Source organism: Sphingopyxis sp. J-6 (genome assembly GCF_046603995.1).
In the GTDB taxonomy this organism is placed as follows: domain Bacteria; phylum Pseudomonadota; class Alphaproteobacteria; order Sphingomonadales; family Sphingomonadaceae; genus Sphingopyxis.
Genome location: NZ_CP145810.1, coordinates 615175 through 728829 on the forward strand (window position 1 = coordinate 615175; position 113655 = coordinate 728829).

Annotated in this window: 102 protein-coding genes, 1 tRNA gene and 9 pseudogenes (2 of these 112 cut by a window edge); 49 read left to right on the forward strand and 63 right to left on the reverse strand. The window is 62.2% G+C overall.

What is annotated here, in order from left to right:
- Together V6U71_RS03095 and V6U71_RS03100 are read left to right on the forward strand one after the other, a co-directional pair.
- On the forward strand, window positions 1-154 hold the final stretch of the coding sequence (locus V6U71_RS03095; RefSeq protein WP_411340958.1) for an AraC family transcriptional regulator. It extends 605 nt beyond the left edge of the window; only the last 154 of its 759 coding nucleotides appear in the window; the start codon falls outside the window, past its left edge; the stop codon is at window positions 152-154.
- 3 nt (window positions 155-157) lie between these two features.
- The gene (locus tag V6U71_RS03100; protein WP_411340959.1) at window positions 158-415 is read left to right on the forward strand and encodes a hypothetical protein; all 258 of its coding nucleotides are present in this window, start codon (window positions 158-160) and stop codon (window positions 413-415) included.
- Here V6U71_RS03100 and V6U71_RS03105 read toward each other — a convergent pair.
- On the reverse strand, window positions 399-839 hold the full coding sequence (locus V6U71_RS03105) for a hypothetical protein (protein ID WP_411340960.1): 441 nt from the start codon (window positions 837-839) through the stop codon (window positions 399-401). The genes V6U71_RS03100 and V6U71_RS03105 overlap by 17 nt on opposite strands.
- Here V6U71_RS03105 and V6U71_RS03110 point away from each other — a divergent pair.
- Window positions 838-1995 carry a serine hydrolase domain-containing protein gene (locus tag V6U71_RS03110; protein WP_411340961.1) on the forward strand — a complete coding sequence of 386 codons (1158 nt, stop codon included), beginning with the start codon at window positions 838-840 and terminating at the stop codon, window positions 1993-1995. The two genes, V6U71_RS03105 and V6U71_RS03110, sit on opposite strands and share 2 nt — an antisense overlap.
- 24 nt (window positions 1996-2019) lie before the next feature.
- Here the strand turns inward: V6U71_RS03110 and V6U71_RS03115 are convergent, their stop codons facing one another.
- The 3 genes from V6U71_RS03115 to pdxH all read right to left on the reverse strand — a co-directional run bounded on the left by V6U71_RS03115 (window position 2020) and on the right by pdxH (window position 4706).
- Window positions 2020-3225 (reverse strand): cation:proton antiporter, encoded by a 1206-nt coding sequence (locus V6U71_RS03115; RefSeq protein ID WP_411340962.1) that lies wholly within the window; start codon window positions 3223-3225, stop codon window positions 2020-2022.
- Window positions 3226-3309: 84 nt separating this feature from the next.
- Window positions 3310-4131 (reverse strand): PhzF family phenazine biosynthesis protein, encoded by an 822-nt coding sequence (locus V6U71_RS03120; RefSeq protein WP_411340963.1) that lies wholly within the window; start codon window positions 4129-4131, stop codon window positions 3310-3312.
- On the reverse strand, window positions 4128-4706 hold the full coding sequence (gene pdxH / locus V6U71_RS03125) for a pyridoxamine 5'-phosphate oxidase (RefSeq protein WP_411340964.1): 579 nt from the start codon (window positions 4704-4706) through the stop codon (window positions 4128-4130). Before pdxH ends, V6U71_RS03120 begins: the two co-directional genes overlap by 4 nt.
- Window positions 4707-4844: 138 nt before the next feature.
- Between pdxH and V6U71_RS03130 the strand changes: the two genes are divergently transcribed.
- From V6U71_RS03130 to V6U71_RS03160, 7 genes are all read left to right on the forward strand, one after another.
- Window positions 4845-5783: a DnaJ C-terminal domain-containing protein gene (locus V6U71_RS03130; RefSeq protein WP_411340965.1), complete on the forward strand. Its 939-nt coding sequence runs from the start codon at window positions 4845-4847 to the stop codon at window positions 5781-5783.
- Between the two features lie 3 nt (window positions 5784-5786).
- Window positions 5787-6872 (forward strand): YihY/virulence factor BrkB family protein, encoded by a 1086-nt coding sequence (locus V6U71_RS03135; RefSeq protein WP_411340966.1) that lies wholly within the window; start codon window positions 5787-5789, stop codon window positions 6870-6872.
- Window positions 6869-7696, forward strand: a complete 828-nt coding sequence (locus V6U71_RS03140; protein WP_411340967.1) for an SDR family oxidoreductase — start codon at window positions 6869-6871, stop codon at window positions 7694-7696. The genes V6U71_RS03135 and V6U71_RS03140 overlap by 4 nt, the downstream gene beginning before the upstream one ends.
- Complete coding sequence (locus tag V6U71_RS03145; protein WP_411340968.1) at window positions 7689-8219, forward strand: GNAT family N-acetyltransferase; 531 nt, start codon at window positions 7689-7691, stop codon at window positions 8217-8219. Before V6U71_RS03140 ends, V6U71_RS03145 begins: the two co-directional genes overlap by 8 nt.
- A gap of 4 nt (window positions 8220-8223) precedes the next feature.
- On the forward strand, window positions 8224-9300 hold the full coding sequence (aroC, locus tag V6U71_RS03150; protein WP_411340969.1) for a chorismate synthase: 1077 nt from the start codon (window positions 8224-8226) through the stop codon (window positions 9298-9300).
- 4 nt (window positions 9301-9304) lie between these two features.
- Window positions 9305-11086, forward strand: a complete 1782-nt coding sequence (locus V6U71_RS03155) for an SLC13 family permease (protein ID WP_411342301.1) — start codon at window positions 9305-9307, stop codon at window positions 11084-11086.
- Window positions 11087-11181: 95 nt separating this feature from the next.
- Window positions 11182-12522, forward strand: a complete 1341-nt coding sequence (locus tag V6U71_RS03160; protein WP_411340970.1) for a dicarboxylate/amino acid:cation symporter — start codon at window positions 11182-11184, stop codon at window positions 12520-12522.
- Window positions 12523-12559: 37 nt separating this feature from the next.
- Here V6U71_RS03160 and V6U71_RS03165 read toward each other — a convergent pair whose 3' ends face one another.
- Window positions 12560-13441 carry a peptidase gene (locus V6U71_RS03165; RefSeq protein ID WP_411340971.1) on the reverse strand — a complete coding sequence of 294 codons (882 nt, stop codon included), beginning with the start codon at window positions 13439-13441 and terminating at the stop codon, window positions 12560-12562.
- 172 nt (window positions 13442-13613) lie between these two features.
- Between V6U71_RS03165 and V6U71_RS03170 the strand changes: the two genes are divergently transcribed.
- Window positions 13614-15005 (forward strand): cytochrome P450, encoded by a 1392-nt coding sequence (locus V6U71_RS03170; protein ID WP_411340972.1) that lies wholly within the window; start codon window positions 13614-13616, stop codon window positions 15003-15005.
- A gap of 37 nt (window positions 15006-15042) precedes the next feature.
- Window positions 15043-15759 (forward strand): extensin family protein, encoded by a 717-nt coding sequence (locus V6U71_RS03175; RefSeq protein WP_411340973.1) that lies wholly within the window; start codon window positions 15043-15045, stop codon window positions 15757-15759.
- On the opposite strand, the gene mddA is transcribed toward V6U71_RS03175, so the two are convergent.
- The 11 genes from mddA to V6U71_RS03230 form a co-directional block, all read right to left on the reverse strand.
- The gene (gene mddA, locus V6U71_RS03180) at window positions 15756-16496 is read right to left on the reverse strand and encodes a methanethiol S-methyltransferase (protein WP_411340974.1); all 741 of its coding nucleotides are present in this window, start codon (window positions 16494-16496) and stop codon (window positions 15756-15758) included. The genes V6U71_RS03175 and mddA overlap by 4 nt on opposite strands.
- Window positions 16497-16549: 53 nt before the next feature.
- Window positions 16550-16906: a HesB/IscA family protein gene (locus tag V6U71_RS03185; RefSeq protein WP_411340975.1), complete on the reverse strand. Its 357-nt coding sequence runs from the start codon at window positions 16904-16906 to the stop codon at window positions 16550-16552.
- Window positions 16906-17376, reverse strand: a complete 471-nt coding sequence (locus V6U71_RS03190; protein ID WP_411340976.1) for an SUF system Fe-S cluster assembly protein — start codon at window positions 17374-17376, stop codon at window positions 16906-16908. Before V6U71_RS03190 ends, V6U71_RS03185 begins: the two co-directional genes overlap by 1 nt.
- Window positions 17373-18554 carry an aminotransferase class V-fold PLP-dependent enzyme gene (locus V6U71_RS03195; protein WP_411340977.1) on the reverse strand — a complete coding sequence of 394 codons (1182 nt, stop codon included), beginning with the start codon at window positions 18552-18554 and terminating at the stop codon, window positions 17373-17375. Before V6U71_RS03195 ends, V6U71_RS03190 begins: the two co-directional genes overlap by 4 nt.
- The gene (locus tag V6U71_RS03200) at window positions 18551-19276 is read right to left on the reverse strand and encodes a SufD family Fe-S cluster assembly protein (RefSeq protein ID WP_411340978.1); all 726 of its coding nucleotides are present in this window, start codon (window positions 19274-19276) and stop codon (window positions 18551-18553) included. The genes V6U71_RS03195 and V6U71_RS03200 overlap by 4 nt, the downstream gene beginning before the upstream one ends.
- A 2-nt stretch (window positions 19277-19278) precedes the next feature.
- A complete protein-coding gene (sufC, locus tag V6U71_RS03205; RefSeq protein ID WP_411340979.1) occupies window positions 19279-20037 on the reverse strand; it encodes a Fe-S cluster assembly ATPase SufC in 759 nt (252 codons plus the stop codon).
- Window positions 20037-20471 (reverse strand): hypothetical protein, encoded by a 435-nt coding sequence (locus V6U71_RS03210; RefSeq protein ID WP_411340980.1) that lies wholly within the window; start codon window positions 20469-20471, stop codon window positions 20037-20039. The genes sufC and V6U71_RS03210 overlap by 1 nt, the downstream gene beginning before the upstream one ends.
- The gene (gene sufB, locus V6U71_RS03215; RefSeq protein ID WP_411340981.1) at window positions 20471-21958 is read right to left on the reverse strand and encodes a Fe-S cluster assembly protein SufB; all 1488 of its coding nucleotides are present in this window, start codon (window positions 21956-21958) and stop codon (window positions 20471-20473) included. Before sufB ends, V6U71_RS03210 begins: the two co-directional genes overlap by 1 nt.
- Entirely contained in the window at window positions 21955-22416 is a 462-nt protein-coding gene (locus V6U71_RS03220) for an SUF system Fe-S cluster assembly regulator (protein WP_411340982.1), read from the reverse strand. Before V6U71_RS03220 ends, sufB begins: the two co-directional genes overlap by 4 nt.
- A gap of 283 nt (window positions 22417-22699) precedes the next feature.
- The gene (locus tag V6U71_RS03225) at window positions 22700-23587 is read right to left on the reverse strand and encodes an AraC family transcriptional regulator (protein WP_411340983.1); all 888 of its coding nucleotides are present in this window, start codon (window positions 23585-23587) and stop codon (window positions 22700-22702) included.
- Window positions 23588-23688: 101 nt separating this feature from the next.
- Entirely contained in the window at window positions 23689-25506 is a 1818-nt protein-coding gene (locus V6U71_RS03230) for a DUF885 domain-containing protein (protein WP_411340984.1), read from the reverse strand.
- 83 nt (window positions 25507-25589) lie between these two features.
- Here V6U71_RS03230 and V6U71_RS03235 point away from each other — a divergent pair, with 83 nt between their 5' ends.
- The 3 genes from V6U71_RS03235 to V6U71_RS03245 are packed head-to-tail and all read left to right on the forward strand — an operon-like array spanning window position 25590 to window position 30250.
- On the forward strand, window positions 25590-26660 hold the full coding sequence (locus V6U71_RS03235) for a quinone-dependent dihydroorotate dehydrogenase (protein ID WP_411340985.1): 1071 nt from the start codon (window positions 25590-25592) through the stop codon (window positions 26658-26660).
- Window positions 26661-26709: 49 nt separating this feature from the next.
- On the forward strand, window positions 26710-28401 hold the full coding sequence (gene ggt, locus V6U71_RS03240) for a gamma-glutamyltransferase (RefSeq protein WP_411340986.1): 1692 nt from the start codon (window positions 26710-26712) through the stop codon (window positions 28399-28401).
- A gap of 43 nt (window positions 28402-28444) precedes the next feature.
- On the forward strand, window positions 28445-30250 hold the full coding sequence (locus V6U71_RS03245; protein WP_411340987.1) for an AMP-dependent synthetase/ligase: 1806 nt from the start codon (window positions 28445-28447) through the stop codon (window positions 30248-30250).
- Window positions 30251-30332: 82 nt separating this feature from the next.
- Here the strand turns inward: V6U71_RS03245 and V6U71_RS03250 are convergent, their stop codons facing one another.
- The 8 genes from V6U71_RS03250 to V6U71_RS03285 form a co-directional block, all read right to left on the reverse strand.
- Complete coding sequence (locus V6U71_RS03250; protein ID WP_411340988.1) at window positions 30333-30782, reverse strand: hypothetical protein; 450 nt, start codon at window positions 30780-30782, stop codon at window positions 30333-30335.
- A gap of 66 nt (window positions 30783-30848) precedes the next feature.
- Entirely contained in the window at window positions 30849-31577 is a 729-nt protein-coding gene (gene gloB, locus V6U71_RS03255; RefSeq protein WP_411340989.1) for a hydroxyacylglutathione hydrolase, read from the reverse strand.
- Window positions 31578-31660: 83 nt separating this feature from the next.
- Window positions 31661-32068, reverse strand: coding sequence for a VOC family protein (locus V6U71_RS03260; RefSeq protein ID WP_411340990.1), 408 nt, complete (start codon window positions 32066-32068; stop codon window positions 31661-31663).
- Window positions 32069-32074: 6 nt separating this feature from the next.
- Window positions 32075-32512 (reverse strand): VOC family protein, encoded by a 438-nt coding sequence (locus V6U71_RS03265; RefSeq protein WP_054724940.1) that lies wholly within the window; start codon window positions 32510-32512, stop codon window positions 32075-32077.
- A gap of 9 nt (window positions 32513-32521) precedes the next feature.
- A complete protein-coding gene (locus V6U71_RS03270; protein WP_411340991.1) occupies window positions 32522-32959 on the reverse strand; it encodes an acyl-CoA thioesterase in 438 nt (145 codons plus the stop codon).
- Between the two features lie 67 nt (window positions 32960-33026).
- Window positions 33027-33782, reverse strand: a complete 756-nt coding sequence (locus V6U71_RS03275; RefSeq protein WP_411340992.1) for an alpha/beta hydrolase — start codon at window positions 33780-33782, stop codon at window positions 33027-33029.
- Between the two features lie 4 nt (window positions 33783-33786).
- The gene (locus tag V6U71_RS03280) at window positions 33787-34041 is read right to left on the reverse strand and encodes a DUF6356 family protein (RefSeq protein ID WP_054588752.1); all 255 of its coding nucleotides are present in this window, start codon (window positions 34039-34041) and stop codon (window positions 33787-33789) included.
- Between the two features lie 39 nt (window positions 34042-34080).
- Window positions 34081-35016: a complex I NDUFA9 subunit family protein gene (locus V6U71_RS03285; protein ID WP_411340993.1), complete on the reverse strand. Its 936-nt coding sequence runs from the start codon at window positions 35014-35016 to the stop codon at window positions 34081-34083.
- 200 nt (window positions 35017-35216) lie between these two features.
- On the opposite strand from V6U71_RS03285, the gene V6U71_RS03290 reads away from it, so the two are divergent.
- Window positions 35217-35303, forward strand: a tRNA-Leu gene (locus tag V6U71_RS03290).
- Window positions 35304-35477: 174 nt separating this feature from the next.
- Complete coding sequence (locus V6U71_RS03295) at window positions 35478-36713, forward strand: tyrosine-type recombinase/integrase (protein WP_058537158.1); 1236 nt, start codon at window positions 35478-35480, stop codon at window positions 36711-36713.
- On the opposite strand, the gene V6U71_RS03300 is transcribed toward V6U71_RS03295, so the two are convergent.
- On the reverse strand, window positions 36710-36910 hold the full coding sequence (locus V6U71_RS03300; protein ID WP_058537157.1) for a helix-turn-helix domain-containing protein: 201 nt from the start codon (window positions 36908-36910) through the stop codon (window positions 36710-36712). The two genes, V6U71_RS03295 and V6U71_RS03300, sit on opposite strands and share 4 nt — an antisense overlap.
- Before the next feature lie 250 nt (window positions 36911-37160).
- On the opposite strand from V6U71_RS03300, the gene V6U71_RS03305 reads away from it, so the two are divergent.
- From V6U71_RS03305 to V6U71_RS03325, 5 genes and pseudogenes are all read left to right on the forward strand, one after another.
- Window positions 37161-37622, forward strand: a complete 462-nt coding sequence (locus V6U71_RS03305) for an RNA polymerase sigma factor (RefSeq protein WP_058537156.1) — start codon at window positions 37161-37163, stop codon at window positions 37620-37622.
- Between the two features lie 566 nt (window positions 37623-38188).
- Window positions 38189-38458, forward strand: a pseudogene (locus tag V6U71_RS03310) (HEPN domain-containing protein); the annotation flags it as partial.
- A gap of 117 nt (window positions 38459-38575) precedes the next feature.
- A pseudogene (locus tag V6U71_RS03315) lies at window positions 38576-38899 on the forward strand (ATP-binding protein); the annotation flags it as partial.
- Between the two features lie 252 nt (window positions 38900-39151).
- Window positions 39152-40177 (forward strand): IS110 family transposase, encoded by a 1026-nt coding sequence (locus tag V6U71_RS03320; protein ID WP_058537102.1) that lies wholly within the window; start codon window positions 39152-39154, stop codon window positions 40175-40177.
- 614 nt (window positions 40178-40791) lie between these two features.
- The gene (locus V6U71_RS03325) at window positions 40792-41391 is read left to right on the forward strand and encodes a lytic transglycosylase domain-containing protein (RefSeq protein ID WP_411340994.1); all 600 of its coding nucleotides are present in this window, start codon (window positions 40792-40794) and stop codon (window positions 41389-41391) included.
- A gap of 41 nt (window positions 41392-41432) precedes the next feature.
- On the opposite strand, the gene V6U71_RS03330 is transcribed toward V6U71_RS03325, so the two are convergent.
- The gene (locus V6U71_RS03330) at window positions 41433-42263 is read right to left on the reverse strand and encodes a transcriptional regulator domain-containing protein (protein WP_082639814.1); all 831 of its coding nucleotides are present in this window, start codon (window positions 42261-42263) and stop codon (window positions 41433-41435) included.
- Window positions 42264-42792: 529 nt separating this feature from the next.
- Here V6U71_RS03330 and V6U71_RS03335 point away from each other — a divergent pair.
- Window positions 42793-43194 (forward strand): MarR family transcriptional regulator, encoded by a 402-nt coding sequence (locus V6U71_RS03335; protein ID WP_058540028.1) that lies wholly within the window; start codon window positions 42793-42795, stop codon window positions 43192-43194.
- A gap of 11 nt (window positions 43195-43205) precedes the next feature.
- On the opposite strand, the gene V6U71_RS03340 is transcribed toward V6U71_RS03335, so the two are convergent.
- Entirely contained in the window at window positions 43206-44258 is a 1053-nt protein-coding gene (locus V6U71_RS03340; RefSeq protein WP_411340995.1) for a nucleotidyl transferase AbiEii/AbiGii toxin family protein, read from the reverse strand.
- On the reverse strand, window positions 44251-44859 hold the full coding sequence (locus V6U71_RS03345; protein ID WP_058537147.1) for a DUF6088 family protein: 609 nt from the start codon (window positions 44857-44859) through the stop codon (window positions 44251-44253). The genes V6U71_RS03340 and V6U71_RS03345 overlap by 8 nt, the downstream gene beginning before the upstream one ends.
- A gap of 280 nt (window positions 44860-45139) precedes the next feature.
- On the opposite strand from V6U71_RS03345, the gene V6U71_RS03350 reads away from it, so the two are divergent.
- Window positions 45140-45592 (forward strand): hypothetical protein, encoded by a 453-nt coding sequence (locus V6U71_RS03350; protein WP_082639812.1) that lies wholly within the window; start codon window positions 45140-45142, stop codon window positions 45590-45592.
- Window positions 45593-45867: 275 nt separating this feature from the next.
- Here V6U71_RS03350 and V6U71_RS03355 read toward each other — a convergent pair whose 3' ends face one another.
- The 6 genes from V6U71_RS03355 to V6U71_RS03380 form a co-directional block, all read right to left on the reverse strand.
- Window positions 45868-46893 (reverse strand): IS110 family transposase, encoded by a 1026-nt coding sequence (locus V6U71_RS03355; RefSeq protein ID WP_058537102.1) that lies wholly within the window; start codon window positions 46891-46893, stop codon window positions 45868-45870.
- 252 nt (window positions 46894-47145) lie between these two features.
- A complete protein-coding gene (gene istB, locus V6U71_RS03360) occupies window positions 47146-47874 on the reverse strand; it encodes an IS21-like element helper ATPase IstB (protein ID WP_031304487.1) in 729 nt (242 codons plus the stop codon).
- Window positions 47861-49375 (reverse strand): IS21 family transposase, encoded by a 1515-nt coding sequence (gene istA, locus V6U71_RS03365; protein ID WP_068878314.1) that lies wholly within the window; start codon window positions 49373-49375, stop codon window positions 47861-47863. The genes istB (V6U71_RS03360) and istA (V6U71_RS03365) overlap by 14 nt, the downstream gene beginning before the upstream one ends.
- A 95-nt stretch (window positions 49376-49470) precedes the next feature.
- On the reverse strand, window positions 49471-53193 hold the full coding sequence (locus V6U71_RS03370) for a conjugal transfer protein TraG N-terminal domain-containing protein (RefSeq protein ID WP_411340996.1): 3723 nt from the start codon (window positions 53191-53193) through the stop codon (window positions 49471-49473).
- A 5-nt stretch (window positions 53194-53198) separates the two neighbouring features.
- Complete coding sequence (locus V6U71_RS03375; RefSeq protein ID WP_411340997.1) at window positions 53199-54620, reverse strand: conjugal transfer protein TraH; 1422 nt, start codon at window positions 54618-54620, stop codon at window positions 53199-53201.
- Between the two features lie 52 nt (window positions 54621-54672).
- A complete protein-coding gene (locus V6U71_RS03380; protein WP_058537143.1) occupies window positions 54673-55209 on the reverse strand; it encodes a hypothetical protein in 537 nt (178 codons plus the stop codon).
- Between the two features lie 100 nt (window positions 55210-55309).
- Between V6U71_RS03380 and V6U71_RS03385 the strand changes: the two genes are divergently transcribed.
- On the forward strand, window positions 55310-55561 hold the full coding sequence (locus V6U71_RS03385; RefSeq protein WP_058537142.1) for an AbrB/MazE/SpoVT family DNA-binding domain-containing protein: 252 nt from the start codon (window positions 55310-55312) through the stop codon (window positions 55559-55561).
- Window positions 55558-55956 (forward strand): type II toxin-antitoxin system VapC family toxin, encoded by a 399-nt coding sequence (locus V6U71_RS03390; RefSeq protein ID WP_058537415.1) that lies wholly within the window; start codon window positions 55558-55560, stop codon window positions 55954-55956. The genes V6U71_RS03385 and V6U71_RS03390 overlap by 4 nt, the downstream gene beginning before the upstream one ends.
- Before the next feature lie 47 nt (window positions 55957-56003).
- On the opposite strand, the gene V6U71_RS03395 is transcribed toward V6U71_RS03390, so the two are convergent.
- The 4 genes and pseudogenes from V6U71_RS03395 to V6U71_RS03410 all read right to left on the reverse strand — a co-directional run.
- A complete protein-coding gene (locus V6U71_RS03395) occupies window positions 56004-56888 on the reverse strand; it encodes a conjugal transfer protein TraF (protein ID WP_058537141.1) in 885 nt (294 codons plus the stop codon).
- Window positions 56888-57487, reverse strand: a complete 600-nt coding sequence (locus V6U71_RS03400) for a S26 family signal peptidase (protein WP_058537140.1) — start codon at window positions 57485-57487, stop codon at window positions 56888-56890. Before V6U71_RS03400 ends, V6U71_RS03395 begins: the two co-directional genes overlap by 1 nt.
- Window positions 57459-58361, reverse strand: a complete 903-nt coding sequence (locus V6U71_RS03405) for a type-F conjugative transfer system pilin assembly protein TrbC (protein WP_082639811.1) — start codon at window positions 58359-58361, stop codon at window positions 57459-57461. Before V6U71_RS03405 ends, V6U71_RS03400 begins: the two co-directional genes overlap by 29 nt.
- Window positions 58333-58485 (reverse strand): annotated as a pseudogene (locus tag V6U71_RS03410) (conjugal transfer protein TraN); the annotation flags it as partial. The pseudogene V6U71_RS03410 and the gene V6U71_RS03405, both read right to left, overlap by 29 nt.
- Between V6U71_RS03410 and V6U71_RS03415 the strand changes: the two are divergent.
- Window positions 58472-58792 (forward strand): annotated as a pseudogene (locus V6U71_RS03415) (ATP-binding protein); the annotation flags it as partial. The pseudogenes V6U71_RS03410 and V6U71_RS03415 overlap by 14 nt on opposite strands.
- 253 nt (window positions 58793-59045) lie before the next feature.
- On the opposite strand, the gene V6U71_RS03420 reads toward V6U71_RS03415, so the two are convergent.
- The 9 genes from V6U71_RS03420 to V6U71_RS03460 all read right to left on the reverse strand — a co-directional run bounded on the left by V6U71_RS03420 (window position 59046) and on the right by V6U71_RS03460 (window position 68601).
- The gene (locus V6U71_RS03420; protein WP_411340998.1) at window positions 59046-59990 is read right to left on the reverse strand and encodes an electron transfer flavoprotein subunit alpha/FixB family protein; all 945 of its coding nucleotides are present in this window, start codon (window positions 59988-59990) and stop codon (window positions 59046-59048) included.
- Window positions 59990-60736 (reverse strand): electron transfer flavoprotein subunit beta/FixA family protein, encoded by a 747-nt coding sequence (locus tag V6U71_RS03425; RefSeq protein WP_058537135.1) that lies wholly within the window; start codon window positions 60734-60736, stop codon window positions 59990-59992. Before V6U71_RS03425 ends, V6U71_RS03420 begins: the two co-directional genes overlap by 1 nt.
- A gap of 66 nt (window positions 60737-60802) precedes the next feature.
- Window positions 60803-62830, reverse strand: coding sequence for a 6-hydroxypseudooxynicotine oxidase (gene ndpC, locus V6U71_RS03430; protein ID WP_082639800.1), 2028 nt, complete (start codon window positions 62828-62830; stop codon window positions 60803-60805).
- A 134-nt stretch (window positions 62831-62964) separates the two neighbouring features.
- Window positions 62965-63348, reverse strand: a complete 384-nt coding sequence (locus V6U71_RS03435; protein WP_058799892.1) for a nuclear transport factor 2 family protein — start codon at window positions 63346-63348, stop codon at window positions 62965-62967.
- Between the two features lie 137 nt (window positions 63349-63485).
- Entirely contained in the window at window positions 63486-63983 is a 498-nt protein-coding gene (locus V6U71_RS03440; protein ID WP_058537132.1) for a c-type cytochrome, read from the reverse strand.
- On the reverse strand, window positions 63976-65421 hold the full coding sequence (locus V6U71_RS03445; protein ID WP_058537131.1) for a flavin monoamine oxidase family protein: 1446 nt from the start codon (window positions 65419-65421) through the stop codon (window positions 63976-63978). Before V6U71_RS03445 ends, V6U71_RS03440 begins: the two co-directional genes overlap by 8 nt.
- A 61-nt stretch (window positions 65422-65482) precedes the next feature.
- Entirely contained in the window at window positions 65483-66883 is a 1401-nt protein-coding gene (locus tag V6U71_RS03450; RefSeq protein ID WP_411340999.1) for an aldehyde dehydrogenase family protein, read from the reverse strand.
- Between the two features lie 108 nt (window positions 66884-66991).
- Entirely contained in the window at window positions 66992-67396 is a 405-nt protein-coding gene (locus tag V6U71_RS03455) for a RidA family protein (RefSeq protein ID WP_411341000.1), read from the reverse strand.
- Complete coding sequence (locus V6U71_RS03460) at window positions 67393-68601, reverse strand: MFS transporter (RefSeq protein WP_411341001.1); 1209 nt, start codon at window positions 68599-68601, stop codon at window positions 67393-67395. The genes V6U71_RS03455 and V6U71_RS03460 overlap by 4 nt, the downstream gene beginning before the upstream one ends.
- A gap of 1626 nt (window positions 68602-70227) precedes the next feature.
- Here V6U71_RS03460 and V6U71_RS03465 point away from each other — a divergent pair.
- From V6U71_RS03465 to V6U71_RS03480, 4 genes are all read left to right on the forward strand, one after another.
- The gene (locus tag V6U71_RS03465) at window positions 70228-71367 is read left to right on the forward strand and encodes a tyramine oxidase subunit B (RefSeq protein WP_058537127.1); all 1140 of its coding nucleotides are present in this window, start codon (window positions 70228-70230) and stop codon (window positions 71365-71367) included.
- 60 nt (window positions 71368-71427) lie between these two features.
- Window positions 71428-71844 (forward strand): RidA family protein, encoded by a 417-nt coding sequence (locus V6U71_RS03470; protein ID WP_058537126.1) that lies wholly within the window; start codon window positions 71428-71430, stop codon window positions 71842-71844.
- Between the two features lie 66 nt (window positions 71845-71910).
- Complete coding sequence (locus V6U71_RS03475; protein ID WP_411341002.1) at window positions 71911-73209, forward strand: NAD(P)/FAD-dependent oxidoreductase; 1299 nt, start codon at window positions 71911-71913, stop codon at window positions 73207-73209.
- 46 nt (window positions 73210-73255) lie between these two features.
- A complete protein-coding gene (locus V6U71_RS03480; RefSeq protein WP_411341003.1) occupies window positions 73256-75343 on the forward strand; it encodes an FAD-dependent oxidoreductase in 2088 nt (695 codons plus the stop codon).
- Window positions 75344-75356: 13 nt separating this feature from the next.
- On the opposite strand, the pseudogene V6U71_RS03485 reads toward V6U71_RS03480, so the two are convergent.
- The 3 genes and pseudogenes from V6U71_RS03485 to V6U71_RS03495 form a co-directional block, all read right to left on the reverse strand.
- Window positions 75357-75644, reverse strand: a pseudogene (locus V6U71_RS03485) (integrase core domain-containing protein); the annotation flags it as partial.
- A gap of 12 nt (window positions 75645-75656) precedes the next feature.
- Window positions 75657-76256 (reverse strand): plasmid pRiA4b ORF-3 family protein, encoded by a 600-nt coding sequence (locus tag V6U71_RS03490; protein ID WP_411341004.1) that lies wholly within the window; start codon window positions 76254-76256, stop codon window positions 75657-75659.
- A pseudogene (locus tag V6U71_RS03495) lies at window positions 76253-76459 on the reverse strand (transposase domain-containing protein); the annotation flags it as partial. The pseudogene V6U71_RS03495 and the gene V6U71_RS03490, both read right to left, overlap by 4 nt.
- Window positions 76460-76487: 28 nt before the next feature.
- Between V6U71_RS03495 and V6U71_RS03500 the strand changes: the two are divergent.
- Complete coding sequence (locus V6U71_RS03500) at window positions 76488-76673, forward strand: transposase domain-containing protein (RefSeq protein ID WP_058537122.1); 186 nt, start codon at window positions 76488-76490, stop codon at window positions 76671-76673.
- A 292-nt stretch (window positions 76674-76965) separates the two neighbouring features.
- Here the strand turns inward: V6U71_RS03500 and V6U71_RS03505 are convergent, their stop codons facing one another.
- The 3 genes from V6U71_RS03505 to V6U71_RS03515 form a co-directional block, all read right to left on the reverse strand.
- Complete coding sequence (locus V6U71_RS03505; RefSeq protein ID WP_058537121.1) at window positions 76966-78075, reverse strand: IS110 family transposase; 1110 nt, start codon at window positions 78073-78075, stop codon at window positions 76966-76968.
- A gap of 223 nt (window positions 78076-78298) precedes the next feature.
- Window positions 78299-79729 (reverse strand): NAD(P)/FAD-dependent oxidoreductase, encoded by a 1431-nt coding sequence (locus tag V6U71_RS03510; protein ID WP_058537120.1) that lies wholly within the window; start codon window positions 79727-79729, stop codon window positions 78299-78301.
- 166 nt (window positions 79730-79895) lie between these two features.
- Window positions 79896-81086, reverse strand: coding sequence for an MFS transporter (locus V6U71_RS03515; RefSeq protein ID WP_058537119.1), 1191 nt, complete (start codon window positions 81084-81086; stop codon window positions 79896-79898).
- A 544-nt stretch (window positions 81087-81630) separates the two neighbouring features.
- On the opposite strand from V6U71_RS03515, the gene V6U71_RS03520 reads away from it, so the two are divergent.
- Window positions 81631-82116, forward strand: coding sequence for a nuclear transport factor 2 family protein (locus V6U71_RS03520; protein ID WP_058537118.1), 486 nt, complete (start codon window positions 81631-81633; stop codon window positions 82114-82116).
- 660 nt (window positions 82117-82776) lie between these two features.
- Here the strand turns inward: V6U71_RS03520 and V6U71_RS03525 are convergent.
- The 3 genes and pseudogenes from V6U71_RS03525 to V6U71_RS03535 all read right to left on the reverse strand — a co-directional run bounded on the left by V6U71_RS03525 (window position 82777) and on the right by V6U71_RS03535 (window position 86761).
- Window positions 82777-83940, reverse strand: a pseudogene (locus tag V6U71_RS03525) (CaiB/BaiF CoA transferase family protein).
- Entirely contained in the window at window positions 83940-85115 is a 1176-nt protein-coding gene (locus V6U71_RS03530; RefSeq protein ID WP_058537117.1) for an acyl-CoA dehydrogenase, read from the reverse strand. Before V6U71_RS03530 ends, V6U71_RS03525 begins: the two are co-directional and overlap by 1 nt.
- Before the next feature lie 179 nt (window positions 85116-85294).
- The gene (locus tag V6U71_RS03535) at window positions 85295-86761 is read right to left on the reverse strand and encodes an APC family permease (protein ID WP_197411403.1); all 1467 of its coding nucleotides are present in this window, start codon (window positions 86759-86761) and stop codon (window positions 85295-85297) included.
- A 723-nt stretch (window positions 86762-87484) separates the two neighbouring features.
- On the opposite strand from V6U71_RS03535, the gene V6U71_RS03540 reads away from it, so the two are divergent.
- The gene (locus tag V6U71_RS03540) at window positions 87485-88186 is read left to right on the forward strand and encodes a TonB-dependent receptor (RefSeq protein ID WP_411341005.1); all 702 of its coding nucleotides are present in this window, start codon (window positions 87485-87487) and stop codon (window positions 88184-88186) included.
- Window positions 88187-88282: 96 nt separating this feature from the next.
- On the opposite strand, the gene istB (V6U71_RS03545) is transcribed toward V6U71_RS03540, so the two are convergent.
- The gene (gene istB, locus V6U71_RS03545; RefSeq protein ID WP_031304487.1) at window positions 88283-89011 is read right to left on the reverse strand and encodes an IS21-like element helper ATPase IstB; all 729 of its coding nucleotides are present in this window, start codon (window positions 89009-89011) and stop codon (window positions 88283-88285) included.
- Window positions 88998-90512 carry an IS21 family transposase gene (istA, locus tag V6U71_RS03550; protein WP_068878314.1) on the reverse strand — a complete coding sequence of 505 codons (1515 nt, stop codon included), beginning with the start codon at window positions 90510-90512 and terminating at the stop codon, window positions 88998-89000. Before istA (V6U71_RS03550) ends, istB (V6U71_RS03545) begins: the two co-directional genes overlap by 14 nt.
- Window positions 90513-90642: 130 nt before the next feature.
- Between istA (V6U71_RS03550) and V6U71_RS03555 the strand changes: the two genes are divergently transcribed.
- The 8 genes from V6U71_RS03555 (at window position 90643) to V6U71_RS03590 (ending at window position 99262) form a co-directional block, all read left to right on the forward strand.
- Window positions 90643-92301, forward strand: a complete 1659-nt coding sequence (locus V6U71_RS03555) for a TonB-dependent receptor (protein WP_411341006.1) — start codon at window positions 90643-90645, stop codon at window positions 92299-92301.
- An 842-nt stretch (window positions 92302-93143) separates the two neighbouring features.
- Window positions 93144-93848, forward strand: coding sequence for a maleate isomerase (ndpH, locus tag V6U71_RS03560; protein WP_156419695.1), 705 nt, complete (start codon window positions 93144-93146; stop codon window positions 93846-93848).
- 10 nt (window positions 93849-93858) lie between these two features.
- Complete coding sequence (gene ndpF / locus V6U71_RS03565; RefSeq protein ID WP_411341007.1) at window positions 93859-94638, forward strand: N-formylmaleamate deformylase; 780 nt, start codon at window positions 93859-93861, stop codon at window positions 94636-94638.
- A 19-nt stretch (window positions 94639-94657) separates the two neighbouring features.
- On the forward strand, window positions 94658-95734 hold the full coding sequence (ndpE, locus tag V6U71_RS03570) for a 2,5-dihydroxypyridine 5,6-dioxygenase (protein ID WP_058537113.1): 1077 nt from the start codon (window positions 94658-94660) through the stop codon (window positions 95732-95734).
- Complete coding sequence (ndpG, locus tag V6U71_RS03575) at window positions 95721-96353, forward strand: maleamate amidohydrolase (RefSeq protein ID WP_058537112.1); 633 nt, start codon at window positions 95721-95723, stop codon at window positions 96351-96353. The genes ndpE and ndpG overlap by 14 nt, the downstream gene beginning before the upstream one ends.
- Window positions 96354-96385: 32 nt before the next feature.
- Window positions 96386-97549 (forward strand): FAD-dependent oxidoreductase, encoded by a 1164-nt coding sequence (locus tag V6U71_RS03580; protein WP_058537111.1) that lies wholly within the window; start codon window positions 96386-96388, stop codon window positions 97547-97549.
- Between the two features lie 4 nt (window positions 97550-97553).
- The gene (locus V6U71_RS03585) at window positions 97554-98513 is read left to right on the forward strand and encodes an alpha/beta fold hydrolase (RefSeq protein WP_411341008.1); all 960 of its coding nucleotides are present in this window, start codon (window positions 97554-97556) and stop codon (window positions 98511-98513) included.
- Between the two features lie 35 nt (window positions 98514-98548).
- Window positions 98549-99262, forward strand: a complete 714-nt coding sequence (locus tag V6U71_RS03590) for a TetR/AcrR family transcriptional regulator (protein WP_058537109.1) — start codon at window positions 98549-98551, stop codon at window positions 99260-99262.
- 167 nt (window positions 99263-99429) lie between these two features.
- On the opposite strand, the pseudogene V6U71_RS03595 reads toward V6U71_RS03590, so the two are convergent.
- Window positions 99430-99694: pseudogene (locus V6U71_RS03595) on the reverse strand (IS3 family transposase); the annotation flags it as partial.
- A 441-nt stretch (window positions 99695-100135) separates the two neighbouring features.
- Between V6U71_RS03595 and V6U71_RS03600 the strand changes: the two are divergent.
- The 7 genes and pseudogenes from V6U71_RS03600 to V6U71_RS03630 all read left to right on the forward strand — a co-directional run bounded on the left by V6U71_RS03600 (window position 100136) and on the right by V6U71_RS03630 (window position 107470).
- Window positions 100136-101002 carry an NAD(P)H-binding protein gene (locus V6U71_RS03600; protein WP_411341009.1) on the forward strand — a complete coding sequence of 289 codons (867 nt, stop codon included), beginning with the start codon at window positions 100136-100138 and terminating at the stop codon, window positions 101000-101002.
- A 2-nt stretch (window positions 101003-101004) separates the two neighbouring features.
- Entirely contained in the window at window positions 101005-101466 is a 462-nt protein-coding gene (locus V6U71_RS03605; RefSeq protein ID WP_058799888.1) for a nuclear transport factor 2 family protein, read from the forward strand.
- 269 nt (window positions 101467-101735) lie between these two features.
- The gene (locus tag V6U71_RS03610) at window positions 101736-102197 is read left to right on the forward strand and encodes a (2Fe-2S)-binding protein (RefSeq protein WP_082639794.1); all 462 of its coding nucleotides are present in this window, start codon (window positions 101736-101738) and stop codon (window positions 102195-102197) included.
- A complete protein-coding gene (locus V6U71_RS03615) occupies window positions 102194-104458 on the forward strand; it encodes a xanthine dehydrogenase family protein molybdopterin-binding subunit (protein ID WP_411341010.1) in 2265 nt (754 codons plus the stop codon). Before V6U71_RS03610 ends, V6U71_RS03615 begins: the two co-directional genes overlap by 4 nt.
- A gap of 102 nt (window positions 104459-104560) precedes the next feature.
- The gene (locus tag V6U71_RS03620) at window positions 104561-105409 is read left to right on the forward strand and encodes an XdhC family protein (protein ID WP_058537105.1); all 849 of its coding nucleotides are present in this window, start codon (window positions 104561-104563) and stop codon (window positions 105407-105409) included.
- On the forward strand, window positions 105406-106002 hold the full coding sequence (locus V6U71_RS03625; protein ID WP_058537104.1) for a nucleotidyltransferase family protein: 597 nt from the start codon (window positions 105406-105408) through the stop codon (window positions 106000-106002). Before V6U71_RS03620 ends, V6U71_RS03625 begins: the two co-directional genes overlap by 4 nt.
- A 282-nt stretch (window positions 106003-106284) precedes the next feature.
- Window positions 106285-107470, forward strand: a pseudogene (locus V6U71_RS03630) (NAD(P)/FAD-dependent oxidoreductase).
- Between the two features lie 324 nt (window positions 107471-107794).
- Here V6U71_RS03630 and V6U71_RS03635 read toward each other — a convergent pair.
- The 4 genes in view from V6U71_RS03635 to hcaB are tightly spaced (at most 1 nt apart) and all read right to left on the reverse strand, a layout consistent with a single transcriptional unit that may run on beyond the window.
- On the reverse strand, window positions 107795-111313 hold the full coding sequence (locus tag V6U71_RS03635) for a molybdopterin cofactor-binding domain-containing protein (protein WP_411341011.1): 3519 nt from the start codon (window positions 111311-111313) through the stop codon (window positions 107795-107797).
- Window positions 111313-111792 (reverse strand): (2Fe-2S)-binding protein, encoded by a 480-nt coding sequence (locus V6U71_RS03640; RefSeq protein WP_411341012.1) that lies wholly within the window; start codon window positions 111790-111792, stop codon window positions 111313-111315. The genes V6U71_RS03635 and V6U71_RS03640 overlap by 1 nt, the downstream gene beginning before the upstream one ends.
- Window positions 111785-113188 (reverse strand): amidase, encoded by a 1404-nt coding sequence (locus V6U71_RS03645; protein WP_411341013.1) that lies wholly within the window; start codon window positions 113186-113188, stop codon window positions 111785-111787. Before V6U71_RS03645 ends, V6U71_RS03640 begins: the two co-directional genes overlap by 8 nt.
- A gap of 1 nt (window position 113189) precedes the next feature.
- Window positions 113190-113655, reverse strand: partial view of a 3-(cis-5,6-dihydroxycyclohexa-1,3-dien-1-yl)propanoate dehydrogenase gene (hcaB, locus tag V6U71_RS03650; RefSeq protein ID WP_411341014.1) — the 3' portion only. 317 nt of this gene lie beyond the right edge of the window; 466 of the gene's 783 nt are visible here — the last part of the coding sequence; the start codon falls outside the window, past its right edge; its stop codon occupies window positions 113190-113192.

A 113655-nucleotide genomic window follows, 5' to 3' on the forward strand; every position in this document is an offset into this window, starting at 1 on the left:
GCACCGGCCGCTGACGGTCGCCGAAATTGCTTTCGCTACCGGCTTCTCCAGTCATGCGCATCTGTGCGCGGCGTTTCGTCGCAAGCTCGGCATGTCGCCGGGGCAATGGCGCCGCAACTCCGCTTCGGCTATCATGACCGAGGGGGAGGCCTGACGAATGTCACACACGGCTGTCATGCTGCTCGCGGGGCTTGCCCTGCTGATCGTCTTGCGCCTCGCCGTCCGCGACGCACGGCGTGCGACCCGTCTGTTCCTCTCGTTATGGCTGATCGTGTCGATCGGCAACCTGCTCGTCGGCGTGCTCTACGCGGGCTACGGCTGGGCCGAGGAAGCGGTGATCGGCTTGCTTGTCTTCGGCGCTCCGGCCGCGATCGCGTTGGTGGCGGCGCGTCTCGGCGCTAATCGGCAGGATTGAGCAGGCAGCCGTTCGCGCCGGCAAAGCGCGCGCTGCGCGAAGCGAGCAGCGGCACGCTGCCGGTGATCGTCTTTGTCGCCGGGTCTTCGGCCAGCGAGACCATCTCCATCCCCGGTTCGAAATCGCTCTGGCAGCTTTCGAGGCTGCGGCCCTGGACATAGCGGCACGAGCAGCCGACTCGCGCGGCATAGGCGGAGCCGAGTTCGGCCTGCGCCTTGAACGACGGGAACTTCCAGATCGCGAAGACCGTCATCAGCGCGAGCAGGATCAGCACCCACGGCAGGCATCCACCCCAGCGGCTCTGCCGCGGCTTGCCGCGCAGCTTCTTCGGCACCTCTGGCGGCGGGGCCGAAGGTGTCGGTGCAGGCGGTACTGGGTCGGGCGTTGCCGTGCCCGGTGGGTTGGTGTTAGTCACCGCAGCCATGATCACGAAAAAAGCCATGCTGGCAAGTGCCGCGCTCGTGATGCTGGGGGGCTGGTCGCTGACGCACGCGGCGGGGCAGGGCGCCATTGCTCCCGCATCGCCCGCGCCGAGACTCGGCGCGTCGCTCGACGATGTCGCGCCGGTCGAAGCCTCGCAGGCGCTTCCTGCCCTCGATCCCGCGATCAAGGCCCGCGCCGATGCGCTGTTCGTCGATGCGGAAGATGTGGGGGAAACCCGCGCGCTGTACGTGCTCCGCGACGGCGAACCGATCTACGAACGCTATGGTGCGGGCTTCGGACCGGACAGCAAGCTGATCAGCTGGTCGATGGCAAAGAGCATTACCGCCGTGCTCACCGGCTTCCTCGTCTCCGACGGGCAGTTGTCGCTCGACGGCCCCGCCCCGGTCGCGGCGTGGCAGCGCAGCGGCGATCCGCGCGGTGCGATCACGCTCAAGCATCTTCTCCATATGTCGTCGGGGCTCGAGCATATCGAAAATGGCGATCCGGTCTGGGATGGCGATACGGTCGCGATGCTGTTCGGCGGCGGCGCGGGGGACATGGCCGCCTTTGCCGAAGCCAAGCCTGCGGCGGCGCAGCCGGGCGAGGTCTTCAACTATAGTTCGGCGACCAGCGTCATCCTCGCCGACATATTGGCCGACACGCTGACCCCTTCGCAAAATCCTGCGGCCCGGCGCGATGCGGTGCGCGAGTTTATTCAGGGACGCCTTGCCGAACCACTTGGCATGACCAGCCTGACCCCCGAATTCGACGCGAAGGGCACCATGATCGGCGGGTCGATCATGCACGCGACGGCGCGCGACTATGCCAGGTTCGGCGAGTTTCTGCGCAATCACGGCGTCGTGAACGGCCAGCGGCTGCTACCCGAAACCTGGATGAATTTCATGCTGTCGCCGTCGGCGAACGACGCGGGCTATGGCGGGCATATCTGGCTCAATCGCCGCCGCCCGGCTGGCGCGGACGCGGCGCTGTGGCCCGATCGCGGGCCGAACGACCTGTTCGCCTGCATCGGGCATCAGGGTCAGTATATCATCGTTTCGCCGTCGCAGCGGGTGACGATCGTGCGCCTCGGCGTTACCCGCGACGACCAGTTTCCCGCGCTGCGCCGGCATCTGGCGGATTTGACGGCCGCGCTCTGATTCGATCGTCGCCCCGTCGGCGGATCAGCCGGCGGGTTTCCGCTGCATCGCGCGAGCCCGGGAGACAGAGCGAAACAACGGCACGGTCAGGGTCGTCGACACCAGCGCCAGCATCACCAGCACGGCAAAGACCGTCGGCGTGATCAGCCCCGCCTGCACCAGGATCGTCGCGGCGACGATTTCCATCAGGCCCTTGCACTGAAGCAACAGGCCCAGCCGGGTACGCTCGGTCATCTGCATGTCCGCCGCGGGCGGCGCGATATGCACCGCCGCCACCTTGGACAGGCCCGCGAGCAATAGCAGGGCCAGCGCCACGCCGAGCGCTTCCGCAGTTACGACTGCGCCGTCGATGCTCAATCCGCGATGCGCGAAAAACAGCGGCGACAGGCCGAACAGCGCCAGCTTGCCGAGCGCTTCCGGGTGCAATCGTTCCGCGAGCTGTCGCGGCGCCAGCATGCCGGCGAAATAGGCGCCGAGCAATTCGTGCAGGCCCAGCATGCTCGTCGCCCAGGCACCGGCTGCAAGATAGGCGATGCCAAGCGCGCCGCTGATCAGGATATGGTCGGGCAGCCGGTCGACAAACCGCCTGCGAACCGCGATCATCGCCGCGAAGACGGCGATCGCCCCGGCTTGCGGCGGACCGCCGGCAAACAGCGAATCGGCTTCGCCCTTGTGCAGGAACAGCAATGCAGCGAGCCCGATCCACAGGATTGCGTCGTCGAGCGCCGCAATGCGGAGCGCCAAATTGCCGAGCGGGCGGTCTTCCGTCGGCAATTCGCGAACGATTCCGACGAGCACCGGCAACGCGCTGACCGCAAGGCACAGCCCGATCGCGCTCGCCGACAGCAGGCTTGAAACCCCCGCCGGCTGGGCGAGCACCATGTTCATCGCGCCCGACAGGATGACGACGAAACCGACCGCGAACGGCAAAGCAACGCCGACCAGCGCGGTGGTCACCACCCGGCCACCGGGCCTTGGTCCGGGATTTGCGGTGATCCGCGTTTCGAGGCCTGCGCTGAATGCGAGTATCAGCACCCCGAACCATCCGATCGTTTCGCCCCATTTCGACGGCCCGAGAACCGACTTGTCGAAGCCGAAACGATCCGCCGCGATCGCCACGGCCAGTCCGGTCAGGATCGGCAACACCGCCATGGGGACAGCGCCGCGGACGAGGCGCCAGCAGAGAACGGGCACGAGCAGGAAGCAGGCCAGATCGATCAGAAACCCCATGGGCAAAGGCTAACCCCTGCCGGACACCCGGGCAAGCATTATTGTGAACGTTCTCTTATTGGCAAACGCCGCAGCGTGCGCGGCTTACAGGAGAAAGTCGCCGACCAGAGTCGTGACGCAATTCCCCGTCAGCTCGACCTGCTCGCCATCCATCCGGCAGCCGACATGCCCGCCGCGAGCGCTCGCCTGATAGGCTGCGAAGCTGTCGCGGTGAAGCCGTGCCGACCAATAGGGGGTCAACACGCTGTGCGCCGACCCGGTGACCGGGTCCTCGTCGATTCCCGCGCCCGGTGCGAAGGCCCGGCTGACGACGTCGGCACCCGACGCGTCGCCCGTGCCCGGTGCCGTCGCGATATAGAGGATATCGCCGCCCGCCTTCAGCGCGCGCAGGTCGGGTTCGAGCGCGCGGACGCTGGCGGCATCGGGATAGACGATCAGGGCATAGCCGCCGTCGTGCCATAGCGTCTCAAGGACGTCGCCGCCCATTGCCCGCACGATGTCGGGCATTGCCTTCGGCGCCGGCGGATAGGCGGGCAGGGCCATTTTATAGCCTTCGTCTTCGCCGTTGCGCGCGACGCGCAGCAGGCCGGCCTTGCGCGTGCGAAATACCATCTCGTTCCGCCAGGGCGCGGCCGACAGCAGCACATGCCCGCTCGCGAGCGTTGCATGACCGCAGAGCGCAACCTCCACGCCCGGCGTGAACCAGCGCAGTTCATAATCGGCGTCCCCGCTTTCGTCGGGAATCAGGAAGGCGGTCTCGGCGAGATTATTCTCGGCGGCGATCGCCTGCAGAACCGCATCGTCCAGCCATTCGTCGAGCGGCATCACTGCGGCGGGATTGCCGGTAAACGGACGCTCGGCGAAGGCGTCGACCCGGGTGATGGGCAGGGGCCGTGATGCGCTCATGGGTAGAGATATCCTTTCGACCAGCCGCTGTCCTCGCGCACGAACAGCGTGCGTTCGTGGAGGCGATGCGCGCGGTCCTGCCAAAATTCGATGCGCTCGGGGGTGACGCGCCAGCCCGACCAGCGCGGCGGGCGCGGGACGTCCTGTCCGTCGAACCGCGCCGCCATTTCGGCGAAGCGCGCTTCGAACGTCTCGCGGCTGTCGAGCGGGCGCGACTGGTCGCTCGCCCACGCGCCAAGCTGCGAATCGCGGCCACGCGTCGCGAAATAGGCGTCGGCCGTGGCATCGTCGACCGGCGCGACCGGCCCCTCGATGCGGATCTGGCGGCGCAGCGACTTCCAGTGAAAGAGCAGCGCGACATGCGGGTTCGCCGCAAGCTCGCCGCCCTTCCGGCTGTCGAGGTTGGTGTAAAAGACGAACCCGTCGGGGCCATGGCCCTTCAGCAGCACCATGCGCAGCGACGGGCGTCCGTCGGCGGTCGTCGTCGCGAGCGCCATCGCGTTTGCGTCGTTGGGCTCGTTCGCGCGGGCTTCGGCGTACCAGTTGTCGAACAGGGCGAAGGGATCGGTCGTCATGCGGGCGCTTCTATCGTGCGCCTTGATCTAGTGAAAGCGCGATCATCGGCGGGAACTTGACCCTCTGCTGCGATGTTCCCACATGGCGCGCGCAATCGGGCCTTCCCGGCCAAACACTTATCGGGCTACAGAAGACATATGGCAGACCCCTATTCCACCCTCGGCGTCGCGAAGAGCGCCAGCGAAGCGGAGATCAAATCCGCCTATCGCAAGCTCGCCAAGGAATTGCACCCCGACAAGAACAAGGACAATCCGAAGGCGTCGGAAAAGTTTTCCGATGTCACCCGGGCCTACGACCTGCTCTCCGACAAGACCAAACGCGCGCAGTTCGATCGCGGCGAAATCGATGCCGACGGCAATCCGGCGATGCCGTTCGGCTATGGCGGAGGCGGCGGTTTTCGTGGCGATCCGCGCGGCCAGCAGGGTGGTTTCGGCGGGTTCGGCAATGACGGCGCCGACTTTGGCGATATCTTCGAGGGCTTGTTCGGCGGTCGCGGCGGTGGAGGTGGTGGCGGCGGCCCGTTCGGCGGTTTCGGCGGTCGTGGCGCGGCGCCGCCCAAGGGGGCCAATGTCGCCTATCGCCTGTCGGTATCCTTCATCGATGCCGCGACGCAGGCGCCGCAGCGCATCACGCTCGCCGACGGCGGTACCATCGACCTCAAATTGCCTGCCGGCGTCGAAACCGGCACCCAGATGCGCCTTGCCGGCAAGGGACAGCCGGGCCCCGGCGGCAACGGCGACGGCATCGTGACGATCACGGTCAAGGATCACCCCTTCTTCATTCGCGAAGGCGCCAATATCCGCCTCGACCTGCCGGTGACATTGGGCGAGGCGGTCAATGGCGCGAAGGTCAAGGTGCCGACGGTCGACGGCCCCGTGATGCTGTCGATTCCCGCCGGATCGACCTCAGGCAAGGTGATGCGCCTCAAGGGCAAGGGCTTCAGCCAGAAGAGCGGCGGCCGCGGCGACCAGTTGGTGCGATTGATGGTTGACCTGCCCGCCGACGACGATGCGCTGGTCAAGCTGGTCAGCGAATGGACCGACCCCCGGCCGGTGCGCGCGGAACTCGGTGTGTGATGCGTGGCTGAGCCGGCGGAAAAGAAGATCGTCGCCGCGCTCGAGCGCGAGGTTGCCGAAGAAGTCGGCAAGGAATTTCTCGCCGAAGGCCATTCGCCGCACTCGCCCGAAGCCCGCGCCGAACGCGCCAAACGGGTCAAATTGCGCGCACGCGCCGAAGGACTGATCCATCGCGGCCGCGAAACGCTCGGGCCCGGGACGCGCATCTTCCAGGTCGCGCGCCGTGTCATCGTCGGGACCTATACCGACGGCTTCATCCATGCCGGCAATCTTGCCTATCTGGCGCTCATCGCGCTCTTTCCCTTCTTCATCCTGCTGGCCGCGGCGCTCAGCATTTTCGGCGGCAGCAGCGGCGGCGAGGCGGCGATCGAGGCGGTGTTCTCGACGATGCCACCGACCGTCGCCAAGGCGCTGTCGGGGCCGATCCGCGAGGTGATGACCGCGCGTACCGGCATTTTCCTGTGGCTCGGCGCGCTCGTCGCGCTGTGGACGGTGGGCAGCCTGATCGAAACGGTGCGGGACATCCTCCGCCGTGCCTATGGCACGCATTTCAGCAAGGGCTTTTTTCACTACCGGCTGCTGTCGATCGGCATCATTACCGGCGCGGTCGTGCTGATGCTGCTGTCGTTCAGCATGCAGGTGCTGATCGTCGGCGTCGAACAGTTCGTGACGCGCGTGCTCCCCGAACGTTTCCAGTCGGTCGGGATCGTGCTCATTTCCCGCGGCGTGTCGGGTTTCGGCCTGTTCCTCGCCATCTACATGCTGTTCTACAGCCTGACGCCATCCAAATACCGTCGCCTCAAGAATTGCCCGAAATGGCCCGGGGCGCTGTTCACGACGCTCTGGTGGATCGCCGTGACGCTGGCGCTGCCGCCGCTGCTCGCCAGCCTGCTCAGCTATGACGCAACCTACGGTAGCCTCGCGGGTGTGATGATCGCGCTGTTCTTTTTCTACCTCGTCGGATTGGGTATGGTGATGGGCGCCGAACTCAACGCCGCTTTGGTAGAGGTTGAGGATTTGGGCCACGACGCTATTGGGCGCGTCGACGACATCATTATTGAAGCCAAAAAGGCCGGAGAAGAAAAATGACGGGTCTGATGAAGGGCAAGCGCGGGCTGATCATGGGCCTCGCGAACGACAAATCGCTTGCCTGGGGCATTGCCAAGGCGCTGCACGGCGCGGGCGCCGAGCTCGCGATCAGCTATCAGGGCGAAGTGATGGAAAAGCGGGTGAAGCCGCTTGCCGACCAGCTTGGCTGCGATTTCCTGATCGATTGCGACGTGGCCGACATGGACAATCTCGACGCGGCCTTCGCCACGCTGGCCGCGCGCTGGCCGACGATCGACTTCGTTGTCCACGCGATCGGCTATACGAACAAGGAGGCGCTGCGCGGCCATTATGCCGATGTCACGCTCGAAGACTTCCTGATGACGATGAACATCAGCGTCTACAGCTTCACCGCGGTCGCCAAGCGCGCCGCGGCGATGATGACGCCGCTCGATCCCGAAACCGGCGAAGGCGGCGGCGCGCTGCTGACGCTCAGCTATTACGGCGCCGAAAAGGTAATCCCGCATTACAATGTCATGGGCGTCGCCAAATCGGCGCTCGAAACCAGCGTCAAATATCTCGCCAACGACTATGGCCCGCAGGGGGTGCGCGTGAACGCGATCTCGGCCGGACCGATCAAGACGCTGGCGGCATCCGGAATCGGCGATTTCCGCCTGATCCTGAAGTGGAACGAGCATAATGCCCCGCTGCGCCGCAACGTCACGATCGACGATGTCGGCGGTTCGGCGCTCTATCTGCTCAGCGACCTTTCGGCGGGCGTCACCGGCGAAACGCACCATGTCGATGCAGGTTACCACACCGTCGGGATGAAGCAGGAAGACGCGCCGGACATCGCGCTTGCCTGACGGCCTCATTATCCGACCTGCACGTGCGGAGGATGCCGAGGCGATCGATGTGGTGATCCGGGCGGCCTTCGCGGAGACCGAATTCGGTCATCAGGGGGAGGCGGACCTTGTGCGGATGGTGGGCGAAGACGGCGATACGCTCGTTTCGCTGGTCGCCGAAAGCGGCGGTGCGATTATCGGGCATGTGTTGTTCAGCCGCATGGATGCCGACGCCGACGGTGCCGCCCTGTCTGCGGCAGGGCTCGCGCCGATCTCGGTTGCGCCGGCTTCCCAGCGGCGGGGCGTCGGCGACGCGCTGATCCGGGCTGGGCTCGAAGCGCTCCGCGCGCAAGGCGTGACGATCAGCTTCGTCCTCGGTCACGAGGCCTATTATCCGCGCTTCGGCTATTCGCCGGGCCTCGCCGCGCGCTTCGCTTCGCCCTTCGCGGGGTCGCATTTCATGGCGATGATGCTGGACTCGGACGCGGCTTGGCCGCTAGGCGGGCGCGCGGATTATGCGCCCGCATTTGGCCGGATGGGGTAAGGCGATGAGTTTCAACAGCTTCGGACGCGTTCTTCGCTTCACGACCTGGGGCGAAAGCCACGGCCCCGCGCTCGGCGCCGTCGTCGACGGCTGTCCGCCGCGCCTGTCGCTCTCCGAAGCCGACATCCAACCCTTCCTCGACAAGCGCCGCCCGGGTCAGTCGCGCCACACGACGCAGCGGCAGGAACCCGATCAGGTGCGTATCCTGTCGGGGGTGTTCGAGGGCAAGACGACGGGCACGCCGATCAGCCTGATGATCGAAAATGTCGACCAGCGGTCGAAGGATTATGGCGAGATTGCGCAGGCCTATCGCCCCGGCCACGCCGATTACGCCTATGATGCCAAATACGGCATCCGCGACTATCGCGGCGGCGGGCGGTCGAGCGCGCGCGAAACCGCGGCGCGCGTCGCCGCGGGCGGCGTCGCGCGGCTGGTGCTCCCCGAGGTCCAGATCCATGCATGGGTCGCCGAAATCGGCGGCGATGCGATCGACCCCGCGAACTTCGATCTCGAAGAGATTGATCGTAATCCCTTTTTCTGCCCCGATCCCGCCGCGGCGCAGCGCTGGGAAGGGCTGATGGACGGTGCGCGCAAGTCGGGCAGTTCGCTCGGCGCGGTGATCGAATGCGCCGCGAGCGGCGTCCCCGCCGGCTGGGGCGCGCCCATCTATGCCAAGCTCGACAGCGACCTTGCCGCCGCCATGATGGGAATCAACGCTGTCAAAGGCGTCGAGATCGGCGCGGGTTTCACGGCTGCCCGGCTGCGCGGCGAGGAAAATGCCGACCCGATGCGCCCCGCGACCGACGGCAGCAACCGCCCCGATTTCCTGTCGAACAATGCTGGCGGCATTGCGGGGGGCATCTCGACCGGCCAGCCCGTCGTCGTCCGCGTCGCGTTCAAGCCGACCAGTTCGATCCTGACCCCCGTGCCGACGATCAACAAGGCGGGCGAGGCGACCGACATCGTTACCAAGGGGCGCCACGATCCGTGCGTCGGCATCCGCGGCGCGCCGGTCGTCGAAGCCATGATGGCGCTGGTCCTCGCCGATCACAAATTGCTGCACCGGGCGCAGAACGGCTGACATGATCGAGGCGATCCGGACGTTTGTCGAGGCCAATCAGGCGGTCCTGTCGCTGATCATCCTTGCCGTAATGTTCGTCGGCTTCCTGCTCGAGCGGCTGCCGGCGACGGTGATCGCCATCCTCGGCGCCTGCACCTATCTCGCGCTCGGCATCCTTGATGCCGATGCGATGTATTCGGTCTTCTCCAACTCGGCGCCGATCGTTATCGGCGCGATGTTCGTGCTGTCGGGGGCGCTGATCCGCACCGGGGTGATCCAGCGCGTCGCAGACGCGATCATGGCGCGCGCCGAGAAACACCCCCGTTTGGCCATCGTCGAGGTGCTCGTCGGCGCGCTGTTTGCCTCGGCGTTCCTCAACAACACACCGGTCGTCGTTGTGTTGGTCCCGATCATGATGAAGCTCGCCGAAGTCACCGGCGTCAGTGCGAAGAAGCTGCTGATGCCACTGTCGATCGCTGCCGTGCTTGGCGGTACATTGACCCTGATCGGCACTTCGACCAATCTCGTCGTCGACGGGATCGTCCGCGACGCCGGGATGGAGCGTTTCGGCATTTTCGAGATCACGCCGATCGGCCTCGTCACCGCGGCATCGGGGATGATCGGGCTGGCGCTGATGTGGTGGTTGCTCCCGTCCGACAGGCCGGTGAAGGGCCCGGCGGGATCGAGCGACTCGCATCAATATCTTACCGAGCTGGTACTCAGCGACAACGACCATCTGGTCGGGATGACGGTCGAAGCATTTCGTGATCTGCCGCGGTCGGGCCGCATTGTCGGCGTCCGGCGTGGCTCGACGGCGGTCCACGGCGCCGAACTCGAGCATTGGAAGCTCGCCGCGGGCGACCGTCTGATCCTGCGCGTCGATGGCGCGACCCTGATGACCTGGCGCGAACAACGACGCTTCGATCTCGGCATCGGCGGCGGCGAACCGGGCGAGGGCGATATGGTCGTCGAAACGATGGTCGCGTCGAACCATCCCTCGATCGGACAGCGGCTGATCGACATTCCCTTCCTGCAGAAAATCCGTGCGCGGATCATCGGGCTCGACCGCCCGGCGCATGAACCGGGTCCCGACCTTGCCAGCGTGCGTATCCGCCCCGCGGACCGCCTGCTGGTCGCGGGCGGTCCGAACGAGGTCGAGGCGTTGCGCGACAATCCGCACCTGATAGGTGCCGATCTTGCCAAAGTCCGCGCCTTTCGCCGTAGCAAGGCGTGGATCGCGATCCTGTGCATGATGTCGGTGGTGGCGCTGGCAGCGCTGGACATACTGCCGATTGGCGTCGCGGCGATCATCGCGATTGGCGTGATCCTTGTGACACGTTGCATCGACAGCGAGGAGGCATGGGGGACGATCGACGGCGACGTGCTGATCCTGATCTTTGCGATGCTTGCGGTCGGGCTTGCCCTCGAAAACAGTGGCGCGGTGGCGATGATGGTCGGTTGGGTCAAACCGATGCTCGCCGGACAGCCGGGATGGGTGCTGGTGTTCGGGATCTATTTCTTTGCGTTGATCCTGTCCGAATTGCTCAGCAACAATGCCGTCGCGGCGTTGATGACGCCGGTAACGCTGGCGATCGCGGCCGAACTCGGCGTCGATCCGCGCCCGCTCGTCATCGCGCTGATGATCGGTGCATCGGCCTGTTTCGCGACCCCCATCGGCTATCAGACCAACACCATCGTCTATGCGGCCGGCGACTATCGCTTCGTCGATTTTGTCAAGATCGGGGTACCGCTCAACATCATCACCGGCGTTTCGACCTGCCTCGCGATCAGCTTCTTCCTGACGTGACGCCTCGCAGCCGGTACGCTGCATTGCCCCGCGGCCATCGCCCTGTTACCCCGACCGCATAGATCCGGCCCGGCCGGAACAGGGAGCATTTTTTCATGGCAAAACGCCTGACCTTATTCATCCTCGTCGGCATGGTGCTCGGCATTATCGCTGGCGCCATCGGGCATGCCCAGATCGGCGCCGACAAGGAAGCGGCGACGCAGATCGCCGGCTATTTCAAGATATTGCCCGACGTCTTTCTCCATCTGATCAAGATGATCATCGCGCCGCTGGTGCTGGCGACGATTGTCGCCGGCATCGCGAATATGGGCGACAGCGCGGCGCTCGGCCGGATCGGGCTCAAGTCGCTGCTGTGGTTCATCGGCGCCAGCTTCATGTCGATCACCTTGGGGCTGCTGCTCGTCAACCTGCTCCAGCCGGGCGTCGGGCTCGAACTGACGCCGACCGCGGAGATCGGCGAGGTGAAGACGTCGGCGCTCAACCTGCGCGATTTCATCCTCCACATCTTCCCCGAATCGATCTTCGGGGCGATGGCTTCGAACAATATCCTGCAGATCCTCGTCTTTTCGATCTTCGCCGGGGTGGGCCTGTCGGCGCTCGGCGAGCGCGGCGCGCCATTGGTCCGCGCGGTCGACGTGCTCGCCGAACTGATGCTGCAGGTCACCAACTATGTGATGCTGTTTGCGCCCTTCGCGGTGTTCGGCGCGCTTGCCGGCGTGATCACCGTCAACGGGCTCGGCATCCTGCTCGACTTCCTGCGGCTCATCCTCGAATTCTACCTCGGCCTGACCTTGCTCTGGATGATCCTGTTCGGCGTCGGGGCGCTTTTCCTTGGCAGGCGCATCCTGACGTTGGCGCGCTATATCGTCGAACCGCTGCTGCTCGCCTTCTCGACCGCGTCGTCGGAAGCGGCGCTGCCCAAGCTGTTCGAGCAGCTCGACCGCTTCGGCATTCCGCGCCGCGTCTCGGGTTTCGTGCTGCCGCTGGGTTACAGCTTCAACCTCGACGGTTCGATGATGTATATGAGCTTTGCGACGCTGTTCATCGCGCAGGCCTATGGCATCGACCTGTCGATCGGGACGCAGATCCTGATCCTGCTGACGCTCATGATCACGTCGAAGGGGATTGCGGGGGTGCCGCGCGCCAGCCTCGTCGTCATCACCGCGACGCTGACCCAGTTCGGCCTGCCGGTCGAGGGCGTGGCGCTGATCCTCGGCATCGACCAGTTCCTCGACATGGGCCGCTCGGCGACCAATGTCGTCGGCAACGCGGTGGCAACGTCGGTCATCGCCAAGTGGGAAGGGATGCTCGAAGTCCCGGAGCCGGCCGACAAGGAATATCCGCACGCGCCAGCCCATACGTCGCATCACGGCGCGCGCGGACTGACGCTCCAGGAGGACATGGTGAGCGATAGCAGCAAGCCTCCGGCCGGCTGACTGCCCCGCTGACCTTAGGGTAGAACCCTAGCTGCCGTTATTGCGGACGGGTGCGGTTGACCCGGTCGCCCGGCCCGCGCGCGGGCGGGTCGGCGCGCGGTTGCGGCGCGGGGCGTGCCGCCGGAGCCGGACGCTGCGCCGGTGCGGGTCTTGCCTGCGCGGGCGGACGCGGTGCCGTCGCCGCACCCCCGGGCTGGCCGCCCGGACGTCCCGGCCGGACGCCATCGCCATTGCCGCGGCCCGGCCACGACGGGCGCACGCCATCGGGTCGGCCGGGCCTGCCCGGACGTCCGGGCGTCGCATCGACCGAACCCGGCGGGCGGGGCCTTACACCGTCAGGACGGCCCGGCCGTCCGGGGCGTACCGGATTGGTCGTGGTCGGCGGACCGCCGGGGTTGCCCGCGCCGGGGCGTCCCGGACGCGTGCCGTGATGACCGTCGTTGTCGCGGTCACCGGGCGTCCAGCCACCAGGGCGACCCGGCCGGCCGGGACGGCCATCGCCATCGCCATGACCGGGGCGGCCCGGGCCATTCCAGTGTCCGTTGCCGGGACGGCCGCCATGATGGCGCCACCAGGCGCGGCGGCCGCCCCAATAGTTGAGGTACTGGCCGCGCAGCGGATAGCGGTGACGGTAGCTGTCGTACATCCACGTGCCGTACCCGGGGTAATAATAATCGTCATACCAGCCGCCGCCGAAGCCGATGTTGACGAAGCCGCTGCCATAGTCCGAGCTGTCGTAGCAGTCGTAGCCATAGCCGTCGTCATAGGCATAGGGGTCGTAGTCGTAATAGCTGTCCGCACAGAGGTTTCCGGCGGAAGCATAGCTCGTCCCGACGTCGCCATAATAGCAGCCGCCAAGCGTGGTGGTCGCGAGCGCGCCGAGCACGATGGAGAGGGGACGCCTCAGGCTCTTGATCATCATCTTGTCCTTCAAGGGCCCAACGAACGGGCCCGCGATATTGGACACCCAATTGCACGAGTCGAGTTGAATTTGCGGTGAATGGAGTCGTATCGCCGATCAAGCGTTACTTGCATGGATGTAAGTAGTTCGATAGGCTCGCCCGGATAGACGGATACGAGGATATGACGCGATGAACGCCCCGACGAAAATCAACTGGCCCGAAGCGCGTTTCGGCCCCGAAACGCAGCACTGGCTGCCACGCAATCCCGATGCCGCACTCGATCATATTCCGGGCGAGGACGGGATGCCCGTCATCGGCAACACGCTCGACCAGCTTCGCGACTATCCTGCTTTCACCCGCCGCATGGTCGCCACCTATGGCCGGGTCTATCGCAACAACAGCTTCGGCGGGCGTAGCGTCGCGCTGCACGGCCCCGAGGCGAACGAACTTGTCATGTTCGACCGCGACAAGATTTTCTCGTCCGAACAGGGCTGGGGGCCGGTACTCAACCTGCTTTTCCCGCGCGGCCTCATGCTGATGGACTTCGAAAAGCACCGCGCCGACCGCAAGCTGCTGTCGGTCGCCTTCAAGCCCGAACCGATGCGCCATTATGCCGAATCGCTGAACGAAGGCATCGCCCGGCGCGTCGCGAGTTGGAGCGGCAAGAGCTTCAAATTCTATCCGGCGATCAAGGAACTGACGCTCGACCTTGCCGCGACCAGCTTCCTCGGCATCCCCTGGGGCCCCGAGGCGGACAAGGTCAACAAGGCGTTCGTCGACATGGTGCAGGCATCGATAGGCATCGTCCGCGTGCCCTTGCCCTTCACCGCCATGGGGCGCGGCGCAAAGGGGCGGGCCTATCTCGTCGATTATTTCGGCCGCATGGTGCCCGAACGGCGCGAAGGCAGCGGCGAGGACATGTTCAGCCAGATCTGCCGGACGAAGGACGACAATGGCGACTATATGAGCGTCGAGGCGATCGTCGATCATATGAACTTCCTGATGATGGCGGCGCACGACACGATCACCAGTTCGGTCACCTCGCTCGTCTACATGCTCGGCAAGCATCCCGAATGGCAGGACCGGCTGCGCGAGGAGATGCTCGCGGTGGCGCCGGCCGGCGAGGGCGTCGGACATAACAGCGTCGGCGAGCTCGAAATGACCGAATGGGCGTTCAAGGAAGCGCTGCGGCTCGTGCCCCCGGTGCCGAGCTTCCCACGCCGCGCGCTCAAGGATTTCGAATATGGCGGCTATCGCATCCCCGCCGGAACCTCGGTCGGGGTCAGCCCGGCCTTCACTCACATGATGGAAGAGCATTGGCCCGAGCCCGAAAAGTTCGATCCGATGCGCTTTTCGCCCGAGGTCGCGCGCGAGCGCCACAAATATGCATGGGTGCCGTTCGGCGGCGGCGCGCACATGTGCCTCGGGCTGCACTTTGCCTATATGCAGGCGAAAATCTTCTTCCACCATGTCGTCACGACGCATCGCATCGTACTTCCGGACGGCTATTCCCCCGACTGGCAGGTGCTGCCGATCCCGCGGCCCAAAGATGGTCTGACGGTCACCTTCGCACCGCTCTGAGCTTGCCCGGCCGGCCGTCACGCGCCATCTGGGGCGCGTGACGAGTCTCCGCCCCTATCTCATCTGGTTCGCCGTCGCGGTGCTGCTGGCGCTCGGCGCGATCCGCGCGATGCAGTGGATGCGCGACCATCCCGAACATATTCCGACCGCGCGCTTCGAACTGGCGCATCCGCAGGGCTGGGCAACGCACGCCAAGCTCATCGGCCTGGCGCGCGACGACAGTGCCTGCTTTGCCGCTTTCGACCGCGCGAAGGCCGGGTACCTGCGGCGTCCGGTGGTCGGGAGCGGCGTGTGCCGGGCGAGCCAGCGGATGATCCTGACCGGGAACAAATTCGCGCCGACGATGCGCCCGGCGGGCGCCGCGCCCGGCTGCGCCGTGACCGCCGCAATGATCCTGTGGGACCGCGACGTTGTCCAGCCGCTGGCCCGGAAATATTTCGGGCAAAAGGTCGCCGATCTCGAAAATCTCGGCAGCTACAATTGCCGGAAGATCGCCGGGCGGCAGGCGCAGAGCGAGCATTCGACCGCCAATGCGATCGACATTTCGGCCTTCATTCTCGCCGACGGCACGCGCATTTCGCTGATCAACGATTGGGACGAAGGCGACAAGCGCGGCGAGTTCCTGCACGCGGTGCGCGACGAATCGTGCGGGCTGTTCAGCACCGTTCTGTCGCCCGATCACAATGCCGCGCACGCCAATCACTTCCACTTCGACCTGGCGAAGCGGACCGCAGGCTGGACGATCTGCCGCTAGACCTTGCGTCCGCCGGTACCCGGAATCAGCATCGGGGTGGTTCGGCGATAGGCGAGATAGTCGGCGCCGAAGGTATCGACGAGGTTGCGTTCCTCGAGTTGGATCGCAATCAGCATATAGGCCGACAGCCCGGCGGCGAGCAGCAGATGTCCAGCCGTCATCGCAGGCGTCGCCCAGAAAGCAAGGAAGAAGCCCGCGTAAAGAGGGTGGCGAACCAGCCGGTAGAAGAGCGGCTGGTGAAGCACCGGTTTTGCTTCACGCCGTTCGCGCCACGCGAACCACACCTGTTGCAGCCCGAACAGTTCGAAATGGTTGATCAGGAACGTACTGAGCAGGACAATCGCCCAGCCGAGGCCGAACAGGCTCCACAGGATCGCGGTGCCTGCGGGGTTCGCCACCGTCCACACCGGCGCGGGGATCGGATGCCAGCCGAGGAACAGGATGACGAGCACGAGGTTGGTCATCATCACATAAGTGCTGCGTTCGATCGGCTTCGGGACGATGCGCAGCCAGCCCGCCTTGAACGCCGGACGCGCCATCACGCTATGCTGGAGGCCGAACAGCGCGATCAGGGCGAGATCGATCGGCAGCGCGAGGGCGAGATGCGACTCCGGCCCGCGATCGACAGTCAGCGGGGCGCCAGGAAAATTCCCAACGAAGGCGATAAGATACAGAAATACGGCCAGGAAAATCGCATAGGCGACGATGGCGTAAAGCAGGTAGAAAATGCGCGTCATGGCAAAGCTCCCCTGAAGGGGCCGCCATAGCATATTTCGTGCGGAAAATCGCGCTAGACGGTGAAGCTCTCGCCGCAGCCGCACGCACCCTTGGCATTCGGATTCTCGAACACGAAACCGGCGGCGAAATCGTCCTCGACCCAGTCCATGACGCTGCCGATCAGGTAGAGCACCGACGCGCCGTCGATGTAGAAGACCCCGCCGGGAGTCTCGATCTTCTCGTCGAACTTCTGCTCCTCGGTGACATAGTCGACCGAATAGGCGAGCCCCGAACAGCCGCGGCGCGGCGTCGACAGGCGGACGCCGATCGCGCCTTCGGGCGCCGACGCCATCAGCTTGGCGACACGTTCCTCGGCATTGGCGGTCAGCGTGACCGCGACGGGACGGGCGCGGGTCTTCGTTTCGGTCATCACAGCATTCCCAGTTCGAGGCGCGCTTCGTCGCTCATATTCTCGGGACTCCACGGCGGATCCCAGACGAGATTGACTTCGGCATCGCCGACGCCGGGGACCGCGCCGACACGCAGTTCGACTTCGGCGGGCATCGATTCCGCGACTGGGCAATGCGGCGTGGTCAGCGTCATGGTGACGAGGACATGCCCTTCGTCGATCTCGACATTGTAGATGAGGCCGAGGTCATAGATGTTCACCGGGATTTCCGGGTCGTAAATATCCTTCAGCGCATTGACGACGGCCTCGTACAGGTCGCCGCCGACGGCGCCGGGGGCCACCTCGGCCGGCTTGGCGGCGAGAAAGCCTTCCAGATAGTCGCGCTTGCGTTCGAGCTTTTCGGGCGCACTCTCGACGTCCTCGACGCGCGCCTTGGGCGGCGCCTCGACGCTCGCGACTTCTTCCACCTTGATCATGCGATCCTCGCTCATCCGAAAATCCTCTCGACGCGGGCGAGGCCGTCGATCAGCGCCGCCACATCGTCGTCATTGTTGTACACACCGAAGCTCGCGCGCGCGGTCGCCGGAACGCCGAGATGCTCCATCAGCGGCTGCGCGCAATGGTGCCCGGCGCGGATCGCGACTCCGCTTTCGTCCAAGATAGTGCCGATGTCGTGCGGATGAACCCCCGCCATCGCAAAACTGACGATCCCGGCGCTGTTTTCGGGGCCGAAAAGCGTGATGCTGTTCTTGCGCGCAAGCTGTTCGCGCAGGCTCGTCACCAGCCCGACCTCGTGCGCGTGGATCGCGTCGATGCCGATCGCTTCGACATAATCGACCGCCGCCGCCAGCCCGATCGCTTCGATGATTGCGGGCGTACCGGCCTCGAAACGGGTCGGGGCGGGGGCGTAGGTCGTCCGCTCGAAGGTCACGCGGTCGATCATCGATCCGCCGCCCTGCCAGGCCGGCAGCGCGCTGAGCTTGTCGCTCCACAACACGCCGATGCCGGTCGGGCCATAGAGCTTGTGGCCCGAGAAGGCGTAATAGTCGCAGCCGAGCGTCGCGACATCGACCGGCAGGCGCGGCACCGCCTGACAGCCGTCGATCAGCAACTCGGCGCCGACGCGGTGCGCGAGCTCGGCGGCGCGTGCGACGTCGAGCGGGCTGCCGAGCACGTTCGACACATGCGCGAAGGCGACCATCGTGTGTTCGGGGGTGAGCAGCTTTTCGGCGGCGGCCAAGTCGATGCAGCCGTCGGCAGTCAGTGGGCATACATCGACCTGCCAGCCCGCAAGCTGCCACGGCACGATATTGCTGTGATGCTCGAGCATCGACAGCAGCACGCGGCCTTTGCGCGGGTGCGAGTAAGCGACCAGATTGATCGCCTCGGTCGCGCCCCGAACGAAGGCGATCTGCTCTTCCTTCGCGCCGATAAAGCCCGCGATCCGCCGCCGCGCCGCCTCATAGGCGAGGGTCATGTCGGCCGAGCGCGCGTAGACGCCGCGGTGGACGGTCGCATAGTCGCAGCCCATCGCGTTGACCGTCGCGTCGATCACCGCCTGCGGCTTCTGCGCGGTCGCGGCGGTGTCGAGATAGTGCCACCCGGGGGTGAGGCCGGGGAAGTCGGCGCGGACGTCGGGAAAGGTGCGAAGGGCGGTCGCGGTGCTCACACCAATTCCCCCAATTTCGCGAGCGCCAGCGCCTGCAACTGCTCTTCATCCTCGGCGCCGTCGAAGACGCCCGCGACGAAGGCCTGCAGCAGGATCTTCTTCGCCTCGGCGGGCGGCAGGCCGCGCGACTGGAGATAATAGAGGCTCATCGCGTCGAGTTCGCCGATCGCGCAGCCGTGCGCGCATTTGACGTCGTCGGCGAAGATTTCGAGTTCGGGCTTGGCGTTGGCGGTCGCGCTGCGGTCGAGCAGCATCGCCTTCACGTCCTGCTCGCTGTCGGTCTGCTGCGCATCGCGTGCGACCGCGACCTTGCCGAGATAGGTGCCCGTGGCGGTGCCGCCGAGCACCGAACGCACCATCTGCCGCGACGTCGCGCCGGGTTCGGCGTGGGTGACGGTGGTGACGATCTCGAGATTCTGCTCGCCGCCGCCGATCTGCGCGGCGCCGAGATTGAAGTTCGCGTCTTCGTGGAGCGTCACGGCGAGTTCGATGCGGCCATAGGCGCCGCCGATGTTGAGGACGTGCAGCGACGCGGTCGTGCCCTTGCCGAGTACGAGCTCGATTTGGCGAATATCGCCTGCGTCCTGCACGATCGCGCGGCGGAAGTCGCCGCCCGCGGGCACGACGATGCTCTCGGGCGCGGGCAGCGGCCACGCCGCGGTCACCGCGTCGATGTCGCTATAGCGCCACGCTTCGTCACGCCGCGAGGGAAGGGCGCTCATGCTCAAGCCGCGATCTCCGCATAGCCTTCGCGTTCGAGTTCGAGCGCGAGTTCGGGGCCGCCCGACTTGACGATGCGGCCGGCGGCGAGGACGTGGACGAAATCGGGCTGCACATAGTCGAGCAGGCGCTGATAGTGCGTAATCAGCAGCACTGCCTTGTCGGGACGACGCATGATTGCGTTGATGCCGTCGCCGACGACGCGCAGCGCGTCGATGTCTAGCCCTGAGTCCGTTTCGTCGAGGATCGCGACCTTCGGATCGAGGATGCCCATCTGCACCATCTCGTTGCGCTTCTTCTCGCCGCCCGAAAAGCCGACGTTCACCGGGCGTTTGAGCATGTCCATGTCGAGCTTGAGCAGCCCCGCCTTCTCGCGCGCGAGCTTCAGGAAATCGCCACCCGACAGCGGCTCTTCGCCGCGCGCCTTGCGCTGGGCGTTGAGGCTTTCGCGGAGGAACTGGACGTTCGACACGCCGGGGATTTCGACCGGATATTGGAAGCCGAGGAACAGGCCCGCCGCGGCGCGCTCGTGCGGGTCCATGTCGAGCAGGTCCTGAGCCTCTCCGTCTTCTTTGGCGAAAGTCGCCGAACCCTCGGTGACCTCATATCCGGGGCGCCCGCCGAGGACGTAAGACAGCGTCGACTTGCCCGCGCCGTTGGGCCCCATGATCGCATGGATTTCGCCCGCATTGATGCTGAGCGACAGGCCCTTCAGGATCGGCTTGTCGGCGACGGTGGCGTGGAGGTTTTCAATTTTGAGCATTAATTGCGTCCTGCTTTTGCAGCTAATCCAGAAACGAACTTCTCAATCAGGCCTTCGCCGTAGATCAGCATCTTTGGTAAAGACCGCTCATCTGCTTCGGTCGCAGGGCCGATGTGTTCGTCACCAATCCAAATCTCGCCACCTGAAGTTCGATGCGTAAGTCTATGCTCATCGGCATCAACGCCCTGATCGTGAAATATCGACCAAGATTCTGATTTAAGAGCCTGTAATCGCGCGTAACGTAACTCATAGGGGCCGCCGAAATCTGCCTCTGTTATCGAGGTGTCTCGCGGCAGGATTTTCTTAAATATCTTGAACAATGCCGAATTTTTCTCGCGGGCCGGACAAAACAGGACTTTAGCTAGTCCAATTCCATCCTCGGTGGGAATTGTAACTAGGCGTCCCTCAAATCTGCTCTTGTCAGATTTGGCCATCACCCCACGCTCCCCTCAAGGCTGATCCCCAGCAACTTCTGCGCCTCGACCGCAAACTCCATCGGCAGTTGCTGCAGCACTTCCTTGGCGAAGCCGTTGACGATCAGCGCCACCGCCTCTTCCTGTCCCAGCCCGCGCTGCATCGCGTAGAAAAGTTGATCGTCGCTGATCTTGCTCGTCGTCGCTTCATGCTCGACCTGCGCCGAGGGATTGCGGATTTCGATGTACGGCACCGTGTGCGCGCCGCTGAGTGACCCCAGAAGCAGGCTGTCGCACTGGGTGAAATTGCGCACGCCCTCGGCATTGGGCGCGACGCGCACCAATCCGCGATAGGTGTTGTTCGACCTGCCCGCGCTGATCCCCTTGCTGACGATCGTCGAGCGCGTGCGCTTGCCATTGTGGATCATCTTGGTGCCGGTGTCGGCCTGCTGGTAATTGTTCGTCACCGCGACCGAATAGAATTCGCCGACGCTGTCGTCGCCGTTGAGGACGCAGCTCGGATATTTCCACGTGATCGCAGAGCCGGTTTCGACCTGTGTCCACGACACCTTGCTGCGCTTGCCCTGGCAGAGCGCGCGCTTGGTCACGAAATTATAGATGCCGCCGAGGCCCTCGGCATTGCCGGGGTACCAGTTCTGCACCGTCGAATATTTGATCTCGGCATCGTCGAGCGTCACCAGTTCGACTACCGCGGCGTGGAGCTGGTTTTCGTCGCGCATCGGCGCGGTGCAGCCTTCGAGGTAGCTGACATAGGCGCCCTTGTCGGCGATAATCAGCGTGCGCTCGAACTGCCCCGTATTCTCGGCGTTGATGCGGAAATAGGTGGAAAGCTCCATAGGGCAGCGCACGCCCTCGGGCACATAGACGAACGTCCCGTCCGAAAAGACCGCGCAATTGAGCGTCGCGAAATAATTGTCGTGCATCGGCACGACCTTGCCGAGCCACTTCTTCACCAGTTCGGGATATTCGCGGATCGCTTCGGAGATCGAGAGGAAGATCACGCCCGCGCGCTTCAATTCCTCGCGGAAGGTCGTCGCGACGCTGACGCTGTCGAACACCGCGTCGACCGCGACCTTGCGCGCGCCCTCGACGCCCGCGAGCACCTTCTGCTCCTCGATGGGAATGCCGAGCTTTTTATAGACTTCGAGGATTTCGGGATCGACCTCGTCGAGCGACGATAGCTTCGGCTTCGCCTTCGGCGCCGCGTAATAATAGGCGTCCTGGTAGTCGATCGGCGGCACGTTGAGCTTCGCCCAGTCGGGCGTCTCCATCGTCTGCCAGTGGCGGAACGCCTTCAGTCGCCAGTCGAGCATCCATTCGGGCTCGTTCTTCTTCGCCGAGATGAAGCGGACCGTATCCTCGGTCAGCCCCTTGGGCGCGAAGTCGGTTTCGATGGCCGAGGACCAGCCATGCTCATAATCGGCGACTTTGGCGGCGGCGTCGTGCGCTGCCTGATCTTTGACGGGGGCTTGGCTATTGTCGGTCATAATCTGATCTCTTCGCCGGCCATCATGGGGGCAGGCCGGGTGAATGTCGGTTTTGGTGCGGCGGCAAGGCTCGCGAGGCTGATCTGCGCCAGTGCGCCGCGCACGGCGCCGTTCACGACGCCCCAGTGCGGCTGCACCTTGCAACTGCCCTCGAGCGAGCAGTCGTGGCGTCCTTCGGAAACGCAGGACGTGAGCGCGATCGGTCCCTCGACCGCTTCGATGATGTCGGCGACGCTGATCGCCGCCGCGGGCCGCGCGAGCCGCACCCCGCCGCCGCTGCCGCGCGAGGCGACGAGCAGCCCGGCGCGGGCGAGCCCGCTCACCAGCTTCTGCGCCGTGGGCCCGGGAATCCCCGTCTGCTCGGCGAGCATGCCGGCGTGAATCGGCACCGACCCGCACTGGCGGGCGGCGGCGCTCATCAGCACCACGGCATAATCGGCAAGGTTGGACAGACGCATCTTTGCGAACGATTCTTAACTGGAGTAAATTACTCCACTTATATAGGCTAGCCTTTTGTGCGGCGCAACCAAGGGGCGCTATATGCTACCCAAGAAAAAAGGCACCCACCCGGCCGGGAGCCGAATGAGTGCCAAGATGAAGGTCTCGTCCTCGCGAGGAGGATGAGCTCTTCTGGGTCGCAAGGCTGGATTATGCTCGCGGGCCGATTCGCGATTGTACGAAAACGCCAAAACGACGGCGGGCGCGATTTTCGTGGTTAACGGCGCGGTGCCGGGCGCCGCGTCAGGTTTCGGAGACCAGCGGGCTGACCTTGCCGGCCAGTTCCTTGCGGCCGCGCGTCGTCGCTTCGGTATAGCGCGACGGCTTGCCGAGCTGGCCCGGCGTGGCGCCGGCAAAGCGCTTGATCTCGCGGATCAGGTGCGACTGGTCGTAGAAGGCGTCGCCGAGCGCCGCGGCGTCGAGCCCTTCGCCGCGCGCCAGCGCCGACGCCGCACGGACGGCGCGATATTTGCGCGCCAACATACGCGGCGACAGGCCGTAATAATGTTTGGTCATCCGCTCGACCGAGCGGATCGACATGCCGGTCGCATCGACCAGCTCGGGCACCTGCGGCGACGCGCTCTCGGTCAGCCAGCGGTCGACGGTGCGGATGAACCACATCGGCGCGGGTTCGTTGCGTTTCAGGATTTCGCGGACGAAATTATTGCCGATCACCAGTTGTTCGGCGGCGTCGGCGGCATTTTCCAGCGCCGCGGCGACCTCGCCGATCCAGTCGCCGAACAGGTCGGCGGCGTCGATCGCGCGGTCGGTCAGCTTTTCGGCGTCGTCGCCCATCAGCGCGGCCCAGCCGGCGGGGAGCATGCCGAAGCCGAACATGCGCGTCGGGCAATTGCTGATCGCGCGCACCCGGCCGCTCGTCGGGCCCACGATATTGGCGTTGCAGACCTGCGACCGGTGCCCGTCGGCGAAGACATATTCGCCGTCGGCGGCGGTGACGAAACGGAATTGCGGGCGGTCGGCGCGTTCATATTCGTCGAAGCGCGGCATGTTGACGCGCGCGGCGTAAAAGCTCGACACCATGTCCGCCAGATCGGGATCGGGCGGAAAATAATGCAGTTCGAACGGCGCTTCGCCGCTTACGTCCCCTGACGAGGAAAATTGATCCGACATGACGAGACCGACCCCATCGGCAGCTTTTTTGCCGCCTGTTTATGCCGGATATAATTTTCCTTTCGTCGGGGCGCGTCAAGCCGCAATTTATTTATCGTGGGCTAGCCCTTCTGTGTGGCAATCCACGCGTCGACGCGGCGCTCCAATATGTCGAGCGGCACCGGTCCCGATTCGAGCACGACGTCATGAAACGCGCGGATGTCGAACCGGTCGCCGAGCGCCGTCTGCGCCCGGCCGCGAAGTTCCATGATCTTGAGCTTGCCGATCAGATAGGCGGTCGCCTGCCCCGGGTAGACGATATAGCGTTCGATCGCCTTTTCGATGTCGCCTTGCGGGTTCGGCGTATTGTCCTTGAGATACTGGATCGCCTGCTCGCGGCTCCAGCGCTTGTCGTGGATGCCGGTGTCGACGACGAGCCGGCACGCGCGCCACAGCTCCATCCCCAGCCGGCCGAAATCGCTGTAGGGATCGGTATAGAAGCCCATGTCCTTGGCGAGTTCTTCCGAATAGAGGCCCCAGCCCTCGGTATAGGCGGTGAAGCCGCCGAAGCGGCGGAAGGGCGGCAGGCCGGTGAGTTCGGTCTGCACCGCGCGCTGGAGGTGATGGCCGGGAACGCCCTCATGATAGGCGAGCGCCTCGAGCTCGGTCTTCGACATGTCGCGGAGGTCATAAAGGTTCACATAATAGGTGCCGGGGCGCGATCCGTCGGGTGAGGGCGACTGGTAGAAGGCCTTGCCGGCCGATTTTTCGCGGAACGCCTCGACCGCCTTCACCTGCAACGGCGCCTTGGGCAGCATGTTGAAAAAGGCCGGAAGCCGCGCTTCCATCGCCTTCACCTTCGCATCGACCTCGGCGAGATAAGCTTCGCGGGTTGTGTAATAATATTGCGGGCTGTCGCGCAGATGCGCGAAGAACTGCTGAAGCGTGCCCTTGAAGCCCACTTGCGCCATGATTTTCTTCATTTCGCCGTGGATGCGCGCGACTTCGGACAGGCCGAGGTCGTGGATTTGCGCGGCGGTCATGTCGGTCGTGGTGTAATTCGCCAGCAGCGCGGCATAATAGGCGCCGCCGTCGGGCATCCGCCATACGCCGTCCTCGGTCGGCGCGCTTGCCTGCTGGCGCTGCATTTCGGCGCGCAGCCGTTCATAGGCGGGGCCAGCGCTTTCGCGCCACGCCGCCCCGGCTGCGGCGACGAGGCGCGTCTTTTCCGCCGGCGCAATGTCCAGCTTGCCGACCTTGGCGGCGAGGTCCTCGACCACGGCATTGTCGGGTTTGAGCAGATTGCCGATGTCCGAAATGACGTAGGCATAGACCCATTTGGGTGGCTGCAGACCCTTTGTCGCGCGTTCTGCGGACTGCGCGGTTAGCGAATCGAGCACCGGACCGAGGCCGCGGATCCGTTCGCCATAGGCCTCGGCCTCGGTGACGTTCGACACGCGGTGGATGTTGATCAGAAAGGCGGGCAGGCGGCTCTGCGCGCCGTTCATCTGGTCGAAGAGATAGCCATGGTCGCGAAAGGCGAACAGGCGGTCGGCGCGCTCGGCCTGCGCATTGAACAGCTCGAATGACAGCGCGTCCTCGGTCGACAGCCGCGCGGGATCGAAACTGCCGCGCATCGCCTCCGCCGTTGCCTGCTGCAGCTTGTGGGTCGCGACCTCGCTTTCGTCGCTCGGGTCGTCCCATTTGCCATAGTCGGCGTCGCGAATGCCGCGATATGCCTTGCCCTGCGGCGAGAGCGAAAGCTGTGCCGCGTCATATTTGTCGAAGAATTCGGCGAGCCCGGCTCCGGCGGGCGGATCGGCGGGGGCAGGGGCGGCGGGCGCCGTTGCCACGAGATCGGCAGTAGCCGATGCGCATCCCGCGAGCGCAAGGATGAGCAGGCCGCTGGACAGCCTGGCGGCAAGGCGAAGGTGCGACACCATTTTTCTCCCCGGTTTCCGGTACTTCATTCTGACCCGCCGAAGGGCTTGCCATAGGCTCCGGTCCGGCGCAATGGCGGGCCATGTCGCTCTTTGCCTCTGCCGCCGATGCCGCCTATGCGCTCGTTCGTCCGCTCGTTCATGCGACCGACGGCGAGGCCGCGCACAATCTGACCCTGAACGCGCTTCAGCCGTTGCCCCGCGCGCGCCATGCGCTGACCAGCCCCGTATTGGCGACCGAGGTGGCGGGGCTGGCCTTCCCCAATCCGGTCGGTCTTGCCCCGGGGTTCGACAAGGATGCACGCGTCGCCCATGCGATGCCGCATTTCGGTTTCGGCTTCGTCGAGGTCGGCACGCTGACGCCGCTGCCGCAGGAGGGCAATCCGCGCCCGCGGCTGTTCCGCCTCGTCGAAGACGGCGCGGTGATCAATCGGATGGGCTTCAACAACGGCGGTCAGGAAAAGGCGGCGGAGCGGATCGTCTGCCTGCGCCGGTTCGGGCTGCCCGTACCGCTCGGCATCAACATCGGTGCCAACAAGGATAGCGCCGACCGCATCGCCGACTATGCGAAGGGCACGGCGGCGATGGCGCCGCTGGCCGACTATCTGACGGTCAATATCAGCTCGCCGAACACGCCGGGGCTGCGCGCCTTGCAGGATCGCGGCGCGCTCGAAGCGCTGCTCGACGGCGTCGCCGCGGCGCAGCCGGCGGATGGCGCGAAGCCCGTGTTCCTCAAGGTCGCGCCCGATCTTGAACCCGCCGACATCGACGACATCGTTGCCGTCGCCTTCGACAAAGGGCTGGCCGCGGTGATCGTATCGAACACGACAATCGATCGGCCGGCGCTCGCCTCGCGCCACGCCAGCGAAGCGGGCGGGCTGTCGGGCGCCCCGCTGGCAGGCCTCGCGCTCCAGCGGGTCAAGGACTTCCGTAAAGCGGGCGGCGGCAAGCTGCCGCTCGTCGCGGCGGGCGGCATTGCTTCGGCCGAACAGGCGTGGGAACGGATTCGTGCGGGCGCCAGCCTCGTCCAGATCTATTCGGCGATGGTCTATGAAGGACCGGGGCTCGCGGCCCGCATCGCGCGCGGGCTCGAAGCGCTCGCCGTTCGCGATGGTTTCGCGCGGGTCGCCGATGCGGTGGGGACGTCCGCCTGATCCGCCATCGGGGTTGCGCTGTCTGCACCCCCGCGCCAATGTCGCGCCCATGATCAAACGACTCCTTGCCGTCATCAGCCTTTTTATCGTTTCGCTTCCCTCGCTCGCCGCGGCGCAGGGCGTCACCTCGTCCGCCGATCCGCGCGCGACCGAGGCCGGACGGGCGATCCTGCAGCAGGGCGGCACGGCGGCCGATGCGGCGGTCGCGATGGTCGCGGTGCTGACGCTCGTCGAACCGCAGTCGAGCGGCATCGGCGGCGGTGGCTTCCTCGTCTATCATGACGCGAAATCGGACGGCATCGCCACCATCGACGGGCGCGAGACCGCGCCGACGTCGGCGAAGCCCGGGCGTTTTCTCGGCCCCGACGGCAAGCCGCGCGGTTACTCCGACGTCATCCCCGGCGGCCTTTCGGTCGGGGTTCCCGGCAATATCCGCCTGATGGAAATGGCGCATAAAAAATGGGGAAAGCTCGAATGGAAGGCGCTGTTTCAGCCCGCGATCAAGCTGGCCGAGGACGGCTATGAGGTTACCCCGGCGCTCTACAACTGGCTCGACCGCTATCAGGCGTTGTGGAAGGATTTTCCGGCCGCGCGCGCGATCTATTATGTCGATGGCAAGCCGGTGCCGGTCGGGACGCGGCTGAAGAACCCGGCCTATGCGGCGCTGTTGCGCGATATCGCGGCGCGGGGTCCCGACGCCTTCTATGCCGGCGCCAACGCGCGCGCGATCAGCGAAACGGTCGCCAAATCGGTGCGCAATCCGGCGGTGCTGACCGCGCAGGATCTGGCCGCCTATCGGGCGAAGGAGCGTCCCCCCGTCTGCACCACCTATCGCGTCTACAAGGTCTGCGGCATGGGCCCGCCCTCGTCGGGCGCGACCACCGTCTTCGGCATCCTCGGTATGATCGAGGGCTGGGATATGAAGACGATGGGCAAGGACAATCCGATGAGCTGGCACCTCATCGCCGAAGCGATGCAGCTCGCCTATGCCGACCGCGCCAAATATCTCGGCGACGGCGATTTCGTCGATGTCCCGGTCAAGGGGTTGCTCGACAAGGCCTATCTAGCCCAGCGCCGTCAGCTCATCTCGCCCTATGGCGCGGCGGGCCATTATGAGGCGGGGACGCCGCCGGGCGCGCCGCCACGCACGCCGTCGGGTCCGGTCGCCGAGAACGGCACAACGCATTTCGTCGCGGTCGACCGCGCGGGCAATGTCGCGTCGATGACCTCGACCGTCGAAAGCATCTTCGGCAGCCATCTCAACGTGAACGGCTATTTCCTCAACAACGAGCTCACCGATTTCGATCACAGCCCGGTGCAGGACGGCGCCCCGGCGGCCAACCGCGTCGAGGCGGGCAAACGTCCGCTGTCGTCGATGTCGCCGACGATCGTCTATGGCCCCGACGGCAAGGTGATCCTCGCGGTCGGTTCCGCGGGCGGCAAGCGGATCATCATGCATGTCACGAAGACGCTGATCGGCGTCCTCGACTGGGGGCTGTCGGCCGAGGAAGCGATCGCACTGCCGAACCTGTTCTTCGGTGAAAAAGGCGTGCTGATCGAGGACGATGCGGCGGGGCAGGCGATCGCGGCGAAGATGCAGCCCTTCGGCTACAGCTTCACCCCGACCGACCTCGGGTCGAAGCTAAACGCGGCGCAGCGCGTTGGGGAGGTGTGGCACGGCGCCGCCGACCCGCGCGGTCCCGGCACCTCGTCGGTCGATGGCGCGCCGCCGCAGGGATAATAGCATCACATAACGGAAAAACCTCTGTGGGAGAGCAAGAGGCATGAAGCTGGAAAACCCCCATCTCGACCATTTTCCGAGTCTGGTCGCGATGTTCTTCGACCGCGCCGAAAAGGGCGGCGACGATCCGTTCCTGTGGCACAAGGCCGATCGCGCCTGGCAGCCGCTGAGCTGGCGGCAGGTTGCCGGCCAGGTCGCGGCGCTCGCGCATAATCTGCGCGAACTCGGCCTCAAGGAAGGCGACCGGGTGGTGCTGGTGAGTGAGAACCGGCCCGAGTGGTGCATCGCCGACTTGGGCATCATGGCCGCCGGCTGCATCACCGTCCCGACCTATACGACCAACACCGAACGCGACCACCAGCATATCCTCGACAACAGCGGCGCCAAGGCGGTGATCGTGTCGACCGCGAAGCTGGCGCGCGTGTTGATGCCCGCGGTGATGCGGTCCGAAGCGCATATCGTGATCAGCATGGAAAGCCTGCGCGTCGGCCAGCAGGGCGAGGTGTCGGTGCATGACTGGGCCCCGCTGGTCGAGGGTGGCGATACCTATGTCGAGGAGACCAAGGCGCGCGGGCTCGGCGTCAAGCGCGAGGATACCGCGTGCATCATCTATACCAGCGGCACCGGCGGTGCGCCGCGCGGAGTGATGCAGCATCATGGCGCGATCCTGCACAATGCCGCCGGCGCGGCCGAGGTGCTCGTCAATGATTTCGGGATCGGCGACGAGGAGGTGTTCCTCTCCTTCCTGCCGCTCAGCCATGCCTATGAACATTCGGGCGGGCAGTTCCTGCCGATCATGGTCGGCGCGCAAATCTATTACAGCGAGGGGCTCGAAAAGCTCGTTTCGAACATCGAGGAAACGCGCCCGACGATCATGGTCGTCGTGCCGCGGCTGTTCGAGGTGATCCGGGCGCGGATGATCAAGGCGGTCGAAAAACAGGGCAAGCTCGCCAACTGGATGCTGAATCAGGCGCTGCGCGTCGGCGAAAAGGATTATGAGCGCCGCATGGGACTGCTCGACCGCCCGGTCGACCTGCTGCTCGACCGGCTGTTCCGGCCCAAGATCGGCAAGCGTTTCGGCGGCCGGATGAAGGCGCTGGTGTCGGGCGGCGCGCCGCTCAATCCCGAGATCGGGGTCTTCTTCCACTCGATCGGGCTGACCTTGCTGCAAGGCTATGGCCAGACCGAAGCGGGACCGGTGATCAGTTGCAATCGGCCGTCCGCGGGGATCAAGATGGACACCGTCGGTCCGCCGCTGATGAACACCGAGGTCCGTATCGCCGACGACGGCGAAATCCTCGTCCGCGGCGAACTCGTCATGAAGGGCTATTGGCGCAATCAGGCGGAGACCGAACGCGTGCTGGTGGACGATTGGCTCCACACCGGCGATATCGGCCATATCGACGACAAGGGGCGCATCGTCATCACCGACCGCAAGAAGGATTTGATCGTCAACGACAAGGGTGACAATGTCTCGCCACAGCGTGTCGAGGGCATGTTGACGCTGCAGCCTGAAATCCTGCAGGCGATGGTTTATGGCGACAAGCGCCCGCATCTTGTCGGCATTCTCGTCCCCGATCCCGAATGGGCGGCCGAATGGGCCGAGGCCGAGGGGCTACCCAAGGATCTGAAGCTGCTGCGCGAGCACGAGAAGTTCCGCGCCGTGATCCGCGCCGCGGTCGACCGCGTCAACGGCCAGCTCTCGGTGATCGAAAAGGTGCGCAAGTTCGATTTCGCCGACGAGGCCTTCACGATCGAGAATGAGCAGATGACGCCGTCGATGAAGATCCGGCGCCATGTGCTGAAACAGGTCTACGAAGACAAGATCGCCGCGCTCTACAAAGCGTGACGACCGGATGTTAGTAGCAGGCGGGGGTGCGACCCGAAGAGCTCGGCGCAAACCGGGCCCCGCCTGCGACCGAACCGCTGGTTCAGCCTTCGTCCCCCGCCGGTTTGCGATAGGGGACAAATTCTCCAAGCACGCAGGTCGGACCGCGAATGCCGCTCGACCGGTCGACCAGATGAAAGAAATCGCCGCTGCAGGTCGATGACCCGAACTGGCGAATGACCATGATATCGCTGTCGCGCGCAAGCCCGGGACAACTGCCCTTCAGGTCGTTGCGATAGACGAGGTTGCCGCTCGCCCGGTACAGCAGGATATTGTCGGACACCCGGATCGTGTCGGTGGTGCGAAAGCTCGGCAGGCATTTTTCGGGCTTGCCCGGAACCTTGCCGGCAAGCTGCTTGTCCAGCGTTTCGGCCTGTTTCGGCGTCAGCGCCGCGGCGCCCGGCTCGGCGCCGCCCGCAGGCGCGCAGCCCGCGATCAGCGGTGCGGCCAATATCGCCAGTGCGATGCCGTGAACCGGATTGAGCTTCGCCATCATGTTGCTCCTGCCTTTGCTATGACGCCCCGAAAGTGAACGCTCCCTGAAGCTCCGCCCGCCGTCCTAGGCGGCGTCCTTCAACGCCCGGATGCGGCCGAGCTCCTGCGCGCTGGCGGCACGGAGGAACGGGTTGGTCGCGCGTTCCTCGCCGATGCTCGTCGGCACCGTCGCCTCGCCGGCACCGCGCGCTGCCTCGACCGCCGCGAGCCGCGCCGCGAGTTCCGCATTGTCGGGCTCGACGGTGACCGCGAAGCGCGCGTTCGACAGCGTATATTCGTGCGCGCAATAGACGCGCGTCGCATCGTCGAGCGTGCCCAGCCGCTGCATATTGTCGAACATCTGCTCGGCCGTCCCCTCGAACAGCCGGCCGCAACCCATGGCGAACATCGTGTCGCCGACGAAGATCGCGCGATCGTCCGCGAAATGATAGGCGATATGCCCCGCCGTATGCGCGGGGACGTCCCATACCTCGGCGCTGTGGCTGCCGAGCCGGACCGTGTCGCCGCCCTTCACCTGCACGTCGAGCGTCGGAATGCGCTCATATTCGGCAGCCGGGCCGGTGATCGTGCACCCCGTCGCTTCCTTGATCGCGGCGTTGCCGCCCGTATGGTCGGGATGCCAGTGGGTGTTCCAGATGTCGGTGATCGTCCAGCCGCGCTCTTTCGCCGCCGCCAGCACCGGGTCGGCGACCGCGGGGTCGACGACCATCGTCGCGCCGCTGCCGGGCTCGTGCACCAGCCAGACATAATTGTCGCTGAGGACCGGAATGCGGACGATGTCGAGTGCAGTCATGATCGTCTCCTTTCGCTTTCGGCCTCGTTCGCTTCCAAGACGGAGCAGAAGGCCGTCAGCCTTGATAGGTGCAGGTTGCTGCCTCAGGTGGCGATGGCGTCATATCCTGCGGCATTGAATTCGATCAGGCAGAATCCGTGCCCGAACGGATCGCCGAACATCGCCTGCCGGCCATAGGGCAGGTCGATCGTCTCGCCCTCCTGCGTCGCCCCGGCGGCAAGCGCTCGTGCGACGGCGCGATCGAGGTCGTCGACCGTGAAATCGGGGTGCACGGGCGACCAGTGCCGGTGATAGTGCCGGAAATCGCCGCCGCCGGGGCCGATTGCGGTGCCGGCAGGCTTGGCGATCAGATAGATTGGCGCGTCGCACCCGGTCAGTTCGACGATATCGCTGCCGAGGCGGCGGCCGACCGTCAGCCCGAGTGCGGCGGTATAAAATCGCTCGCCGGCGATCACGTCGGGCACGTCGATGTTGATCAACAGGCCCGGCATGGCGGCTTACCAGTTTCCCGTGTTGGGCATCGATGCCCAAGGCTCCTGCGGCGGCAGATGGCCGTCCTGCAGCAGTTCGACCGAAATGCCGTCGGGCGAGCGGACAAACGCCATATGTCCGTCGCGCGGCGGACGGTTGATCGTCACGCCGGCGTCCATCAGCCGCTGGCAGGTGTCGTAGATATTGTCGACGCGATAGGCGAGATGCCCGAAATTGCGCCCGCCCGTATATTCCTCGGCCGCGCTGCCGTCGGCGGGCGGCCAGTTATAGGTCAGCTCGACCTCCGCGACCCCCGCCTGACCCGGCGGGGCGAGGAAGATCAGCGTGAAGCGGCCCTGTTCGCTGTCGAAACGGCGGACTTCCTCGAGCCCGACGAGGTTGAAAAAGGCGATGGTGGCATCGGGATCCGACACGCGGATCATCGTATGGAGATATTTCGTCATCCGCCTAATCTAGGCGCGAAGACCCTTTCCTTCAAACGCTTCGAACAAGTTTACGAATGCATCGGGCACGGGGGCGGTCGCGTCGCGCGCTTCCTCGACATGGACGCTGACCTCGAGCCCCGACGCGCGCAGGTCGTCGCGGCCGGCGCCATGCAGTTCGAACAGGAAGGTCATCGAGCTGCGGCCGACGCGCGAGCAGCGAACGCAAATGTCGATTTCCTCGTCGAGCAGGATCGGCGCCTTGTAATCGACCTCGGCGCGCGCGACGTGGAATTCGGGGCTTTCGAGGGCGCTCCAGCGCTCGTAGACGCCGGCAGCGCGCCAATATTCGGTGATCCCGATATCGAAATATTCGAGGTAGCGGCTGTTGAACACGACCGCCTGCGCGTCGATCTCGGCATAGCGGACGCGCTTCTTGACGCTGAATTTGAAGTCGCTGCGGGCCATCGTAATCCTCTAATTGGTCGCGAGCCGCGCGACGGTGTCTAATTTGTCGCGATACGCGCGACGGTGCCTAATTTGTCGCGATACGCGCGACGGTGTCGATCAGCAGCGCGATATCGGTATCGCGCGATAGCCGGTGGTCGCCGCCCTTGACGAGCGTCACCTGCACATCCTCGCTGGCGAGCGCGGCGGACAATCGGACACTGATATCCGGCGGAACGTCGCCGTCCTGTTCGCCGTGAAGCAGGCGCACGGGGCAGACGAGGGGAATGTCGCCGTCGAGGAGGCGGTTCGCCTCGCCCGACTGCCAGAAGGCACGCGTCGTCACATAGGGCTGATCGCTGTACGGTGTCGCTTCGCGCAGTTCGCCCTCGGCGAGGATGATCGCTTTCTCTTCGGGGGTGAAGCCCCAGCCGGTGAAATCGGGCGCTGCCGCGATGCCGACCAGTCCCGCGACGCGCGCCGGTCCGTCGCGCTGTACCAGCGCGAGCGCGGTCAGCAGCATCAGCCACCCGCCCATCGACGATCCGACAAGAATGACCGGTCCCGCGGCCTTCGCATCGATCAGGTCGAGTACGTCGCCGCGCCAGTCGAGCAATGTCTGTTCGGCGAACAGCCCGTCCGACAGCCCGCAACCGGCGTAATCGAGCAGAAGACAGGCCTGTCCTTCGGCCGCTGCCCAGTCGAAAAGCGCCGTCGCCTTGCCTCCCGCCATGTCGGACATATAGCCGGGCAGGAAGACGATCGTCGGACCTGTACCCGCCACAAAGCGATAGGCGAGCCGCGGCCGTGCCGCGCGATCGAGATAATCGGGGGTAACGGACACGCGGTCAGATGACCCAGTCGACCGTATTCATCTGCATCGCGGCCTGACCCTTGGCGGCGCGCTGTTCGACCATGATCTTGTTGAGGCGGCGGATCGTGTCGCTGCCCGTGGTGATGCACCAGCCCGGAACGACGGCATGGACCAGCGCGCAGGCACCGCCCCAGATCATTGTGAGGCCAAAGCGCGATGCAACGCCGAAATGTTCGGCATAGCTTTCATCGACGGCCTTGGGGTGATCGACGAACAGGCGCTTGAACATGAAGGGCTCCCTTTCGGCGTCCGGATGACCGGCGGCGTTTTACGAAACCGCCGGCGCGAAACGGCCATGGCGGCGATACTGGACCAGCCAGCCGTCGGTCACGTCGGCGAGCGCGGTCGGGGTGACACCGAGCTGCGTCAGGCCGCTCGCACCCGTCGCGACGACATTGTCGGTCTGGAGCATCAGCCACTGATCCTTGGTAATCGGCGCGCCGGGTGCCCAACCGAGCCCGCTGGCCAGCGCCGATGCGACCGCGTCGGGGATGTCGACGAACAGCGGCTTGCGTCCCGTCGCGTCGGCGACCCGCCGTTGCAATGCGGCCATCGTCAGCACCTCGGGCCCGCCGAGCTCGAAGGTCTTGCCTGCCGCGTCGGGTGCGAGCGCCGCGACGACGGCATCGGCGGCGTCGCCGACATAGACCGGCTGGAACTTCGCCTTCGGTGCGATCACCGGAATGACCGGCGACAGGCGCATCATCATCGCGAACCGGTTGATGAAGTGGTCTTCGCGGCCGAACAGGATCGACGGGCGCAGAATAGCTGCGGCGGGAAAGGCAGCGCGGACTGCGGCCTCGCCGTCGCCCTTGCTGCGGCCATAGGCCGACGCGCTCTCGCTGTCGGCGCCGATCGCCGAGATATGGACCAGCGTCGGAACCCCGGCCGCCTTCGCCGCCGTCGCAACATGGCCGGCGCCGTCCGCCTGCACCGCAGCCATGTCGTCGAAGCTGCCGGCAAGATTGATCACCGCATCGCTTCCGGCAACGGCGCGCGCGACGCTGGCGGCGTCGCGGACGTCGGCGGCAACGAACTGCGTCTGGCCGAGGCCGCCGAGCGGCTTCAGGAAGACCGCCTTGCGCGGTTCGCGTTCGGCAATGCGCACGCGCGCGCCGCGCGACAGCAGACGTTGCACGACATAGCGGCCGAGGAAGCCGCCGCCGCCCAGCACCGTGATCAATTGCCCGTCGAGCTTTTGCATCATGTCCGCCTGTATCCGATTCTGTGGTGGCGCAAGGGGGCGCCCGATGGCTCCCCATGCCGCGAAGCGTTGCTCGGGGCAAGGGGCGAGGCGGCGGATGGCAACGCGAAACCGCGCCCTTGCGATAAAATATGCGGCTCCGGCCGCAGCGCGGTTGACAAGCCGACCGCCCCCCCGCTAAGCGCCCGCTCCTACCCCGTGCCCAGATGGCGGAATTGGTAGACGCACCAGCTTCAGGTGCTGGCGATCGCAAGGTCGTGGAGGTTCGAGTCCTCTTCTGGGCACCATTTGACCTTTCCGGCAACGTCCGGTAACGTCCAGTAAGCGGCTGGTTTTCCAACGCTTTTTAGCTGAGAATCGCTGAATGGAATCCGGGCTGATCCAGCCAGGACCATCGGCATACCATCAGCTTTGATGGTCTTTTTGATGGTTCTGGGCAGCCCCCAGAAGGCAGAACCATCATGTCACTCAGCTATGTTCAGATTTCCAACGCCAAGCCTCAGCCGAAGGCTTATAAGATGACCGACGCCGATGCGCTGTACCTCACGGTCCAGCCGAATGGCTCGAAACTGTGGCGAATGAACTATCGCCACCTCGGCCGTCAGAAGACCTTGTATTTCGGAGCGTGGCCCGAGGTCAGCCTCGCCGCAGCGCGCGAGCTGCGCGACGCGGCCCGCAAGAAGATCGTCGCCGGGATCGACCCCGCGGCGGAAAAGCGAGTGGTCCGTATCACGCGCAAGATTTCCGCCGATAATAGTTTCAAGGCTATCGCCGAAGAATGGTTCGCGAAGAACGAGCGCGAGGAAAGGGCACACGCAACGCTTCGCAAGATTCGCTGGCTGCTCGGCATCGCCTATCCCATGATCGGCAATCGGCCGATCGCCGATATCACGCCTCAGGAAGCCTTGGCCGTCCTCCGCAAGGTGGAAGCTACGGGGCGCTATGAGAGCGCGCGGCGTATGCGGAGCGTCCTCAGCAGGGTGTTCCGCTATGCCATCGCAACTGCTCGAACTGATCGGGATGTCGCCGTAGACCTTCGGGGTGCGCTGACGACCCCGAAAGTCAAACATCACGCAGCCGTGACGACGGCCAAGGAGGCCGGAGAGCTTCTGCGCGCGATCGATGGCTATACGGGACATGAGATCACCGCGCTCGCGCTTCGGCTATCGCCGCATGTGTTTGTCCGTCCCGGAGAATTGCGAAAGGCGGAATGGGCAGAGGTCGACGTGGATGCGGCGCTTTGGTCCATCCCGGCAGAGAAAATGAAGATGGGGCGGCCGCACCGGGTTCCCTTGTCGCGACAAGTCCTCGAAATCCTGGAAGAGCTTCATGCGCTGACCGGTCACGGGCGGTATCTTTTTCCCTCGTTTCGGACGATCCAGCGCTGCATGTCGGAAAACACGGTGAACGCGGCGCTGCGGCGACTCGGATATAGCCGTGACGAGATGACGGCCCACGGCTTTCGGGCGATGGCCGCCACGCTGCTCAATGAGATGGGTATCTGGAATGCCGACACGATCGAGAAACAACTGGCGCATCTCGATGCGTCCCAGGTGCGCCGAGCCTACACGCGCGGCGAGTATTGGGACGAACGGGTTCGCATGATGCAGCATTGGTCGGACTATCTCGATCAGTTGCGCGATGGCGCCCAGATTTTGCGGCCAGACTTCCGCCAAAGCGGGCACTCTGCGCGCTAGGTCCGAGTGAGCGTCTTGAGGCTCTTATAGGGAATCAATGTGGATCGGCCGACCTTGACGGTCTCGAGGTCGCCCGATTCTATCAGCTCATATATCCTGGACCGGCTGATGCCGGTGAGTTGGACCGCGGTAGAAATCCGGACCGTCAATGGCTCGATCACGACCGCTTCTGGCTGGTTGGGAGGGGGTTCTGGCATCGACCATGCCTTCGTTCGCTGGTTTCTTCGCGGTCGTGAACTCAGCCCCGCTCCGATCTGTGCATCCGACCGTGACAATATTTTCTCGGTTCCGTCACGCGATCAACGATGAGGGCATGATCTTGCCGCCGGGAGGCATCGACGTGCCGAGCGCTCAAGTCGAGATAGGTGGAGGGGAGGTGGATGGGCGGGGCTGAGGGAGGCGGGCAATGCGCCGCCGGACCCTCGGCTCCAGCCAAGGATATATCACATGGGAACCAACCATCTATACGCGCTGCTCGTCGATCTGCGCGACCAACTCATCGACTATGCCAGACTGGTTGGTGGCCTCGGCCGCCGACGGCGACGCCGCGATCTTATCGCGCGCGTGCAGGCGATACTCAGCGCCGAGGTCGACAGCACCGCGCCAGCAGAAATCATGGGGGCTGCTTCGCACAGCTGGGCGCATGACGGGCAATTGAGCATCCCCGATCGAATTTCATTGGAGATCGATCCCGAACGCCTCGCAGTCGCCATCGCCGAACTGCCGCTATTTGCTCGCGAGGTGTTCACATTGCACTGCCGCGATCGCCTCGATTATTCGTCGATTGCGGCACGGCTCGCTATTTCCGAGGATGCGGTGCGCCGCGAACTTGCCGCAGCACTCGTCGCTCTCGATCGGGCGCTATATCCCGATATCCAGCCGAACAATGATGCCTCGCCCATTGCCTGAGGTGCCCAGGTCATGCAGGAAGGATTGCCATGCGCACCGACATCTCCCACCTTCCCGCCCGTAACCAGCGCGAACTCGAAGCCATCGTGCAAGCGATTTTCGAGGAATTCGAGGATGCGCACAAGCTGGCGAGCGGCGATCGCAAGGCGGGCCGCATCCTGAAAGTCATTCTCTATGGTTCGATGGCGCGCGGGGAGGGGATTTACGAGCCGCACACCGAGAAGGGCTATGTCTCCGACTATGACATACTCGTCATCGTCAATCAGGACGAACTGACCGATCACGAATATTGGTACCACCTCGAGAACCGGCTGGCGCGCGACTATATGATGCTGCACCGGCTGCGGCACCCGGTGAGCCTGATCGTTCACACGTTCCAGGAGGTGAACAACAATCTCGCCGACGGGCGATTCTTCTTCCTCGACGTCGTCAAGGATGCGGTCGCGCTCTATCAATCGGACGACAGCGAACTCGCTACTCCGCGGCCCAAGCGACCGGCCGACGCCCTCGCGCTGGCGCGAGAATATTTCGACGAATGGTATCCCAGCGCGGGGGAGTTTTACGCCATGTTTGAGGCGGCCCAAAGCCAAGGGTTTGGGAAGAATGCGGCGTTTCAACTCCATCAGGCGACCGAGCGCCTTTATCACACGCTGCTGCTGACCTGCACGCTCTACACGCCGCACAGCCACAATCTGGAAAATCTGCGCAACCAGGCGAAGAAGATCGACCGGCGGCTCCTCTTTGTCTGGCCCGACGACGATAAGAAGTCGCGCCGCCGCTTCAGTCTTCTGAAGGACGCCTATGTGAAGGCGCGCTACTCGAAGCATTATCGGATCAGCGGCGAAGACCTGGCTTGGCTTGGCGAGCGCGTGCAGGAACTGAGCGCGATCGTCCGCGAAGTTTGCACCGAAAAACTGAGCGAACTTGAATGCGCTGTGGCGGAGGCGGGAACCGATTTGGTGACACGCCTCGAAGAGGAGACCCGGATCGGCAAAGGCGGGACCCTGGCGGCGCAGCTGTCGCGGCTCGACCTGATCGTGCTCGACGAGCTCGGTTATCTGCCGTTCGCCCGCTCGGGAGGGCAGTTGCTGTTCCACCTCATCAGCAAGCTTTATGAGCGGACCAGCGTCATCATCACCACGAACCTCGCCTTCGGCGAATGGCCGACCGTGTTCGGCGATCCCAAGATGACCACGGCGCTGCTCGACCGCGTCACCCACCACTGCGATATCGTCGAGACGGGCAACGACAGCTGGCGCTTCAAAAACCGCAGCTGACAGCCACCTTCGGCGCCTTCAAAAATCTATCTTGCGCTGCGCGCGCCTCCGGTCGGGCTACGCCCGCCCTCCGCCGCACGCAGCGCAAGGCCATCTTCAACAAACCAGCATCATATTATCCGAAAAGGGGGTCCCTCTTCGACGCCGATCGGGGGTCCCTTTTGAACACGATGACGTAATTGCTGCCGTTGTTCCCATTGGGGCGCGACAGCTGCAGGGTACGAGAAATCATCGTAACGGAGGAGCATCGCCATGAAGCACTATGTCGGACTGGACGTGTCGCAAAAGGAAACGTCGATTTGCATCGTCGATGAGGCAGGACGGCCCATTCACCAGGGCCGGGTGAAATCCGATCCGGGCGTGCTGGCGGCGGTCATCTCCAGGAAAGCTCCCAATGCCGAACGCGTCGGTCTTGAAACTGGCGCCATGTCGAGCTGGCTCTGGCATGAACTCAAGCGCACCGGTTTGCCCGTGGTCTGCATCGATGCGCGTCACGCCCATGCGGCCCTGTCCGTTCGCATGAACAAGAGCGACGAGAATGATGCTCGAGGCCTGGCGGAACTCGTCCGAGTCGGCTGGTATCGAGAGGTTGCCGTCAAGAGCGAGGAAAGCCAGACTGCGCGATCCATCCTCGTGTGTCGATCCCGATTGGTGCGAGTCCGACGCGATCTGGAAAATCAGATGCGCTCTATGCTTAAGGAATGCGGCTTGCTCTTTCCACGCGCAGCCGGCGGGCAGTTCCAACGGCGGGTCAACGACCTCATCGCCGATGGCCATGCTCTCGGCTCCATTCTTCGCCCGCTGCTATCCGTGCACAAGCAAACCTGCGGCGAGCTGGAAAGGATCGATCGAACCATTCGCCAGCTTGCGCGTGAGGATGAAACGACGCGGCGGCTGATGACCGTGCCAGGCATTGGCGTCGTCACGGCCCTGACATATCGTCACACGATCGACGACCCGACGCGCTTCCAGAATGCGGCAAAGGTCGGCGCTTATCTCGGGCTCACGCCCCGCCGAAAGCAATCGGGTGAAATGGACGTAACGGGAAAAGTCTCGCGCTGGGGCGACCGGCTGTTGCGCACCTATTTGTTCGAGGCGGCCAGCGTGCTGCTTCATCGAACCAAGCGGTGGTGCTCGCTTAAGGCGTGGGGGCTGCGGCTTGCAAAGCGAAGTGGCATGAAGAAAGCGCAGGTCGCCGTTGCCCGAAAACTCGCTATCATCCTTCATTGCATCTGGGTGGATGGAACCGAGTTCGAATGGGGGAAACGGCCTGCCTGACCGTCATACCTACCCTGAAATTGCAGGACTGACGCCAGACCTGTGATGATCCACCGGGACGGTGGTTGCGGTGACCTCGTTCAAACGGCTGCGGACTTCCAGGACCGCGTTGCGCACGTTGAGGCACCCGACCCGGACATCATCATGAGGCCATGACCTCGAAAAGGACCATGACCCCGGTTCGGATCAATACACAGGCTTGACAGAAACCCGCAATTAAAGGGCCGTTTGACACTTTGGACCGAAGACCCCGAACGTCTCGCCGAGAAACTAGCCCTTCGGTCCGGCGAAAAGACGTCAGCCCTAGAAGGCCTCGGGCGACTTCTGCGCGACAGTCAGAAGGCGCGCAGCGAGCGGCACGGCATCCGGCTCGACGGCGCGCGTGACGAGATGATGCGCCGCCGCGTTGAACGCGCCGAGCAACGCGCTGCACGCGAGCGAGGGTGGGAAGAGATACTCCGGCCAGCGAGCCTAGCCGAGCGGCTGGCGGGACGCGCCCATAAGATCGCCGACCGTTTCGACGGCTATCTCCGCGGGGTGCTCGCGGACCGCCCACCGGCTGAGCCTGAGAAAACGCCGTCGCCATCGCGCGAACCCTCCCGAGGACATGACCGATGAACGGCCAGGTGCTTGTCGTGACTGACGCGACTACGGCCGCAATCGCATGGCTCGCAACAGCCGTGCGACCAGGTGCTGCGCGCGGATACCGCACTGGGGGAGGCGTAAGGAAAATGCGGACTTGTCTTCTCCTGCTTTCTGCGCTCGGAACGGCGAACAGCGCCTTGGCGGGTTTGCCCAACGCCGCACGCGAAGCCGATGTTGCTGTCTGCATCCGTCAGGCGGCCAAGGGGCATAAATGGCTTGAGCGTACCCTTTGGGGACTGCGCGATCAGGAGGGCGGCTGGATCGGGGCAGCAGTCGCCAACACTAACGGCACGCATGATCTCGGGCCGTTGCAGGTGAACAGCTGGTGGGTTCCGAAAATTGCGGCGCTGGTGAAGCGACCGGAAGCGCATGTCCGATATTGGCTTCAGAATGATGCCTGCTTCAACGCCGAAGCCGCGCGCTGGATCTTCCTGTCCGGGCTTGCCGTCACCGGCGACTATTGGAAGGCGATCGGCGCCTATCATAGTCCAACGGCCTGGCGGCAGGCGCGCTACGCCAAAGGTGTCGCTCTGCATCTCCGAAAACGGTATGGAGACGCGGTGTGGTGAACTCTTGCTCCATGTCAGCGATACGGCTTCGTCCGGGCTCTTCACTCGAACCAAGGGCCGCTGAGCGGGTGGGCGAGGCGATGACGGGCAATCCGCACCAGCCGCTGCACGCGAAGCCGATAGGACGCATTTTCTCGTCGCCAACGCTTCGGCGCGATGGCATCCTTGAACAATTCTCGCGCTATATCCTGCTCGGTCGCACCGGTCAGGATTGCATCTCCAACCCGTAATTCCAATATCCATCGGGAAGCGCGGCGCTCGCGTGGAACCAGCGAGGCGGGAAGTCGGCCTTGTTCTGAAAGAGCCAGGAACTGGCGAAGCGCGTCCAGCTTGGATCTTGCCGATTCCACTCCGTGTAACTGATACTCGATCAAGGCTGGGCCGCCGAGCAGCGTTCCCCCATAGACATCGAGTCTGATGGCCCAGCGACCATCGCTGAACAGCCAGTGTTCGGCACGATCTGCGTCGATTTCGACGGACACGAAAGGTGCAATCGCGCGGATGTCGAAGAGGTCGGCGGAGGGCGCGCTTCTGGTTGCGAGGCGTCCCTTGAGTACTTTCGGGTCCATTCTGGTGCTCCAGATCGGCCTTGCCTGGGGGGAGGCGAGAGCTGGATCGACCCAGCCGAGGAGGCCAATGTCTTTCGGTGCATCGATGGGTAGGGATTCACGCGCGGCCCAGAGTGAGCGATAGATTTGGTTTCGCCTGAGCCATTCCCAGGCGAAGGCGCGGCGATCACAGCGCAGCAGCGCGTCATATCCATCGGATGCGCGCCAATCGGAGGCCGGCAAGTTGCAGGAGAATGGAAATGCGCGCTTGGGCCGGTTGATATATAGAGCATCGCGACGCTGTGGAGGTGCCTCCAACCCCATCACGCCTCATCCGCCTCGGGCGAACTGGTCGTGATGACGGATGGATGGCGGATATATCGCCGGCGCAAGACGAAAATCGAGCGACGAAGCGCGCGTGTTCGCCGAGGCGGACCTATGGTTTGGATGGCGTGAATTCACGATCGACCCCGAATAGGCAGCGCATCTAGCGCCTTTGACCTATCTCATGGGTCATCGATATCGTTCGCCGCTACCCCCGGAGTTTCCGGTGCGAATTTCCGGGGGCAATCAAATTTTGTTCACCGTCGTCAAGCAGTTCGGCGCATCACTTCCATTGAAGCACCAACCCGCAACTCGCCCATTTCATCATTCGATTGTTTGTGAAGGCCAAGCCTGCCGCTCAATACTCGTGCGGCCCCGCAATTTTTTGCTTCATATTCGAACCGCGAGGGGATCGATTTTTGACAGTCGCATTTTCGAGCCTCTTCAAGCCCCGTCCCTCGTCCCAGCTTGTCTACCGCGCTGAACCTTCGGTTTTTCGCGCAGCCAATACCGGGATTTGTTCGGGCGCATGTCGATCGAAGAGGCACATCCAGATGGCGCGATGCAGGATGTCACATTCCGGCGGCTTTGCTTTTGTCGCATGCTTCTTGCCGAACGACGGATCATTGCCCGATATCTCAAGAAATGCGACTGGAGCCACGCGGAATGGATCATGTTGCTGGAACTCTATATCGCGGATGCGGCCGACAAGCCGCTGTCGGTTTCGAGTCTGGGATATGCCAGCGGTGTTTCGCTCCCGACGGCAACGCGGCTTGCCGTCGGTCTGGAATCAAAGGAATTTGTCGATCGTGACCGCGACGCGTTCGATGGGCGCCGGATCAATGTAACACTTGCTGCTCGCGGACGAGCTACAATGCGATGCATCCTTGATGATTGCGGAAAACTTCGAGCGTTAGCGCCCGAAAATTAGCTTTCAATCCTTCAGGCGCTAGCGTTGATGGTGGCTTCAATCGCTTCCAGCCCTCCGAGGAGATCATCGAAACGGGGCGGCGCGTTCATGAACATCTCGGACATCGCGTCATAATCTTCCGCGAGCCTATCGCGAACGAGACCGGTTGCGGCAATCCGTAAGGTCCCCAGTCGCGCGGTCTCATACCAGGCTGACTTGTCGGCAAACATCAGGCTTTTGTTGCGCACCACCTGTGGGAGCAGTTCGGGACGGGCGAGAGCCGCTTTTGTAACGCCGGCCCGATCGAGCATCAGCACGTCATAATAATGGCGCGACATTCCATCGCGTAATTTGCCGTTGTGGTGAAGGGCATGGAGGATCGTGATCTTCTCCCAATAGGTTCGTTCGACCGCCAGCGTCGGCACCTCGGTAACTGCATCGGGCAGCTCTTCGGGAAAGTCTTCGGCAAGATAGGGTGAAATCGGACGCAGTTCGAATGGCTCGGTTTCTCCCCGCGCCCCGAACTCGAGCTTGATGCGAGGCTTGATATAGCCGCTCCCATTCGCGCCGCCATAATTCTCTCCGTAGGCAAGACCATACCCCGATGTCGGAGGATAAGTGAAGAGCAAGGTCTGCCCGTCCTTGTCTTCTGGATCGAGCTCAAGCCTCCAACCTTCCGCCGTTCCCAGCCCCACCTCGATTTCGCGCGCCAGCAACGGGTGCGCGAGCGTCTGTACAAAAGCTTGCGCCGCGGCCTTCAATGCCTTTGTGCGACGGTCTCGCTCCTTTCCGCTGATATCATCCTGCATGGGGGAGAGAACATCGTCGAGCTTGGGGGCCGAGCGACTAATGGTTAGATCGACATCTTCGGAAAACCGCTCGATGATACCGTAGGCCTTCGATAGCGATGTCCCTCCCTTGAAGGTCAACTGGCCGACAAGATCGGGGCAGGCCACCAGGCGCCGGAGAATCCAGCAAACCCAGAAGTCCTTTTCGATGATGATGGCGGTGAGATCGCGCCGTGCCGCCGCTTCTGCGATGAAGGCCCGCCGGTTAGCGACATCGCTGCGCGCGAACTCATCCATGACGCGCTGCTTCGATCTTGAGTACGATATCCGCCATCCAGCCGGACATCTCGGGCCGGGCTTGAACAAGACGCTTCATGGAATTGTCGTCCAGGCGTGCCGCGAAGTAGCGAACCTTGTCGTCATCGACACCGCCCTTCCCGAGATGAGCAAGCGCCTGCAGAACCGTGTTGGCGGCGTCGGAGCCATTGTCGAGAACCGGCGCCCTGCTGTGCTTGAGGGTGAGGCTGCGCCCGCCAGCGCGTTTGACTCGGGTCCGACCTGTTGTGGCATAGCTTGCTTTGGCGGGAACTTGCGTCGAAAACCCGAGACTGTTCGCGGCCGAAGCGCCGGAGGGCGCCAGCTTGTCGCCACTTTGGACAGCAAGCGCGTCGGCGACGCGTGCCGGATCGGGACTGAGAAGGCCGAGCTTGTCATGTTGGCGGGGATAGTCATAAAGACCGCGGCCGATACGGCGAATATTACCGGCATGCGCAAGGCGCGAAAGCGCCATGTCGACCGACCCGCGAGTGCCGAAGTCGATGAAATGTCTGGGCGTAAAGACCCAGCCGCGGCCTTTGCCGCGCACGCGCTTCATGATCCGATCAGCCATGGCAGGCATTGAGCCCACTCCTTTCTGTTAGAAAATAGCATATAAGTTTCTAACAAGCTATAGTCGATTAGTTCCGCAATTTTCACCGTTCCAAACGCTGCGCGTGGTCAAGCATCCATTCCGCTCAATGTCAGGCCCATAAGGAGAGAGGGTGATGTGTTGGCGTTCGGAGGGGCAGCGAAAGAGGGGCATGCTCTGCCCGACAAGGAGGACGCAATTGTTCAACCTCAACGCCACTTTGGATTCCGTTGCGCGGCCACGCATGGTAAGCTCGCCAGAGAGGAGTGCTATGCAGGCCAATCTGTCTTCCGAGCCCTCAAAGGCCGAAATGCCACCGCCAGTGCTTGGTGATTGGCTTTGGAAGCCTTGGTACGCCAAAATCTGGTGGGCAGCGATTCCGCTTTACTGGGCAATCACGATGGCCTCGCTCAAGATTCCAGCGCTGGCGTCGTTTTTTGAGACCGCGCTTGTCGGCTATCTCAATGTTCTGTTCTTCCCGATGACGGCGCTGCTCGTGCTTGGCTTCGGATTTGTCCGTGCCCGGCTCGATGCACCTACGGCGGATCGCGGAGATCCTTTAACCGATGAGGAAATCGACGAACTGGAGCGCCTGAGGGTCGAACAAGAGATGCTGTGGAATCCACCCGATCACTTGCGCCCCGTCGGCGACATTTACGACCCATTTTCGGGAACAAGCTATATCGGCAACCCCCTCAGCCCCAACAACGGGTCGCGAATTTAGCGTCTCTTATAGCTGCTATCGCCGTCGAACGGACCGTTTGCTGTCAAACGGCCCTTTAATTGCGGGTTTCTGTCAAGCCTGTGTATTGATCCGAACCGGGGTCATGGTCCTTTTCGAGGTCATGGCCTCATGATGATGTCCGGGTCGGGTGCCTCAACGTGCGCAACGCGGTCCTGGAAGTCCGCAGCCGTTTGAACGAGGTCACCGCAACCACCGTCCCGGTGGATCATCACAGGTCTGGCGTCAGTCCTGCAATTTCAGGGTAGGTATGACGGTCAGGCAGGCCGTTTCCCCCATTCGAACTCGGTTCCATCCACCCAGATGCAATGAAGGATGATAGCGAGTTTTCGGGCAACGGCGACCTGCGCTTTCTTCATGCCACTTCGCTTTGCAAGCCGCAGCCCCCACGCCTTAAGCGAGCACCACCGCTTGGTTCGATGAAGCAGCACGCTGGCCGCCTCGAACAAATAGGTGCGCAACAGCCGGTCGCCCCAGCGCGAGACTTTTCCCGTTACGTCCATTTCACCCGATTGCTTTCGGCGGGGCGTGAGCCCGAGATAAGCGCCGACCTTTGCCGCATTCTGGAAGCGCGTCGGGTCGTCGATCGTGTGACGATATGTCAGGGCCGTGACGACGCCAATGCCTGGCACGGTCATCAGCCGCCGCGTCGTTTCATCCTCACGCGCAAGCTGGCGAATGGTTCGATCGATCCTTTCCAGCTCGCCGCAGGTTTGCTTGTGCACGGATAGCAGCGGGCGAAGAATGGAGCCGAGAGCATGGCCATCGGCGATGAGGTCGTTGACCCGCCGTTGGAACTGCCCGCCGGCTGCGCGTGGAAAGAGCAAGCCGCATTCCTTAAGCATAGAGCGCATCTGATTTTCCAGATCGCGTCGGACTCGCACCAATCGGGATCGACACACGAGGATGGATCGCGCAGTCTGGCTTTCCTCGCTCTTGACGGCAACCTCTCGATACCAGCCGACTCGGACGAGTTCCGCCAGGCCTCGAGCATCATTCTCGTCGCTCTTGTTCATGCGAACGGACAGGGCCGCATGGGCGTGACGCGCATCGATGCAGACCACGGGCAAACCGGTGCGCTTGAGTTCATGCCAGAGCCAGCTCGACATGGCGCCAGTTTCAAGACCGACGCGTTCGGCATTGGGAGCTTTCCTGGAGATGACCGCCGCCAGCACGCCCGGATCGGATTTCACCCGGCCCTGGTGAATGGGCCGTCCTGCCTCATCGACGATGCAAATCGACGTTTCCTTTTGCGACACGTCCAGTCCGACATAGTGCTTCATGGCGATGCTCCTCCGTTACGATGATTTCTCGTACCCTGCAGCTGTCGCGCCCCAATGGGAACAACGGCAGCAATTACGTCATCGTGTTCAAAAGGGACCCCCGATCGGCGTCGAAGAGGGACCCCCTTTTCGGATAATATGATGCTGGTTTGTTGAAGATGGCCTTGCGCTGCGTGCGGCGGAGGGCGGGCGTAGCCCGACCGGAGGCGCGCGCAGCGCAAGATAGATTTTTGAAGGCGCCGAAGGTGGCTGTCAGCTGCGGTTTTTGAAGCGCCAGCTGTCGTTGCCCGTCTCGACGATATCGCAGTGGTGGGTGACGCGGTCGAGCAGCGCCGTGGTCATCTTGGGATCGCCGAACACGGTCGGCCATTCGCCGAAGGCGAGGTTCGTGGTGATGATGACGCTGGTCCGCTCATAAAGCTTGCTGATGAGGTGGAACAGCAACTGCCCTCCCGAGCGGGCGAACGGCAGATAACCGAGCTCGTCGAGCACGATCAGGTCGAGCCGCGACAGCTGCGCCGCCAGGGTCCCGCCTTTGCCGATCCGGGTCTCCTCTTCGAGGCGTGTCACCAGATCGACGGTGTTGAAGTAGCGGGCGCGAGCGCCCCTTCGCACGACATTGGCGGTGATCGCGATGGCGAGGTGGGTCTTGCCTGTCCCCGTGCCGCCGACCAGCACGATATTGCGGCGAGGCGGGAGGAAGGAGCCATCGTGAAGGGAGCGGATCATCTCCTCATTGATCGGTGTGCCCTCGAAGCTGAACCGCTCCAGGTCCTTCACCACGGGCAGCCTCGCAGCCGTCATCCGATAGCGGATGGAGGCTGCATCCCGGTGGGTCGCCTCAGCACGGAGCAGGTCGGTCAGTATCTCCATGGTGGTGCGCTTGCGCTGGAGGCCGGTGGTGACCGCCTCGTCGAACGCCGCCGCCATGCCCTTGAGTCCGAGGCCGCGCATCGTGTCGATCATATCATGCCGCTGCATCATAGCCTCGCAGCAGATCATAGCGGGCACAGTCGGCGAGCGGAGGATGCTGCAGCATCCGGTCTTCCGAAGTGACGATGCTGTGGGGTGTCGCCGGCTCGCGGCGCCGGGAGAGGATGTTGAGGATCAGCTCGTCGCTGGCCGTTCCGTTCGCCAACGCTTCGCGCACGGCAGCCTCTACCGGCTCCAGGCCATCGGTGAGCACCGCCGAGAGGACCCGCACGAACCTGCGATCCGCCTCGTCCCCGGTGCCGAGCCTTCGCCGTAATCGATGCAACGCGGGCGGCAGATCCCAGTCCTGGAACGGCGCCCCGTTACGGAGCGCGCCGGGCTTGTGCGCGAGGACCGGCAGATAATGCCAAGGATCGTAGATGGTGCGGTTCCGACCGAAGTGGCGCTCATGCTCCCCGACGATCTCTTCGCCGCAACGGATGACGATACGATCGGCATAGGCACGCACCTGCACGGTCCGGCGCGCGGCCGTCGACATGACCGAGTAGCGGTTCCGATCGAAGCTGATGAGGCAGGTGCCGGTGACGGCATGCTCGCTCTCATGGAAGCCGTCGAACGGTGCCAGGATCGGCTGCAGGGCCGGTCGTTCCATCTCCAGCGCCTCGGCGACGGTGATGTCGCTGCGCTCGGGGTGGGCGTGATGCTCGGCCCAGCGTCGGCACTCCGCCTCCAGCCACCCGTTGAGCTCGGCCAGGCTGGCGAACCGAAGCCGCGGCTGGAAGAAGCGGCCCCGGATCGTCTGGACTTGCTGCTCAACCTGGCCCTTCTCCCATCCCGCTGCTGGTGAGCAGGCCGTCGGCTCGACCATGTAATGATCGGTCATGATCAGGAAGCGGCGGTTGAACACGCGCTCCTTGCCGGTGAACACGCTCGTCACCGCCGTCTTCATATTATCGTAGATACCGCGCCGGGGCACGCCGCCGAAGAAAGCGAACGCCCGAGCATGGGCATCGAACAGCATCTCCTGGCTCTCACGCGGATAGGCCCGGACATAAGGCGTGCGCGATGCGCAGAGACGAGCGTGCGCAACCTTTATCCGCATCGGCTTGCCGGCGATCTCCACATCCTCATGGCTCCAGTCGAACTGGTAGGCCTCGCCGGGCTGGAAGGTCATCGGGATGAACGCCGGTGCACCTTCGCCGGCATCCTTCCGACGCGCAGCACGCCAGCGCGCCGCATAGCGGCGCACCGCGTCATAGGAACCTTCGAACCCTTCACGCGCAAGCAGATCATGGATACGCGTCATCCGCAGCCGGTCGCGGCGACCTCGCGCCTCGTTCTCCTCGAGAAGCACATCGAGCCGTTCCTGATAGGGGCCAATCCGCGGTAAAGGCTGGACTTTGCGCTGATAGTTGAACGCCGCCTCCGGCGACCGGATCGCTTTGCGGACGACCTTCCGCGACAAACGAAGGTCACGAGCGATCGCCTTGATCGCCTTACCCGCTGCATGCTCACGCCGAATCCGAACCACTGTCTCCACGATCAACATCCCGTTCTCGCCAACTGATCAAAACCAGTCGGCCGACTAAATCCCCGGGATGAAGGGGTCCTTTTTGCACGCCGATCACCCCACGAAGGGGGTGCCTATTGCACGCTGATCCTCACGTTTGCCAAGTCAGTTGAAAATCGCCCTTTGTCGAGGATCGTTGATTGTTCCAAGGACGTCATGGGGCCGGTGATGTCGGCCGTCCCACGCGCGGAGTCTGCCTGACCAAGATAGCGATTTCGCAGACCTGTTTCTCCGAGCACTTGGCGGTTTAGTTCCCGCGTAAAGGAGGCTTCCGGATTTGCAGAGCGCGCTGCGGCGCGCTCGGCGTTTGCGATCGCTGTGCGTACATCATAGTTCATGATGTCCAGCGATGCCTGAGCACTCTCGTTGCTGATTCCCACGTCGCGGCTCGTAAATCCAACGCTTGCGCCAACCTTCCCCGATCGTCCGGTCTGCGACCGCGCACTTCCTTTCTGCCCGCCGCCGCGGGAGGCATAGTCGCTGCTATGTGCGCTTGCCCCCATATCGCCGCCCACTGTCGTTCCCATTGAGACCTGATCCTGCGCAGATCGTGATATTGACCGCTGCCACCCCGTCTGCGCGACGATCGCCGACACATCGCGCTGCAGCGTGTCGGCGACCTGCGGATTGAGGCGCCATTCGCCCTTGCTATCCATCTCGAATCCGCCCTTCAGCCAGTTGGCCATCATCGCCTGACCCTCGTCTCCACTGCTCAGCATATGCTCGATCGTATCGGGTCCGGCCTGCTTGCCAGCCTCATACTTGGTGCTGGTGTCGCTCCGCGCCGATTGCGCGAACCCGGTGCTGCTCGACACAAGGAGGTCGTTATCGGCAAAGCTGAACCGCGCGCGGCCGCCTGCGGCGATCGCGCCATATTGGCTGTCGTTGATCAGCCCGGCCCGGTGAAGTTGCGCGGCAACCTCCGGCGAAACGTTGAGATTAAGGTCGCCATTCTGCGACATTGCGAGCTGACGCTTCGTCATCGTGATGCCCTCGGCGCGCAGCAGGCCCTGCATGCGCGACAATCGCTCATTGTCGACGATGCGCGTCAGCCGCTCGTTGCGTGCGCGGTCGGCGATGCCCGCAGCGCCGCTTTCGGCCATATCGACCTGATTGCCCGCTGTGCGGCTGAGCGCCCCGATGAACGCATCGAGCTTCGCTGCCTCGCGCGTCGACACGCCGGCGGCCGCTGCGCCTTCGGCATAGCCGAAATTGTCGCTCTGCCTCCGCTGCTCGCCGATGCGGGCCGCGCCGCGGACACCGCCATGGCCGACCTCGCGCTGGGCATCGAGCTTGCCCGACCGCTCGGCAAAGTCATAGCCCGCCGCCTCTCGCGTCCGGCCATAGACGCTCGTGCCTTCGCGACCGGCCTCGGCGGTCGCGCCGTCGGCTGTGCCGAGCTGCACCGACGCGTTGTACATTTCGAGGGCGCGCATGACATGGGCCTCGTTGCGGCCCGGCGAGCGCGAGAGTGAGGAGATCGCCGTCGAGCGCGCCTCGCCCGACAACGTGTTGATGAACCCGATGCGTCGCGAGGTTTCGTCGACGGAGAGGCCGAGCATGGCTGCCGCGTTCCGTTGACCTTCATTGTTGCCGGTGCGCCATGCCTGTTCGGTCTTGACATTGCGCCGCTCGATCCCTGCGACATTATCGCCGGCGTAATCGCGGCGGCCTTCCATCGCGCCGACATTGACCTGTGCACCGGTGAGGTCGTTTCGCAGCATCTGTTCCTGCTCGAAGCTGTTGGCGATGAGCTTGGCGAAAGTCGGGTCGGCCGACGCCTGTGCGATCACGGACGACGCCTTGAGATCGGCGTCCTTGCCAACATAGCCATGGCGCTCGAAGTGCCGCCGCGCCCCCTGGAACATCATGTCGTAGGCGCGGGTGTCGCCGAATGCCTTCCATTGCACCATGTTCTGCGTGAAAGCCGCGAACGCCCGCTCACCCGATTGCCTCTCACCGAAATAACTGGTGCCGAGGCCGCGGAGCGCATCCTTCTCGGCAAAATTGTGAATCGCGGAGGTGGTCGCGTTGGCGCGCACGGCTGCGGCGGTGGCAGGGTGCGAGAGGTCGCGGCCGACGAGGGCAGGGGCGAGGCCGCCAAGCTCGCGCGCGGCATCGGTCGCGCCGAGCGCGAAGCCCGTCGTTCCCGCTGCGCCGGGCGTGCGATCAGCCAGATAGCCGCCGGCGGCGCCGAACGCGCGGTTGCTGCCGAGCGTCGACCGTTCCCCGAAGTCCCCGAAGCTCGATACCGCGCTGCGCCGCGCCATCGTGCCGGTCGCGGAGGCCTGCGCTTCGAGCGCCTGCGCGCGGCCTTCGTGCGTCATGATCGGCGTCGCCGCCGCAGTCCCCTGGCCCTGGGCGCCGAGCGCGCCGCTGGTGAAGGAGGTGAAGACATTGCCCGAGAAGCGGAACACGGTGAACACGAAGGCGCCGGCCAGCCCCGCCGCCGCGGTGCGAAAGCTGCCGAAGATCGCGAGCGCCTTCATCGCAGAGGAGGGCGCGAGCATCCAGGCGTTGGCGGCGACATGGTTGGAGCGCATCTCGGCGAGCACGTCCATCGCGCGGCCGAGGGTGAGTTGGTAGATACCGGCGTCAATCACGCCCCACATGGCGACGAATACGAACAGGCCGAGCGCGAAGCTCGCCACGCGCAGGTTGATCGGGGTCAGGATGAAGAGCAGCGCGATCGGCATCATGAACAGCATGATCCCGAACACGGTCGCCCGGATCGTCGGCATCCACTCGTTGGCGGTCGACATGGTCGCAAGACCGCTCGAGACGACCGCGCGGTTGGCCATGACCCTTGCCGCGGTCGCCGGGCTGTCCTCGAACAGCACGTCGCCGACCGCGTTCCCGAGATTGATGTTGGTCATCAACTGCTGGAGCGTCAGCGGCGTGCCGAGCATCTTGTCGCCGAGCGCGCCGAGGTTCGAGCGGCAGCGCTGAAGCTGGCCCGCGTTGCTCACATCATAGCCCGTTCGCTCGCACACCTGCCGACTGTAATCCTCGAACAGCGCGGGATCGGATAGCCGGTCCGAGATATAGGTCCAGGCTTCGGTGCAGCTCACGGTCGTGCCGCCCTTGTCGGTCGCGGTGAAGACGGTGCTGAAGGTCGCCGGTCCCGCCATCGCGGCGAATGCTGCGGGAAGATCGTTCGTGGTCCGGAAGAGCTGGTCGTCGTCGATGCCATAGGCGGGCGACACGCGCGCGACCGGATAGCATTGCCGCACATAGTCCTTGATCGTCGCATCAAGGAAGCTGTCGGTCATGGGACCGCGCGGGGAGACGGCGTTCAGGAACAGGTCGAAGCTGTGCCCCCCCGCGCCGAATTCCAGCTTGGCATTGGGATCGATCGTGTTGTCGTCGATCGTCTCTGCGATCGCTCGCTCCATCATGTTGGTGACGCCCGCGACCAGCACGATCAGGTTCGGGACGTCGCCGACGGGCTGATAGGCGTTGCGGACCCGGTCGTAGACATGGACGGTGCCCGTCGTCGCGACGAGGCCGACGAAGAGCCCGACGCCGACGAGCGTCTGGAAGCCGAAAGCCACGATGCCCATGCCGTTGCCGCGGACGCTCGCGAGCAGCGCGCCGAGCGCGATCCCGGCAACCGCGATGATGAAGACGAGCGTCTCGTAGCGCGGGTCGGCGAAGATCATCGAGACGAGGCGGAAGGCGTCGACCGTCTCGTTGAACCCGTCATAGGTGTGGAAGCTCGTTTCGAGGGCGAACGCCGCGGTCGGCGCCAGAGCGGTGAAGGCGGCGAGGAGCGCGGAAAGGGTGTGGGCGCGCATGGCGGTCAGCGAATGCGGTTGGCGGCGGCGCCGGCGGCGTCGCGCGCGTCACGGTCGCGCTGTCGGACGAGACCGGAGTAATTGGCGGAGAGGTTGGTCTGTTCGAGGGCCGCCATGTAGGATTGGCGCATCTGTGCGCGTTGGCGCAGCACCTCGTCGCGCAGACCCTGCAACTGCTCGATCCCCTTGGTGAGAATACGCGTCTGGCAGATATTGGCATTTCCGGCGTCGGCCGCGCCCGCGGCCGTGGTGCCGCGCTCGGCGTTCGATAGCGCGAAGTCGATCGAGCGGGTGAGGTCGTTGAGCATCTGGTAGGCGAGGGTGAGCGCGACCAGTTCATCGGTATCACCGATCACGCTGTCCTCGACGCCTTCGCGCACACCCCATTCGAGCATCCGGTAGACCGGTAGCGTCTTCACATTGGCGACGAACTGGCGTTCCTCGGCCGTCAGCGCCGAGCGCGTGCGGATCTTCGTCGCGATCGCCTGCATGCGCTCGCGCGCGAGGATCAGCGCGCCGCGGCCCGGCCCGTCGATCTGGCAGTCGGCGCCGGTCGGCGGCATGTTGAGCGCGCGCGACTGGACGCGCCCGGTCAGGAAATCGTCGACGCCTTCGGTCTCCTGGCGCGGGCAGGCGGGGATCGCCGAGAAGAGCGGCACCTTGTCGGTCGTATCCCAGCGCATATAGACGTCGCCGACCCGCGCCCGCATGACGCCGGTCCACTCGCCGGCGCCGACGCGCGCCGCGGCGTGGGCGAGGAGCGAGCCGGTACGGAAGATGTCGGTGACCTCCCACGGGCAGTTGGCGAGTGCGCCCTTCAAATCCTCGGTCGGGTTGTTCTGGTTCGCCTGGATCTTCTCGCGGCTCTGCTGATAACTCTTCGCATAGCCTTCCTTGATCGACTTGTAGCCGGTCATCTCCTCGATGATGCCCGACATATTGTCGTCGCCCTTGGCGATCTGGACCATGCGGTTGGCGAGGCGGCAGTCGTTGACCTGGATCGAGTTCAGGAAGTTCGTCGCCGCCTCCATCTTCGAGATGATGTTGCCCATCTTCTCGTCGAGGGTCTCGAGGAGATACTGGAACGCCACCGCGGGCGCGGCCTGCAATATGCTCTCGAGTTTCTGGACGAGGTAGTCGGGATCGAGGAAGGACATGCCGCCGAGGAACATGTCGATTCCGCCGCAACCCGCCTTCACCTTGGGGAGAGTCAGACTCATCAGATAATCGTTGTGGACGTCGACGCGGCCCGAGAGGCCGCCGGCTGTCACATAACCGCGCGCCTGGTCCTCGAAGCTGCCGGGCGACGTATAGGTGACATTGTCGAACCAATGCTCCGCCCAGCTCTGCGCCGCAGCGGGCGTCGCGGCGCTTGCCGAGGAAAGGGCTAGGGCGATCAGCGGCAGGCGAAAGCGGGCGGTCGGCATGTTCGACGTCCTTTGGTCTGGTGCAGGTAAGGGAAGAGCTGAGTTGCCATGCTCAGCGCCTCGGGCGGTTGGGCGGGACGGCGCCAACGATCCCCGTGAATTTCGAGAGCGCGCGAACGCCGACGGCAGGGCGAACCCCGGTCAGCATCTTGGCGGCCAAGTATAGGTTACGCGCGAGGTTCGGCGCATGGTCGGTCCCGATGGCGATAGGAATAATGCGGTTCTGATCGGCCGCCGGGCGCACCCAGGTGACGGGATGACCGATCCACGGCAGCCCGAGTCGGCCCGAGCGCAGCATTGCTTCCTGTTCGCCGATCGCGCGTACCTCCCAGCCATAGCGAGCGCGAAGACCGGCGAGTTTCGCCCAGAGGTCCGCGCAAGGCGCACAGCCGGGCGCCGTGCTCATCTCGATGACGAAGATGCCGCGTTGGCCTCGCAGCGTCTCGGCGAGGTCCGGGGGGAAGGCGCGTGTTATGGGCACTCGGCCCAGCCAGTTCCGCATCTCCGCCATCGTCGCGACCGGGTGGACCGCAGCTCGTGCAGCAATCTCGCGACTGACCATTTGGGCGCCTGCGGGCGAGCCGAGCATGATCGCCACACTTGCTGCCAGGAGGATGTTAGTCCGCCAGAACCCGCCTTGCAGGTAAGGGTAATTTACCTTACATTGAAAGGCGGAAAGGGTATTACGTATGAACGCAGTCACGATCACGACGAAGGGGCAGATCACGCTGAGGAAGGAGTTGCTCAGGCATCTCGGCGTCCACCCCGGCGACAAGATCAGCCTCGAGAAACTGCCCGACGGTCGGATCGCAATTCGGCCGATGATGAAAGCCGGCAAGATTTCGGAGGTTTTCGGGATGCTCAAGCGGGACGGCCAAAAGCCGCTCTCGATCGACGAGATGAACGAGATTATCGCAAAAGGATGGGCTGGCGAACGGTGAATATCATTGCCGACACCAACATCCTCGTTCGCGCAATTGCGGATGACGACAAAATTCAAAGCCCGATCGCCAAGGCGCAACTCGATGGGGCTGAACTCGTCGCGCTTACGCTGCCGGCGCTTTGCGAACTCTGCTGGGTATTCCTTCGCGGGTACAAGGTGAGCCGAGAGGACTTGGCCGGATCGATCCGGGTCCTGATTTCTGCGGACAATGTGAAAGTGGACGTGCAAGCCGTCGAAGCCGGGCTCGCCATGCTGGATGCGGGCGGAGACTTTGCCGATGGCGTCATCGCCCACGATGGCCAATGGCTCGGCGGTGAAACCTTCGTCAGCTTTGACCGAGGCGCCGTTGGTTTGCTGCAGAAGCACGGACAGACCGCAATAATCCCCAAATGATTGCATGTCCGCGCTGGGTGCGTTGCAAACTGTTGTAATAGCCCCCGTCATCGCCGCGGCTCCATTCCGATCCCAACGAGATCGCCCCTGAGCACGCGCGGGTCGGTCGCTGACACTGGCCCATTCGACAGCGCGTCGAAGAAGCCGTCTTCCTCGCCCGCGCCGGTCAGGAACTGCTCGGGCCGAATGTCGCCGAGCAACAGCCGGACCGCCTGGTAGGTCGTCTGGGTGAGATTGGGATAGGATTCGACGCCGCTCGCGATCACCATGCGCTGCGCGCTGCCGCGACGGATCACCATCGTCGTCGGAGTAACCTCGACCCCAAAGCGCTGGCCGAGTTCGGGGCGCTGGTCGATGTCCATCTGCGTTACCTGCCAGCCGGTCTCTTCGCGGAACCGCTCGAGGATCGGCCATTGCACGCGGCAATAGCCGCACGAGGCGCGCGAGAACATCACCAGCGCAAACTGTCCGGCATTGGCGCGCAGATAGTGGCGCCGGATCGCGTCTTTCTCGGCTCCCATTGCCGAACGTGCGTCGCCGACCATGGGGTTGGCCGACTTGGAATTAAGCTCGGGATTCTGAAGCAGGGCGATCTGCGTGACGCCCGCGAACGCCCGCGCTTTCCTCCGCGCGAAGTCCTGCAACCGCCAGAAGTCCGCGACCGCATCGACGGAGAGCACCGTCGCGGCATAGTCGCGCTGCTGTTCGATCAGCTTGCGGATCTTCGGTGGCGTCCAGGTCGCGAGCTCCGCCATTGGCGGGATCGTGGGTTTTACGAGCGCGTCGGGATCGGGCTCGCTCGGCTCCGGCGGCGGCGCTTGGTACCACCAATAGCCCTGTTTCAGCTCGGGCGCGCGGGAGGAGGATGGGTTTTGCGCGAGCGCGGCGGTTGTGGTGGAGAGGGCGATGCTGGCGAGAAGGAGCGCCCGCATCACAGCACCTTCACCACGCGAGAGAGCCGCGCGATCGAAACCGGGCCATAATAGCGGCTGTCGAACCCGCTCGGATGCGAGGAGCCGACATAGATGGTGCCGGGCTTGATCAGCCCATTGTCCGGGCGCCAGTAATCGAGCTTCTGGCCATTCCGCCCATAGGGCTTGGTCACTCCCAGCAATTTGCCGTCGCAATAATACCAACCATCCATTGCGTCCGGCGCGATCATGGAGGGTTTCTCGATCAGCGAGATGCGCTCGCTTGGCATGCAGAGCGCGCGCTTCGTCACGTTGATCGGCTCGGGACCGGCCAGCGGATGCGACAGCTTGAACATGACGAGGTCGCCCTTCGTGATCGGGCCGGGGTTCGACCGCACCGCCCAGGCGTCGATCGACGGCGACATGACGAGCGTGATTTGCTGGACGGCCCAGCTGGCAAACAAGCCGAGCGGGATCACGAGCGCACAGGCTTTCCACAGCCGGTCGGGCCGCGTCGGCTCGCCGAGGCCTTCGGCACCGAGCGCCACGGCCGTGCGCCGCGGCAAATTCTTGAGGCCGATGGCCAGCTGCTTACCGGCCTTCCAGGCGAGACTGAGCATCGCGCACCTCCTCCTTTCCACCAAGACGGGCGATTCCTTCGAGCAAGCCAGAGAGCGCGGCGTCGCCGTAAACGACGCGGCCCGCGCGGGGGCTTTCGTCCTCGCGCTCGCAATAAGGGAGCACGGGATCGCCGGGGATCATCGCTAGCGCGGGAACGCGCGTGACGCCATGCTGCCGGAACACGAGCGGATCGACGATGAGCTGGACGTCGCGCATCGCGCAGGCCGGGCCTTCGCAGCCGGGATCGAGCCGGAGGATTTCGGCGGTCAGCTTCGCCATCGGCGCGACCTTGGTCATCCCGCCCGGCATTCCGCGGAACGCGATCACGCCGCGCGCCTTCTCGAGCTGAGCGGCATAGGTGCGCAGCGTCGCCGTGGGCATAGAGGAGGAGGCGAACAGCACCGGCACCCACCCCGTCGCCGCTGGTGCAGGACCGGCGTCGGCGACGGCCTTCATGTCGGGCGCTTCGAGGCCCAGCGCCTGTTCGAGGCGCTTCGCCATCGCTGCGCGCTCAGCGGCGAACCGGTCCTTGCCCGCTTCCATCGCCTTGCGGGCGCGGGATTCCATCGCGGGAGAGGGCGCCTGGCTCCGCAGCACTTCGAAGGCGCGGCGGCGCTCGGCTTCGGTCGGCTTGGGCAGTTCGGACGGCCCCGCCTGCGGTTCCGCCTTGCGCCGTTCGATGGCTCTGCGCAGCCGGTCCATCGCGGCATCGCCCTCCATCTCTATTCCGACGCGCGCTGATGGAGGAGCCTTTTGGTCGGGTGCCCCCGGCGATATCTGCGCTGCCGCGAGGCTCGCGAAACCCATCGCGCCGCCGATCGTCAGCGCGATCGCGAAGCGCACGTCAGCGGCCGATGGCCTGGTAATAGGCATCGATACGTTCCTTCATGTCGATTTGAATGTCAGCCTGCGCGCGGGCCTCGATCTCGGAATAATATTCGGACAGGTCCATCTTGGAGAAGTCGAGCGCCTGGAACTCCTCGGTGGTGACACGCCTCGAAGAGGAGACCCGGATCGGCAAGGGCGGGACCCTGGCGGCGCAGCTGTCGCGGCTCGATCTGATCGTGCTCGACGAGCTTGGATATCTACCGTTCGCACGCTCGGGAGGGCAGTTGCTGTTCCACCTCATCAGCAAGCTCTATGAACGCACCAGCGTCATCATCACCACCAACCTCGCCTTCGGCGAGTGGCCAACCGTCTTCGGCGATCCCAAGATGACCACGGCGCTGCTCGACCGCGTCACCCATCACTGCGATATCGTCGAGACCGGCAACGATAGCTGGCGCTTCAAAAACCGCAGCTGACCGCCACCTTCGGCGCCTTCAAAAATCTATCTTGCGCTGCGTGCGCCTCCGGTCGGGCTACGCCCGCCCTCCGCCGCACGCAGCGCAAGGCCATCCTCAACAAACCATCATCATATCCCAAAAGGGGGTCCCTCTTCGACGCCGATCGGGGGTCCCTTTTGCGCGCCGATTGACAGACATGGCAGCCCTTTCCGATCCGAACGCAGCTTGCAGTGCTAGACGCGATCCCCGAAATTCGCGGATCGCGGCCAGATCACTTCTTTTCCTGGAGTGTATGCGTCAAACGGGGAACCGCGTCGAACAAATCCGCAACCAGGCCAAGATCGGCGATCTGGAATATCGGCGCGTCTTCGTCCTTGTCGATTGCTATGATCGTTCCCGAATCCTTCATTCCTGCAAGATGCTGGATGGCGCCCGATATCCCGATGGCGATATAGACGTCCGGAGCGACTATTTTGCCGGTTTGACCGATCTGATAGTCATTGGGCACATAGCCCGCATCGACCGCTGCGCGGCTGGCGCCGACCGCTGCGCCAAGCGTATCGGCCAGCGGGAAGATCGTCGCCTGGAAGGTGTCCGCATCCTTCAGGGCGCGACCGCCGGCGACAATGACCTTGGCCGACGTGAGCTCTGGACGTTCGCTCAAGGCGATTTCGGCGGCTACGAAGCTCGAGAGGCCGGCATCGCCGCTGCCGACGACGGCCTCGATCGGGGCCGAGCCGCCTTCCGGCGCCGCCTTGGTAAAGGCGGTGCCGCGCACGGTAATCACCAGCTTGGCGTCGGAGCTTTCGACGGTCGCTATGGCGTTGCCCGCATAGGTCGGACGGGTGAAGGTTTTGGGGCCGTCGACCGAGAGGATGTCGGAGATTTGCATGACGTCGAGCAGCGCGGCGACGCGCGGCGCGATATTCTTGCCGTTGGAGGTGGCCGGCGCCACAAAGGCGTCGTGATGGCTCATAAGGCCCACGATCAGCGGCGCGACATTTTCTGCGAGCGCGTTGGCATAGGCGACGTCATCGGCAACATAGACCTTTGCTATGCCGACGATTTGCGACGCGGCGTGGCCGGCGGCAGCACAGCCCGATCCGGCGACGAGCAGATGGACTTCACCGATCTGCGACGCGGCGGTGACGGCGGCCAGGGTGGCGTCCTTGATGGCGGCGTTGTCGTGTTCTACCCAAACGAGAATTTTCGACATCAGGCTACTCCGAGTTCCTTGAGCTTGGCGACGAGGGTGTCGACGTCGGGCACCTTGATGCCCGCCTGGCGTACCGGCGGCTCGGAAACCTTGACGGTCTTGAGGCGGGGCGCGGTATCGACGCCGTAGTCAGTGGGCGATTTGGTGGCCAGCGGCTTGGACTTCGCCTTCATGATATTGGGCAGCGAGGCATAGCGCGGCTCGTTGAGGCGCAGATCGGTGGTGACGACGGCAGGCAGTGCGAGGCGAACGCTTTCGAAACCGCCATCGACCTCGCGCGTGACCAGCAGATGTTCGTCCTCACAGGCGACCTCACTGGCGAAGGTACCCTGCGGACGCCCCATCAAGGCCGCGAGCATCTGGCCGGTCTGGTTGCAGTCGTCGTCGATTGCCTGTTTGCCGAGGATGACGAGGCCGGGCTGTTCCTCGTCAGCAATGCCCTTGAGGATCTTTGCAACGGCCAATGGCTCGACCGCATCGTCGGTTTGAACCAGGATCGCTCGGTCCGCTCCCATGGCCAATGCCGTGCGCAGCGTTTCCTGCGCCTTGGCCGGGCCGACGGAGACCGCCACGACCTCGCTCGCTACGCCCTTTTCCTTCAGGCGGATCGCTTCTTCGACCGCGATTTCGTCAAAGGGGTTCATACTCATCTTGACATTGGCCAGGTCAACGCCCGTGCCATCGGCCTTGATCCGCGGCTTTACATTATAGTCGATCACCCGCTTCACGGGCACGAGGATTTTCATCGAAGTCTCCAATATGTTGCGGCTTACACGTCCCGGATTATGTTGAACCGGGTTCAGTCGGCCTATTCAGTCTGCGTGCACGCCAAACTGCATGCCGGCCTTTCGCCCATCGCGGGTGGCCTGAGCGATCTGTCCGGGGCCAAGGCAATCGCCGACGCGCTCCACCGACGGTATTTCCCCGGCGTCGCGTTTTTTGACCAGTTCGTGATAAAGATTGTCGTCGGAAACCTGGCCCGTAACCAACACCACCGCATCAGCAGACCGGGCCTCTTCGGCACCGGTGAGCAGGCGGCTGGTTGTGACTTTACCCTCGGAAATGCTGACGATCGCAGTGCCGACGACAATTTCGATGCCGATTTCGTTCATCGAATTGATGACGTGAACAAGTTCCAGCGTGTTCAAGGTCCAAGGCGCGGGATCGCTCGCAGTCGTCACATAAGTAACCTTGCAGCCGGCCAAGGCTAGGCGTTCGGCGACGACCGTGGCCATGTAGAAATAATCTTCGTCATATACGACGACTTTGCCGGTTGGCATGTTGCCGTTCAATATATCTTCGGGATTGAAAACATGGGGCAGATCGCATCCCGGTATCGGCTCGTCGTGATTGCGGCCAACTCCGTCGCTGCGCCACGTTGCCCCTGACGCTACAATGACGTGGTCAGCCTCGAATCCGGCGACGTCCTCTGCCGTCAGCCTGCTGTCGAGATACATGTTCGCATTCGCCATCGTCTGAAGCTGCCCGACGCGATAGTCGACCACGCGCCCCCAGGCGCTCAGCCGTGGCATCTTGCGCTCGCGCACAAGGCGTCCGCCCCATTCGGATCCTGCATCGGCAATCGACACCTGATAACCGCGCTTGGCAAGCGTGTGGGCAGCCTCCAGACCGGCCGGACCCCCACCCACAACCAGAATGTTCTTGTCGGGATCGTCCGCGGGGGGCACATTTTCGGGATGCCAGCCCATCAGATGCTCTTCGCCTGCTGAAGGGTTTTGCGTGCAGCGGATCCGCACGGACGTCATGACCTCTGCGGTGCAAGCGTTGCACCCGATACATTCGCGAATATCGTCGTGGCGCCCCTCATCGATCTTGTTCGGCAAGAATGGGTCGGCAATCGAGGGGCGGGCGGCGCCGATCAGATCCAGAACGCCGCGCTTGATCTGGCTTACCATGGCATCGGGGGACGTAAAGCGGCCAACACCGACCACCGGCTTGTTCGTCACCTTCTTGACGAAGTCTATAAACGGTTCCTGCTGGCCTTCTTCAAAGAAGCGGCTGCTGCCACTGTCCCACGGCCAATCGCTGACGTTGACATCCCAAAGATCGGGAACATCGGCTAGCGCTTCGATGACCCGGCGGCCGTCTTCCTGCGCGGTGATGTTCGATACTCTTCGCCGATCCTCCACGGCGAAACGAACCGCAACCGCACAGCTGTCTCCGACCGCATCCTTCACGTCGCACAGCGTTTCGCGGAGCAGGCGCAGACGATTCTCGAACACGCCGCCATATTCGTCCGTTCGCTTATTCGTTCGGGTGTCGAGAAAATCCTGCAACAACGACAGATTATGCGCGCAATAGACATAGACGATGTCGAATCCCGCTGTCTTTGCGCGGACGGCGGCATCGCGATACCAGCGCCGGAAATCAGCGATATCCTGCTTGTCGATCGTTCTAGCGGAAATCGGATTGTTGAAATAATGCGGGAACTTGGCCGTTGGAGACAGCGGATGCTCGCGATAATAGGCTGCCGGTCCCGACGCGCCGGCATGAGCCAGCTCGACCCCGGCCAGCGCACCATGTTCCTTCACCGCCGCAACGATGCGCGCGATTGGCGCGATATGCTTGTCATTATACAGGCACGGGTCCGGAAGGGGGGCGTGATCCGACGTTTCGTGGATCATCGTCTCTTCGATGCAGATGACTCCCCAGCCGCCTTCGGCCCGCGTTTTTCGATAGGCGACCATCTCGTCCATCGACGACATCCCCATGCTGATCGCATGTGGGACGACGTAAAACCGGTTCTTGGTCCTGACCGGTCCGATCTGTACCGGCTCAAAGAGGATATCGTAGCGTGGATCTCGCATAAGTCGCTCCATCGGCGCGTTGGTCAGTCAGGGATCGCCCGGATGCCGGTTTCCGGCGTTCCGACAACCAACCCCGCCCTGAACGGGATCGGCGAAATAAAAATAGCCCGGCTCCGGCATGTTTCCCGTCGAGCAGTTGGGCAGGTTCAGGCGACCTGCCGAACTGCGATTTCGTTCGCCTTGCAAAAAGCGTCCTTCAGTATGATTTTTCCGTCGCGGACATGGAGTATATCCAGACCGTCGATCGAAGATTGTGTTTCGTCAGGCGCAGTTATGAGCAGAGTCCAGGTCACCAGTCCCATCGATTGATCTTCGTCGATCATCGTCGCCGTGACCTCATAGTGCGATTTGCTATCCGATACTGCAAATCCGGGCGCGAGTGCCTCGCCAACGGCGGCGCGTCCCTTATGTTCGATGCCGTTGGGGTCGATATAGACGGCAGTATCGGAAATGAATTCCAACATCGCCTCATAATCCCCGACGTTGAATGTTCCCATGAACGAGCTGACGATTTCTGATAGGCTTTTCATGCTCAAAAAATTCCTGTCGGTGCGCTACCATAAGAGGAGCTGAAGATTCTCTTCGGAATCTACGGATCGGGATAACGCCCCCCCCCGATCGCGCAACTATTGGCACAGGGGAGCTTCGTTGCGCGAAGGGGGAGGCGTTATTTCGCTGGAATGCTCGCGAGATATGCGATCATTGCCTTGCGATCGGTTTCCTTCGCGAGCCCGCCGAAGGCCATCGAGGTACCAGGGTAAGCCGACATGGGGTCCTTCAAGAATGCGTCGAGCTTTTCGGGCGTCCAAGTGCCGTCGGCATTTGCAAGCGCCTGCGAATAGGGAAAGCCCGCCGCGCCGCCGATCTTGCGGCCAACTACCGCAATGAGTTGCGGTCCTGCCGGTGATGGCGTCGCAGGGTCAACCGAATGGCAGACGGCGCAGTTGCTGAACAATTTCTTGCCCGCCTCGACCTGGCCCGCATCGGTGGCCAGCGCAGCATAGCTGTCGGTCGAGGCGGCCGGGGTAGGGGCGGGTGTCCCGACGCCGGATTCCGCGCCGCTGCCGTCGCTTTGTTCGGATGGCTTCGAGCAGGCAGCCGTCCCGACCAGGACGAGGCCGGCCAAGAACGCCAGTCGATATTTGCCGATATGAGCATTATCCATTTGTCGCATCCTCTTTTGCAAGCTTTTCGGTCACTTCCCGGCAGGCACGAATTCCGCTTTCCACCGCGCCGTCTATGTACTCGTGCCAGCCGTCGGCAGTAGCGGAGCCGGCGAAGAACAGGCGGCCTTCGGGTTTTGCCATGTCTTTGAATTTTTTGAACCATCCGACCTTGTAGGCTGGCCATGCTTGTTTCGAGAACGGATCCTTGACCCAATTATATGGTGCGATGTCGGTGATTTCCGCATCGGGATGGATCTTTCGCAGTTCCGCACCGACAGCGTCCAGATCGTTCATGTCAATCAGCGATTGCCGGCCCAGCGTCGCCTTCAGAATCGTGCCGTCGTCACCGAATTCCTCGGTCTGGATTGCGTTTAACGGGTTTGGATCATCGCAAAAGGCAAAGGTGTTACCGAGGTTCTTTTTTACTTTCATGTACATCGTGGCGCCATCGGCACTATCGCCATGGGCGATGAATTCCCGCTTGGCGGGCGACAGTCCTGGCTTGAAGTTGATGTCTGGATAGACAGAGGTAGGCAGAGTGAAGACAGCAGCTCTTGCCTCGAATGTTTGTCCGTCGGCAGTCCTGAGGGTGACGCCCCTGTCGCTCTGTTCTACTTCTTTGACCACAGTGCCGAGCCGCACATCGGCCTTGCTGTCGTCAAGGATTGCCTTGGCCAATGCCGCAGTTCCGCCATTGGCGATATGCCAGTGCTTTTCCGAGTCAGTGAAGGTGAAAGGATCCCACGCTGCGAGAGCGAAAAGTTTGACGAAACTCGCATAGCTGAATGTTGATAGCGGACCACCGGCATAGAGTACGAGTTCTGCGCTCAATGCCGCTTTCGCCAGCGGATCGAGGCCGAGCGATGCAAGGTGCCGAGCCGCCGAGATGTCATCGATCTTCAGCACTTCGGGGTTGGCGAAGGGCTTGTATGGTTGTGGAAACAATGTGCGCGAGTTGGCGCAGAATCTGTTGAACGCGTCGTTGTAAAGCGTGTCGAACTTCGCGGGCGGCACATTGTGGACGGCTCCATCCGACGTCATGATATAGGATGCGTCGAGATCGTAGAGAGGCACTTCTTCGAAGTCGAAGCCGTAGCGCTGCATTTCCGTGAAGACATGCGGCTGTACCCAGTGGACGGACGATCCTCCCAATTCCACCGGCCGGCCGAGAAACTCGCTGGTGAACGTGCGCCCGCCGATGCGCGGGCGCGCTTCCAGCACGACCACGCGCCAGCCCTTGGCGGCAAGGTCGCGCGCGGCCGTGATGCCGGCATAACCCGCGCCGATGACGGCGACATCATAGGGGCCGCCTTCGCCGCCGCCGTCGCGTGCCTCGCGTCCGGGATTTTCCTTTGCACAGCTCGCCAGCGCAACTGCGCCGGCTGCCGCAGCGCCGAGCCTCATCAGCGAACGTCTGTCGACAGGCTGGTTCGCCATGGCGTTCTTCTTATCTGTGGTCACGACATTTCCCTCTTCCCTTATCCGATAGCCAATTTCGTCAGGCCGCCGCGTTGATTACTTGAAGGCGCGTGAATTCACGGACGCCTTCAATACCGCCTTCGGTTCCGACACCGGACTGCTTCGCGCCCGAAAAGGGAATGTCGGGTTGAATGGCGACGTGCTGATTGATCCACACCGTTCCGGCTTCAAGATCGCGGGCGAGCGTGCGTGCCCGATCGACATCACGCGACCAGATGGAAGCTCCGAGGCCGTAAGGGCCGGTGTTGGCCCGCGAGATCGCCTCCCTCTCATCCGAAAAGCGAAGCACCGGCACGACGGGGCCAAATTGTTCATCGGCGACCAACCTGGCCTCGTCGGCTAGATCGGCGATTACCGTCGGCTCTATGAAAAAGCCGGGCCGATTGGCGATATGACCGCCCGTCAAAACCCTGCCTTGGGCCGCCGCTTCTTCGATAATCTCGCGAACCTTGTTGAACTGCATATTGTTCTGGATGGGACCGATGGTGACCCCGTCCTCGTCCCCCGCGCCGAGCTTTAATGCTCTGGCCGCCGCGACCAGCCGCTCACAAAAGGCATCGTAAATCTCGTCGGCGACATAAAGACGCTTGGGCGCTGCACAAATCTGACCCGCGTTGAGGAAGGCGGTGGCGGCGAGGCCCTGGGCCGCGCGCTCCACATCGGCGTCCTTGAGGACGATGGCCGGGTCATTGCCGCCCAATTCCAGCGTCACCCGCTTCAATGTCTCGACTGCGCCCTGCATGACGCGTTTGCCGGTTCCGGTCGATCCGGTGAAGGAAATCTTGGCAATGTCGGGATGGCCGGTAAGACTTGGGCCGAGATCATTTTCGTCGGCAATGACATTGAACACGCCCCGTGGAAAAATCTCGGATGCCAGTCGGCCCAGCTCAAGGCTCGTCAGCGGCGTGGTCGGGGCAGGCTTCAATATCACCGTGTTCCCCGTCAGTAGGGCAGGGGCGAATTTGTTGCTTGCCAAGATCAACGGATAATTCCACGGCGTGATCGCGGCGACGACGCCCAGCGGGCGGCGATCAATCTGGTAGCTGCCATTGACATGGCTTCGCGTTTCGGCAGACAGTTCGACGCTGGCGTAATAGCGCATCCCCTGCACCGTGGCGCCGATTTCGAACCGCGCCTCGGGCAAGGGCTTGCCCTGTTCCTTGACGAGCAAGCGCGCAAAGTCCTCGGCCTCTTCCTCAAGCCGTTGCGCCAAAAACAGGAGGCAATCCCGACGCTCGCTCCAGGATGTTGCTGCCCAAGCGGGAAAGGCGTGGCGCGCCGCCGCCACGGCGGCATTGAGCTGGCCTTCGTCCGCAACCGGGGCCGCCGTGAACGGTTGGCCCGTCGCGGGATTGACGACATCAATCGTCCGCGCGCCTGCCACCAGTTGTCCATCGATGAGCATTTTATAAGCGTTCATGGTTCACTCAATTCATATATCAATTACACGAGATCGCATGCGCGAACCCTAGACTCTTGGGCCGCCTTCTGGGCCGCTTCGGGCCAGACCGAATGACATCATCACCCCTCATGCACGAACTGGCAGATAAGCAATGGCCGTGACCTCGACCTGGATGGCGCGCTCGATGAAGCCGGCGACCCGCACACCAACCACCGATGGACCTTTGCAGCCCAGGTAGAAGGCCTGCCTGTATGGAACCAGCCGCTCGCTGTATTCCTCGGCCGAGCAGCCATAATAAATCGTTTCGCTCACCACGTCGGCGGCCGTGCCGCCGTGGGCCGCGAGTACACGGTTCATCTGCTCGTAGACGACCTTGAACTGCATGGCGGCGTCATCGGGATGGAGGGCGTTGCCTTCGTCGTCCACGGCAAAGAGTCCACCGATGAACAGTAAGTCTCCGGCGCGCACGCCGACGGACATGCAATATCCCTTTTCCATGTCGGGGATCAGGTGGAACGACTGGGGTTTCATGGCAGAGGCCATGGGTACAAGTCCTCTTGTGGTCGGGGGTGAACACGAAGGGGAAGGAAGGACGAGGTCGACAACGCAATAGCGACAAGTAGCACCGCGAGAAGTGCAGGGACTGGGGGCACGGCAAAGACAGCAGGCGGCGTGGCGCGGCTTAGCGCCAGCACACCAATCGCTGGACCGATCGACTGTGCAGCAGCGTTCACGATATATATCATTCTCGTGTATCGTCGTTCGGGGTCGTTCTGGGCGATTAACGACATGTAATATGCGAGGCCCATGCACCAGGCGGAGGCGCAGACTCCAAAGGCCAAGGCGAACAGCACCGTCGTTTGTGCACTATAGATGCCCACCAGCGAACCAAAGAATATCAGGGTTGTCATGCTGATCCACTTGAGATGGCCACCAGCGACGCCGAACATGGTCGGAATCAGGCTGCCGGCAGCCGCGAAGAGGAAACCCAGAGCCAGCGCATTGGTGGCATCGCCCCGGGCAAGCCCGTTCGCGAAGCCAAAGTGCTCGATAAAGACGTATATGACATTGATGCTCACACTGAAAAGGAGAAGCGCGATCAGGGCGGTTTTGCCGACCGTCTGCGGGCAGTGGGGCGCGCGAGGCGTGACTGCCTCCCCGTGAGGATTGACCGGCCCGCTCAGTTGGCGCGGCAGAAAGAGCGCGAGCAGTCCGCCGAAGCCGAGCCACAATGCGCCCGAACCGAGCGCAATAGCATCGCCGTAAGCAATGCGCAGGGCGTCAAGCAGCCAAACCGCCGCCGCGGACAAGAGCATGCCTGCCGCCAGGCCCGCACTATAGGCTCGCAAAGGGACGGTCGCCTGCGCAAGAACGCAGGCTGTCACGGTGGTGCTCAGCATAGCACCAAAACCCGCAAGGAATCGGACCGCGCATAACACGGCATAGCTATCCGCCGTCGCGGTAAACGCGTTGCTCACTGCTGCGATGAGCAAAGCGATGAGAACAAGGCCCTTCCAGCCAAAACGGGGCATCAGGACGAAGCCGACGGCTGCACCCAGCAAGCCGCCGGCCTGATCCACCGTCTGCACGACGCCCGCTGCGCTCAGGCTCACCTGAAAATGGTCCACATACATGCCAACGAAGAAGGGGGCGACGTTGATAAGTATGAGCGAAAAAGAGTAGAGTAGGCCTGCGATTACGAGCGTTTGCTGTGGACTATCGCCAAGTCCGGACATCGTGTTCGCCTTGTCCCCCATCTCGTTCACGCCTGAGTCGGCACAGCAGCACCGACTTCGGCAGCCGCCAACACGTCGGATTCTATCCCGTCGCAGTTTGATCCGGGCCAGGCTTCGACCAGATAGTGGACAGCGAACTGCTTGCAGCTCGGCGGTTGGGCAAATGAATTGTTCGCGCGGCCAGTCTGGGGATAAGTGACGGCCCGTCCACAGCCAATCCCGCCGACGCTGCAGCCGCCACGCCCGGGCCAACGAGATTTGTCCGCATGAGGCCGCGAACCGCTCGTCAGGACGTTTATCGGGCCGGTCGCGGCGTACATTTGTTCTCCCTGGGTCGTGCGCGAGATTGGTTGCGGCTTCAGTGTGGAATCGAATCGACCGCACGCTCCTTGAATTCGTAGCAATTTCGTCACTGTTCGCAACTAATTTATGCGATTGATGATTTTTCTATCGGGAAGATATATGGCGCGACCGGCGAGGCTGTCGCGATCTATAATCTGGATTAACTGTGTGAAATAACACCATTAATATACGATTTTGGGGTGCCCGGAAGTTTGCGGCAACAGGTTTGTTCTCACGGTCTCATGAGGCCGAAAAAAACTAGCATAATTCTGTCAAAAGATAATTTATTGCGTCTTTGTTCGGCTGGACTTCTCTGTGCGGTAAACTTCATTTGCCGCTTTTGCGTTTGCCGCGACGCGAGGGCGGGTCCAAGGGATGAGGATGCACCTTGGCCACGCGAGCAGGTGGCCCTCGGATTGGCGGGCCGCCCTCCCGATTGTCAGGGAAGGCGCATCCTGATTTTGGCAGGTCCTTGGATGCGTACTCCAGAAATGGGCTCCGCTTGGTTGGACGCAAAAGTTGTGCAGCAAATCCGCGCAGATCGTCATCACGCAACGATGGTCGGAGCGGCGCGAGAAGCGCTGACCGGGATCACAATTCAGATCCATGGCTTTGCGGAACAACGGTGTTGCGGTTTTTCAGGAGTTCGCGCAGCTCATCCCAATCTTTCCTCCTATTACGCGTGAGCTCGCCGTCGGAGGCACAAGGTCGGCCGTCTGCTGCTCCATGCGGCAGCCATGCCAAGGGGATGCCGCAGGCCGCCTACCGGTCGAGCGTCGACTTTTAGATTGACAGGCTTAGAAATTCGTCGTTTGTATAATAAACTGAGAATCCGGTTGGTCGTTACGGCCAAGCGGCTCATTTATATGCAGGTCTATGGCAATCGTTGATTCATCGTAACGTCTAGCTCCAATTGAGGGTAATAGCGAAGCCCGTTGTAATCCGACGCTGGGCACGGACGAGGCGATGAATCAGAAGATTCAGGGCTATGCCGTCGGCTCCCTGTTTCCTGTAACAACAGACGCTTTGCGCGGAAAAGGGGAGGGTTGCTCATGCCGGCTGGTCTGGCTCTCGGTTGAAGGCGTCGATACCCGACGGTTTAATCGCTTACCCGATCATGGAGCGCAGAGGCGGGCTGGCTCGGCGGTATTCACCAGTTAGAGAAATTTGTTCAACGCAAGCTTGCATGACTCTTGCTTGGGGCCGTTGTTGAAGGTCAGGGAAGTGATGTTCGCTCTGGGCCGATGTTCGAATGACAATTTAGACAGTTAAGAAGGTGGACTCATGACCGGAACAGCAAAAATAGATTTCTTGTATCTGTCAGAGCAAGACATGATCAAGGCCGGTGTTACCGATATGGCCATGTGTGTGGATACGATGGAGGAAATGTTCGGCCTGTTGTGGCAGGGAGACTATCGTATGTCGGGATCAAACAACGATTCCCACGGGGCGATAATTTTGTTTCCGCAGAACTCGCCTTTTCCAGACATGCCAAAGCCGACCGCGGACCGCCGTTTCATGGCGATGCCCGCCTATCTTGGCGGCCGCTTTCGGACTACCGGTGTCAAATGGTATGGATCTAACGTCGAAAACCGGGAAAAGGGTTTGCCGCGGTCCATCCTTATGTTTGTGCTCAACGACGCCGATACTGCTGCGCCGCTTGCCTTCATGTCCGCAAATCTCCTGTCGGCATACCGGACCGGGGCGATCCCGGGAGTGGGGGCGCGGCATCTTGCGCGAAAGGACTCCAAGGTTTTCGGGCTGGTCGGCCCAGGTGTCATGGGCAAAACAACGCTCATGGCAGTGTCTGCTGTCTGCCCCGAACTTGACACGATCAAGATCAAGGCGCGCGGTAAATCGAGCCTTGATAGCTTTCTCGATTGGCTAAAGGCCGACATGCCTCAGATCAAAAACATAGAAGTGGCTGACTCGATTGAGGCGGTCGTTCGCGGTTCCGATGTGGTCAGTTACTGCAATACAGGCGTAGCAGGTGATCCTTCGACTTATCCTATCGTCAAGCGTGAATGGGTGAAGCCAGGGGCGTTTCTGGCCATGCCATCAACGTGTGAGATTGACGAGGCAATGGAGGCCAAAGACGTCCGAAAGGTTCTCGATAACACCGGTCTGTACGAAGCCTGGTTTGATGAACTGCCCAAGCCGGCCCATAACGCGGTGCCAATGATCGGCGTCAAGTTTATGGATATGATCGCCGAAGGTCGGATGGTGAAAGAAGATCTGGAGGATCTTGGTCGCATCGTCGCCGGCCAGGCCCCCGGCCGACAGAATGACGATGAAATCATCATCTTGTCTGTTGGCGGAATGCCCGTCGAGGACGTTGCCTGGGGCACCGTCGTTTATCGCAACGCAGTCGCGCGCGGCATCGGCCAGTCGCTCAATCTTTGGGACACGCCCGTTCTGCGGTGACGCAATGGACTGAATGCGCCTTTTTGGTTCCCAAGGCCTCTGCTCTGAGTTGGAGATAATATGGTTGAGATTGTAAAGCTCAAAACGGGTTCACGATATGAGGACGTGGCGAGCTACTCGCGGCTGGTATCCGTCGATAACTGGATCTTCGTTTCAAACACCGCCGGGCGCAATCCTCTGACTCAGGAGATTCCCGAGGACGCCAAGGAACAAACCGAGCAGGTCCTGGCGAATATCGAACGGGCGCTGCAGGCGGTCGACGCCGGCTTGGGCGACGTCGTGGCCTCGCGTATCTTCATTCAGGATCCTTCCGACACGCCCGCCGTCATGGCCAAGGTCGGCGACCGTTTCCGCGGTATTGATCCCGCGATGACCCTAAGCTGTCCGCCGCTCAGTTCAAAAGTTTACAAGGTCGAGATTGAAGTCACCGCTTATCGAGGGGCTTCGAATGGCAATGTAAAAGTGAAGAATCTCTAGCATTTGTTCGGTTATCCGTCGCGCTGCTGATATTATCATCTTTCGGTTCACATCAAGGATAGCCTCGTGGCACCATATATCGCGCCTGTTCTAACTTGTGACGACTTCCCGTCTTCGGCTCCTGTAGTCATCATCGGGGGCGGGATTGTCGGCCTGGTCGCCGCACTGACGCTCAGTGAGCGCGGTATTCCGGTTGTCGTGCTCGAGAAGGGAGTGGTCGCCGGTGAGCAATCGTCGCGCAACCAGGGGTGGATCCGCAAGACGAGCCGCGCTCCGGCCGATGTGCCCCTGGCGGTCGCATCCGACCACCTCTGGGCGGGGATGCCGCAGCGATTGGGATTAGATGTCGGCTATCGGGAAGCCGGCATTCTCTTTCTGGCCAGAAGCGAGGCGGAGATGGAGCCTCATGAGGCCTGGATCCGCTCTGTGGAACCTCTCAATCTCGACTCGCGCCTACTGTCCCGGGGTGATATCGATCAATTGGTTCCTGGGGGACGGGCCAAATGGGCGGGTGGCATCTATACCCCATCCGATGGACGCGCTGAGCCGTCGCTCGCGGCGTCAGCCATTGCGAGCGCCGCGATGGCCAAGGGGGCGGTCATCGTCGAGAATTGCGCGGTGCGCTCGGTCGTCCGCTCTGCGGGGCGGGTTACGGGAGTCGTTACCGAACGCGGCGAAATCAGCTGCGACACGGTCCTGTTGGCGGGCGGCTTGTGGTCGCGACGCTTCTTGGGCAACCTCGGCATCGGCTTTCCGACACTGCCGCTTACCGTTTCGGTGTCCCGCACCGCTCCCATGGAAGGGCCCACTGAGATAGCGGTTGGCGGACCGGATTTTTCGTTTCGCAAGCGCGCGGACGGCGGTTTTGTGATTACCCAGCGCAGCGCTGTTAAAGCACCGATCACGCTGGATCATTTGCTCATCGGGCATAAATACTTCTCTTCTCTCCGGTCGCAAGGTCGTTATCTGCGTGTCGCGTTCGGGCGTGACTTCATTGACGACCTTGCCTTGCCTCGTCGCTGGAAATCCGAAGGCGTTTCACCCTTTGAGCGTATGAGGACGAAGGACCCTGCGGTTGACCAGCGCGCAATCGATGAAGCCTTCGTCGCCCTCCGCGCGGCCTGGCCTGTGTTCGAAGACGCCGAAATCGCTGAAGTCTGGGCAGGAACAGTGGATGTTACGCCCGATTCCTTGCCGATAATCGATCATGTTTCGGGCATACCGGGACTAGTCGTCTGCTCCGGATTTTCGGGGCACGGCTTCGGCACCGCGCCGGCGGCGGGCGAGCTTGCGGCGGATATTCTGACGGGTTCGAAACCGATCATCGATCCGAAGCCCTATCGTTTCGCGCGTTTTGAGCCGTAGGGCCGCTGATCTGCGCGAAGTTCGAACCGAAAATAGGGACGTTAGCATGGCACATGATCCACGGTACGACATTCTTTTCGAGCCGGTAAAAATTGGACCTAAGACGACTAAAAATCGCTTCTACCAGGTTCCGCACTGTACTGCGCTAGGGACTTATTCTCCGCACGCGACTGCAAAGTTCCGCGAGATAAAGGCGGAGGGCGGATGGGGGGTCGTGAACACCGAGCTTTGTATGATCCATCCGTCATCGGATTCTTCCCCCAGTGGTGGGGAGCGGCTCTGGTCCGACGATGACAAGCCTGGGCTTCGGCTTATGGTCGAGGCGGTTCAAAAGCACGGCGCCCTTGCAGGGTGCGAATTGACCCATCAGGGAGCCCTCGCCGGAAACCGCATGTCAAGAGAGCGCCCGATGTCGGCCTCACCCCGGCCGGCAATGGATGTACCGGCCATCGTCCGGCAGATGGACAAGCAGGATATTAGCGATGTCAGAAAATGGCACCGCGCGGCTGCTCGGCGCGCACGCGATATCGGATTCGACATCGTATATGTTTACGCAAGCCACATGATGGGCTTGCCCGGCGACTTTATTACGGAGCGTGTCAATCGGCGAACTGATGAATATGGCGGCGTTATCGAGAATCGCGCCCGACTTTTGCGCGAGCTGATCGAGGATACCAAAGACGAAATCGGATCCGACTGTGCCGTTGCCGTCCGTTTTGGTGTGGATGAAGGCATTGGCGATGCGGGCTACACCTGTAGCGGCGACGGTCGGCGGGTCGTTGAGATGCTGGCTGAATTGCCCGATCTGTGGGACGTCAATGTTCAGAACATCAATCTCGATGTGATGACTGCCCGGTTTGCCGACGAAGGGTGGCAGGAGCCTTTCACGGCCTTTGTGAAACAGGTGACAACCAAGCCGGTGGTTGCTGTCGGGCGATACACGTCGCCTGATCGCATGGTGTCGCTCATCAAAAATGGGTTGGTCGATCTGATTGGCGCAGCGCGTCCGTCGATTGCCGACCCCTTTCTGCCAAGGAAAATTGAAGAAGGCCGCATCGACGATATTCGCGAGTGTATAGGCTGCAACACCTGCCTTTCGATGCAATATATGGGCGGCGGAATTCGTTGCACACAAAACCCGACAACCGGCGAAGAGTGGCGGCGTGGCTGGCACCCGGAGCGTGTTCCGGCGAAAATGTCCGATGAACGCATCCTCGTAATTGGGGGCGGCCCGGCAGGACTCGAGGCGTCTCTCACGCTGGGAAGGCGCGGCTATTCTGTTGCGCTTTCTGAACGGAGCAATTTTCTGGGTGGACGCTCCGTGCTTGAATCGACGCTGCCCGGCCTGTCCACCTACCGGCGCGTCGCCGATTATCGAATTGGTCAGCTTCATAAGCTGGCGAATGTCGACATTTACATGGGAAGCGAAATTCAGGCTTCTGATGTGAGCGATTTCGACTTCACAACAATAGTCGTCGCAACAGGATCTACATGGGACCGCGACGGAATCGGCAAAGCAAACAGATTTCCCGTCAACGGTTGGGACCAGTCGCACGTCATCACTCCCGACAAGGTGATAGCGGGACACGCGATTGAAGGACCGGTCGTTATCTATGACGATGAAGGCTATTATCTTGGAGGTGTCATCGCTGAGAAGCTAGCCAAGCAAGGTCTGGACGTTACACTTCTTACACCTGATCCAGAACCTTCCCCGCTGCTTAAATATACATCGGAGCGAGAGACGGTCCACCAGACGCTGCTTAACGTCGGCGTGAAACTGGTTACAGCCAAACATCTGGTAGAGATCGGCGCTGAAGAGGTGGAGGTTCGCTGTAACTATACCGGCCAAGCAACTCGATTGCCCGCTGTGACGGTGGTTATGGTCTGTCTGCGCTCACCGAACGACGGCTTGCTTCACGATTTGCGTACAGTTACTGCGGACACGCCTCCAAAGTTTTCTGTCCACGCGATCGGTGACTGCTTCGCCCCGGGCACGATTGCCGATGCCGTCCACTCAGGTCATCGGGTGGGCCGAGAGATGGATCAAACGCCAATCGGCGATATCAACTACCTGATCGAAAAGCCTTTCGTCCGCGATGCGACCGCTTGGGACCGGCTCGCTAGCGGGCGCTGACCTGACCCATCTTTCATCCAGCTGCAACTAGAGGCCGAGGGGTGTTGTCGCGCATAAGCGCAGGCAAAGCAACGGGCGGGGTTAACCCCGCCCGTTGCTTTTCGAGTTCGGCGGCGAACGCCGCCGGGGTGGCGTAGCCGAGCGAGGAGCGCGGGCGCTCGGTGTCGTAATCTTCGACCCAGCGGGAAAGGATCGTGCGGGCCTGACCGATCGTAAAGAACAGCGTCTCGTTGAGCAGCTCGTCGCGCATGCGACCATTGAAGCTCTCGACGAACCCGTTCTGCGTTGCATCATTTGGTGAAGGCTGCGGGTTCTATGACTTTGGTGTAGCTTGGGCTTTACGGTGGGGTTTTCGTTCCCACGCCAGACCGATATCCGTGAGGCGAATTGCGATGTCGGCGATATCGATTTTGTCGGGATCGAAATCGCCGCCCCATTCGAGCATGTCTTCATGCTCGGGATGGTCCGGATCAGCGAGTGCTTCGAGATACTCGGCATAGCCGGGAGACCCACCGACGTCCTCGGGCGGGCATCGGCCGGTGGCGGCGAGGAGCGAGGGGTAGGGAAAGCCCGGCACACGCGCTTCGATCCGTTCGACGGTGACGGCATGGTCCCAATTGTCGCCAAAATCATAGATATAGCGGAAGGTTTTGCCGCCGCAGTCGTCGATCGCGGAGCGCAGGGTGGTCTTGCGGGCATCATTCATGCTGGAAAGATAGTCGGGATCGGGAATGCCGAAGGCGGCGTCGCCGGCGAAACGGAACTCGTAGAGATGGGTGTCGGTCCAGCCCATGGCGATCTGGATGACCGTGTGAAGCCGGTCGAGATTGATCGACAGCGGCACCTCGATCCGGCGCATGACCTTCGGCTCGATATCCCTTAGGACGATCTTGAGGCGGGCGATAAGCGTCATGCGGCGACCTGAAGTGCGGGCTGGCGTGTCCGCCATCCCCGGGAGAGAAGCTCGTGGGGACGGTTTTGCGCGATGCTCGCGATGCGGTCAAGGACGTCGGCGAGCCAGACCTGCGGGTCGATATCATTATCATTGAGCTTGGCGGTGACGATGAGTGAATAGAGATCGGCGGCGCGCTCACCGCCGCGGTCGGAGCCGGCGAACCGTCATGACTTGCGGTTATGGAAAGGTATGCATAACCGCAAGAACGCACTGTTTGCCGGCGCCGACGAGGGCGGCGACAACCGGGCGATGATCGCCACGCTCGTTGAAAACTGCAACACCAGCGGCATGGACCCACACGACTGGATGACCGAGACGCTCAGCAAACTCGCCATTGGTCACCCAGCGAATAACGTTGGAAATCTCATACCCTAGGTCGACGTGGGCTGAGAACAGCGCTCTGATGTCCGCTTTCAACCTTTAATGCGCGCGCCATCGGCCGCGTAGTCGCGCGGCGCCGGGAGATGGCCGCGTACAGGTGGGGGCGGGGCCTGAAGGACGTCGGTGATCAAGCTCTGATACGCGGGTTGGATACCGCATTTCCGTGTATGCGTCCCGGAGCTGATCCGAACTTACAACGGGCGTCGGCTAAGCCGGCCACAAAGCGTGTGACGGATATTCCCCTGCTGTGGTCCCGCCCCCGCCTGTACGCGGGAGCTGCATTCCGTCAGGCTGGCTGCACCTCCCTGGCAACAGCCCACATGAAGCCTGCAAGTTCACGGGCGATTGCCGTGCAAACGATCGGGGTTTTCTTGCCCTTGGTGATAAGCGCCCGATATCGGGCCGTCAGTCGGCTTTGCGCCTTCCAAGCGATCTCGCGGACCTTCGGCGTGGTTTGATCGAGACGATACAGCTTGGCTTTTCCGACACGCGGCGGTTGACGGTACGTCCAGGCGCTTTCGACATGCATATGGCGAACACGACCGTTGCCCGCCTTTGTGATCCCGCCGCGGCGAACCGTGTCGCCGGAGGATCGCTCTCCAGGCACCAGCCCCAGATAGCCCATCAGCTGGCGTGGGTTGTCGAACCGGCGCATGTCGCCGATTTCGGTCACGAACGTCACGGCGACGATGAGCTCGACACCCCGTAGCGCCTGAAGCGCACGAACGACAGGCGCCAGCGACCAGCCTGGCAGGAACTCCTCAATCGCTACCTCGATACGTCCGATGCGTTCTTTGGCGACCCGGACCGCATCGACCAGTTCCTGCAGTGCAATTTGATGAGCGGGATGATCGAAGTGCTGCTCCTGGAGCCAGCGAAAGTGGCGGGCACCCCACGTCGTCTTGCGCGGAAAGATACGGCCATGCTTCAGCATGAATGCGCTGACCTGTTGCCGGTGAACCCGCTGGGTCTCGACCGCCGCGGCGCGGGCGCGAACGAGATCGCGCATCGCCTCATGCCCCGCATCGGGCACCCACACCGCCGTCAGTTCGCCGGCTCGCAGCAGCCTGGCGAGCATCATTGCATGGCGCCGATCCGTCTTCACCCGGTCGCCTGCTCGCTTCGGGATCAGCGATGGCGCCACCACCATGCAGGAATGACCGAGCTCGATTATCAGGCGGTAAAGCCCATATCCGGTCGGTCCGGCCCCATAACAGAAATGCACTACCCCATATTTGGCGGTGATCCGCCGCAAGATGCACTTCATCGCATCCAGCGACGCATCGACTTCCCCAATGAAGCGCACTTCGCCACCGCGCCCGCCATCAGCAATCGCAATGGCATTCCGGGCCTTTGCGACATCGATTCCGATGAAAACTTCTGTAGGATGTTCCACGGTTCGTCCTCCTCGTGTGAGGATAGGCCCGGCCCACCCGAGCAACCCTCGGATCACAAGTGTAGGGCGAACCAACACCTTTCACGAAACGGACATACGGTCTTACGGTTCAGCGCGGCTTGATATATGCGATATGGTCACGGCTCGAGGGGGAGGGCGTTTGCCGGTCGCGATGCGGCAGCCGCGTCTAGCTGACAACATGCTGCTTGTCGCAGACAGAGCCCTATTCTTGGAGGTCGCCGTCAAATCCCTCGAAAATTGACCCGCGAATCTGCTTACGCACTTTGCGCTTGAGAATAGACCAAGCAAGCTGTTTGCCGATAAAATCCAGCGGCCAAACCGGCCAGTTCTTGGGCTTCCGATCAACAATCCAGAAATCGGTGAGGTCCGTTGACCGTTCCGCCAACATATCTGCGACCGTCTGGCCATGCAGGTGGTTGATGGCTAGACCATGCCCCCAGCATCCACCGATATAGATAACGCGTTGATCACCGATACTCGTCAAGTGAGGAACCATGTCACGCGTGGCCGACATGTGTCCACCCCAATTATGCTCCAATCTGACGCCCCCAAGAGCCGGGAATATCCGTTTCAGATGAGCGAGCGAGACGTCTCCCCCCTTGGCGCTGACCGCCGGTTCCATCTCATTGCGAACGGGGTGACCGCCATAATAAATGAAATAGAACTGGATACGATGGTCGGCGGTAGGCGCCATATAGTGAAACAGATCAAGCGAGCTCTCGATCGCATTGCCCTGTTTCCAACCAATTTCCGCCCACAGCTTGTCCGAAAGACGCTCCGTCACCGCGCCGCGCGCGAATACCGGCGCCTGGTATGGCGCGAGCTCTCGGCCGACTGGCCCTTGCAGTTGGTGCGTGAAAGCGTTTGTGGCAATCACCACCTTGCTCGCTCCAATAGAGCCGCCCGGAGTCATCACTCGCACACCGCCCGGCCGTCGCTCGATATGTGTCGCGGGGGTGTTTTCATAAACCGTAACGCCCGCCGCTTCGGCCAGTCCCTTAAGGGCGCGCACTTGTTTGCAGGGGTTGAGCAAACCAAGGTCCGTGTCGAAAATGGCCGCTTTGAAGTTGGTATTCCCGTTATAATGGGCCTGCACGTCCGGTGCGGTCAGCCATGAGACCGTATCCACACCGATGTCTTCATAGGTGGAATACAGGTCATGGAGATCGTCCACCCAGCGGTCGTCAAAGGCCACCCGCATAAGACCGGGCGCGCGATAATCGCTTTCGATGCCATTTTGCTCGATGATCTCGCGCGTATAAGCAGTTGCGCGCCGACAATATGCGAAGGCCGCCCTGGATCGCTCGACGCCATATGTCTTGCGGATGGACAATTGGTCCATCCCGAACTGGGGCATGATCCAGCCTGCCGCGCGGCCGCTCGCTCCGAAGCCGATGATCTCGCTCTCGATCAGGACGACCTTGCCCAAGCCGCTTTTTGCGGCATGCCAGGCCGATGAGAGGCCTGCGATGCCACCGCCGATGACGAGGATATCGCATTGCAGATCGGTATCCAGGTCACGATTTGGAGAATAATCGCCAAAGTCGCGGATCCAGAAGGATTTTCCGGCATGCGGAGGCGATGTACGGCGACCGGGCCGGCAAGCCGTGGAAACTTCAGATACCGCTGCCATTAGAGTGTCGCCCTCAAATCGGAGGAATCGAACATCTGTCTGCTGCCGAAATCAAAGATCTCTGCTGCCACATCGACATCCTCACCGCTCGAACCTGCCACTTCATCTTTCCTTTCCGACGTCGAACAATTGGCCTGCCGTACAATGGCGATCCGCCAACTGTGACCTACGTTTTCAGCCGATTATAGAGCGACGCGGCCAGATTATGCGACTGCCGCGATGTATAATAAGCCACGAGGATCAGGGCTCCTACCGCGGGTATCGGAGCAATCAGGAACACAGCAGCGATAGGGTATCCAATCAGGATCAGCGCACCTATTGCGGGGCCGAGCGATTGAGCGGTGACGTTCACAATATATATGGCCCGCGTATAATGTTCTTCCGGATCATTTTCTGCAACTACAGACATGTAGTAAGCAAGTCCCATATTAAATACCGAAAGATATATGGAAAAGGCGACAACGTATAAAGTAACGTTTGTGGCGATGTAGAAGAGCCAGAGAGATATGATAAAAAGAGCAGTAGTAATAACCAGCCACTTTATCCGCCCGCCAGCAGCGCCGAATATGGTCGGCATCAGGCAGCCGGCCACCGAAAATATACAGCCGATCGCGAAGGAACTGGCTATTGCGCTCGGCTCCAGTCCGTTGTCCAGGCCGACCCGTTCGGTAAAGCTAAACCCCACATTGGCGCTTATGGAAAAGAGCAGCAGTGCCAGGAGGCCGACCTTGCCCAGCACTCTAACGTTTGACTGCTCCAGATCGGCGCCGAAAGCACCGGCCTTATGCGTCCTGCCGCGCAGCTCGCGAGGAAGAAGCAGCGCCAAGCCCGCGGCGACGAATAGCCACAGAGCGCCTGATGCGAGGCTTGCGCTGTAGCCAAAATCGGACCTTATGGCATCCAGCACCCAAATTGCGACGGCGGAAAGAAGCATGCCGAGCGTTAGCCCTGCCCCAAATGCGCGGTCCGGAACACGCGCCCGCGCGAGCGCGCACGCAGACACCGTAGTCAGCAAGACCACCCCGAATCCCGCGACGAACCTGATCAGGCACAGAAGAACATAGCTGTCGGCCAATGCCGTTGCCGCATTGGCGATCGTCGCCACGAGCGCCGCGAAAAACGCCAGCGTCCGCCAGGAGAGCCGCGGCATGAGAAAGAAGCCGAGGACGGCCCCTACGATGCCCCCAGCTTGATCAATGGTTTGTACGAACCCGGCCTCGCTCAGACTTATATGTAGTGTATCGACGTAAAGCCCCACAAAGAACGGCGCGATATTGATCAGAATAATCGAAAGCGCGTAGAGGACGCACGCTATTGCCAATGTCCTTGCCGGACGCACGCCGAGCTCGCGATCCATCCCTTGCACCTTTCCCATGCGGTTCAATAAACCGCCCGCCACGCGCGAGCTTCCGGGCCGGCCCGGTTGCTCGTCCTTATAAGGCCGCTGCCTGTATTCCACTACGATCCGACACGCAAATCAATTCGTCAATCGCATAATTTATGCCTTACTTTGTCATTCTAAGCGACCGCCAGCCCAGATTCGGCTCGCGGGCAAGGCCGGGCCGGTCATGGTGTTCCATCACCTGTGCGGCGCTGGCACTGTCGACAGTTGCGCGAGACGAGCGTTTCCAATTTCGCGGCGTCATATGGGGCGACATTCCGCAGGTCGGAGGGCGTTTGCCCCCAGCCGTTTGGAAGGGGGATTTCGCCGGCCTGAAGGTGCGGTGAGAGAGTGGGTGGACTTGCGAGGCATGCCGCGTGATCGGCAATCCTCGCTTGACACCGCGCAACTGCCGATCGATAATTAAATCGTCGTGGAAATAATTATACGCGGCGTGGTACATGAGGCGTTATTCCTAGGAAAATGGGAGATTTGTATGACTTGCAACCTTAAGACGCGATTGGCCCTGCTTGCATTGACGTGCGCCACGCCGCTGGCGGTGGTGGCACGCGAGGCGCCCGCAGAGGCGGCGCCGGCCGACGTTGTCCAGGAACTCCATGCCTTCTACGCCGGCCAAGATCAGGCCAATCGTGACGGTTTGACATCGACCGAACTGGCCAAGCGCTTTTACAGCGACGATGTGATTATCACCGGCGAGGGGGATGTTGCGGCGCGGCGCGGGATCGAGGCTTCCGTCAAGGCCCTTGACGACTGGTTTGCCTATCTTGGTCCCAATGGTAATAAGGGCTGCGCGTTCGCCGTCCAGGATACGGTTGTCTCGTCCGAGCGGGACATGGCTTCGGTTTTTGCAGTGCTGACCTGCCAGCCCAACCCGCCCGCGACTACGAAGCAGGAGACGATTCGCCAGCTTTTCGTGCTGAAGCGCAAACCTGAGGGTTGGCGCGTCGTGCGAGAGATGTGGCAGGCCGGCGGCTTCGGTAACTGATTGCTTCCGGGAAGGCCCATTGCGGTTTTTTGAAACAGCCGCTCGAAGCAATGGGCCTTCCTGATAAAGTTTTCGGGGACGCTGCACGCATTGCAATCCCCCGATGATGGACATGGCTCGTTTGGCAGTTACCCGGAACTGGGCGGATTGGTCTTCTTTCTGGACCTTTTGCAGGTGCTTTCAATCCTCGCAGCTTCCATTCGACGATGTCGGGTACGACATCCTCGACATTCCTGTCCCCCGTTTCGTTCTTAATCCGCAGCCACAAGTTGGCGTCTCGCTTTGCTCGACCCGCAGGTATATTGTGAAGCCGCCGCCACCGGCAAGTCTGGCCGGCCCATCACGCCTTTGTCAGGCCTATCGCGACCCGGGCTCTCGAAGAAGACGAGGGGCCAGGTCTGATGCGGCGAGTCTGCTATACCGCCCTCTCGATCAGCGCGGCGGCGACTGCCAAGATCAGCCCCGGCAAGACGGGAATGGCATATCGGCCTTGCTTGGGCCGGGTTCCTCTCCGCTTCGGTCAATCCGCCGCGCACCCTCCTTCACCGCGTGCCAGGGAAGCGAGATCGGGAGCGTCACTCAGATTTGCGGAGGGTGTGCTACTTGTTCGACCGCGTTGCAGCTCGCGCGGTATGCGGCCCGCTGCCGCGGTGAGAACAGTCAAAGCCAGCGGGGCTGATCTCGTCCCAGCAAGGGCGACCCGCAATCGAGAGACAGGCCGGCATGTTCAAACATCAGTGGTGTGCGTAATCCGTCGACCGGGGATGCGCCCGTCCGATCAAATTGTCTCACCAGTCCGCGCGCCGCGATCTGGGGATCGGCCAGTGCCTGCGCGACCGTGTTGATTGGGCCGGCTGGTACTGTCGCGACCTCCAGCGCGCCCAGCAAGTCGTGCCGCAACCAATTTTGCGTGACTGCGCTGATTATGGCGGTCAATTCGTCCCGGTTGGCTACCCGCGAAGAATTGGTCGCGAATGAAGGTGACGCCGGCAGTTCGTCGAGCCCGACGACCTTGCAAAAACGGTCAAACTGACCATCGTTGCCCACCGCAAGAATTAGTCAGCCATCCTTGGCCGGGAACACGGCATAGGGTGCGATATTCGGATGTGCGTTGCCCAGTCGGGCCGGATTTTCCCGCGTTGCCAGGTAGTTCATCGCCTGATTGGCAAGGACGCCGGTCATGCAGTCAAGCAGGGCAACATCCACATGGTCGCCCCGGCCGGTCCGCTCGCGGCGCGTGAGGGCGGCCTGAATACCGATGACGGCGTATAGGCCCGTCACGATGTCAGCCAAGGCCACGCCGATTTTCTGCGGTGCGCCAGCCGGGTCGCCGGTCAGGTCCATGATCCCGCTCAGACCCTGCACGATGAAATCATAGCCGGCACGGGCGGCATAAGGACCCTCCTGACCAAAGCCACTTATGGAGCAATATACGAGGCGCGGGTTCAAGGCCGAGAGGCTTGCATGGTCCAGCCCGAACTTGGCCAGACCGCCCACCTTGAAATTCTCGATAACGACATCGGCTTCGATCGCCAGGCGGCGCACCTCCTCAAGATCTCGGGCATTGCCGAAGTCGGCGGTAATCGAACGCTTCCCGCGATTGCAGGCGTGGAAATAGGCTGCATCATGTGTTCCGTTGCCATTGTCGATAAATGGCGGCCCCCAACTGTGCGTGTCGTCGCCGTCCGGACTTTCTACCTTCAATACGTCAGCGCCAAGATCCCCGAGGATCTGGCCGGCCCACGGGCCGGCCAGAATTCGGGCCAGTTCAAGGACCCTCAGGCCCTTTAGCGGCTGGCTTGCGCTTGCGGGTTCTTGCTGCATCAGAAAGCCGCGATGTCCGTGATTGCCCGCCCGATAATCAGGGCGTGGACATCATGAGTACCCTCGTAAGTGTTGACCGTCTCGAGGTTCACCATATGACGGATGACCTGATATTCTTCTGAAATGCCGTTTCCGCCGTGCATATCGCGAGCAGCGCGTGCTACGTCGAGCGCCTTGCCGACGTTGTTGCGCTTGACCATCGAGATCATCTCGGGTGCGAAGCGATCCTCGTCCATCAGGCGGCCCACCCGCAGGCTCGCCTGCAGGCCTAGAGCGATGTCGGTGGCCATATCCGCCAACTTCTTCTGATAAAGCTGGGTTGCTGCCAGCGGTCGCCCGAACTGTTTTCGGTCCAGCCCATACTGGCGGGCAGCGGCATAGCAAAACTCGGCCGCTCCAAGCGCGCCCCAGCTAATGCCGTAGCGGGCACGGTTGAGGCAACTGAATGGCCCGCGCATCCCTTCGACGCCTGGCAGTAGGGCATCTTCTGGCACGAAGACCTCGTCCATCATGATCATGCCCGTAATCGAGGCGCGAAGTGACAATTTTCCGGAGATCTTGGGAGTGTCGAGACCCTTGGTTCCCTTTTCAAGGATGAACCCGCGGATCTTCCCGCCATGAACTTCCGACGTCGCCCAGACAATGAAGACGTCGGCGATCGGAGCGTTCGAGATCCAGGTCTTGGACCCCGTCAGCACGTATCCGCCATCGACCTTGCGCGCTCGGGTCTTCATTCCAGCCGGATCGGATCCGGCATCCGGTTCAGTAAGGCCAAAGCAACCAATTAATTCGCCGCTGGCTAAGCCGGGCAGAAACTTCGCCTTCTGCTCATCCGAGCCAAAGACATGGATCGGGTACATGACCAGGGAGGATTGCACCGACATCATCGAACGATAGCCGGAGTCAACGCGCTCGACCTCTCGAGCGACGAGGCCGTAACTCACATAACTTGCGCCCGTGCCGCCGAACGCTTCGGGTATCGTGATACCGAGTAAGCCTCGACGTCCCATTTCGGCAAAAATCGCCGAGTCTGTGTGTTCTTGTGCATAGGCTTGGGTGACACGGGGCTGCAGCTCGTTTTGAGCGTAGGCCCGCGCCGCATCGCGGATCATGCGCTCTTCTTCCGTCAGCTGGTCTTCAAGCTGAAAGGGGTCCGCCCATGAAAAACGCTGCATCTAAAATCCAATCAGAAATTGAAAATTGCGATGCGAAGCATGCGTCGCTTATGGAAATCAAAGCCAACAAACCGGAGGTCTAGGCTGGAGGTGGAGCTCCCCTTGTTGCATGGATTCCGCCATGCCCGAGGAATGAGGGCCCAGCGACCGTTCGAATTTTTCCGTCCGATATGACGGGATCACGACTCGTCCAGCTGAATGGCGGCGAACCGGGAAGGCCGATACCGGCGCAGCCACAGTCCGAACCCTATGCCTGCGGCCATCGCGACCGGGATGCCAATTGGCAATCGATTGACCACCGGATTCTGGCTACCGCTAAGGTACTCAAAATTGTTGACGGCGAAGTACAGCGCCACCAACAGGCCGACAAACGCCAAAATCGGTGCAATAACGTGCTGCCAAAGGTGGCGCTCGGGATGCTCCCGGAAATACGACACCACCGCCAGGCTGGTGAGCGCCTGCATGAACATCACGCCAACGGCTGCAAAACCCAGGACGATCAGCCCCAGTCCGAGCATCGGGTGCAGCCCCAGATAAGCAGCGCTCGTGAAGACGACGAGCGCGACGACTGAAACGGTGGCGCTGGCCGCAGAGGGCGAGCCATGGACAGGATGCGCCCGGCCGAGAGCGCGGGGCAAGCAGCCCTGACGGCCGAGGACGAATAAATAGCGCGCGGCCACATTATGCATCGAAAGGACGGTAGCAAACATGCTGGTGACCAGCGCGACCTGGATGATGGTGGTGAATGCACCGCTGACGTACTGATTGCTGAGCTTAAAGTAGATGAGTCCGACGTCTGCTTCGGGTATGCCTTTGATGTTGTCGGGTCCTATTGCGCCTACGGTGATCCACGATGTGACGAAGTAGAAGATGCCGATGGTGAATATCGCGATGTAGGTGGCCCGCGACACAGATTTCTGAGGCGATTTAGCCTCCTCGGAAAACAGAGCGGCAGACTCGATGCCGAAGTAGCAGGTGAACGCGAGCAGGATCGCAACACCCGGCGCGCCAGTCGTCAGACCACCGATATCCAACGACTGCGTCGGGAATGCCGCCCCGCCCAACTGTCCGACAAGGATGGCATCGAAAAACAGCAGCAGCATGAACTCGATAAGGATGACGGCCAGCACGACCCGGGCGCTGAAGTCGATCTGGCGAAGGCCGAAGAAACCGATCACGACCCAGGCCGTCAGCGAATAAACTACCCAATGAAGGTTAAATCCGAGCAAGTCGCTGAACGTGGTCTGCATCATATAACCGAGATAACTGAAGCCCCCAGGCACGAACATGGTGTAAGAGACTACCGCGACGCCGGCTGCCCCTAGACCGGTGATCGGGCCAAGGCCGCGTGCAATGTAGGTGTAAAATGCGCCGCCAACCAGCACCTCTCGACTGAACGCGGAATAGCCCACTGCGAACAATGCCGTGACGACCGTCGAAATGACGAAGGCAAGCGGCAGGGCGGTTCCACTGCCGAACACCAACGCTACGGGGAGCACCCCGATAACGCAGGCGAGCGGCGCGACAGCGGCGATGACAAAGACGGCCAGCCGAAAAGTACTCAGCGAGCGCGGCAGTGCAACGGTCTCGCTCTCGACGGGAGACGGAACGAGTGCCGATGCAGTGGCGGCATTAATTTGTGTCATGCGTATCTCCATGAACGGCTTTCGGTTGCGTCAGATGCTGATCGTAACGACGGCGGCCTTGATCTCGACGAGCTCCCCGAAACCGCTGCGCTCTGCGCGCCAGCCTTCGATGGCCCATTGCAGCCCCGAAAAAAGGTATGCGATCAAGAGCGTTTGCTGCGGATATCGCCAAGTCCAGATTGCGCATCCGCCTTGCCCCCATTTCGTTCACGCCCGATTTCACAAGACCCGCGTCGGCGCCAGCGGATGTCAAACTGCCGCTTGCGAGGTCGTTCGAGAAATCGACTCGGCCGCGAGCGTCTCGAATTCGTAGCAATTTCGTCACCGTTCGCAACTAATTTATGCGATTGATGATTTTTTCCAGATGCGGACAGGTGGCAGGTCTGGTGTGACACTGCGGATATTATAACGTAGTTAAATAGTTGATAAAATGATGTTAAACTGTGGGCCACGCTTCCCAGCGGATTTGCGGCCGGGGGTTCTTGCCAGTGGGTTCGCATAACCATTGACAACCACCTTAATTATGCGGCAGAATAATTTACTGCATTTTTGCATGACCGAGCTCCTCCCGATGGCGGATTCTGTTTCCCGCGCAGGGGTGTGAGGTGAGGAAATCTCAAATGCTGAGGGGCGCCTCGGCCGAGGCAAACGGGGAGTGGCTTGCGCATTGGCAGGGTGCTCTCGACCGGCGGGGATGAACTATGCAAAAAAGGGAGAAGTATAATGACTGCTCGATTGACTAGGGGTTCGGCCCGTTCCGCACTGGCGATTTCGCTTGCTTTGCTACCGCTCGCAGCTCCCTCGAAGGCTTATGCCCAGGAGAGTGCGGAGCCTGAATCGGGTGCAACGGCCGCAAGCGGCTCCGGCGATATCATCGTTACCGCACAGCGCCGCGAGCAACGTCTTCAGGACGTACCGGTCGCCATTTCAGCCTTTGGCGGTGAGTCGATCGAGAAGCGCCAAGCGGTGCAGATTTCCGATTTGATTACGCTTTCGCCGAACTCGCAGGTGAACTACCCTTTCGGTGAAGGTGGCCCGCCCAACTTTGTCATTCGCGGTATTTCTTCGACCGACTATTCCGCCAATCAGAGCAAGCCGATCGCAATCTATATCGACGAAGGCATCCGCGGTCTGTCGACGTTCGAGACGATGCCTCTCTATGACGTCGAGCGCGTCGAGGTGCTGCGCGGCCCGCAGGGCACGCTCTACGGCAAGAATGCGACAGGCGGCGCCGTGAACATCGTCACGAAAAAGCCCGGCTTTTCGACCGAGGGCTATGTGACGGGCAGCTATGGCAATTTCAATCGCGTTCGGCTGCAAGGTGCGCTGCAGGCCCCGCTGATTGTCAAACGGCGTTCAAAAGGGACCCCCGATCGGCGTCGAAGAGGGACCCCCTTTTCGGATAATATGATGCTGGTTTGTTGAAGATGGCCTTGCGCTGCGTGCGGCGGAGGGCGGGCGTAGCCCGACCGGAGGCGCGCGCAGCGCAAGATAGATTTTTGAAGGCGCCGAAGGTGGCTGTCAGCTGCGGTTTTTGAAGCGCCAGCTGTCGTTGCCCGTCTCGACGATATCGCAGTGGTGGGTGACGCGGTCGAGCAGCGCCGTGGTCATCTTGGGATCGCCGAACACGGTCGGCCATTCGCCGAAGGCGAGGTTCGTGGTGATGATGACGCTGGTCCGCTCATAAAGCTTGCTGATGAGGTGGAACAGCAACTGCCCTCCCGAGCGGGCGAACGGCAGATAACCGAGCTCGTCGAGCACGATCAGGTCGAGCCGCGACAGCTGCGCCGCCAGGGTCCCGCCTTTGCCGATCCGGGTCTCCTCTTCGAGGCGTGTCACCAGATCGACGGTGTTGAAGTAGCGGGCGCGAGCGCCCCTTCGCACGACATTGGCGGTGATCGCGATGGCGAGGTGGGTCTTGCCTGTCCCCGTGCCGCCGACCAGCACGATATTGCGGCGAGGCGGGAGGAAGGAGCCATCGTGAAGGGAGCGGATCATCTCCTCATTGATCGGTGTGCCCTCGAAGCTGAACCGCTCCAGGTCCTTCACCACGGGCAGCCTCGCAGCCGTCATCCGATAGCGGATGGAGGCTGCATCCCGGTGGGTCGCCTCAGCACGGAGCAGGTCGGTCAGTATCTCCATGGTGGTGCGCTTGCGCTGGAGGCCGGTGGTGACCGCCTCGTCGAACGCCGCCGCCATGCCCTTGAGTCCGAGGCCGCGCATCGTGTCGATCATATCATGCCGCTGCATCATAGCCTCGCAGCAGATCATAGCGGGCACAGTCGGCGAGCGGAGGATGCTGCAGCATCCGGTCTTCCGAAGTGACGATGCTGTGGGGTGTCGCCGGCTCGCGGCGCCGGGAGAGGATGTTGAGGATCAGCTCGTCGCTGGCCGTTCCGTTCGCCAACGCTTCGCGCACGGCAGCCTCTACCGGCTCCAGGCCATCGGTGAGCACCGCCGAGAGGACCCGCACGAACCTGCGATCCGCCTCGTCCCCGGTGCCGAGCCTTCGCCGTAATCGATGCAACGCGGGCGGCAGATCCCAGTCCTGGAACGGCGCCCCGTTACGGAGCGCGCCGGGCTTGTGCGCGAGGACCGGCAGATAATGCCAAGGATCGTAGATGGTGCGGTTCCGACCGAAGTGGCGCTCATGCTCCCCGACGATCTCTTCGCCGCAACGGATGACGATACGATCGGCATAGGCACGCACCTGCACGGTCCGGCGCGCGGCCGTCGACATGACCGAGTAGCGGTTCCGATCGAAGCTGATGAGGCAGGTGCCGGTGACGGCATGCTCGCTCTCATGGAAGCCGTCGAACGGTGCCAGGATCGGCTGCAGGGCCGGTCGTTCCATCTCCAGCGCCTCGGCGACGGTGATGTCGCTGCGCTCGGGGTGGGCGTGATGCTCGGCCCAGCGTCGGCACTCCGCCTCCAGCCACCCGTTGAGCTCGGCCAGGCTGGCGAACCGAAGCCGCGGCTGGAAGAAGCGGCCCCGGATCGTCTGGACTTGCTGCTCAACCTGGCCCTTCTCCCATCCCGCTGCTGGTGAGCAGGCCGTCGGCTCGACCATGTAATGATCGGTCATGATCAGGAAGCGGCGGTTGAACACGCGCTCCTTGCCGGTGAACACGCTCGTCACCGCCGTCTTCATATTATCGTAGATACCGCGCCGGGGCACGCCGCCGAAGAAAGCGAACGCCCGAGCATGGGCATCGAACAGCATCTCCTGGCTCTCACGCGGATAGGCCCGGACATAAGGCGTGCGCGATGCGCAGAGACGAGCGTGCGCAACCTTTATCCGCATCGGCTTGCCGGCGATCTCCACATCCTCATGGCTCCAGTCGAACTGGTAGGCCTCGCCGGGCTGGAAGGTCATCGGGATGAACGCCGGTGCACCTTCGCCGGCATCCTTCCGACGCGCAGCACGCCAGCGCGCCGCATAGCGGCGCACCGCGTCATAGGAACCTTCGAACCCTTCACGCGCAAGCAGATCATGGATACGCGTCATCCGCAGCCGGTCGCGGCGACCTCGCGCCTCGTTCTCCTCGAGAAGCACATCGAGCCGTTCCTGATAGGGGCCAATCCGCGGTAAAGGCTGGACTTTGCGCTGATAGTTGAACGCCGCCTCCGGCGACCGGATCGCTTTGCGGACGACCTTCCGCGACAAACGAAGGTCACGAGCGATCGCCTTGATCGCCTTACCCGCTGCATGCTCACGCCGAATCCGAACCACTGTCTCCACGATCAACATCCCGTTCTCGCCAACTGATCAAAACCAGTCGGCCGACTAAATCCCCGGGATGAAGGGGTCCTTTTTGCACGCCGATCACCCCACGAAGGGGGTGCCTATTGCACGCTGATCCTCACCGCTGATCCAGGATGTGCTGGCGGTACGCGTTGCAGCACTTTATGTGCACGACACGGGGGTTCTCAAGAACGTCACGCCCGGCCTTGGGGACCTCGACCAGACTGATGTCTTCTCGTTCCGCGCGGCGCTGCAGTTCGAGCCCGCGGACAACTTCGAGGCGACGCTGCGCTTCAACCACGTCAGGAGCGGTGGCCGCAATTACGCGCCGTTCGCGGGAAACATCGACTTTAACGATCCCGCTATTCTTTTTCCCGGCAACAATCTGTCGAACCTCCCCGGGTCGAACCGCGACGGCCTTGGATTCTTTGAGACGGCTACCAACAGCACGCCCGAACGCACGATCCGCAGCAACGGGTTCAACCTTATCATGAACTGGGACGCGTCCGACGTCCTCAGGCTGACCTCCGTGACGACCTATGACTGGGGAAAATGGGTCGACATTGGCGACGATGACGGTCTCGTTATCGAGGTGGACGATCCTATCGTTACCTTCGGCAAAGACATGAAGCAGTTCGTCCAGGATCTGCGGCTGGCGACATCGTTTGACGGGCCGTTCAATGTCCAAGCGGGCCTCATCTATACCTATGACTCGGTAAACGCCGGCTTTGATTATTCGCTGCTCACGGATCCGGGCTGCGGCGCGGCCTGCACCTTCGGCTTTACGCCCACCGGGACGGGCTTTATCCAGTCGAACAGCTTCGACCAGAAGCGTAGAAGCTATGCGGGTTATCTTCGCGGCGACTTCGAAATAACCGACACACTTTCCATGTACGGCGGTGTGCGTTTCAGCCGGGACAAGGTCGCTGTTTCGAATTTCAACGCATTCCTCGGCGATAACGTAGACCCCGTCGCGGTCCCGACGATCAGCAACTTTTCTGATCGCCGCACCTTCAACAATACCAGTTTCGAGGTGGGGGCCAATTGGAAGCCAACTGAAGACGTCTTGCTCTACGCCTCCATGCGCGAAGGCTATCGCAGCGGCGCTGTGAATGCGCAGGCCTTCAGCGATCCCTCCGAAATCACCTTCGCGCCGCCTGAGACCGCGCGGACTTATGAGTTCGGGTTCAAATCGACCTTGCTCGACCGCGCGCTGACCGTGAACGGTTCGTTGTTCCAGACCGATTACAAAAACCAGCAGGTCGTCGTGACCGAGGCGGGCGGCCTGTTTCCGCTCCGTTCGATCAGTGGCGCGCGTGTCCGCGGTTTCGAGGCTGACATCACCGCGCGGCCGGTCGATCGGGTGACGCTTGGCGTCGGCGTGGGCGTATTGGATCCAAAATATAGCGGTGATGCGACCGTGTCGGGTTCGAGCGGCATCGATGTCTCCGGGAACCAGATATCCAACGCCGCCAAGTTCAGCCTCAATCTCACCGGCGATTTCGTGCTGGCGGAGATCAATGACGGAACGGTCGATCTTAATCTCGACGGCACTTATACCTCGCGCGTCTTTTTCGACATCGCGGAAACGGCGACTGTGTCTCAGTCGGGCTATTGGGTCGCCAATGCGCGACTGGCCTATAATACGGATCGCTTTTCGGTTGGCGCAGGGGTGAAGAACCTCTTCAACGAAAAGTATTTCACCTACGGTCTGGGCCTGAGGTTCGCCGGGCTGGACTATCTGATTCGTGGCACGCCGCGTACATATAGTGTGGATGCTACCATCCGGTTCTAACCGAAGGGACCGTCAACAAGTAATTGGCCAAACACTTCCTCCTCGCTGCATCGCTGCAGTGAGGAGGAGGCAATCCGGGAGAAACGCCAGGCCCGCCCGCTGAGCTTGGGCGGCAGGCGCTGACCTGGGGCAGGGTGCACGGTCGGACGGGCGTCCGGACCAGAAGCAAGGAACTGCCGCGGGGGTAGCTGCTTGTTGTTTTTGTTGACTGCGAGCGGGCGTTCGACCGATCTCGAACCGCCTTCATCAATCTTCGGCGCAGATCGTTGGGGATCGATCTTTCGATGGGTTCTGACCCCAACCCCCCACTGACCGCCTGCTTTTCATTCGATGTATCGCGGCCGTGGCGCGACGCGTTGAACTCGTGAGGGATGCTCACGCGATGGACGACAGGCCGCGAAAATAGCGCACAGGTTCCTGCCAATTCCCCTGGATTCGCGGCGCGGCCGTTTAGCTGCTGGGCAGGAATCATGAGCGCCTTGCAGAAATCCGGCGGGCGCAGAATTTAATCTTGGATCCTGATCCCTTGCTATTGTCGAGCGGCGCGGGTCTCGACCGCCATGGTGCACGGCGTGAGCTGTTCGATTCAAGCTGGAATTTGGTCCTGAGAGGGTATCATAATACCATGTTTTATCTGTGATATTTATGCATGGCATCTTGAAGAGAAGGCGACCTTGCGGTCGCGCGCCGACGCCCCGGCTCAATGGTGCACCCGGAGCCGTTCGAGCGGTCAATTCTCCTTGAATTTATACGAATGACGAATTATTACCACTCCTAGCTACAAGGAGACTCTGATGAGAACCTATCGCATCGGCCAGATCGTGCCGAGCTCCAACGTGACGATGGAAACGGAAATTCCGGCGCTTCTGCGCGCGCGTGAGACGATTTCGCCCGAGCGCTTCACATTCCATTCCTCGCGCATGCGGATGAAGCATGTCACGAAAGAAGAATTGGCCGCGATGGATGCGGCGAGCGATCGCTGCGCGCTTGAGTTGTCCGACGCTGCGGTCGATGTGATGGGCTATGCCTGCCTCGTCGCCATCATGTCGATGGGGCAGGGCTATCATCGCGAGTCACAGGCCCGGCTGCACCAGGTCACCGTCGACAGCGGCAATTCGGCGCCCGTCGTCTCCTCCGCCGGAGCGCTTGTCGATGGCATTAAGGCGATTGGCGCCAAGAAGGTCGCCATCGTTGCTCCCTATATGAAGCCGCTGACGGAGATGGTCGTCGATTATATCCGCAGCGAGGGTGTGGAAGTGGTGGAGTGGCGCGCGCTTGAGATTTCCGACAATCTCGCGGTTGCCGCGCACGACCCGGCCCGTCTTCCCGGCATTGTCGCCAGCATGGAGCAGATCGGCGAGGTCGATGCGGTCGTGCTGTCGGCATGCGTGCAGATGCCTTCGCTGCCCGCCGTCTCGATTGTCGAGGCGCAGGTCGGCAAGCCCGTCCTGACGGCGGCGATCGCCACAACATGGGCGATGCTGAGGTCGCTCGATCTCGACACGCGGGTGCCCGGTGGCGGCACGCTGCTTTCCGGTGCCTATTAAGGGGATGGCGATGCGCGGCTATAACGTCCATGCGAACGGCATCCGGCACCACCTGATCCAGCACGGTGAGGGCGGTCCGCAAATGCTGCTGATACCGGGGATTACCTCGCCGGCGGTCACCTGGGACTTCGTTACAGAGCCTCTTTCGGCGCATTTCGAAGTCCATGTTCTGGATGTGCGCGGACGCGGGCTCAGCCAAGGGGGCGACCTTGACTATTCGCTCGACGCGATGGCGGACGATGCTGTCGCGCTTGTCCAGGCGCTGGGCATGGAAGCGCCCATCGTTCTTGGTCATTCGATGGGCGCGCGCACGGCGATCCGTGCCGCGCGCAAGGCGCCGAAGGCCTTTGGCGGGCTGATCCTCGTCGATCCGCCGGTAAGCGGACCCGGTCGGCGTCCCTATCCATCGGCGTGGCCCTGGTACGAGGACTCAATCCTGTTGGCGCAGCGCGGCTGTTCAGCGGATGACATGAAGGCCTTCTGTCCTACCTGGACCGAAGAGCAGCGCGCGTTGCGGGCGGAGTGGCTTCATAGCTGTGATCTTCATGCGATCGACGTCGCCTATAAGGGCTTTCACACCGACGACATCCATCAGGACTTGCCGCACCTCGACCTGCCGATGCGCCTGGTGGTGGCCGGCGCCTCCCCGGTGATCGAAGAGGCCGACATCGCGGAGATCAAGAGCCTTGCGCCGCACATTGCAATTACGACGGTCGAGGGCGCGGGGCACATGATCCCGTGGGACGACCTTGATGGTTTTTTGCGCGCCGTGAGCGATTTCAGAATTTGACAGAATTGGAGCGTCCGTAATGGACCGCGCAAGCTTTATCGAAATTTGCCTGCATCAGCTGAAGATGTCCGGAGTGCGTGCGGATGAGCGCCTGGTTGTCCTCACCCAAGGCGACGAGCGTCTCGACTATGCCGATGCCTTCCTTGCCGCGGGCAGAATGTTGGGCGCGAATATCTATCATATGCGCCTTCCCGCGGTTTCGCCCATGGGAGGGTGGGCAGTCGGCCAGACAACGCTTGCGGTCATGCCGGAGGCTATCGAGGCCCTCAAGAACGCCGACATGCTCATCGACTGCATCTTTTTGCTGTTCTCGCCAGAACAGATGGCGATCCAGGCGGCCGGCACGCGCGTGCTGACAGTGGTCGAGCCGCCAGAACTGCTCGCGCGCATGTTGCCGAATCTTGAACTGCGCGAGAAAGTCGAGCGGGCGGGAGAACTGCTGGCGCGGGCCAAATCGATGCACATCACCTCCCCCCACGGCACCGATGTGATCTACAAGCTCGGAACCTATCCCACCATCACCGAATATGCTTGCACGGACCAGCCTGGGCGATGGGATCATTGGCCGTCGGGCTTCGTGTTCACGGGGGGCGACGATGACGGTGTGGATGGTCAGATCGTCGTCGGGACGGGCGATGTGCTCCTTCCGCAGAATATCTATGTTCGCGAGCCAATTATCTACACGATCGAGCAGGGACGGATCACGGATATCCGTGGCGGCCTGGAAGCTGAACTGGTCAAATCCTACATGGCGGACTTCGAAGACGAGCGCGGATTCGCAATGAGTCATATCGGCTGGGGGATGAATCCGGACGCCAAGTGGCATCGGATGACGCCGGGCGAATTCCCCGGGGGCATGGGAATGGAGCCGCGCAGCTATCTGGGCAACGTCCTGTTTTCCACCGGCCCCAACAACGAGCTTGGCGGGTCGAACGATACGGCCTGCCACCTCGATATCCCCATGCGCGGCTGCTCGCTCTTCCTCGATGGCGACCCGGTGCTGATCGATGGCGAAATCATGGTCAAGGAACTCCAGTTCGATCGAAACGATGGTTCGAGCGTGAAGGAAAGCAAGGTGTTCGATGTCGCAGGATGAGGTCTATGACAAGGCCGGATTCGGTCGCAGCGCACCAAGAGGAACCCGTCCGGCGATCGTTGTGGTCGATTTCTCCTACGGCTTCACTGACACCAGCTATCCCACTGCCGCGGATATGCGGGCTGAGATCGCTGCGACTCGTCGGCTCACCGATGTTGCCCGCGAACGCGGCTTTCCCGTTATTTACACCACCATCGCCTATCAGCCGTGGGAGGCGGAGGCATTGCCTTGGCTTCGCAAGGCGACGGGCATGAAAGCGCTGATGGCGGGCACGAGGCTGGTCGAAATCGACAGCGCGACCGGTATCACCTCGGGCGATCCCGTCATCATCAAGCATGGCGCGTCGGCCTTTCATGGCACGAACCTGGCCAGTTTGCTCACCGCTGCCGGGGTCGATACGGTTGTTGTTACGGGGGCGACCACATCGGGATGCGTGCGCGCCACCGTCGTTGATGCCGTGCAATCCGGCTTTATCGTGCTGGTGCCGCGCGATTGCTGCGCGGACCGGGCGTCGGCGCCGCACGAAGCCAATCTTTATGATATCGCCCAAAAATACGGAGACATCACCAGCGCCGACGACATCCTGAACTGGCTCGGCCAGATCAGGTCGTCGGACTGACGTCGCCCAGTTAATAATGGAGAGGTAGATCAATGATCCAGCATGTAATTATCGCCGGAGCGGGGCCGACTGGCTTGCTGACGGCCATCGGCCTCGCGAAGGCGGGGACGCGCGTTACGATCCTCGAGGCCGAGGCCGAACTCAACGACAGCCCGCGAGCACTCGTTTACCACTATCCGGTACTACCGCATCTCGAGAAGTTGGGTCTCCTGCAGGATTGTATCAGCGAAGGCTTCCTTCGTCAGAGCTTCGGCTGGCACATCCACAGCACGGGGGAAATGATCGAGTGGACGGGCTCGCCGGCCTATGAGGACGGACAGGCCCTGCATTTGCATCAAGGCTTGCTCTCCCAGGTTCTCGCCCGGCATGTTGCGATGCTTCCCAATATCGAAATCCGCTACCAGACCCGCTTGCAGGGTTGCAGCCAGAATGCGGACGGTGTGATCGCCGAGCTTGACGGACCGGGCGGGGCGGAACGCCTCGACGGCGATTTTCTTGTCGGTGCCGATGGCGCGAACAGCGTCGTGCGCAGGAATGTTCTCGGGCTGCAATTCTACGGTGTGACGTGGCCCGAGCGCTATATCGCCACTAATACCAAAATCGATCTCTCATCGGTGGGATATTCGCCTACGGTCATGCAGATCGACCAAAAACATGGTGCGGTCATCTGCAAGATCGACCAGTCGGACGTTTGGCGCGTCACCTTCGTCGAGAATCCGGAATTGCCAATCGAAGGGCTGCCCGAGCGAATTGACGCGATGTTCGCCGATCACCTGCCCGATTTGCCGTACGAAGTCCTGGCCGCCTCTCCCTACCGTATGCACCAGCGTGTGGCGGACAAGATGCGCGAAGGCCGGATAATCCTCGTGGGCGATGCCGCACATGTGACCAATCCGACCGGAGGTCTCGGTCTCACGGGCGGGATGTTCGATGCGTTCGCATTGATCGAGGCCCTGAACCGGGTTCTCCACGACGGCGCCGATCACGACATTCTGGAATTCTATGAACAAGACCGGCGGCGCATTTTCACCGAAATCACGTCTCCGCGCGCTTCGCTCAACCTGCGCAGCCTCTATTATCTTAAGGAAGGCCAGGAGAAGGAAGAGCGAATTCAGTTCCTGCGCAACGTTGCAGGGAATGAGGAGCTGATCAGGAAGGAACTGAGCTTCACCGAGCAATTGATCACCCGTTTCTGAATTCATGATGGAGCCCTATATACTCCAGGACTTCGGCGGCCGCTTCCTGACCGGTGAACCCGCTCACGCAGAGGGCAAGATCTGGCCGGGCATCAGTGGTTATGTCGAATGGTTCGTACCCGCGGCGTCACGGCCAGTGTCCGTCCTCTTCGTCCACGGAGGGGGTGGGCAAGGGTCCGAATTTCTGCGGACGCCCGATGGTCGGCCGGGCTGGGCGCACAGCTTTCTGCGCGCGGGCTTTCCGGTTTATATCCTCGATCGGCCAGGGCACGGGCGTTGCGCATGGAACGAACCGGTGCACGGCCCGGCCTTGCCGCTTCCGGATTATGGGTTCCTTTATCCCCGCTTTGTCGAACCGGAACGGCATGATCTCTGGCCCGAGGCGGCGAAGCATGATCGCTGGCCGGACGATCCTCGGGCTGGCGACCGGTTCATGGCGAGCCAAGGGCCGATGGCGACTACTCTTGCGGCGAGCCAGCATCATGTCGAGGCGATCGCCGATGCGCTTTTCGAATTGATCGGGCCGACCATCATCGTCAGCCATTCGGCTGGTGGTCCTTGCGGTTGGGCTCTTGCCGCCAAGGGCGGCGACAAGGTCGAGGCAATCGTCGCGATTGAGCCGCTCGGATATCCCGGAATGGTTCATCCTCTGGGCACGTTCGAGAACGATCTTTGTGCGGCGCCTTATGCCGGAGCGGCCGACCCGTTCGACCGACCCGTGGCGATCGTCACTGGCGAGGCAACCTGGATGCGCGAGGCTAATGCGCGCGCGGCGGCTTTCGTCCGTGATCGGGGGAATGTCTTTGAACATATTCGGCTTGAAGAGCATGGCATTGGGGGCAATGGACACATGTTGATGAGTGAGATAAACAGCGCAGCGATCGCGGATTTGCTTGTCGCGTGGATCGAGCGGTCCCTCGGCGGACGGGCCTCCCTTCCTAGCAGTGACGCCATCCTTGGCTAGAAAAGGGTTCGAACTTGACTGCGGAAAGAATAGAAATGGATTCCAGTGCCACTGTTGCTGTCGCTGAAGACAAGGCGGTGAAGGGTGAGAAAAAGAAATCGGCAAGGAAGCCTGGGCGCCCCAAAAATAATGGCAAATTGAAGGAAAAGATCCTGAATGCCGCGGAAATCGCTTTTGCCGAAGGTGGTTATACCGGGATAAGCGTTCGTGATATTGCGGAGCGTGCCGGCGTAAATCAGGGCCTGATCCGTTATTATTTTGATACAAAAGAACAACTTTTCGACGAAGTCTACAAGCGGCGCGGCGGTCTGCTATCCGGACATCGTCATGTGCTGCTGGACCGGTTGCTCGAATCCGGCAAGCCGCCGCAGGTAAAGGATATCATTCGAGCCTATCTCCAGCCCCAGTGGGACTTGAAGCACAGCGGAGAGGCCGGCGCGGCGTTCGCGCAATTGCAGTCCCGCCTGCACTCCGAACCCGAGGAGCATGCCCTGCGCCTCCGCAAGGAGGTTTATGATGCGTCGGTTAAGCGATATATCGACGTCCTAGCTCAGGCCCTTCCACAATTACCCCGACGGACGATCGGATTGCGGATGTCGTTTTTGGTCGGCACATATATGTTCATGCTGAATGACCTGGGACGTATCGAGGATTTGACGGAAGGCAAGATTCATCATCTGTCGAAGGACGAGATGCTCGATAACATGGTGGCGTTTCTTGCGGCCGGGATGGAGGCTGATCGACCCTAATCGCGCTATCGCGCGGCAAGGCATGGCGCAATCGGCTTGAACTGGCCCGGCGTCCGGTGCCGTGGATCGGAGGCGCGCCGCCGTTCCCGCTGGCACGGTGAGCGCCGAGCCGAAAACTCCGCTTGGGCGGAACATGCTGACGCCTTGCGCAGTATCTCATTGGCTTAGCGCAACTCGCGGTTCTCGCGTTCGAGGGACGCGAGGCGATCGGCCATCTCGGTGGCCCCGAAGCGCTTGCCGCCGGCGACCTTGATCTTCTTCACCCGCCCTTGAAGCGTGTCCGGCACCCGCCGATCTTCGCTGAGATCGACGCGATGGCTGCCCATCGTGATGGATGCTCGTCTTCGTGATCCAGGATCATCCGTACCGCATTTGTGCGACCCCAGGTTCAAATATGTTGGTTGTCTTGCTCGTCGTAGCCCTTCCTCTCAGGAGCTTCGGTCTCCGGCGATCCCGGGCGGTTCAATCGATGCGATATATTATTCATATAACCAATATATCCGTGTCAGATTGGCCGCACAGCAATAGCGAGGGATCCGCGTTTGCAGGAGAAGCTATGGAGAGCTATCGGTTAAAGCGACGCATTTTCGCGAATTTCCGGTTCAGCTCTACATCTCCTCGCGGCGCGCACAGTCGAATATCATATGATGAGAGAGGCCGGTCAGAATATTGACACCAAATATATTATTCGATTATATAATTATATATGTTCGAGTGGGTTCAGCGGCACGATCTAGCTAGCGCATCCCAGGGCCGCGAGAATAGCCGAATAGCCGAATAGCCGAATAGCCGAATAGCCGAATAGCCGAATAGCCGAATAGCCGAATAGCCGAATAGCCGAATAGCCGAATAGCCGAATAGCAGGAGGTGGGAATGGGTAGTATCTTGGTTACCAAAGCAACCGGGACAACGGGACGACATGTGGTGAGCGGCCTCGCGGAGCGCGGGGCCACGGTCAAGGCCGCAACAAGAAACCCCTCATCCGCAGCGCACGGTAATATCATCCCAGTAGCATTCGATTGGGATGACCGCGCGACCTGGGCTTCGGCACTGGACGGAACCGATGCTATCTATCTCGTCAAACCCGAGTCCGATGAGGTGACTCAGATTGTCCGAGACTTCACCCGTTTGGCCGAGGATTCTGGCGCAACCAAGATCGTGCTCCTCTCGGAGATCGCGGCCGAGACGCGCGCTGACGACGCTCATGAACTGCAGGTCGAGCGAGTTATCGATGAGAGCAATCTCGACTTCGCCATACTGCGACCGAACTGGTTCATGCAGGATCTCGTCGATGAGCGCTTCTTCGGAAACCTGATCCGTCAAGACGGAGTCATCGTGATGACAACTGGGGGCGCTGCAACCGCTTGGATCGATGCGAGGGATATAGCCGCCGTCGCCGTCGAACTTCTGCTCGGCCAGAATTGCGGCAAGCAGGCACTCACACTGACCGGTCCTGAGGCGCTCACCCTTGAGCAACTCACGGACCGGGTAGCGGCAGTCACGGGTGCGGTCATACAACCCGTCGAAGAGACGACGGAAGCGGCAGAAGAGCGGCTCAAAACCGCCGATGCACCCGCGGGATTTATTGAATATTTCTCAAACATCGGGCGTAGCATCATGAACGGGGACACCGCCATTGTCACTGATCTCGTCGCCCGTATAACCGGAAACCAGCCCCGCGGCCTTGACGCTTTCCTCACGGAACACGCGCCATCACTGCAGCGGGCTGGACGGGAATGACAATGCAAGATTCAGACGAAATTCAGCTTTCTCGCAAGAACGAGGATTTGCTCAGGAAGCAAGTAGACGCTTGGGCGCGTAATGATCTCGATGCGCTCTTGTCGCTATACAATGATGACATGGAATATATAGATATTCCTTTCTCGGATTTTCCTGTGCGGGGCAAAAAGGCGTTTCGAGAGTATCTAGAGGACTATAATTCGCAGTTCGTTTCTGGAACCGTTCGCGTCGATTATGTAAATATTATAGCAAGCAGCACGTCGGTTGTCGGCGAATTGCGGGCCGAAGCGAGATATGTCGGCGAGGGAGCGCCAGACGGCGGTGTGGAAATCTCGTGGTCGGTCGTTTTGATCGACACCATTGTTGATGGCAAGGTGAGCACTGAACACGCTCATTTCGACTCACTGGCTTTTGCAAAGGCTATCGAACAAAACAAAACCGGGACTCCAGTCGAAACCGGATGACGATTGGGATTCACATGGTCGCCTGAACATGGCGCCGACCAGAGGGGCGGCCTCCCGTGGCGCCGGACGTAGGTGGCGGCCCCGCCGCCTTTGGACAGAAATCAGGCCCGCCCAGCCGCTGACCTCATAATTATTCTTTTGTATAATTGAGTGGCGGTGCTATCGTCAGCAGAGCGTCGATGCGCGTGAGTTTGTGTGATGCCCTCTTAGGCTGTCGAATTTCCAGGCACACCAAATCCCCGGGCATCGCATGGGAGACGGGACGCAAGATGCTCGAAATTGAAGTGAATGGAACGAAGCACCGGCTTGAAGTCGATCCGGCCGTGCCACTACTTTGGGTTTTGCGCGACAGTATAGGCCTCAAGGGGACGAAATTCGGATGTGGGGCGGGTCTGTGCGGAGCTTGCACGGTTCATGTCGACGGGGCTGCTGTGCGCAGCTGCGCTTATTCGGTTGGGCAGGCCGTCGGATCGAAAATCACCTCTATCGAAGGGCTCGGCGAGAGCGGTGAGCATCCTGTGCAGGCCGCCTGGCGCGAAGCGGGTGTTCCGCAATGCGGCTATTGTCAGCCTGGCATGATCATGGCCGCTGCCGCCTTACTAAAAAACAATCCGTCTCCAAGCGATGACGAGATTGCACAAGGCGTCACCAACATCTGCCGGTGCGGCACCTATAACCGCATCCGCAAGGCTATCCGTAGTGCGGCTGAGAACGGGAGAGCCGGCCGGTGAAGGAACCCGTTCTCACCCGGCGAGGTTTCGTCACGGGCGCACTCGTCACCGCGGCGGGCGTGAGTTTTACGCTCTCGCTCGCGGGCTGTAAGGACCGGACGAAGCTCCCCGATGACGGCGAACCGGGGGTTGAACTCCTCTCGTGGGTCGTGATCCATCCCGACAACAGCGTCACATTGCGCGTGCCCCAGACGGAAATCGGGCAGGGGGTTTCGACAACGATCCCGCAAATGCTGGCCGAGGAACTCGAACTGGATTGGTCTACGCTGAAGAGCGAGTTTTACGATCCGGCGGTTAACGCGGCGCGGGAAAATGTCTACGTGTGGACGGCGGTCTTGAGCAGCCATTCCGCGCAGACCTTGTTCGAACCAACCCAGCGGGCGGGAGCTCAGGTTCGAACAATGTTAATTCGCGCCGCTGCATCGCGCCTGAAGGTGCCCGAAGTAGAACTGGAAGCGATCAAGGGCTCAATCCGTCACAAACCGTCAGGAAAGGAACTGAGCTATGCGTCGGTGGCGGAAGCCGCCGCGAAAATGCCGGTACCCGATCCGAAGGCAGTGAAGCTGAAGGAAGTGGGCGACCGGCAATTGGTCGGCAAGCCAATCCCGCGCCGTGATGTGGATGCCGCGATCCGGGGTAAGATTGTTTACGGGATTGATTTCGAACTGCCGGGCATGCGTTTCGCGGCCGTTCGCCAGAGTCCCACCTTCGGCGGAAAGCTGCGCAGCGTCGACAAGGGCAGCATCAAAGGCATGCCGGGCAATCCCGAGGTCGTCAAGATCAAGGGTGCGAAGGTTGGCTATAATGCGCCGGTGCCAGAGGGCGAAGATCCGGATATTTGGGCAGCGCCGGTCACAATGGACGATGCGGTCGCGGTCGTCGCCGACAGCTGGTGGCAGGCCAAGACCGCGCTCGATGCGCTGGCGATCGAATGGGACGCGGGTCCCCATGCGAAATTTTCAAGCCAAGAGTATATGAAGACGCTCGCGAAGCAGGCCCGGGGCGATGCCCCGGTGGTTGTCGAGGCTGGTGACGCCCGGAGTGCGCTTGCCAAAGCGGTTAAGACGCTGTCGGCAGAATATAGCTATCCCTATATGGATCCGGCGCCGCTGGAGCCGATAAATTGCAGCGCGTATGTCGATGGCGGCGAGGTTCATCTTTGGACAAACAGCCAGTTTCCGGACGATGCCTGGCACATTGCCCACAGCCTGTGCGGGGTGTCGCCGGACAAGGCGCATGTCCATATCCTTCCGGCCGGCGGCGGTTTTGGCCGGCGCCTGCAGAATGATTTCGTCCACCAGGCGGTGCAGATCGCGCTGGCCTGCAAGGGCACGCCTGTGAAACTGCTGCTGACGCGCGAGGAGTGCGTGCGTAAAAGCTATTATGCGCCAATCACCGCGGCGCGCTTCGAAGCCGGGCTGGACGGCGCCGGCAATGTGACAGTCTGGACGTGTTCTGTCGCGAGCGGAACGTCGGCGGAGCAGAGCTATGGCGAGACGCGCTTTCCCTTCCAGCCGCCTAATGTCCGCTTTGCGTATAAGCGTAATCCTGACTCGCCGCTCCCTTTCGGCTGGATGCGCGGCGTCGGCTTCACCCAGCATCTCTGGATGAACTTCGGTTTCCTCGACGAACTACGTCTGCTGACCGGCCGTGACGTGCCTGAATTCTATCGGTCGCTGCTCGATCCTTCCTATATTCCAGCCGATTTAGAGGATCGCGAGATCGCAGTCGCACGGGTGAAGAATCACCTTAAGCTGTTCGACTTCGCGATCGAGAAGGGACGCTGGCACGCTCCGAAAGGAAGGGGACGGGGACGCGGCCTCGCGGTAGGGGACACCAGCTACTATCCGAGCTATCCGTCATCGACAAAGGCGGCGATCGTCGACGTCAGCTTCGACGAAAAGGCCGGCCTGCGGGTCGATCATGTCTTTCTCGCTGTCGACGCCGGCACCGTGATCAATCCGGACATCGTCCACGCCCAGTTGGAGGGGGGGATCGCCTATGCCCTGACGACCGCGCTCCATAGCGAGATAACGGTAGAGAATGGGCAGGTGCAGCAAAGCAATTTTCATGATTATCCGATCCTCAAACTTGACCAGATGCCGGCGGTCACGATCGAAATTCTGCCTTCGACGGAACCGCCGGCCAGCATCGGCGAGGACGCCGTTCCGGTGACGATCGCGGCGTTGGTGAACGCGATCGCGGATGCCGGCGGCCCTCGTTTGCGCAGTCTGCCCATTGCCAAGATCCTGGCGAATTGACTGGATGCGACGACAAATGTTGTCGCCTGAAAAGTTGGTACAGGATTCGAGTTCAGGCCCTTCCAATTTCGCACCGCCAGCGCAGAGCGCACGGGAAGGGTGATGTCGTCTGACCACGCGGCCCTTGCTTATGCGGTAGCCACACAGGTTGCCTTGTGCACTATCGTGGGGATCGATGGCAGCTTCTCGCGTCGGTGCGGCGCGCAACTGGCCGTCGGCCGCGACGGCACGCTGGTAGGGGACATGGCCGACAACTGCCTGCAGAATGAATTGGCGGCCCAGGCGACGATTTCCGCGCGCGAGGGGATCATAAAACTGCTGCGCTATGGCAAGGGGTCGCCATTTATCGACTTTCGTCTCCCTTGCGGGTCGGGCCTCGACATCCTGATCGACCCCGCTCCGCAAGCGCACCAACTGTCGAAGTGCGTGGCGGATCTCGGGGCACGCCGGGCGACCGCGCTGCCGTTAGCCGTTCCGGCCGCTGCGGATCGCCGTTTCTTGCGTGTGAGACGCTACATTCCGCGGCTCCGGCTACTTGTGTTGGGAACGGGGGCAGAGTGCAAGGCTCTGCAGCGGCAGGCCGAGGCAACTGACGTCGATGTCGAATTGCGCGCGGCCGGCCAGCAGTTTGCCCTGAATACGGTCCCCACCGGGATTTCGGCCGATCCCTGGACAGCCGTACTGCTCCTGTTTCACGATCATGAATGGGAGCATGCCCTTCTCGCATGGGCTCTTCGCACGCCGGCGTTCTACATCGGGTGCCAGGGCGGCGCGCAGGCGCGCGCGCGGCGGCTAGAGTTGCTGCGCGCGGACGGGTTTGATGATGCCGCCTTGGCCCGCATCAATAGCCCCGTGGGTCTCGTTCCCCGTGCTCGCTCGCCCGAGGTTCTGGCCCTGTCGATTCTTTCGGAAGTGGTTGGTGCATATGAAGCATTGCATCCCCATCCATGAGCGGCCGTCTTTGCATAGCTATCATGGCGGCCGGCGCGGCCCGCCGTTTTGAAGGACCCAAGCTTGACGCGGAATTTTCTTCAAAACGCCTTGGACGCCATGCGGTGGATGCGGCTCTAGGGCTCGATACCAAAAGCTTGGTCATTGTCGTTGGCGATACCTGCCCCAAATTCGCGAGGGAGGCTGAGGCAGAGGGGCACGCCGGGCTTCTGTTCAATCCGGAGGCCGGGCTGGGCCTTGCGGGATCGATCGCGGTCGGCGTAAGGCATGCCGCGGAGACAAAGTGCGAAAAATTGCTGCTTATGCTGGGCGACATGCCGTTCGTCACATCCTCGACGCTGCGCCGTCTCGCCGACGCGGCAACTGTCGGCGGTCTGTCCGCGACGCATTATCCAGGCGGCAAGGCTGGCATCCCCATATGTGTGACCGACAGGCACTTCGATGATATGCTGTCGCTGACGGGCGATCGAGGTGCCTCATCTTATCTGCGCGGAGAGCCGCAATGTCGCAAGATCGACGTACCGGCTCGCGAGTTAGCAGACATCGATACCAGAATGGACCTTGCAACATTATCTATTGCACCATGGCATTGATTCGCGTGAAGCCGGATCGGCGTTTCTCTACCGGGCCATTGCCTGTCGGGGCAAGCACATGCCGGCGCGCTAAATGAAGCCGGAATCCGTACGCTATACAGGTGCTGGCCGGTCGGCGCGATGAATTGATGCTGCTGTCGACCGAACAGCCAAAGTTTCTTGTGCAGCTATGCCGCGCATGTCAGGGACATGCGCAATAAGTGAGCGTGCCGTAGCGGAGGGAATACGAAGTTCGATGTGGTGATCGTAGGTGCCGGGCACGGCGGGGCACAGGTCGCAGTGATGCTGCGTACTCAAAAAGTTCGAGGGCAGCATTGCGATCGTCGGCGAGGAACCTGAACTGCCCTACGAGCGACCGCCGTTGTCGAAAGAATATTTCGCCGGCGAGAAGGAATTCGAGCGCATCCAACTGCGTCCCGCCAAATATTGGGACGAGCGCGAAGTGACGATGCTTCTTGGTGAGCGGGTGGTTTCCGTCGACCCGGTGGGCCATATCGTCACGACCGACGATGGCAAGGCGATCGGTTACGGCAAACTCGTGTGGGCGACCGGCGGCCGTCCGCGCATGCTCTCGATTCCCGGCGGTGATCTTCCCGGCGTCCAGGGTGTGCGCACCCGCGCCGATGCCGATGCGATGAAGGCCGCCTCCGAAAGCGCACGTCAGATCGTTGTAATCGGTGGCGGTTATATCGGACTCGAGGCTGCGGCCGTGCTCACCAAGGCGGGCAAGAAGGTTGTTCTACTGGAAGCTCTGGACCGCGTCCTCGCACGCGTCGCCGGTGTCGAGTTGTCGCGCTTCTACGAAAAGGAGCATCGGGATCATGGTGTCGATCTGCGGCTTGGCGTCTGCATCGATGCAATCGAAGGCGAGAGCCGTGCCACCGGCGTGCAGTTGTCGAATGGCGAAGTGATTCCGGCCGATCTGGTCATCGTCGGCATCGGTATCGTTCCGGCCGTCGAACCGCTGCTCGCAGCGGGCGCCGAGGGCGGCAATGGCGTACTTGTTGACCGCTTCTGCAAGACGAGCCTTCCGAACATTTATGCAATCGGCGACTGCGCGGCGCATGAGAACGCATTCGCACAAGGCGCGACGATCCGGCTCGAATCAGTGCAGAACGCCAACGACCAGGCGAATGTCGTCGCAAAGGGGATACTAGGCTACGAGAGTCCATATCATGCGATCCCGTGGTTCTGGTCCAACCAGTACGACCTCAAGCTTCAGACCGCGGGGCTGTCCACAGGGCACGATCAGGCGGTACTACGCGGCGATCCTGCCGCGCGCAGCTTCTCAATCGTCTACCTCAAGGCGGGCAGGGTAATCGCCATAGACTGCGTCAACGCGACGAAGGATTATGTTCAGGGCCGTATGATCGTGACGGCGGGGCTCGTGGCCCCATTCGAAAAGATTGCGGACACCGAAATATCACTAAAAACTCTTTTGCCTCACGAGACTCAAAGAGCGGAGTAGATCGTCCCCTGGATCTTATTGCTTCGGCGTGGCAACCGCCTTCCCGTCAAGCCCAGGAAGCGCAACCAGCTTAACCGGTCCCAGATCAGCTATTCCACCGATATGTCGGTGAAATTGTTTTGGGCCGCAGGATTAGCCCCTTGAGCATCGTCACCGGATCATAGGGACAACAGCCGCCATTGGCACCGTTGCCATAAGCCCGCTGCACTCCCAGCGTCGGGCGAAACGCCTCGAAGTCGAGCAGGCGGGGCTGGCCGCCTCCAGTCAGATGGACCGAATCTAATCAGCTGTAGAATGTCGAGAGTTTGATGGAGGCCGCCATCTTCAATGTTTTCGCGATGCCCCGCGCGCTCGAGCGATGCTCTGTTCGACATCGGCCCATGGCTGGCGATCGGGTGCGAAGGTTGCACGGATGTAGCGGACGAGGTCGGCAAGCTGGCGATCATCAATGTAGGCGCGGAACGCGGGCATCGTTCCGTGCGTTCCGGCCGCCGGCGTCGCGATTCCGTCCAGGATAACACGGATAAGATTATCGGGCCGGTCCGAACGGACGTTCGTGTTGAGTGCGAGTTGTGGACGAATTCCGAACAGGTCGCGCCTTTCCACACCGGTGTGGCACACGGCGCACGCGCCATCGTAGAGGCGAGCGGCTGAAGTGTCCGGCGTTGCCGCGATCGCGGCGTTCGATGCGGCGATCAGCGCATTCGCCGTCGCGGCGTCTTCACGACTATCTAGCGATGCGAGGTAATGCGCCATTGCCCGCACGTCAGCATCCGCCGCGTCGCGCAGTTCCGCCACGACCGGCGCCATCGGCCCTGCTGCCGACCCGTGGCGTGGAGCGTAGCCGTGGCGGAGATATTGGTAATAATCCGCCTCGCTCCAGCGCAGCGTTGAAGGTGATCGCTCTCCCAGCGCAGGAGCTTCCCAGCCATCTGCCTCGCCGCCGACAAGATAGCTACGGTCCCCCATTTCGGCGCCGAGCGCGTTGCGCGGGCTGTGACAGGCGGAGCAATGGCCGAGTCCGTCGACCAAGTAGCGGCCGCGGTTCCATTGCGCGCCGCGGTCGGGCATGGCCGCCATCGGCCCTTGCTTCAGAAACAGGGCGTTCCAGCCCGCAAGCGTGAACCGGAGGTTGAACGGGAAGGAAAGGCGCGTCGCGGGCGGGTTATGCCGTACTGCGGGCTGCGCCATCAGATAGGCATAGAGCGCCTCGAGGTCCGCATCGCTGGTCTTCGTGAAGTGGGTGTAGGGGAAGGCGGGGTAAAGGTGGCGTCCGTCCCGCGCGATGCCGCGCCGCATCGCGCGTTCGAACGCGGCGTAGGACCACGAACCGATGCCAGTTTCGGGATCTGGGGTTATGTTAGTGCCGTAGATCGTACCGAACGGACTTTCTATCGCATAACCGCCCGCGAAGCGCGCACCCCCGGGGGCCGTGTGACAGATCGCGCAGTCGCCAATGGCGGAAAGCTGACGGCCGCGCTCGATGGTCTGCGCGCTGTAAAGATTGGAAAGCGGACGATCGATTGGCGCAATTGCAGCGCGCCAGGGCAGTGCAGCACCAATCAGTCCGGCAAGACTCAGCGACGCGCCCGCGAATATCGTCATCCATGGCCTGACGCGCCTGCGCGTCGGCGCCACGGCGGCTGCCGCGAGCATCGTGACGCCCAGTGCCTCGCGCACCTTGTCGGCGGTGAAAGGCGGTTCGCGGAAGCGCACGCCGCAGGCATCATAAATTGCGTTGGCGATGGCCGCGGCGCTTGGAACCGAGGCGGATTCTCCCGCACCCAGTGGCGGCTGATCCGGCCGATCGATCATTCGGGTGTCAATGCGGGGTAATTGCGTGAAGGGCAGTATGGAATATCCGCCCCATTCGCGCTGAGCCGGCATGCCCTGAGCGAAGGTCACCTGCTCGCGCGTCGCGCGGCTGACCGATTGGATAACATTGCCGTGGATCTGGTGCTGCACCCCCGCTGGATTTACCATCATGCCCGCATCGTGGCCGTTGACGATACGGGTGACGGCGACCTCGCCCGTTTTGCGGTTGACCTCGACATCGGCGACCCATGCCGACCAAGCCGCTCCGTAGCCGGGAAAGGTGCTGTGAACGTAGAGCGCATAAGCGAAGCCGCGCCCGTACAGGATGTCGCCATCGCTGCCGTGCGATCCCCAGCGGTTGTGCGGTGTCCAGCCGGCCTGCTCTGCGGTCTGCAAGACCAGATCGCGCGCGCGGGAATCGTTGAGGTAGCGCAGCCGATACTCGATCGGGTCGACTTGCGCCTCTGCTGCGGCTTCATCGATCCAGCTTTCGTGCGCGAAGCTGTTAGGCAGCGCCGACACGCCGCGCAGCCAGGATGCGCGCACGATCGGTGGCATGTCGTGCACAGTCACGCGCATGTTTGCATAGTCGTAAGGCGCGACCGAGGTCCGATCGCCCATTTTCCAAGTCTCGGCGATCGGCGGGATCCGCCCCGTCAGCAGGAGTGCAAGTGTCGGCGCGCCGTTAGAAGGATAGCGCGACTGAAAATCGTAAGCCGTCACGTCGCCGGCGGCATCCAGTCCCCCGTCTATCTCGATGAGCTGGGCGGCTCCCTTTGGCTCCCAGATATGTTCCTGCTCCCGGGTGAGTTGTACGCGTACGGGTGCGCCCACCGCGCGCGACAGCAAAGCGGCATCGGCGCACACATCGTCGGCGCAGTTGCGGCCGTAACAGCCGGCGGCTTCCATGCGCACGATCTCGATGGCCTCGAGTGGCAGATTGAGCAGGTGGGCGATATCGGCGCGCAGTGGATAGGGGTTCTGTGTGCCCGACCAGATGGTGACCCCGTCTGGCCGCACGTCCGCCACGCCACAGGACGGGCCTATTGAGCCGTGGAGTTGATAGGGCCAGACATAGCGTCGCGGCAGGCGACGGTCGGCCTCGGCGAGCGCGCGCTCGACATCGCCCTTGTCCTGCAATCGGCGCGGGGTGGAAGGGTTCGTGCTGAGCGCGGCGACGAGATCGTCAAGCGATCGCAGCTCAGGCACATCTTTCCAGATCGCCTTCAGCGCTGCCGCCGCCGCTTCGGCCTGCTCCTCGCGCTCGGATACGATACCGATGAAGTCGCCCTCCACCACTACCGCAACAATGCCACCTATATGCGCGATCGAAGCCTCATCCACGCTGATCAGGCTGGTGCCGACGAACGGGCCATGATCGACGCCGCCATAGGGTGGCCGCACTACCCGCCCGTGCAACATGCCAGCCACGCGCATATCGTGGACGAAGGTGAGCTCACCGGAGACCTTGGCGGGAATGTCGACACGCGGCTGCGGCCGGCCGACGACGCGATAGTCGGATGGCGCCTTGACGGGGTGGTTCTCGTCAAGTGGAAGCACGATGTGCCGTCCGCGCACGAGCTGCGCATAGTCGACCCGCGCGTCGATCTGGCGGCAGCTGATCGTCCCGTTATCGCTCGACAAGCTATCAGCTGCGACTTGAAGCCGGTCGGCCGCCAAGGCGATCAAGGCAGCGCGCGCCTGCGCCGCCGCCTTGCGAAGCGGGCGCGCGCTGTTCTGAATGCTGTCGCTAGCGATGGTGGGACCCTGATCCGGTGCACGGCCGGTATCGCCGAGCACGATCTCGACACGCGCAACCGAGACATCCAGTTCTTCGGCGACGATCTGCCCCAGTGCTGTACGGATGCCTTGGCCCAGATCGACGTGGCCGCAAAATCCAATCACCGATCCGTCGCCCGCGATGCAGATGAACGGCTCCAACAGGTCGCCGTCTTTGCGCGCGACCATCAATATATCGGGCTCGCGTGCGAGGGCGCAGGCATCCAGCGCCGCGAGGCGCGAACGCATCACGCTCGGTCGTCCTTTGCGATCCGGATGGCGGCGCGAACAGAGTCGAGAATCTCAAGGTGCGCTCCGCACCGGCAGAGGTTATGGCGGAGCGCCTCGCGTATCTCGATATCGCTCGGATCAGGCACGGCATCGAGCAGTGCGGCGATGCGGATGATCATCCCGTTCAGGCAATAGCCGCATTGCGCACCTTGTCCTTCCACGAAGCCACGCTGGACGGCATGCATCTGGCCTGGCGGGGCCAGTCCTTCCAGCGTGGTAATGCGCCGGCCGGTCACCGCGCTGGCAGGCAGCACACAACTCCGCGCCGCCGCGCCATCCACCAACACCATGCACGCGCCGCATTCGCCCAGGCCGCAGCCATATTTGGGTCCGTTCAGGGCGAGATCGTTACGTAGCACCGTCAACAGCGGCGTGTCGGCATCGACGAAAACCATATGGCGTTCGCCATTGACGTCCAGTTGGAGCGCCTCAGACACGTTCCACAATGGTGCGCTGCGGGTCCATCACTGCCACATCGCGCGCCACATGATCGGCGATATCGAACAGCGAGTCGTCCGCAAAATGCCGACCGATCAGTTGCAGGCCAATTGGAAGGCTCTGCGTCGGCCCGGGGAAGGCGAGCGCCGGAAGCCCGAGCAGGTTGGCGGTGACAGTGGGCAGCATTGTCCTGATGATCTCCGGCATGGGAATGCCGCCGGGCTGGTCGGCGTCATTAGCGAACGGCATGCGCCAGCACACAGGCGCCAGCACCGCGTCAAATGGCTCAGTCAGCGCCCGCCATCGACGAAGCAGCGCTCCGCGGCCGGCTAGCGCCGCCGCATAGCCAGCCGGGTCAATGCGGTCAGCCAGCGGCCGCAGTGCTGCCGCGGCGTTGCGAACGAGGGGGTCGCCCAAATCGTCGATCCGCTGGAACAGGCCACCCTTCCCTTCGGCTAGCAGGACCATGTAGAAAAAATATAACTCCTCCCATAACGGTATTTCGAGGGTCTCAACCGAAAATCCGGCGGCTTCGAATTGCGTTGCCGCGAGCGCGAGCGAGTCGACGACCTCTTGGTCGACACCGCTGGCGGGGGCGGCCAGCAGAGCGATCCGCCCTTGCGGCGTGCGGGCACGAGGCTCCGCATCGATGAACCAGGGATCGCGCGGATCGGCGCCCCGCATGCCGTGCAGCCCCAGCCGCAGATCCTCGACCGAGCGCGCGATTGGTCCTTGCGTCACCATGAGCTGCGACAGCAAGGGCCTTTCTGGCGCTCCCGGATCATAGTTGGGTATAGCGCCAAGGCTCGGTTTGAAACCGAATACGCCGCAGCAGGCGGCGGGATGCCGGATCGAGCCCGCCAGGTCCGATCCGTGCGCCACCGCACACATGCCGGTTGCGACCGCGACTGCCGCTCCCCCGCTCGAACCTCCGCACGTGATTGCGCTGTCGTGCGGATTCAGCGTCGCGCCATGCAGCGCGTTCGACGTAAACCAACGCCAGGAAAAGGCGGGCACGTTGGTGCGGCCGAACAGAATTGCGTCCGCCCGGCGCAGGTTGGCGACAACCGGAGCGTCTTCCGTCGCGATAGCGTCACGAAACGCCACGACGCCGTTAGAGGTCGCGCAGCCGCGTTGGGCGACATTGGTCTTCGTCGTGACGGGCACCCCGTCGAGCGGCCCACCCGGCTCTCCCTGTGCGCGCCGCGCGTCGGACGCGCGCGCAACCGCGATCGCCTCCTCGCGTCGATCGTCGACAATCGCATTGAGGATCGGATTAACCGCATCGACACGGTCAAGAAACGAACGGAGCACGTCCTCCGCCGACAGTTCTCCAGCAGCGACGGCGCGGGCAATTCTGGCAACCCCCCATTGCCATGGCGCATCCGTCGCCATCCTAAAGGTCCAATCCAGCGGTCACGCAACCGATCCCGGTCACGCCCAAGCCACCGTCAGCGTTGATCACCGCGCCGGTTGTAACTTTTGACGCCGTGCGCGATGCCAGCAGCACATAGGAAGCCGCGTAATCCTCGGCTTGAGGTGATATCGCGAGCGGAATGGCTCTGGCGATCAACTCGTCGCTGCGACCTTCTATCAACGAGCGTCCATCCAGATGAAGCGCGGCGGGCCCGCTCAGGTTGGAATGCAACGCACCCGGCGCGACCGCGTTGACGCGGATCTTGGGCGCGAGTTCATGCGCGAGCTGGCGGACCAGACCAACAACAGCATGTTTCGAAGCTGTGTACAAAGGCCCGCCCCCTCCGGGATAGAAGCCTGCGTTGGAGATGGTGAAGACCATGTTCCCGCGGGTAGCGGCGAGCGCGGGTGCCGCTGCACGTGCGCCGAGAAGGCCACCGCGGACG

Excerpts from the sequence above, each read along its gene's own strand:
- V6U71_RS03165 (WP_411340971.1), bottom strand. The coding sequence starts at position 13,441 with ATGATCAAGAGCCTGAGGCGTCCCCTCTCCATCGTGCTCGGCGCGCTC.
- V6U71_RS03455 (WP_411341000.1), bottom strand. The coding sequence starts at position 67,396 with ATGAAACCCCAGTCGTTCCACCTGATCCCCGACATGGAAAAGGGATAT.
- V6U71_RS03225 (WP_411340983.1), bottom strand. The coding sequence starts at position 23,587 with ATGTCGGATCAATTTTCCTCGTCAGGGGACGTAAGCGGCGAAGCGCCG.
- V6U71_RS03375 (WP_411340997.1), bottom strand. The coding sequence starts at position 54,620 with ATGCCGACCGCCCGCTTTCGCCTGCCGCTGATCGCCCTAGCCCTTTCC.
- V6U71_RS03470 (WP_058537126.1), top strand. The coding sequence starts at position 71,428 with ATGGTTGAGATTGTAAAGCTCAAAACGGGTTCACGATATGAGGACGTG.
- V6U71_RS03610 (WP_082639794.1), top strand. The coding sequence starts at position 101,736 with ATGCTCGAAATTGAAGTGAATGGAACGAAGCACCGGCTTGAAGTCGAT.
- V6U71_RS03490 (WP_411341004.1), bottom strand. The coding sequence starts at position 76,256 with ATGACGCTTATCGCCCGCCTCAAGATCGTCCTAAGGGATATCGAGCCG.
- V6U71_RS03535 (WP_197411403.1), bottom strand. The coding sequence starts at position 86,761 with ATGACACAAATTAATGCCGCCACTGCATCGGCACTCGTTCCGTCTCCC.
- V6U71_RS03370 (WP_411340996.1), bottom strand. The coding sequence starts at position 53,193 with ATGCGCGCCCACACCCTTTCCGCGCTCCTCGCCGCCTTCACCGCTCTG.
- V6U71_RS03500 (WP_058537122.1), top strand. The coding sequence starts at position 76,488 with ATGCATAACCGCAAGAACGCACTGTTTGCCGGCGCCGACGAGGGCGGC.
- V6U71_RS03620 (WP_058537105.1), top strand. The coding sequence starts at position 104,561 with ATGTCGTCTGACCACGCGGCCCTTGCTTATGCGGTAGCCACACAGGTT.
- ndpC (WP_082639800.1), bottom strand. The coding sequence starts at position 62,830 with ATGGAGCGACTTATGCGAGATCCACGCTACGATATCCTCTTTGAGCCG.
- V6U71_RS03635 (WP_411341011.1), bottom strand. The coding sequence starts at position 111,313 with ATGCGTTCGCGCCTCGCGGCGCTGGATGCCTGCGCCCTCGCACGCGAG.
- V6U71_RS03115 (WP_411340962.1), bottom strand. The coding sequence starts at position 3,225 with ATGGGGTTTCTGATCGATCTGGCCTGCTTCCTGCTCGTGCCCGTTCTC.
- V6U71_RS03295 (WP_058537158.1), top strand. The coding sequence starts at position 35,478 with ATGTCACTCAGCTATGTTCAGATTTCCAACGCCAAGCCTCAGCCGAAG.
- ndpE (WP_058537113.1), top strand. The coding sequence starts at position 94,658 with ATGGACCGCGCAAGCTTTATCGAAATTTGCCTGCATCAGCTGAAGATG.
- V6U71_RS03280 (WP_054588752.1), bottom strand. The coding sequence starts at position 34,041 with ATGTTCAAGCGCCTGTTCGTCGATCACCCCAAGGCCGTCGATGAAAGC.
- V6U71_RS03105 (WP_411340960.1), bottom strand. The coding sequence starts at position 839 with ATGGCTGCGGTGACTAACACCAACCCACCGGGCACGGCAACGCCCGAC.
- V6U71_RS03320 (WP_058537102.1), top strand. The coding sequence starts at position 39,152 with ATGAAGCACTATGTCGGACTGGACGTGTCGCAAAAGGAAACGTCGATT.
- V6U71_RS03540 (WP_411341005.1), top strand. The coding sequence starts at position 87,485 with ATGACTGCTCGATTGACTAGGGGTTCGGCCCGTTCCGCACTGGCGATT.
- istB (WP_031304487.1), bottom strand. The coding sequence starts at position 89,011 with ATGCAGCGGCATGATATGATCGACACGATGCGCGGCCTCGGACTCAAG.
- V6U71_RS03285 (WP_411340993.1), bottom strand. The coding sequence starts at position 35,016 with ATGCAAAAGCTCGACGGGCAATTGATCACGGTGCTGGGCGGCGGCGGC.
- V6U71_RS03590 (WP_058537109.1), top strand. The coding sequence starts at position 98,549 with ATGGATTCCAGTGCCACTGTTGCTGTCGCTGAAGACAAGGCGGTGAAG.
- ndpG (WP_058537112.1), top strand. The coding sequence starts at position 95,721 with ATGTCGCAGGATGAGGTCTATGACAAGGCCGGATTCGGTCGCAGCGCA.
- V6U71_RS03580 (WP_058537111.1), top strand. The coding sequence starts at position 96,386 with ATGATCCAGCATGTAATTATCGCCGGAGCGGGGCCGACTGGCTTGCTG.
- V6U71_RS03460 (WP_411341001.1), bottom strand. The coding sequence starts at position 68,601 with ATGTCCGGACTTGGCGATAGTCCACAGCAAACGCTCGTAATCGCAGGC.
- ggt (WP_411340986.1), top strand. The coding sequence starts at position 26,710 with ATGATCAAACGACTCCTTGCCGTCATCAGCCTTTTTATCGTTTCGCTT.
- V6U71_RS03515 (WP_058537119.1), bottom strand. The coding sequence starts at position 81,086 with ATGGATCGCGAGCTCGGCGTGCGTCCGGCAAGGACATTGGCAATAGCG.
- V6U71_RS03380 (WP_058537143.1), bottom strand. The coding sequence starts at position 55,209 with ATGCTCGGCTCGCCCGCAGGCGCCCAAATGGTCAGTCGCGAGATTGCT.
- V6U71_RS03245 (WP_411340987.1), top strand. The coding sequence starts at position 28,445 with ATGAAGCTGGAAAACCCCCATCTCGACCATTTTCCGAGTCTGGTCGCG.
- gloB (WP_411340989.1), bottom strand. The coding sequence starts at position 31,577 with ATGACTGCACTCGACATCGTCCGCATTCCGGTCCTCAGCGACAATTAT.
- istA (WP_068878314.1), bottom strand. The coding sequence starts at position 90,512 with ATGTTGATCGTGGAGACAGTGGTTCGGATTCGGCGTGAGCATGCAGCG.
- ndpF (WP_411341007.1), top strand. The coding sequence starts at position 93,859 with ATGCGCGGCTATAACGTCCATGCGAACGGCATCCGGCACCACCTGATC.
- V6U71_RS03250 (WP_411340988.1), bottom strand. The coding sequence starts at position 30,782 with ATGGCGAAGCTCAATCCGGTTCACGGCATCGCACTGGCGATATTGGCC.
- V6U71_RS03605 (WP_058799888.1), top strand. The coding sequence starts at position 101,005 with ATGCAAGATTCAGACGAAATTCAGCTTTCTCGCAAGAACGAGGATTTG.
- V6U71_RS03210 (WP_411340980.1), bottom strand. The coding sequence starts at position 20,471 with ATGGCCAAATCTGACAAGAGCAGATTTGAGGGACGCCTAGTTACAATT.
- sufB (WP_411340981.1), bottom strand. The coding sequence starts at position 21,958 with ATGACCGACAATAGCCAAGCCCCCGTCAAAGATCAGGCAGCGCACGAC.
- V6U71_RS03425 (WP_058537135.1), bottom strand. The coding sequence starts at position 60,736 with ATGAAAATCCTCGTGCCCGTGAAGCGGGTGATCGACTATAATGTAAAG.
- istB (WP_031304487.1), bottom strand. The coding sequence starts at position 47,874 with ATGCAGCGGCATGATATGATCGACACGATGCGCGGCCTCGGACTCAAG.
- V6U71_RS03330 (WP_082639814.1), bottom strand. The coding sequence starts at position 42,263 with ATGGGGTTGGAGGCACCTCCACAGCGTCGCGATGCTCTATATATCAAC.
- V6U71_RS03265 (WP_054724940.1), bottom strand. The coding sequence starts at position 32,512 with ATGACGAAATATCTCCATACGATGATCCGCGTGTCGGATCCCGATGCC.
- V6U71_RS03530 (WP_058537117.1), bottom strand. The coding sequence starts at position 85,115 with ATGCAGCGTTTTTCATGGGCGGACCCCTTTCAGCTTGAAGACCAGCTG.
- V6U71_RS03395 (WP_058537141.1), bottom strand. The coding sequence starts at position 56,888 with ATGCGGGCGCTCCTTCTCGCCAGCATCGCCCTCTCCACCACAACCGCC.
- V6U71_RS03450 (WP_411340999.1), bottom strand. The coding sequence starts at position 66,883 with ATGAACGCTTATAAAATGCTCATCGATGGACAACTGGTGGCAGGCGCG.
- V6U71_RS03130 (WP_411340965.1), top strand. The coding sequence starts at position 4,845 with ATGGCAGACCCCTATTCCACCCTCGGCGTCGCGAAGAGCGCCAGCGAA.
- V6U71_RS03480 (WP_411341003.1), top strand. The coding sequence starts at position 73,256 with ATGGCACATGATCCACGGTACGACATTCTTTTCGAGCCGGTAAAAATT.
- V6U71_RS03435 (WP_058799892.1), bottom strand. The coding sequence starts at position 63,348 with ATGAAAAGCCTATCAGAAATCGTCAGCTCGTTCATGGGAACATTCAAC.
- V6U71_RS03400 (WP_058537140.1), bottom strand. The coding sequence starts at position 57,487 with ATGCTCAGTCTCGCCTGGAAGGCCGGTAAGCAGCTGGCCATCGGCCTC.
- V6U71_RS03465 (WP_058537127.1), top strand. The coding sequence starts at position 70,228 with ATGACCGGAACAGCAAAAATAGATTTCTTGTATCTGTCAGAGCAAGAC.
- V6U71_RS03645 (WP_411341013.1), bottom strand. The coding sequence starts at position 113,188 with ATGGCGACGGATGCGCCATGGCAATGGGGGGTTGCCAGAATTGCCCGC.
- V6U71_RS03355 (WP_058537102.1), bottom strand. The coding sequence starts at position 46,893 with ATGAAGCACTATGTCGGACTGGACGTGTCGCAAAAGGAAACGTCGATT.
- V6U71_RS03340 (WP_411340995.1), bottom strand. The coding sequence starts at position 44,258 with ATGGATGAGTTCGCGCGCAGCGATGTCGCTAACCGGCGGGCCTTCATC.
- V6U71_RS03625 (WP_058537104.1), top strand. The coding sequence starts at position 105,406 with ATGAGCGGCCGTCTTTGCATAGCTATCATGGCGGCCGGCGCGGCCCGC.
- V6U71_RS03200 (WP_411340978.1), bottom strand. The coding sequence starts at position 19,276 with ATGAGCGCCCTTCCCTCGCGGCGTGACGAAGCGTGGCGCTATAGCGAC.
- V6U71_RS03445 (WP_058537131.1), bottom strand. The coding sequence starts at position 65,421 with ATGGCGAACCAGCCTGTCGACAGACGTTCGCTGATGAGGCTCGGCGCT.
- V6U71_RS03270 (WP_411340991.1), bottom strand. The coding sequence starts at position 32,959 with ATGGCCCGCAGCGACTTCAAATTCAGCGTCAAGAAGCGCGTCCGCTAT.
- V6U71_RS03440 (WP_058537132.1), bottom strand. The coding sequence starts at position 63,983 with ATGGATAATGCTCATATCGGCAAATATCGACTGGCGTTCTTGGCCGGC.
- V6U71_RS03585 (WP_411341008.1), top strand. The coding sequence starts at position 97,554 with ATGATGGAGCCCTATATACTCCAGGACTTCGGCGGCCGCTTCCTGACC.
- sufC (WP_411340979.1), bottom strand. The coding sequence starts at position 20,037 with ATGCTCAAAATTGAAAACCTCCACGCCACCGTCGCCGACAAGCCGATC.
- V6U71_RS03110 (WP_411340961.1), top strand. The coding sequence starts at position 838 with ATGATCACGAAAAAAGCCATGCTGGCAAGTGCCGCGCTCGTGATGCTG.
- V6U71_RS03235 (WP_411340985.1), top strand. The coding sequence starts at position 25,590 with ATGTCGCTCTTTGCCTCTGCCGCCGATGCCGCCTATGCGCTCGTTCGT.
- V6U71_RS03345 (WP_058537147.1), bottom strand. The coding sequence starts at position 44,859 with ATGCCTGCCATGGCTGATCGGATCATGAAGCGCGTGCGCGGCAAAGGC.
- V6U71_RS03120 (WP_411340963.1), bottom strand. The coding sequence starts at position 4,131 with ATGAGCGCATCACGGCCCCTGCCCATCACCCGGGTCGACGCCTTCGCC.
- V6U71_RS03160 (WP_411340970.1), top strand. The coding sequence starts at position 11,182 with ATGGCAAAACGCCTGACCTTATTCATCCTCGTCGGCATGGTGCTCGGC.
- V6U71_RS03305 (WP_058537156.1), top strand. The coding sequence starts at position 37,161 with ATGGGAACCAACCATCTATACGCGCTGCTCGTCGATCTGCGCGACCAA.
- mddA (WP_411340974.1), bottom strand. The coding sequence starts at position 16,496 with ATGACGCGCATTTTCTACCTGCTTTACGCCATCGTCGCCTATGCGATT.
- V6U71_RS03405 (WP_082639811.1), bottom strand. The coding sequence starts at position 58,361 with ATGCCTATTACCAGGCCATCGGCCGCTGACGTGCGCTTCGCGATCGCG.
- pdxH (WP_411340964.1), bottom strand. The coding sequence starts at position 4,706 with ATGACGACCGATCCCTTCGCCCTGTTCGACAACTGGTACGCCGAAGCC.
- V6U71_RS03335 (WP_058540028.1), top strand. The coding sequence starts at position 42,793 with ATGTCGATCGAAGAGGCACATCCAGATGGCGCGATGCAGGATGTCACA.
- V6U71_RS03140 (WP_411340967.1), top strand. The coding sequence starts at position 6,869 with ATGACGGGTCTGATGAAGGGCAAGCGCGGGCTGATCATGGGCCTCGCG.
- aroC (WP_411340969.1), top strand. The coding sequence starts at position 8,224 with ATGAGTTTCAACAGCTTCGGACGCGTTCTTCGCTTCACGACCTGGGGC.
- V6U71_RS03170 (WP_411340972.1), top strand. The coding sequence starts at position 13,614 with ATGAACGCCCCGACGAAAATCAACTGGCCCGAAGCGCGTTTCGGCCCC.
- V6U71_RS03600 (WP_411341009.1), top strand. The coding sequence starts at position 100,136 with ATGGGTAGTATCTTGGTTACCAAAGCAACCGGGACAACGGGACGACAT.
- V6U71_RS03385 (WP_058537142.1), top strand. The coding sequence starts at position 55,310 with ATGAACGCAGTCACGATCACGACGAAGGGGCAGATCACGCTGAGGAAG.
- V6U71_RS03100 (WP_411340959.1), top strand. The coding sequence starts at position 158 with ATGTCACACACGGCTGTCATGCTGCTCGCGGGGCTTGCCCTGCTGATC.
- V6U71_RS03325 (WP_411340994.1), top strand. The coding sequence starts at position 40,792 with ATGAACGGCCAGGTGCTTGTCGTGACTGACGCGACTACGGCCGCAATC.
- V6U71_RS03220 (WP_411340982.1), bottom strand. The coding sequence starts at position 22,416 with ATGCGTCTGTCCAACCTTGCCGATTATGCCGTGGTGCTGATGAGCGCC.
- V6U71_RS03185 (WP_411340975.1), bottom strand. The coding sequence starts at position 16,906 with ATGACCGAAACGAAGACCCGCGCCCGTCCCGTCGCGGTCACGCTGACC.
- istA (WP_068878314.1), bottom strand. The coding sequence starts at position 49,375 with ATGTTGATCGTGGAGACAGTGGTTCGGATTCGGCGTGAGCATGCAGCG.
- V6U71_RS03190 (WP_411340976.1), bottom strand. The coding sequence starts at position 17,376 with ATGAGCGAGGATCGCATGATCAAGGTGGAAGAAGTCGCGAGCGTCGAG.
- V6U71_RS03420 (WP_411340998.1), bottom strand. The coding sequence starts at position 59,990 with ATGTCGAAAATTCTCGTTTGGGTAGAACACGACAACGCCGCCATCAAG.
- V6U71_RS03300 (WP_058537157.1), bottom strand. The coding sequence starts at position 36,910 with ATGCCAGAACCCCCTCCCAACCAGCCAGAAGCGGTCGTGATCGAGCCA.
- ndpH (WP_156419695.1), top strand. The coding sequence starts at position 93,144 with ATGGAAACGGAAATTCCGGCGCTTCTGCGCGCGCGTGAGACGATTTCG.
- V6U71_RS03510 (WP_058537120.1), bottom strand. The coding sequence starts at position 79,729 with ATGGCAGCGGTATCTGAAGTTTCCACGGCTTGCCGGCCCGGTCGCCGT.
- V6U71_RS03350 (WP_082639812.1), top strand. The coding sequence starts at position 45,140 with ATGCAGGCCAATCTGTCTTCCGAGCCCTCAAAGGCCGAAATGCCACCG.
- V6U71_RS03260 (WP_411340990.1), bottom strand. The coding sequence starts at position 32,068 with ATGCCGGGCCTGTTGATCAACATCGACGTGCCCGACGTGATCGCCGGC.